Here is a 92167-nt window from a genome sequence, read left to right as displayed (position 1 = left end):
CCTGGCGTTCGATCACCAGGGCATCAGCGCTCAACTGGCAAAAAAAGGCCGCGAAACCCTGTTGTTGCACAGCGCCGCAACCGATCGCGACAGCTACCTGCAACGTCCGGATCTGGGGCGACGCCTCGATGAAGAATCAGCCAGGCAGTTGCGTGACCACGCAGCCGCTCGTCAGGACGGGGTCGATCTTGCCGTAGTAGTCGCCGACGGATTGTCGGCGCTGGCGGTGCATCGTCACGCGGTGCCTTTTCTGGAGCGACTCGAAGAACAGGCCGCGACGGAAGGCTGGACGTTGTCGCCGGTGATTCTCGTGGAACAGGGCCGCGTGGCCATCGCCGACGAGATCGGCGAACTGCTGAGCGCGAAAATGGTGGTGATTTTGATCGGCGAACGCCCCGGCCTGAGCTCTCCCGACAGCCTGGGGCTGTATTTCACTTACGCCCCGAAAGTAGGGCTCAATGATGCGCACCGCAACTGCATCTCGAACATTCGTCTGGAAGGCTTGAGCTACGGCATGGCCGCCCATCGCCTGCTCTACCTGATGCGCGAGGCCTGCCGTCGTCAGGTTTCGGGAGTAAAACTCAAAGACGAAGCGGAGCTCAAGACTGTGGAATCGGACGCCGATGCCGATAACCTGACCAAGCGTACAGGCAATTTTCTGCTCGCCGGCCCCGACGGCCAGCATTAGATTGCGCTTTCTAAAGCCGGCAGGCAGCATCGCTGTGACCATCCTGGCGCACTGCATTAGCCCATAGTGAAGTTGAGGCCCGACCATGCGGATCATCCAAGCCACTCTTGAACACCTGGACCTGCTCTGCCCGATGTTCGTCAAATACCGTGAGTTCTATGGCGAGCTGCCGTATCCGGACTCTTCGCGGGACTTTCTGGAAAAACGCTTGCGCCGTGAAGAGTCGGTGATTTACCTGGCACTGTCGAATGACGATGAAGGCAGGTTGCTGGGGTTCTGTCAGCTGTATCCCAGTTACTCTTCGCTGTCGCTCAAGCGTGTGTGGATTCTCAACGACATTTACGTCGCCGAAGACGCCCGCAGGCAACTGGTTGCCGACCACCTGATGAAACAGGCCAAGAAAATGGCCAAGGAAACCCAGGCGGTGCGCATGCGCGTGTCCACCAGCAGTGATAACGAAGTGGCGCAGAAGGTCTACGAGTCCATCGGCTTCAAGGAAGACACTCAGTTCAAGAACTACGTGTTGCCGATCAATTCGGACCGCTGAATGCCGTTCACGAGCGGGGCGGGCCTTTGCCTGCGCCCGCTGGATAAATCCATCCTTCCGGCGACATTCAATTCACCACGCGTGAAACCTTCCCGCCCTCTGCCTGCATTCTGCTTCTATAATGCCGCGCGTACCGCACAGTAGTTTCTTCCGTATGCGACCCGGTTCAAGGGTCTCGCCTCAGGTGCTTCAATGGAATTCAACCCGCTCGACCTCATCCTGCATCTCGATGTGTACCTCGACCTGCTGGTGACCAATTATGGCCCATGGATCTACGCGATCCTGTTTCTGGTGATCTTCTGCGAAACGGGGCTGGTGATCATGCCGTTCCTGCCGGGCGATTCGCTGCTGTTCATCGCTGGCGCCGTCGCGGCGGGCGGCGGCATGGATCCGGTGTTGCTGGCCGGGCTGCTGATGCTGGCGGCGATATTGGGTGACAGCACCAATTACATCATCGGTCGCACCGCCGGTGAAAAACTGTTCAGCAACCCCAGATCGAAGATTTTCCGTCGCGACTATCTGCTGCGCACTCAAGTGTTCTACGAACGTCATGGCGGCAAGACAGTCACACTGGCGCGTTTTCTGCCGATCATCCGCACCTTCGCGCCCTTCGTGGCTGGCGTCGGGCGCATGTCCTATCCGCGCTTCGCAGGCTTCAGCGTACTGGGCTCGGTCCTGTGGGTCGGCAGTCTGGTCACGCTGGGCTTCTTCTTCGGCAACGTGCCGTTCATCAAGCAGAACCTGACCCTGCTGGTGCTGGCGATCATCGTGCTGTCCCTGCTGCCGATGATCGTTGGCGTGGTGCGCAGCCGCACTGGCCGCTCGGTCGACGTCAGCTGAGACATGTGGTCATTTAGCGCCTGGCGCAGGCAACGCATGCTGGCGAAACACCCGGTTTCGCCGCAACTGTGGCAAGCCGTTCGCCAGCGCCTGCCCATTCTTGATGGCCTGAGTGCCGAACAGGAAGCGCAACTGCGTGACGCGTGCGTGCTGTTCCTGCACGACAAGCACCTGACGGCGCTGCCCGGCGTCGAGCTGGATGATGAGCATCGGCTGTTCCTCGCGGCACAGGCGCAACTGCCGCTGCTGAACCTCGGCGACCTGAACTGGTATCAGGGCTTTCACGAGATCGTGCTGTACCCCGACGACTTCGTCAGCCCGCAGCGCCATCGCGACGCCAGCGGTATCGAGCACGAATGGGACGGCGAACACAGCGGCGAGGCGTGGCTGCAAGGCCCGGTGATTCTGGCGTGGCCGGGCGTGGTGTCGAGCGGTGACTGGGACGCTTACAATCTGGTGATCCACGAACTGGCGCACAAGCTCGACATGCTCAACGGCGACGCCAACGGCCTGCCGCCGCTGCACAGCGACATGCGTATCACTGAGTGGGCCGAGGCCATGCAAAGCGCCTACGACGAGCTCAATCATCAGCTTGATCTGAACCCCGACGCCGAAACCGCCATCGACCCGTATGCGGCACAAGACCCGGCTGAATTCTTCGCCGTCACCAGCGAATACTTCTTCAGCGCACCCGACGTGCTGCATGCCAGCTATCCCGCCGTCTACGAACAACTCAAAGCGTTCTACCGCCAAGACACACTCGCCCGGCTGACCACCCTTCTCGAACAAGACCCGACTTACAAGAACGCCGACTGAACCCGCCAACCCCACGCGTGGCAACCAAAACAGAATATGCCTATAATCCGGACCACTTTTTGGCGGTTCGCGCCAAAATCTGTCTGGTCAACTACGGGGGCAAAGCCCAATGAGCTACAGCAAGATTCCGGCGGGCAAAGACCTTCCGAATGACATCTACGTCGCGATCGAAATCCCGGCCAACCACGCGCCGATCAAGTACGAAATCGACAAAGAAACCGATTGCCTGTTCGTTGATCGTTTCATGGCCACCCCAATGTTTTACCCAGCCAACTACGGTTTCATCCCCAACACCCTGGCGGACGACGGCGACCCCCTCGACGTGCTGGTCGTGACCCCTTACCCGGTTTCCCCAGGTTCGGTGATTCGCGCACGCCCGGTCGGCATCCTGCACATGACCGACGACGGCGGCGGCGATGCCAAAGTCATCGCAGTCCCGCACGACAAGCTGTCCCAGCTGTACGTCGACGTCAAAGAGTACACCGACCTGCCAGCGCTGCTGCTTGAGCAGATCAAGCACTTCTTCGAGAACTACAAGGATCTCGAAAAAGGCAAATGGGTGAAGATCGAAGGTTGGGGCGACGCAGAAGCCGCTCGCGCCGAAATCACCAAGTCGGTTGCAGCGTTCAAAGGCTGATTACTGACTGAGTGTGTCGAGACGCCCGCCATGCGAGTGTCTCGACACAGTCTTGCGCACCTCCCCGCTCCTCCCCGCTACGCTTTTCCCCCCCGCTGTTGCTCCTGCACGATCTGCGCAGCACTTTTTTTCAAACAATGCGTTTAAAAAAGCGCCTGCTCCCTCGCACTGGTTAAACATTGCGTTAACACCCGTCTATCCGACCTAAACGAAGTCCACCGCGTTTAGCCAAAATCCGACGATTACGGAAGCGGCCTACGCAACAATCCTCCCGTCTGTAATACCGCTAGCCGCGCGCCCCCAAGGACAACGTCGACATCAACACCTCGTTCATTTAAACGCCCCGATCACGCCCGTAAACTCCGGCCCATGAATACATCAGGCGATCGACTCCGCATTCTTCTCAAAGAATGCCACCTCACGGCGACCGATTTTGCGGCCAACCGCAAGATCACACCGCAACACGTCAACAACTGGTTCAAGCGCGGTGTTCCGATGGCGCGCATCGACGAGGTGGCTGAACTATTAACCGTCAACGCCCGCTGGCTGCGCACCGGCGAAGGCCCCAAGCACCCAACCGACTCCGCTAATGAACACAACGGCGGCGACACTCGACTGATCATCCATCAGGATCAAGGAAGAAACATGCTGCGTGGAGACGTGGAAATTCAGATCTTCAAGGAAATCGAATCCACCCATGGCGTCAGCAAAACCGTCCTGGCCGAAGCGCCCGGACAGAAAATCCGACTGCCACTGCAAGTGCTGCAAACCATGGGCATCGATCCGAAGAACTGCCTGTGCGTGGCCATGGTCGGCAACAGCATGGCCGACAAGATCCAGGACGGCTCGATCCTGGGCGTGGACCGCGAACTGACCCAAGTGATCGATGGCGAAATCTACGCCCTCGAACACGGCGGCATCCTGCGCGTGCGTTACCTTTACCGCTTGCCCAACGGCGGCCTGCGCCTGCGCAGCCATAACGATGCGGAATACCCCGACGAGATCTTCAGCGCCGAAGACATCGAAGACGAACGCATCCGCATCCTCGGCTGGATCTTCTGGTGGTCCACCCTCAACAGCCGCCGCAACGCCATGCTGCTGCTCTAACGCGGGGGTTGATGGCACATCAAGGCTGGGCATCGACGGCAAACATCAGTATGCTACCTGCCATCCAACGCATCACCGCCCAGCGGTTCGGTGCCAGAGCACGGCAGATGACGCATCCGCCCTGTTACCTTTTCAGCATCCTTTATGGATGCACCCGTTGCAGGCGATTGCGGTCTACCAAAAATAGACCAAGATTGCCCACGAGAAGCCGGCCACAAGCCGGCTTTTTAATGCCTGTGTGAAAGCCGACTCCACTCACTGAAAACGGCTACATCGCCCTGACCGTCAGTCAGCTGCCATGCACCTGCGTTTCAGCAGCGAGGTGATTGCCTGTCGCATAGACAGCGCACGCTGGCAGGTCGTCCGATTTGAGTTTCTTCTGGCAGAAGTCGACTGCCTTGGTACTGGCCTCGGTTTGAGTGCGTTCGCCTTTGCTGACACCCCATGCACCTCGACCATTGGTTGCGAACGCTTTCTCGTAAGCGCGGCTTTCGACGTAGGTGCGGAAAGCCTCTTTTCCCGGCGCGCCCAGCTTCGAAGGCGCGGGAATATCGACGACGGGTAACGGCACGATTTCTGCCGAAGGCAGCCCGTATTGGCTTAGAAAATCAGCAACCCTGTCCCACCAGAGGCGCTCAGGCGACCATGCAAAAAAGCTGTGCCCGTTGTTTCCATACGCTGGCGCTTCGAAAAACTCTCCGACGCCCCCGCTGGCGATGTAGCCGTCAAACAGCGCCTTGCCCAGAGCGGGACGAAATACGTTGTCGTTATGGGCGTAGATCCACAGAGCCGGTACGCGAGACAGGCTGCCAAACGCATTGATCGAGGCAACGAGCTGCTCTTTGCCACAGACCTTACCGACGCCAGTAGCCCCGCGGCCACCGTCGAAATTGATGATCGCGCCTAAACCCGGAGGGTTGGCTGCACCTGTCGCCAGAACCGAGAATCCACCGGATGACACGCCTACCGCGATCGCCTCATTGGGTAACGACCACGGCTGAAGCCGGATGGCCTGCAGAGCAGCGATAAGGTCAGCCGCTGCAATTTTTCCAGCTCTGGCATGATTTGGATTCAAGCATGTTCCATCCAGGGATTCGGTCACGCCTGATGACTGCCCATATCCTTGACGCATGACCACGACAGAAGCATAGCCATGGCGCGCAAAAGCGATGGCTGCCGATGAAAAACGATTGGGACTTTTGCTGCGGTCGCTCGAATCACCAGCCGTGCCGTGGGTGATCAACGCGATCGGCCAGCGCCCCTCGTTGTCCGGGCGCGTGACGAACGCATCGAGCGTTGCCGTTTTACCATCAGGCAAGCGTACGTTGAGCACCAAGGGTTCTCGAATCAAACCTTGAATCTGTTCATTGGCATTCGTGTGTTCCTCCGTTCCGTATGCCGGTTCGAGGCAACAAAGAAACGACATAAAAACCGGCACGGATGCCAGTAATAGCAACACAGCAGATGCCTTTTTCATTGTCATATCAGCAAGTCCTGTAAATGATCGGCCAGCGGCAGATCAGGCACTCATACAGTGGCACTTAAAAGACCACTCAAACCAGTCAATAGACTTTCAACACTGAGCCAGTGAACATTTTGCCAAGTCATTCGGTTTCACTCCTGGCCTTTTAACTTAGCCCGCTGCCAAATGGGTAGCCAGCACTTTCTTACGAATAAAACATGAAAAATCATTTAATAAAAATACTTCTTGGCAAGAGGCTCTGAACGTTTACCCAGCCTTGACCGGCCGCGCCGACATCGCCACGAATACGGCGTGTGGCGGGCGCGAGCGGTCAGTTCATTTCCCATTGATGACCCACGCACCATGGTGACAAAAACTGTCACGCCACCGGAGTAGTGTTTCAACGGCACGCGAAACTCAGGACGACTCGACACAGCGGAGACTGTTCACCTTCAACTAATCGAGCTGACCGAAGAGGGTAAATCATGATTCATATTGAGCCGCTTGCGTCTTCATTTCCGTTAAGCCATCCAGTGGCTGCGTTTCGAAACCACTCATTTCAAACAGCACCGATACCGAACCGACGCACTGCCCATTAATATAACGCTCTGACCTGTTTGGGATGACGGCGTTACTCTGCGCCAGCACGTTAAGTTTTTATACTTGAGAGGAACACTTATGAAAGCCGTTCAGTTCAATGAGTATGGTGGCACCGATGTGTTGAACATCGTGGATATTGATCCACCGCACGCGGGTTCTGGTGAGGTGCGTATCAAGGTTCAAGCCGTTGGCGTGAACCCCATCGACTGGAAACTGCGAGCAGGCTACGTTCACGACTTCATGCCGTTGACCTTTCCTGCCGGTGTTGGCTCAGAGGCGGCAGGCATCATCGATGAGGTCGGTGATGGCGTTTCAGGATTCGCTGTCGGCGACGCGGTTTTCGGGTATGGACGCAACACCCTCGCGGAGTATGCGGTATTACGCAGTTGGGCCCACGTACCACGCAACATGCCCATCGAGGTGGCGGGAGGTCTACCCGTGATCGTTGAAACCGCGACGCGCATTCTCGACCACGTCCACATCAAAGCGGGCGAGACGCTCCTGATCACGGGGGCTTCGGGCGGGGTTGGCTCGGCCGCCATCCAACTGGCGAATCATCGCGGCGCACATGTGATCGGTACGGCGAGCCCCTCTAAACATGAATATATTCGCAGCCTGGGCGCGGTTCCAACGACCTACGAGCCCGGGCTGGCTGGCAGGGTAGAAAAACTGGCACCGACAGGCGTAGACGCGGCGCTGGATCTGGCAGGGGCGGGCGTGATACCCGAGCTGATCTCCATCGTTGGCGATCCCGCTCGAGTCGTTTCCATTTCTGACGTCACGGCCCCTCAGCATGGCGTCGTCTTTTCGGCGAAATCACTCGACCAGCCCGAGCATGCCTTTGCAGAAGTAGCGCGACTCTACGAACAAGGTTCGTTTTATCTGCGCATCGAGCAAACCTTCACCCTCGACCAGGTGGCCGATGCGCAAGCGATGAGCGCTGCCGGGCACGTCACCGGCAAGCTTGTCATAACAGTCCCTTGAACCTGCAACCCGCGGTCTGCATTGGCAGACCGCGGGGGAATGGAATTCGAAATGATCGTGAAACCGGCAAAAACCTTGCCTGTGCGGTTTGACGATTAGGTGCACCCGACTGTAGTGGTCAACTGATCCCGGACTTGGATTCCGTAAAATACAGGACCGAGCGACGGTACGAATCGTTGCGTTTTTGGGGCGAGCTTGAAAACGTTGCCTGATAGGTGTGTGCAGACGGATCAGGCCTGAGCCAGCGGGGGCACGTTCCTCCTCAATCCCCGCCCCCCAAGCTTTTCGTGCGCGCCACCAATGCCCTGCGCAACGAAATATCCGCACAATCCATAAAGAACATTGCCAGCCTTTTCAGCGCGACATCTTCACTTTCCCCTTCTTTGGCAGGCTCTAGACCCAGCGCCAGTCTGTCCTGTTCATCAAGGCCTTCCCAACCGTTCATGAGGTAAGCCTGCATTGCGCTGACCACCTGGTGCTTGTTCAGCCGTTCGGATGGAGGGCTGGAGGGTTTGAGGCATTTACGCATGAGCGGACGTCGTTGCCGGAGAGCTCGGCACGCTTGATTGACTGGCCTGAATGAGGCGCTACGGCATTTGAAAAGCCACGCCCGGTTCTTGGTGTGATTCATGAAATTCCTGATCCTTGCGGCGATTCGCCCCGAAACGCATTCAACCTGACGAATGCTATAGCGTGTAGTGCTATAACGGTCACTCAAGCGAAATCCCTTTCTTTTGTAAAGGGGCAGCGCAATGAAGTTGAGCGAAGCTATTGGGGCTGCACTGAGGGAATCGCGTGAAGCAAAAGGTCTGACCCAGGAGGATTTTGTTGGCGTAAGCGGCCGCACCTACCTGTCTGAAATCGAACGCGGACTGAAGAGTCCAACGATTGAAAAACTCGACCAACTCGCGACCAGAATCGGTATTCATCCTCTGGAATTGCTGGTTTCCTGCTACGCCAAACAAGCTTCCATAAGCCGAGGAACCCTGCTGCAACTGTTGGACAGACGTATTCGGGACCTATGACGGACTGCTGATTACCCGGTGGGGTGATCCCATCCTGTGAAGCACCCTTGCCAACATCAGACTCAAGCAGCTGGCCGTGCAAAAAATACGGTTTCGCGGTTCACCCAGCGGCGAAACCGTTATCCGCCACTTCACCCCGACGTTAGAAAAATCACTTTTCAGGCCAAAAAGATGCCAGCGCATGTGTGCAACAAATGGCCATGCGGATGACGGTATCGACAAGACGCCGAACCCGGCTCTATCGGATGCATGGTCAAACCTCAGAATGGTACCCCAGACCTATCGACAACCGCTGTATCCGCGCTACGGTTGTGCAAATGAAATGACCTTCCCGACGCATCCGCACTCAGAACTCTGACCCGGGTTCAACCTGTAACGCCTGCGTCAAAACGCTTTCTCAACCACTCAACCGAGGCCCACCTTCATGTCCAGCACTCCTTACACACCGCCCAAGGTCTGGCAGCCCGAGGCGTCGTCAGGCGGCGCTTTTGCCAATATCAATCGCCCTACGGCCGGTCCCACGCATGACAAGGAACTGCCGGTCGGCAAGCATCCGCTGCAGCTTTATTCACTGGCCACGCCGAACGGGGTGAAGGTCACGATCATGCTGGAAGAACTGCTGGCGCTGGGTCACAGCGGCGCGGAGTACGATGCGTGGCTGATTAAAATCTCAGAGGGCGATCAGTTTTCCAGTGGTTTCGTCGGGGTCAATCCCAACTCCAAGATTCCTGCACTGCTGGACCGCAGTCACGACACACCTGTGCGCGTATTCGAGTCGGGTTCGATCCTGTTGTACCTGGCAGAGAAGTTTTCCAGCTTTCTGCCGGCCGATCTGCCTGGTCGGACTGAAACCTTGAACTGGCTGTTCTGGCAAATGGGCGCTGCGCCTTATCTGGGCGGCGGGTTCGGGCATTTCTATGCCTACGCGCCGGAGAAAATGGAGTACCCGATCAACCGCTTTGCAATGGAGGCCAAGCGTCAACTGGACGTATTGAACCGTCGTCTTGGCGAAAGCCGTTATCTGGCCGGCGATACTTACACCATCGCCGACATCGCAGTCTGGCCGTGGTACGGCGCGTTGGTGCAGAACAAGGTGTATTCGGCAGCCGAGTTCCTCTCGGTGCACGAGTATCCAAACCTTATCCGCTGGACCGAAGAGATCGCCGAGCGGCCTGCGGTGATACGTGGCAAGAAGGTCAACCGGACCTGGGGCGAGGAGTCAGAACAGGTTCCGGAACGGCATCAGGCGTCCGATCTGGACAAGTGAGACACCAGTCACGGCGTTGGGGTGCAGGTAGATATTCAGGGACCGGATGTGCGTATCAGGCACTTAAAATACGCCTTCACCCACCGCCCACGGGCGTGCTCACATGCCCACGGAAAATGCCCCTTCACTTCAAGAAAGCGATCGATTCAACGAAGTGATCGCGATGATCCGGTCCGCGCGACAGCAGGCTGCACTGACGCATAACCCACGCGTAGGCAGGCCTTACTCTGATAGCCTTGGCTCGCTCAGCGGTTGACTGTGGTGATGACGCCTTGCCAGTCGACCGGATTGAACGCGTTTTTCTGACCTGAATGCCTGTCCCGCACCCGGAGCCCCAAGATGCCGCACGACAAAGATCCTCGCGCCCACACCGCCCTGTCGCAACGCGGCCGCAGCGCTGGCAGTGGTCCGGGATTGTCGGTCAATCCACCGGTCGTGCGTATCAGCACGGTGTTGTTCGACAGCCTGGCTGACTTGCGCGAAGCCGAAGTGCGGACTGCGGGCCCCGAACGTTCGCTGACCTACGGAGCCAACGGCAACCCGACGGCCTTCGCGTTGCAGGACCTGATCACCGAGCTGGAAAGTGCCCACGGCACCTACCTGTATCCGACCGGACTGGCGGCGGTGGCGCAGATGTTTCAGTCGTTCCTGCGTCCGGGCGACCACGTGCTGATGACCGAGTCGGTCTACGGGCCGGTGCGGCGGTTGGCCAGGACGATGCTCACGGCCTTCGGCATCGCGTTCGATTACTACGCGGCGGACGGCAGCGACATCGAGTCCCTGATCAAGCCCAACACGCGGATGATTTACGCCGAAGTGCCCGGTTCGCTGACCTTCGACATGTGCGACCTGCCAGCACTTTCGCAGGTGTGCAAAGCGAAAAATCTGTTGCTGGCTGTGGATAACTCGTGGGGTTCGGGAATTCTGTTCAAGCCACTGGAACTGGGCGCGGATATCTCGCTGATGGCGCTGACCAAGTATGTTGCCGGGCATTCGGACGTGATGATGGGCAGCGTGAGCGTGACCGAACCCCACTGGCAAACCCTCAAGACCATGAACACCGCTGTCGGCAATACGGTCAGCCCGGACGACGCTTATCTGGTGCTGCGTGGTGCCCGCAGTCTGGCGGCACGCATGGCCATGCACGAGCGTCATGCCTTGCAGGTCGCCGAGTGGCTTCTGGAACAGCCCGCGGTGGCGCGTGTTCTGTACCCGGCGCTGCCGAATGATCCCGGACACGCGATCTGGAAACGCGATTTTCATGGCTGTAACGGTTTGCTCAGCTTCGAGTTCAAGTCGGCTGACCATCAGGTGCTGGACCGTTTCGTCGGCGCATTGAAACTGTTCGGGATCGGCTATTCGTGGGGTGGTTTCGAAAGCCTGGTCACAGAGATCGAACAGCATGGCCCTGATTGCGGTCACGGCCCGATGCTGCGCCTGCAGGTAGGCCTGGAAAGCCCGGATGACCTGATCGCAGATCTGCAGTCCGGTTTCGCCGCTATCTGATCCCGGCGGGCCAGTCTGATAGCGCGTCGGGCGCGCGATCAGTTCCTTGAACAGGTCACCGTCATTTGCCCCACGGGCCTCGCTCTGCTAGTGTCGCCCGGTTCAATCTCTACCGGAAAATGCCCTCATGGCCCGCAAGAAAGCTGCACTGGATTTCGAACAGTCTCTCGCTGATCTGCAAACGCTGGTAGAGCGGCTGGAGAATGGCGAGTTGTCGCTGGAAGACTCCCTCACCGCCTTCGAACAAGGCGTACGCCTGACCCGCGATTGCCAGAGCGCCCTGACTGCGGCCGAACAGAAGGTGCAGGTGTTGCTGGAGCGGGATGGCGAACTGGCCGAAGAGCCGTTTGATGACGCGGAATTGCCTGAATGATTGCGAGCTATCAAGCGCAAAGCCAGGACCGCGTCAACGCGGCACTCGAAGGCCTGTTTCAAGCACCCGGCCCTGAACTTAGCCGTCTGTATGACGCGATGCGCTATAGCGTGATGAACGGCGGCAAGCGCGTGCGCCCATTGCTGGCCTACGCGGCCTGTGAAGCACTCGGCGGTGTGGCGGAAGACGCCAATGGCGCGGCCTGCGCGGTCGAGCTGATTCACGCGTATTCGCTGGTGCATGATGATTTGCCGGCAATGGACGACGACGATCTGCGCCGTGGCCAACCCACGACACACAAGGCGTTCGATGAAGCCTGTGCGATTCTGGCCGGCGATGGTTTGCAAAGCCTGGCGTTCACCGCCCTGCTCGCGCCACACCTGACCTCCCGCAATGCGGATACTCGTCTGCAGATGGTCAGCGCCCTGGCAGCAGCTGCAGGACCGGCCGGCATGGTCGGCGGTCAGGCGATTGATCTGGGTTCGGTGGGCCTGAAACTGGACCAGACCGCGCTGGAATACATGCATCGCCACAAGACCGGCGCGCTGATCGAAGCGAGTGTCCGACTCGGCGCGCTGGCCAGCGGCCATGCTGACCAGAAACAACTGGATGCACTTCAGGTGTACGCCCGAGCGGTAGGTCTGGCCTTTCAGGTGCAGGACGACATTCTGGACGTGGAAAGCGACACCGCGACCCTTGGCAAGCGCCAGGGTGCCGACATCGCGCGCGACAAACCGACTTACCCGGCGTTGCTGGGGCTCGAGAGCGCCAAGGCGTACGCACTGGAATTACGCGATCAGGCGCTCGCGGCGTTGAATTCGTTTGGTACGGCGGCCGAGCCCTTGCGTGCACTGGCCCGTTACATCGTCGAACGCCGCCACTGATCAGAATTACCGACTATCGAAATCGGATGAATCAACCGCGGTTCATCCGGTCACAGTCATCAGGTCCGTTGCCGTCGGACGCCACTGATGCACTTCATGGGCAGCTTGCGATGCATAAGGTAAACTGCCGCCTCTTTTACTTATAACGATTCGCCTGATGCCCACGACGTTCAAAGAGATTCCCCGCGAGCGCCCGGTTACGCCGTTGCTCGACCGAGCCAATACACCGGATGGCCTGCGCCGTCTGGGTGAAGCCGAGCTGGAAACCCTGGCCGATGAACTGCGCCTGGAACTGCTCTACTCCGTTGGCCAGACCGGAGGGCATTTTGGTGCCGGTCTTGGCGTCATCGAGCTGACGATCGCTCTGCATTACGTGTTCGATACGCCGGACGACCGTCTGGTGTGGGACGTAGGCCATCAGGCTTACCCGCACAAGATTCTGACCGGCCGCCGTGGGCGCATGTCCACATTGCGCCAGAAGGACGGTGTGGCTGCGTTTCCGCGTCGCAGCGAGAGCGAGTACGACACCTTTGGCGTAGGCCATTCCAGCACCTCGATCAGTGCCGCGCTGGGCATGGCAATCGCCTCGCGCCTGCAGGGCAGCGACCGCAAGTCGATCGCCGTGATCGGTGACGGCGCGCTGACGGCCGGCATGGCGTTCGAAGCGTTGAACCATGCCCCTGAAGTGGCCGCGAACATGCTGGTCATTCTCAACGACAACGACATGTCGATCTCGCGCAATGTCGGTGGGCTGTCGAATTACCTGGCCAAGATCCTTTCCAGCCGCACATACGCCAGCATGCGTGAAGGCAGCAAGAAAGTGCTTTCGCGCCTGCCCGGCGCCTGGGAAATCGCCCGCCGCACCGAAGAATATGCCAAGGGCATGCTGGTCCCCGGCACACTGTTCGAAGAGCTGGGCTGGAACTACATTGGCCCTATCGACGGTCACGATCTGCCAACGCTGATCGCGACGCTGCGCAACATGCGCGACCTCAAGGGTCCGCAGTTTCTGCACGTAGTGACCAAGAAGGGAAAAGGTTTCGGCCCGGCGGAAGTCGACCCGATCGGCTATCACGCCATTACCAAACTTGAACCGCTGAACGCCCCTGTCGCGATCCCGAAAAAGGTCAGTGGCCCGAAATACTCCGGCGTGTTCGGACAATGGCTGTGCGACATGGCCGAGGCCGACTCACGGCTGGTGGGCATCACCCCGGCCATGAAAGAAGGTTCGGATCTGGTCGATTTCAGTGAGCGCTTCCCTGAGCGGTATTTCGACGTCGCGATTGCCGAGCAGCACGCCGTCACGCTGGCAGCGGGCATGGCCTGTGAAGGCAGCAAGCCAGTGGTCGCGATCTACTCCACGTTCCTGCAACGCGGTTACGACCAGTTGGTGCATGACGTGGCGGTGCAGAACCTCGACGTGCTGTTCGCCATTGACCGTGCAGGCCTGGTGGGTGAAGACGGACCGACACATGCCGGCAGTTTCGACCTGTCCTATCTGCGCTGCATTCCCGGCATGGTCGTGATGACGCCAAGCGATGAGAACGAACTGCGCAAAATGCTCAGCACCGGTTATCTGCACAACGGCCCTGCCGCTGTGCGCTACCCACGAGGCACCGGCCCCAATGCCGTGATCGAAAAGGATCTGGAGCCGGTCGAAATCGGCAAGGGCGTGGTCCGTCGTCAAGGTCAGGACGTTGCGATTCTGGTGTTCGGCGTGCAACTGGCCGAGGCGCTGGTTGTGGCGCAGAAGCTGGATGCGACGGTGATCGACATGCGTTTCGTGAAGCCTCTGGACGAAGCCCTTGTCCGCGAAGCCGCGGCCAATCACGAATTGCTGGTCACGCTGGAAGAAAATGCCATCATGGGCGGCGCGGGTGCTGCGATCAGCGAGTTTCTAGCGCGGGAAAACATCCTCAAGTCCGTGCTGCACATTGGCCTGCCGGACGTGTACGTCGAGCACGCCAAACCTGCGCAGATGCTGGCCGAGTGCGGGCTGGATGCCGAGGGTATCGAGGCTGCAATCAACGAGCGGCTGGTGCTGATCGGCTGATCGAAGCAACGACATTGAAAGCGCTCATCGGGCGCTTTTTTTATGCCCGCTCGATGGCGCTCACATGCTGCGCCAGTTCTGAATCAGCCCAGCTGTCGTGGAATCCGATAGAGGTAGAGCAGCACCACGCTTGCGAATGCCAGCAGGCAAACCGGCAAGGGGTGCAACCCGAAGAGCACAGCGATTGCAGCGGTCCAGGCAGGGAGCCCGGCGAACAGAAAGGCCAGTCGTCGAACGGCGGCAAGGTGCAACCAGGCGGCAGGTTCCTGCGCGGTATCGAGTGCGGTTTGGGTCGTGATCAGGGCACGCTTGTACGCCCCGAACGGTTTGAGGCTGACGAACATCGAACCCACACCGGCAATGAACAGCGGCAACGCCAACACGCTCATCAAGGGTTCGTTGCTGCCGAAGAACACACAGACCACCAGCAGCGGCGCGAGGGTCAGGCCCAACTGGCGCCACCACTGCATTTCCAACCGCTGACGGACCTGACTGCGGGTCACGCGGGCCCGACCTCACTCTGGTGCTCGTTGCCCATCATGTGGCCTAGCTTGCCGGCCTTGGTGGCCAGATACAGTTTGTTATGCGGGTTCTGGCCGGTGTGCAGCGGCACACGCTCAGCCACCTTGATACCCATGTCAGTCAGGGCTTTGACCTTGCGCGGGTTGTTGGTCATCAGGCGCAGCGACTCGACGCCCAGGTGCTGAAGCATCGGCAGGCAGATCGCGTAGTCTCGCTGATCGGCGGCAAAACCCAAACGCTCGTTGGCTTCGACGGTGTCGGCACCGCCATCCTGCAATTCATACGCGCGGATCTTGTTCATCAGGCCGATACCGCGGCCTTCCTGACGCAGATACAACAACACGCCACGACCCTCGGTCGCGATGGCGCGCAGGGCGGCTTCGAGCTGAGATCCACAGTCGCAACGCTGGCTGAACAAGGCATCGCCGGTCAGGCATTCGGAATGAATACGGCCCAGCACCGGGGCACCATCCGCCACGTCGCCGAGACTCAGGACAACGTGTTCACGCCCGGTTGCCGACTCGATAAAGCCATGCATGGCAAATTCTGCAAAAGGTGTGGGCAGTTTGGAAGCGGCGACAAATACGACGGGCACCGTGTGCTCCTAATCAGTATGAAGACTGGAAATTCGCAAGTTTTGCATTGTAACAGCAGGTTCCTATAGACGCGCAGGCTGAATTCTCGGGCATTCAGATCGTAAAGTTCGATCGATAGAACTCACTTCAGCCCGGACCGGCTCACGAACCGCTCCGAAAATGTTGATAGCCCAACGCCGATGGGGTGATGTCATGCCCGTTGGCATCGAGCAACGCCACACCCTGTCCGGCTTCCACCCGACCAATGACGTGCACCGGCCAGCCAGCCTCTCGCAGCCCCTCAAGATGAGAGGATGGCAGGGTGAATGCCAGAACGTAGTCATCACCGCCGCTGAGCGCCGCTTCCTGAGCCGCCGACATCCCCATGAACGCCAATAAAGGCGCCGACATCGGCAGTAAGTCACGCTCGATCAGCAAACGGACGGACGACGCACGGGCGATGTGTCCGCAGTCGGCCAGCAGACCATCCGAGATATCCAGCGCGGACGTCGCTTTACCGCGCAATGCCTGCCCCAGCGCCAGCTGCGGCTGGGGAGACCAGTAGCGCGCCAGCAATGGCTCGGCGACGGAAGGCTCGGCAGTGTGCTGCTCCAACACCAGCGGCAAGGCACCGGCCGCATCACCCAGGGACCCGCCGACACACAGCAGGTCGCCTGCGCGCGCGCCGCTACGTGTCAGCGCAAGTCCGGCAGGCACGCTGCCAAACACTGTCAGCGTCAGACTCAACGGGCCGCGAGTGGTGTCACCACCGATCAGACGCAACGCGCAACGCTGCGCCATCTGGCTCAGCCCGAAAGCAAATGCCTCCAGCCAGTCTGCATCGACGTTCGGCAAGGTCAGGGCAAGGGTGAAGCCGACAGGACGTGCGCCCATGGCAGCCAGATCACTGGCAGACACCGCCAGCGCTCGCTGGCCGAGCAAGAAAGGATCGCACACCTCAGGGAAATGCACGCCGACAACCAGCGTATCGGTGGAGATCGCCATCTGTTCGCCGGACGGCAACGCCAGCAGCGCACAGTCGTCGCCGATGCCAAGCGCCACTTCTTCGCCCACCTGCGCACAGGGCGCAGCGGCGAAGTAATGACGAATCAGCTCAAACTCTCCCATGAAGGTCAGGCGCTGATCAGCGCTTGTTAGCCTTCACTTCGACTTCACGCAGGCGCGGGGCCAGCTTGTCCAGCACGCCGTTGACGAACTTGTGGCCGTCAGTGGAGCCGTAGACTTTCGCCAGCTCGATGCCTTCGTTGATCACCACGCGATAAGGCACGTCGATGCGCTTGAGCAGTTCGAAGGTGGACAAACGCAGAACCGCCAGCTCGACCGGGTCGAGTTCTTCGATGGTCAGGTCCAGGCAAGGCGAGAGCGCAGTGTCGATCTCGGTCTTGTTGGTTGCCACACCGTGCAGCAACTCACGGAAATAAGTGCCGTCGACGTTGCTGAAATCGTTGTCGACACGGAACTGTGCCTCGATCTCGTTCAGCGAGTGGCCTGCCATGTGCCATTGGTACAAGGCCTGGGTCGCCATCTGCCGCGCTTCGCGACGCTTGGCGCTCTTGCCTTTGGCGGCCTCGGGCGACTTGGCATCGCGCGGGTTGAACTGATCGGTATCGTCGGAAATCACTTGGCCTCCAGCTGCGACAGCAGACTGACCATTTCGATGGCGGACAAGGCAGCTTCAGCGCCCTTGTTGCCGGCTTTGGTGCCGGAACGCTCGATGGCCTGCTCGATCGAATCGACGGTCAGGACGCCGAAAGCGACCGGCACACCGAATTCCATGGAAACCTGAGACAGGCCTTTGACGCACTCGCCGGCGACGTATTCGAAATGTGGAGTGCCGCCACGAATCACCGCGCCCAGCGCGACGATGGCAGCGAACTCGCTGCGCTGTGCAACTTTCTGCACAACCAGCGGGATCTCGAAAGCACCCGGCGCACGGATGATGGTGATGTCGCTTTCGCTCACGCCATGGCGTACCAGCGCATCAACGGCACCGCTCACCAGGCTTTCCACGACGAAGCTGTTGAAACGGCCAACCACCAAGGCATAGCGGCCTTGCGGGGCGATGAAGGTACCTTCGATGGTCTTCAAGGTCATTCGGTGAGTCTCGTATTAAAGAGCAAGCCCGCCTTGAGGCGGACTTTGGAGGATTTTAGCCACGAATCACAATCGTCGGGCCAGTGGACACGAAAAACGGGCTTTCGCGTGCATCGACCCGCCGGTATTTATTCGGAGGGCACGTATTCTACAACTTCCAGATCGAAACCGGATATCGCATTGAACTTCATTGGTGAACTCATCAGGCGCATTTTGCGCACGCCGAGGTCTCGAAGGATCTGCGAACCCGCGCCAACGGTGCTGTAAGTGGTTGGTGTCTTGATCGGTTGCTGCCCGGCCGTTTCGCGAATATGTGCCAGCACCGTGTCGCCATCCAACGGGTGACCGAGCAGCAGAACCACGCCGCTGCCTGCTTTGGACACCGCGCTCATGGCGGCTCTCAGGCTCCAGCGGCCCGGCTGCCTGACCATCAACAGATCGCGCAGCGGGTCCATGTTGTGCACACGCACCAGGGTTGGTTCTTCAGCGCAAATGTTGCCCAGCGTCAGCGCGAGGTGGACATCGCCCTCGACCGAATCGCGGTAAGTCACCAGGTTGAAATGCCCCAGTTCGCTGTCCATCGGCTGCTCGGCAATCCGCTGAACGGTACGTTCGTGGATCATCCGATAGTGAATCAGGTCGGCGATGGTGCCGATCTTGATGTTGTGCTCGTGGGCAAAAGCCTCAAGTTCTGCACGACGCGACATGGTGCCGTCGTCGTTCATCACTTCACAGATGACGCCGGTCGGTTCAAAGCCGGCCATGCGCGCCAGGTCGCACGCCGCCTCGGTGTGACCGGCACGGGCCAGCGTACCGCCAGCCTGAGCCATGAGCGGAAAGATATGGCCGGGACTGACGATGTCTTCAGCCTTGGCGTCTTTGGCAGCAGCAGCCAGCACGGTACGTGCGCGGTCTGCCGCCGAAATGCCGGTGCTCACGCCTTCGGCAGCTTCAATGGAGACGGTGAACTTGGTGCCGAAACCGGAACCGTTGCGCGGCGCCATCAGCGGCAGCTTGAGGGTTTCGCAGCGCTCGCGGGTCATGGGCATGCAGATCAGGCCACGGGCAAAGCGCGCCATGAAGTTGATATCTTCCGGCCTCACGCATTCGGCGGCCATGATCAGGTCGCCTTCGTTCTCGCGGTCTTCGTCATCCATCAGGATGACCATCTTGCCCTGGCGAATGTCTTCTACCAGTTCTTCGATACTGTTGAGCGCCACTCGGCACCCCCTTCAATCAATTCAGGATTTGAGGTAGCCGTTCTCGGCCAGAAAGCTTTCCGTGATCGTGCCGTGGCCCGGCTCCGCAGCCTTGTCACCCAGCAGCAGACGCTCCAGATAACGTGCCAGCAGGTCGACTTCCAGGTTGACCTTACGGCCTGGACGGTAGTCGGACATGATGGTTTCGCTCAGCGTGTGCGGGACGATGGTCAGTTCGAACTCGGCGCCGTTGACCGAGTTGACGGTCAGGCTGGTGCCATCGACCGTAATCGAGCCTTTGTGGGCGATGTATTTGGCCAGTTCTCGCGGCGCACGCACCCGGAACTGGATCGCGCGAGCGTTATCTTCACGCGAGACGATTTCGCCCACGCCATCGACGTGACCGCTGACCAGATGGCCGCCCAGACGCGAGCTTGGCGTCAGAGCCTTTTCCAGATTGACGCGGCTGCCGGCCTTGAGGTCGACAAAGGCGGTGACGGTCAGGGTTTCGCGACTGACATCGGCCCAGAAGCCGTCGCCGGGCAGTTCGACGGCGGTCAGGCACACGCCGTTGACCGCAATGCTGTCGCCTGGCTGGACGTCGCTCAGGTCGAGCTTGCCGGTTTCCACATAAACGCGGACATCGCCGCCTTTAGGGGTCAGGGCGCGGATGCTGCCGATGGATGCGATGATGCCGGTAAACATGAGTCCTCCTGGAGAACAAGGGCTTCGCGTTTAGCGAAAGCCGGGAATTATACGCCGGGTGCGCGCACAGGGAGAGCAATGACTCGCCAGTCATTGCCGACGGCACGCATTTCGACGATGTTCAGCTCCAGCGCCTCGCTCATCTGCGCCAGTGGCAGATCGAGCAACGGCCGTGCGGACGAGCCGAGAAACTTGCCAGCCATGAATATCTGGAACTCGTCGACCAGCCCCAGACGGGTGAAGGCACCGGCCAGACGCGGACCGGCCTCGACCAGCACCTCGTTGACGCCGCGCGCGCCCAGTTCGGTGAGCAGCTTGCGCAAGTCTACGTGACCGGCGCTGTCGGCCATGGCGACGATTTCATGGCCTTCATCGTGGTAGCGCCCACGGGCCGACGCCGCTGCACAGGTCGCGACCAGAGCGTTACCGGCCTGAAAGAACGGCGCGTCCAGCGGCACACGCAGACGGCCGTCGATCAACACGCGCAACGGTGGGCGGGCGGCAGCCAATGCCGTCAGTTCGGCGCTCAGGCCCAGCTCATCCGGACGCACGGTCAGCCGCGCCTTGTCGGCCAGTACGGTATCGGCACCGGTCAGCACCACGCTCGATTGGGCGCGTAGACGCTGAACCGCAGAGCGCGCCTCGGGGCCGGTGATCCACTGGCTTTCACCACTGGCCATGGCGGTCCGGCCGTCCAGACTCATCGCCAGCTTGACCCGCACGTAGGGCTGCCCCGTCTCCATGCGCTTGATGAACCCCTTGTTCAACGTCCGCGCTTCGGCTTCAAGCACGCCGCACTGAACCGCAATACCCGCTGTCATCAGCCGCAGCAGACCTCGCCCGGCCACTTCGGGGTTGGGGTCCTGCATGGCGGCCACCACCCGCGTCAGACCGGCGTTGACCAGCGCATCGGCACATGGCGGCGTTCGACCGTGATGGCTGCATGGCTCAAGGGTGACATAAGCGGTTGCGCCTCTGGCCAGATCGCCTGCCTGACGCAACGCATGGACTTCGGCATGGGGTTCACCGGCGCGGGCGTGCCAGCCTTCACCGACAATCTGTCCGTCGCGCACGATGACGCAGCCGACCCGCGGGTTGGGGTGGGTGGAATACAAGCCCTTGCGCGCCAGTTCCAGCGCCCGCGCCATGTAATGAACGTCCAGAGCAGCCTGTTCAGTCAACAATGCACTCATTCCTTGCCTGGCTCACGGGCCAGACGATCGATTTCTTCACGGAATTCGTTGAGGTCCTGAAAGCGCCGGTAGACCGAGGCGAATCGGATGTAAGCCACTTCATCGAGCTTCTGCAGCTCGGCCATGACCAGCTCGCCGACCACCAGGGATTTGACTTCGCGCTCGCCTGTGGCCCGTAGCTTGTGCTTGATGTGCGCCAGCGCCGCTTCGAGACGTTCGACACTCACGGGCCGCTTTTCAAGGGCGCGCTGCATGCCGGCGCGCAGTTTTTCTTCATCGAAGGGCTGACGACTGCCGTCGGTCTTGATCAGGCGCGGCAGCACCAGCTCGGCGGTTTCGAATGTGGTGAAGCGCTCGCCGCAGGCCAGGCACTCGCGACGGCGGCGTACTTGTTCGCCTTCGGCGACTAGGCGGGAGTCGATGACTTTGGTGTCATTGGCACCGCAGAAGGGACAGTGCATAGTGGCAGGCAACAAAAGAATGAGGAGCGCCATGTTAGCGCATCCCGCTGGCAAGACAAGGCTTGGGGTTTGCGGTATATAGACGCGCAGCAACATGATGTGAAATTGCCCGAGCTCGGCAATACTGCATCGGTATCCGGCGTCGTACAGCCTTTCGTTTTTTGTCTTGTGGAGCTCTTGATGACGCTACGCCCTCTTTTTCTGCTCGGCCTGTTCGGTTTGCTGGCCGCCTGCAGCAGCAATGACGCGCCTGAGCCGGTCCCGGCCAAACCTGCCGCGCCCGTGGCCAAGGTCCCGACCGGCCCCGGTCCGCTGCTGCCTTATCAACGTGAATTGAGCGGCCAGCTATTGGGCGTTCCGGCGGGTGCCGAGGTGGAACTGGCGATGCTGGTCATCGACGATCGCAATCGGCCGCAAAAACTGCTGACCAGCACCAAACTGCAGGGTAACGGCCAGTCACTGCCCTTCCAGTTGCGCTTCAATCCGGAAGCCTTTCCGGTGGACGGCCGAGTCGAACTGCGTGGTCGGGCCAGCAAGTCGGGACAACTGATTCTGCATCTGCCCTCGATGCGCATTCAGCAGGCCACGACCCAGACACTGGGACAGTTGCAGTTCGTCAGCGCCCCATGATTGCCCCGCAACACCTGCAAAAGGCGCTGCACGAACTGCTCGGCGATGCCCGACTGGTCGTGACCGCGCTGCCGCAGACCGAGCTGCAGCTGTGGCTGATCGACGCCGACAACATGGACCGCGCGTTCAGCCCCGATGAAACACGCCGCATCCTGGAAGAGCCGCCTTACTGGAGTTTCTGCTGGGCCAGTGGTCTGGCGCTGGCGCGCTTTCTCGCGCAGCAGCCGCACCGGGTCAACGGTAAACGCGTGCTGGATTTCGGTGCTGGTTCAGGCGTGGCAGGGATTGCAGCCGCCAGAGCCGGTGCGCTCGAGGTGGTGGCATGCGATCTTGATCCGCTGGCCATCGCCGCATGCAAAGCCAACGCCGACCTCAATGAGGTCCAACTGAGCTACTCGACGGACTTCTTCGCCGAGGAGGACCGCTTCGACCTGATTCTAGTTGCCGATGTGCTTTACGACCGCGCCAACCTGCCCTTACTGGATCACTTCCTGAGTCGGGGTCGCGAAGCGCTGGTGGCCGATTCACGCGTTCGGGATTTTCAGCATCCCGCGTATCAGCGCCTGAGTATGCTGCACGCGCTTACCCTGCCCGATCTGGCCGAACCCCATGAGTTTCGCGACGTGAGTCTGTATCACGCGGTTCGCGGCTGACGATCAGACACTCGACACTTCAGCGACGACAAACGCGCTCATGGTCGGCTCTCGGAGACATCGCTTTCAGCATTGCCCTGCGAGCTTTATAGTTGGCGGCATTCAGATTCTCCGAGACGCACAATGAGCCAGGACACTGCTTACATCTTCGACGCAACCACGGCGACGTTCGATCAACAGGTGATCGACAAGTCATTCGACCAGCCCGTGCTGGTGGACTTCTGGGCTGAATGGTGTGCGCCCTGCAAAGTGCTGATGCCTTTGCTGCAACAGATCACCGAGAGCTATCAGGGCGAATTGCTGCTGGCCAAGGTCAACTGCGACATCGAGCAGGACGTCGTGGCCCGTTTCGGCATTCGCAGTCTGCCGACGGTGGTGCTGTTCAAGGACGGCCAGCCGGTCGACGGTTTTGCCGGTGCTCAGCCTGAATCGGAAATCCGCAAGATGCTGGAACAGCATGTGGTCATGCCACCGCCTCCCGCTGCCGACCCGCTCAAGCAGGCGCAGGAATTGTTCGCACAAAGCCGCTTCGCTGAAGCCGAAGCCATGCTCAAGGTCGTGCTGGGTGAAGACAACACCAACGCCGCCGCGCTGATTCTGTATGCGCGCTGCCTGGCCGAACGTGGCGAGTTGAGCGAAGCGCGTCAGGTACTGGATGCCGTCAAGGGCGACGCCCACAAAGCCGAACTGGCAGGCGCGAAAGCACAGCTGACCTTCCTGGCCGAAGCAGCCACGCTGCCGGATGCTGCCGAGCTGAAAAGCCGTCTGGCGCACAACCCGCAGGACGACGAAGCGTGCCACCAACTGGCGATTCAACAGCTGTCCCGTCAGCAGTACGAGGCAGCGCTGGATGGCCTGCTCAAGCTGTTCATCCGTAACCGCAATTACGCCGAAGGCCTGCCGCACAAGACGCTGCTGCAAGTGTTCGATCTGCTGGGCAACGATCACCCATTGGTGACAATGTACCGTCGCAAGCTGTTCGCGGCGCTGTACTAACCTCGCTATCGGGCCTGGCTTCCGGAAGAGGCCAGGCTCGACGCGTGTTATCTCAGGTCGCCGCAACCCAGCTGTACAGCGGCGCATCCGCCCCGCTCTCGACTTTCACATTGGCGCAATGGCGCAGGCGCACCAGCAAGCGTTTGCCCGCCGCCGTACTGCCCGCCACACCCTCCAACTGCGCCAGCAAATCCGGCCCGCTCATCTGCCCGGCCTTTTGCAAAACGTCCTGCGCCACCTGCCAAGCCTTGTCATCCTGGTTCACGGGCCTGCTTTCAACGACCGGTGTCGCCGCTTCGGGAGCCGAAGCCTTCAATTGCGCGCCCAGTTGAGCCCAATCGTTTTCGTCCAGTTCCAAAGTCAAATCCACTGGCCACTGACCAACGGTTCCACGAATACGCAACATGATAGGTACCTGCTGACAATCAGGCGCCCATGCTCCCACAGCCGAGCACGCATTCCCATGCTCAGTCATACAGCCAGCGGCTGCTCACCGAGTCGTCGCCCAACAGAAAGCTGGCGAACGCCCGGATGTCATAGACGTTCTCCCAATGCTCGACGATCCTGCCGTCGCGAAAACGCCACAACCCGCAGAACGGCATGGTGATTTTCTTGCGTTCACAAGTTGCGTGCAGGCAGCCCATGACCGAGCCGAAGTGATCATCGGCCACGATCTCGTGCACCTCCATACACAGGGTCTGCCGGGTGTGCTCGATCAGGTCCAGCTCGTGGTTGTGCACCGAGCGCCTGCCGATGACCATGGACAAGCCGCCACGGGCACCGCGATCCGCCTTGTGCAGTACGATGTCCTGATCGGCGAATTCGGCGATTCGAGTCAGATCCTTGTAGACCGCGCGCAGGATTTCAACGTTGGGATGGAGCTTTCTCATGAATGTCTTCCTTGAGGCGGTGCAGGTCCGTGAGGGCGTAGAAATCACTGACGACGCGTCCTGCATCGGCACAGCGGCTACCCAATGAGCTTAGAACCTGACGGAATGCAGCATGAGAACGGTTCGGCATAACCTCCAGCCGGACTATGCCCGCCACACCTGCGACAGCCGGGCAACGCGGAAAAAACCCTCACGCAGACAACGACTTGTTATAAGATCACATAACGATTTTTCTCAAGACTGTCGCTCCGGAGTCCGTTATGCGCCGTTTGTTACTCGCCCTGCCCTTCGCCCTGCTGCCACTCGCTGTCGCCCACGCCGCCGAAGAACACGATCACGACCATGATCATGGCGAACACGGCAGCCTCGGCGCACATGAACATGGTGTCGGACGTCTGGACGTGGTGCTGGAAGGCAAGACGCTGGAATTCGAGTTCGACAGCCCGGCCATGAACATCGTGGGCTTCGAGCACGAAGCAACCACCGCTGAAGACAAGGCCAAGGTGGCCAAGGCTCGCGAGTTGCTGCTCAAGCCCAATGCACTGTTCAGCATTGCCGACGCGGCGAACTGCTCGGCCACTTCGGTCAAGCTGGAAAGCCCGCTGTTCGGCGACAAGGATGAGGATGATCACGGTGACGCCAAGAAAGAAGGTGACGCGGATCACCACGAACACAGTGAAATTCACGGCCATTACAAGTTCGTCTGTGATGCGCCTGCGATCCTGAAGAAGCTGGACCTGTCGCAGATCTTCAAAACCTTTCCCGACACCAAGAAGCTTCAGGTACAACTGATCTCGCCAAGTGGCCAGTCGGGTGCAGAAGTGATTGCAGCGAACCCCACGCTGAAATTCTGATGCCCTTCGCGGCACAGTGACCGGGCCTGGCCCGGTCTTTTAATTTTCAACCAAGCGTGAGTCAGACCATGACCCAAGCACTGATCGAATTGTCCGGCCTGAGCTTCAACTGGCCGGGCCAGCCGCAGCTTCTCGACATCCGCGAATTTCAACTGAAAACCGGCGAAACCCTGTTTCTCAAAGGCCCGAGCGGCAGTGGCAAGACCACGCTACTGGGGCTTCTGGGCGGCGTGCAGAAACCTACCAGCGGCAGCATCCGCCTGCTGGGTCAGGAACTGTCGAGCCTGTCGGCCGGAGCACGTGACCGTTTTCGCGTCGACCACACCGGCTACATTTTCCAGCAGTTCAACCTGCTGCCGTTTCTGTCTGTGCGCGAGAACATCGAGCTGCCTTGTCACTTCTCCAAAGTTCGTGCCGAACGTGCGAAACAGCGTCACGGCAGCGTTGAGAAGGCGACCACGACCCTGCTCACTCACCTGGGCCTGAAAGACCCGGCCATGCTGATGCGCCGCGCAGACTCGCTGTCCATCGGCCAGCAGCAACGCGTGGCGGCCGCAAGAGCGCTGATTGGTCAGCCGGAGCTGGTGATAGCCGATGAACCGACGTCCGCGCTGGATGCCGACTCGCGTGAAGCGTTCATTCGTCTGCTGTTCGCGGAATGCCGGGAAGCCGGTGCCAGCCTGCTGTTCGTCAGCCATGATCAGAGTCTGGCGCCGCTTTTCGATCGCAACCTGTCGCTTGGCGACCTGAATCGCGCCGCCGTTGCCGTGGAGATTTGAGATGTATCTGTTTCGTCTGGCCATCGCCAGTCTGGCCAACCGCCGCTTCACCGCGTTTCTCACGGCCTTCGCCATTGCGCTGTCGGTCTGCCTGTTGCTGGCCGTCGAACGCGTGCGCACCGAAGCCCGCGCCAGTTTCGCCAGCACCATCAGCGGCACTGACCTGATCGTCGGCGCTCGTTCCGGTTCGATCAATCTGCTGTTGTACTCGGTGTTTCGCATCGGCAATGCCACCAACAACATTCGCTGGGACAGCTTCGAGCATTTTGCCCAGAGCAAACAGGTGAAATGGGCGATCCCCATTTCGCTGGGCGACTCGCACCGCGGCTACCGGGTGATGGGCACCAGCGCGGCCTACTTCGAGCACTATCAGTTCGGTCGCCAGCAGCATCTGGAGCTGGCCGAAGGACGTGAATTCAAGACCGATCCCTTCGAAGTCGTACTCGGTTCGGAAGTGGCCAAGGCGCTGCATTACAAGTTGGGCGACAAGCTGGTGCTGGCCCACGGTGTGGCGGCGATCAGTCTGGTCAAGCATGACGACAAGCCATTCACCGTGGTCGGCATCATCAAGCCCACGGGCACACCGGTCGACCGCACGCTGCACATCAGCCTGGGCGGCATGGAAGCCATCCATATCGACTGGCACAACGGCGCGCCGGCTCGCGGCAACGAGCGAATTTCCGCCGATCAGGCCCGCAACATGGACCTGACGCCGACCGCGATCACCGCGTTCATGCTCGGTTTGAACAGCAAGATCTCGACGTTCAGCCTGCAACGCGAGATCAACGAATACCGCGGCGAGCCGATGCTGGCGATTCTGCCGGGCGTGGCCTTGCAAGAACTGTGGAGCCTGATGGGCACGGCGGAAAAAGCCCTGTTCGTGATTTCGCTGTTCGTGGTGCTGACCGGACTGATCGGAATGCTGACTGCGATCCTGACCAGCCTCAACGAGCGACGGCGGGAAATGGCCATCCTGCGTTCGGTCGGCGCCAGGCCCTGGCATATCGCGAGCCTGCTGATTCTGGAAGCCTTCGCGCTGGCGCTAACGGGCGTGATCAGTGGCCTCGCACTGCTCTATATCGGTATCTTCGTGTCACAGGATTACGTAATAAATAATTACGGTTTGTACCTCTCGCCTATGCCACCTGGCCAATATGAATGGCAACTGCTGGGTGGCATCCTCGCTTGCGCGCTGTTGATGGGAACCGTGCCAGCCTGGCGAGCCTACAGGCAGTCACTGGCAGATGGTCTGTCGATTCGTTTATGAGGACCTTCATAATGCGGCGCATGCTACTCACTCTGTTGCTCTGGGCCACCACCTCGGTGTGGGCCGCCGAGCCGCGTGTACTGACCTGGGCGGAGATGATTCCGCCCGATGCACCTGTCGTGAAGCCGGTGACCACGCCGATGCACGACTTGTCGAAGATGTCCGATGCTCTGGCCATGGAGCAGGCACCGGCGGCCAGTCAACTGGCGCCGCATGCACCGGTCGTCAAGGCACTGGATGGCAAGCAGGTGCGTTTGCCGGGCTATATCGTGCCGCTGGAGGTCAGTGAGGAAGGCAGAGTGATCGAGTTTTTGCTGGTGCCGTATTTCGGCGCCTGCATTCATGTGCCGCCGCCGCCGGCGAACCAGATCGTGCATGTCACGAGTGAGCTGGGTGTGAAGGTCGATGAGCTGTATCAGCCGTACTGGATCGAAGGACCGATGCAGGCCAAATCGTCTACCAGCGAACTGGCAGAAGCGGGTTATCAGATGCAGGCAGACAAGATTTTTGTCTACGAATTGCCGGATACATGAGGAGAACGGGGTTCCCAGCGATTTCATTGAGCTGAGTCAAAGTCGCCGCTCGACAGCGCTTTAACATTACGCCCATAAATTTTGACTGATTTCCTGGAGCCTCAATGAACAAGCATTTGCTTCGCGCGTCTCTGGTCGCGCTCGCCGTCGCCGCCCCCACTGCCGCCAACGCGTACGAGGCGGGTGACTTCATCGTTCGCGCCGGTGCTGCGCACGTTCAACCCAACGAAGACAGCGGCGAGGTCAGACTCGACGGCTCCAAGGTGTCCGGCACCAAAGCCACGCTCGATGGCAATACTCAGTTGGGACTGACCTTCGCCTACATGCTCACCCCGCACATCGGTATCGAACTGCTGGCCGCCACGCCGTTCAGTCACACCGTCGCGGTGAAAGGTCTGGGCCCTGGCCTCGATGGCAAGCTGGCCGATATCAAACACCTGCCGCCTACCCTGTCGCTGCAGTACTACCCGATGGAGCCTTCGTCCAGGTTCCAGCCTTATGCCGGCGTGGGTATCAACTACACCATGTTCTTCGATGAAGACCTGACGGGTGACCGCAAGAATCAGGGCTTCAGTAACCTCAAGCTGCAGGACTCGGTCGGCCTGGCCGCACAACTGGGCATGGACTACATGATCACCGACAACGTGCTTTTCAATGCCTCGGTCTGGTACGTCGACATCAACACCCAGGCAACGGTGGACGGACCGTCGGCACTGGCGGTCGGCCGGACCAAGGTGGATGTGGAAATCGACCCGTGGGTCTATATGGTCGGCGTGGGTTACAAGTTCTGATCCACCGCGCTTCAATCGTTTAAAACAGAAAGGCACCCGGATGGGTGCCTTTGCTTTTATGGGCGCTCAAGTGCCTTGAACGTGCCACTGTCTATGTGAACGGTCGAGAATAACCGTGGGCCTTTACTTCCTCCTGGAAACTCCAATTCGTAATGGGCACTGAGAAACTGCTCCGGCGTCTGCAAAACAGTGTTGCCGCGAGCGGCTATATAGCTGCCGAAATGCGCTATGAGCAAGCCAAGCGACGCAATAGGACCTGGATACAGTTGCAGGTATTGGAAAAAGGTTGGCCCGGTCGCTCTGCTGTATTGAACGGTCTCGGGACCTAACAGGATCGTCAAGAATCCAACCCCAAACAGGGCAAAACCGCAAATACTCAGAAATCTGAGCGGGAATGAGCCTGCGTCGTTTTGACCACTAATCGCAGCATCCAGATAATCCGAATACCTGTCCATGAAGTCATCGACGACAAACTCGCCAGGTACCTCGCGCACCACAATTTTGGGGCGCTTATCAACATCGTTTTCGTCCTGCATGCCGTACGTCCGCTGTAAAAAGGCGACGGATACTAGGAGTCGTTATGTCCGCTGAGAAGATCAAAAGTCGCAACTACAAAAAAGACAGAATGATCCTACAGCCTCGATACCGAGCGCGGACGCGCAGCGGCCTGGGCGGCATGCCAAAACGGAGCATTGGCACGATCGGGGGGCCGCCTTCACACTGATCGTGTATCAGCGTCCCATCAACAGCGCCAGCCCCGTGTTCAAAGGCGTAGGTTCGTCGATATTGAAGTGCTCGAGGAGCCGCTGATTGCTGGCCCGCGAATGCTTGATATCGCCTGAGCGCGGTGCCTGATAGCTGACCTGCGGTTGCTTGCCTGTAACCTGCGCCAGCGCGGCGAGCAATTCGTTGAGCGAGGTGGTCTGGTTCAGGCCGACATTGACGGCGCCTTCGATGGCGCTATCCAGATTTAGTCCCTGCAGCAGCAGCTTGACCAGATCGCCGATGTAGAAGAAATCGCGGGTCTGTTCGCCATCGCCGAACACGCTGATGGGCAGGCCTTTCTCGATGCGTTCGGCGAAAATGCTGATCACGCCGGAGTACGGCGAAGACGGATCCTGACGCGGCCCGAAGATGTTGAAGAAGCGGAAAATCACCGGCTCCAGCCCGTGCTGGCGACGGTAGAAATCCAGGTAGAACTCACTGGCCAGCTTGTCCGACGCATAGGGCGTCAGCGGCGCTTTAGTGGTGTCTTCGGTGATGGCTTCGCCTTCGCCATTGTTGCCATACACGGCGGCACTGGAGGCAAAGATCACACGTTTGACGCCGGCTTCGCGCATCGCTTCGCAGACGTTCAGGGTGCCGATGAAGTTGCTCTGATGCGTACGCACCGGATCGTCCACCGACGCCTGCACAGACGCGACCGCTGCCAGATGCACGACCGCCTGACAGCCTTGCGCCGCTCGCTTGACCAGCGCAGCATCCGCGACATCGCCTACGATCAGCTCGACCTTTGGATTATCCAGCGGCAGGTTGCTGCGTTTGCCCGCCGACAGATCGTCGAGGATGCGCACCGCATGGCCGCGGGCCAGCAACGCGTCGGTCAAGTGCGAGCCGATGAAGCCCGCCCCGCCAGTGATCAAAACAGGAGCATCAGACATGTCGGTAGTACCGGTCCAGCAGACTTGGCAGGCCGGCGCGCCAGGCGCGGGGCTTGATGCCGAAGGTATGAAGAATTTTCTTGCAGGCCAGCACCGCATGCTGCGGTTCTTCACCGGCATCGGGACGTGCTGCGTGGGCCTGCGCGGTCGGCGACTCGACGGCCAGCGGATGCAGCAGACGCGCTTCGGTGAGCACCGCCTGCCCCAGCGCCAGCGGCGTGGTGGCCTCGTGTCCAGCGTAGTGATAAGTGCCCCACAGCGGCGCTTCGCAATCGAGCTGCTTGAGGACCGAAATGATCACTCGAGCGGCGTCGTCCACTGGCGTCGGGTTACCACGACGGTCATCGGCGAGCAGCAATTCCTGAGGTTTCTCGGCGTTCGACAGAAAGCGGCCCAACACGCCATCGACACTGTCGTCGAGCAGCCAGCCAAAGCGCACCAGTACGTGTTGCGGGCAGGCCGCACGCACGCTCTGTTCGATCCGCCACAGCGCCTGACCGCGCAGACCGAGCGGCACGGGCTCGTCCTTTTCGCTGTAGGCCGTGGCGCGCGAGCCATCGAAGACCCGGTAACTGGAAGGCTGGACCAGGGTGATGTTGTGGTGCTGACACAGTTCGGCCAGACGCTCGACGGAGCGCTCCTGGCGAGTCAGACGCGCCTCGCTCACGCTCTCCGCCTGAAACCAGTCGAAGTAGTAAGCAAGGTTGATCAAGGCATCGGGACGGGTGTCATCGAGCAGCTGCGTCAGGCTCGCCGCATCCCAACCGTCTTGCGGTGGACGCGGCGCGAGGAAGCCAATGTCTTCCTCGGCACCCAGACGAATCAACGCCTGCCCGAGGGCATTCCCGCCGCCCAACAGCATAAGGCGCATTCGCATAGAGTCAGCAGGCTCGGTATCGGAATCATCAAATGAACAAGTGAAAAACGCCTGCAAACATAACACGTTGGCTGCCAACCCCCAACAGTTGCGCAGCCTGGCGGGTTAATGGCGCGTTACGTCGCCGCAGGGCCGGGCGCGCCGTTGCCCTTGGACAAGGGTGGCGCAGTGGGAGATGGCGCAGGAGCCGGCGGCCCTTCGGCTTCGGTGCCGCCCTGAGGCGCGCTGAGGCCAGGCGTCATGACCACCTGTGGATAAGTCTGAGCGAAGCGCACGTTCGGGTTCTTATCCACAAGCCGCTTGAGCCGCTCATTGAATGCACGGCCCACTGCGTACTGGCCGCCCGACGACGTCCGGAACTGCGCCGTCAACACCACGCCGTTAAGGTCCATGCGGTCCACGCCGAACACTTCCAGCGGACCTTGGAGGTTGTTCTTGAGCAGAATGTCTTCGGTGATCGACTGGCCCACTTCCCGGATCAACGCCAGAGCATCATCGATGTCCGAGTCATACGTGAACTGCACCGAGAAGAAGGCGTAGGCGAACTGACGGGACTGGTTGGTGACGGCCTTGATCTGCCCGAACGGCACCGAATGCACGAAGCCCTTGCCGTCGCGCAAGCGCACGGTGCGGATCGTCAGGCTCTCGACCGTGCCGGAATGGCCGGTGCTGAGCACCACCCAGTCGCCGATCGAGAAGGTGTCTTCCACAATGATGAACAGACCGGTGATCACGTCCTGAACCAACTGCTGCGAACCGAAACCGATGGCCAGACCGACCACACCGGCACCGGCCAGCAGCGGTGCGACGTTGATGCCCAGGTTGGCCATGGTGGTGATTGCGCAGATCACCACCAGCACGATCTTCACCGCATTGCGCAGCAGCGGCAGGATGGTCTTGATCCGGGTGCTGGGCTGACGCGCATTGCGGTGATTGATCGGAGGCTTGAGCGCTTCCTGAATCGCAGTGTCGAGCACCACCCACAACAACCACGTCACCAGGAAGATCAGGCCGATGCTGCTCAACGACTCGCTGATCACCCGGCCCAACGTGTTGCGCTGGGCGAACTCGAACATCGAGAAGCCCCAGATCCGGCCCAGCACCTCGATGAAGGTAATCGCCAGGGCGATACGCAGCACGGCATAGACCAGACTCAGCAGGCGCGCCTTGTAGACATGGCCGCCGCGCCCAAGCGCCTCGGCAGGCTTGAACATGTGTTGGAACACAGTGCTCAGGAAGACCGTGGCAATCAGCAGAATGGTGGTGAACAGCGCGCAACGCAGCGCCTCCTGGCTGTCTTCGCCAGCGCCGATCAGGTTGATCGCGGAAACCAGAATCATCAACAGAATCGGCAGGTGCCACAGGTTGGAAAAGATCTTCAGCGATTGTTGCAGCGCCGGCCTCTGCAAGCGACTGCTCAACGACCGGTTGCGGATCAGGTGCGCCACCGGGCGACGCACTTTGATGATCAGCATGCAGAACACCACCGAGGCGAACAGCCCGGTGAACACGGCCACGCTGGTGGTGACGTTACTGCCCAACTGGCGGGCGATCTGCGGGCTGGTCAGGGCATCGCTAAGCGCAGCGAGAAAGCCGACTACGAACAACGGCCTCGGCGCATAGCGACGGATCATGCGCACCGCCGCGCGCTTGTGTCCGGAGTTGAACATCACGATCACGCAGAGCAACACCGAGGTCGAGACGATGCCGCTGCTGGTGGCGTAGGCGAAACATAGCGCCAACGCTCGTCCGACCGAAGACGGCATGAAATGGCTGACGTACAGCGTCAGCGGCAGACAGACAATGGCGGGCAGCGTGAACGGCAATACATATTTGAGCAGCGCCTGACTGCGCTGGCGCACGCTCATGAACGGCGTTCGGCACAGACGAACAGCGACGAAACGACCGACCGTGGTCAGGACCGCGAAGGCCGCCATCCAGACAAAGGACAGAATCAGGAAGTCGCCGACGACACTCCAGGGCGAGCGGGTGGTGCGTTTGTTGACCAGCTTTTCCAGCTCGTCCGCGGCACGGTCAGCGCGCAGGCGCCAGGCATCCAGCAGGTTTTCGTCGAGGTTGAGCTTCTCCTGAACGTCATCGATGCTGGTGCTGATCGCGCCGAGCAGCCCACCCTGCACGATCAGCTCTGCGGCAGGGTCGGTTGCGGCGGGATCGGCTTCATCAGCAGGTTTGGCGTCAGGTTTGTCCGGCGTTTTGGCGTCGGCCTTGGTATCGGCTTTATCGGCCGCCTTGCTGTCCGGTTTTTCAGCGGCCTTGTCATCGGCGGGGACTGCGGCGCTCATGGGCAATGCAGGCACATCCGCCGCTTGTACGTGGAAACTGCCGGTGAATAACAGCAGGCCCGCAAGGGCCAGGGTTTTCAACTGAAACGCCACGCAGTTTCCTCCTTCAATGGACAGGCAGGGCTTGAACCCCAAGGAACTGATTCCCGTTTGCGTGGCAAGTTCGGTTTTGCAGGGTGAAATAGATGAGCTGATGTGTCAGATGGCAGTGTGCCGCTCAACCACGGAATGCACGGGCGATGACCAACGGTCCCGGACCGGTCAGCGCCAGCCCCAGGAACAGAATGATCAACAGCCAGGCGAACTGCCCCTGCTCCACCGACCATTCAGGATGAATGAACAGCACCGCCACGGCCAACACAGCCAGAACCGGCAAACAGGCCAGCCGCGACCAGATGCCCAGTATCAGCAGCACCGGACAGATCACTTCGGCGAACACCGCCAGTGCCAGCGTCAGCGTGCCACCCAGACCGAACGGATCCTCGATGCGCTGCACCTCTTCGCTCCAATGCATCAGTTTCGGCAGGCCGTGCACGTGCAGTAACAACAGCGAAACGCTGACCCGCATGAACAGCAGCCCCCAGCCCGAAAGGGTCTGAACACGTTTCGATGCAACGTCGGACTGAAGGTGCGATGGGCTCGGCAACATGGTCTAGGATCTCTCGGGCAGGCGGGGCGTTGGCGTAATTATGCGGTGAGTCGATGGGCGGAAATTGTCTGGGTGTGCCGAGTTCACCCGGCGCATCAGAAGAGCACATAGACGCAATTACTGCGCGTGGCTCAGGTCAATACTGCTGTGGCATGCCTGAACGGCTGCGCCTGTCCGATCACCCCCTATCAGAGGAACCTGCATGAGCACTTTTACGACGCAAGATGGCACCGAGATCTATTTCAAGGACTGGGGAACGGGCAAGCCGGTCCTCTTCAGCCACGGCTGGCCGCTGGACGCGGACATGTGGGAATACCAGATGGAATACTTGAGCAGCCGCGGCTATCGCACCATCGCCTTCGACCGTCGTGGTTTTGGCCGCTCAAGCCAGCCGTGGACCGGTTATGACTACGACACCTTCGCCGATGACATCGCCGCGCTGATCGAACACCTGGATCTACGCGACGTAACGCTGGTGGGCTTTTCCATGGGCGGCGGCGATGTGACCCGCTACATCGCCCGTCACGGCACCGAGCGCGTGGCCAAACTCGCGCTACTGGGCGCAGTCACTCCGTACTTCATCAAAAGCGACGACCACCTGCAGGGCGTCGAAAAATCCGTGTTCGATGGCATCAAGGCGGGGCTTCTGAAAGACCGTGCGCAATTCATCGCCGACTTCGCCACGCCCTTCTATGGCACCAATCAAGGCCAGACGGTTTCTGAAGGCGTGCTGACTCAAACGCTGAACATGGCGCTGCTGGCGTCGCTCAAGGGCACCGTTGACTGCGTGACTGCATTCTCGGAAACCGACTTCCGTCCCGACATGGCAAAAATCGACGTGCCGACGCTGGTCATTCACGGCGACGGCGACCAGATCGTGCCATTCGAAGCGACCGGCAAGCTGGCGGCGCAGATGATCGAAAGTGCCGAACTGAAGGTCTACCCAGGCGCGCCGCATGGCTTTGCGGTCACCCACGGGCCGCAGCTCAATGAAGACCTGCTGGCGTTTTTGGCTGGCTGATGTCCATACACCTCTGACACCGCACTGCCTGACAGAAACAAGAACCGTGGGAACGGACTTGTCCGCGAAGGCTGCAATTCAGTCGCTGATGTCTCACCAGCCGCACGGCCCTTTCGCGGACGAGTTGGCTCCCACATATCACAGCTCTACCCGCGGGAGCGGACTTGTCCGCGAAGGCTGCAGTTCAGCCGCTGATACTTCACCAGCCGGACGGCCCTTTCGCGGACGAGTTGGCTCCCACATATCACGGCTCTACCCGCGGGAGCGGGCTTGTCCGCGAATAGCGCCCCGGCCGCAATCAGTCGGCCTGCACGGTCAGTTGATTCTGCTCGCCCAGGCCAGTGATCCCCAGACGAATGCGCTGGCCGGCGCGCAGGAAAACCGGCTCGGGTTTCACACCCAGGCCTACGCCCAGCGGTGTGCCGGTGGAGATGACATCGCCCGGTTGCAGGCTCATGCAGCGGCTCAGGTAGGCGATCAATTGTGGCACGGTGAACACCAGGGTTCGGGTGTTGCCGTTCTGATAACGATGACCGTCGACTTCCAGCCACAGGTCCAGTGAGTGAGGATCGGAAACCTCGTCACGGGTCACTAGCCAAGGACCAAGCGGCCCAAACGTATCGAAGCCCTTGCCCTTGTCCCAAGTGCCGCCGCGTTCCAATTGCCATTCGCGCTCGGACACATCGTTGATCACGCAATAACCGGCCACGTGCTCCATGGCATTGGCTTCGTCGATGTAACGCCCGCCCTTGCCGATCACCACGCCCAACTCCACCTCCCAATCGGTCTTGACCGAACCTCGGGGAATTTCGACGTTGTCATTCGGCCCGCAGATGGCGCTGGTCCACTTGTTGAAGATCACCGGCTCCTTGTGCACTTCCATGTTGGACTCGGCCGCATGGTCGGCATAATTCAGACCGATGCAGATGAATTTCCCCACCTGCCCGACGCAGGCGCCGATGCGTGGCTGACCTGTCACCAATGGCAGGCTCACCGGATTGATCGTTGCAAGAGCGGCGAGACCGGCCGGCGTCAGCACCTCGCCCGCAATGTCTTTGACATGGCCGGACAGGTCACGAATCTGGTTGTCGGCGTCAAGCAGGCCGGGTTTCTCCGCGCCTTTGTCTCCGTAACGTAGCAGTTTCATCAAGTTCTCCTGTTATCTGTCGAACATGCAAAACGGGGTTCAGACACTCATGCCGCCATCAATGACGTGCACCGCGCCCGAGGTGTACGAGGACGCATCAGAGCCCAGATAGAGGACCAGTTGCGCGATCTCTTCGACGCTGCCGAGGCGACCCATTGGCTGACGGGCAACGAACTGCTGATAAACCTGCGCTTCGGACACGCCCTGTTGTTCGGCCTGGGCCGCGATGCGCATCCGCAGCGAGGGGGAATCCACAGTGCCCGGACAAATAGCATTGCACCGTATGCCCTGCCCAATGAAATCTGCAGCGACCGACTTGGTCAGCCCGATGACAGCCGCCTTGGTCGCGCTGTAGGCAAAGCGGTTGGGCACACCTTTGATGCTTGAAGCCACGGAAGACATGTTGATGATCGAACCGCCGCCTCCGGCAAGCATGCCGGGCAGAAACGCCTGAATCATGCGGTACATGGCAGTGACGTTGATATCCATGGAGCGCTGCCATGCAGCCTCGTCGCATTCCAGAAGGGTCCCGGCGTGCACATAGCCCGCGCAGTTGAACAGCACGTCCACCGGGCCGATGCGTTCACTGGCGAGCCGGATTTCCTGCGCCGACCTCACGTCCAGTTTCAGCGCTTCCAGCCCTTCGATACCTTGCAGATTATGCAGGTCGATATCCGTTGCGATGACCTTGGCGCCTGCATTCGCGAACGCCTTGGCGCTGGCCAGTCCAATGCCCTGCCCCGCCGCCGTGATGAGGACTCGTTTGTCTTTCATGATGCGTCTCCATGCAAAGAAACAGCCCCGACAACACTAGTCGGCGCACACCCTGCGCGCCAGGAATCGGACCGGCATCGTTGATCAACTGAAATGGCAGGCGCCATGCAGCCGCCGCTCTATCTCGATCACGTTGAACCCTATACGTCGCCGACATGAATCAACGAGTGTCGGCCACATGGCGTTTTCTTAATCAAGGGGCTCAGCGGTTGGTGCTAAAACAAGGCGAGCTGCGGCAGCGCAGGCAGTGAATCAGACCCGTGTTTTTTTACCAGCCGGAGGTTCCTCGCATGAACGACTATCTGTTGGGTCATTCGTCAGCAGAACTGGAGCGCCTGAAATTCCAGGCAAGCATTCTGTCACCCATCACCACCCGGTTGCTGCTGGACAGCGGCCTTGCGCAAGGCATGCATGTTCTGGATCTCGGCAGCGGTGCAGGCGATGTCGCGATGCTGGCGGCCAGAATCGTCGGCCCCAAGGGCAGTGTCACAGGCATTGATCGCAGTCCGGAAGCCATCGAGCTGGCAACCTTTCGCGCCTCGGAAGCGGGCCTGAAAAACGTCAGGTTTGAGGTGTGTGACATCGGAGACTTCCAGCACACGTCGCCTTTTGACTGCGTGGTGGGACGCTACGTGATGATCCATCAGCACGACCCGGTTTCCTTCCTGCGTCAGGCGGCCAGCCACATCAAGCCGGGCGGCAGGCTAGCGCTTCATGAGGTTTTGATGTCGGGTCCGCCGATGGAATCCTATCCGCCCATCCCCATGCTCATCGATATGGGCCATCTGATCGTCGCGGCGTTCAATACGGACGACACCAGTCGGGACTCGCCGGTGAACATGATCAAGCACTTTGCAGCCGCCGGTCTGCCGCACCCAGAACTCTTCTGCCAGCGACACATTGGCGGCGGAGAGCACTCATTCTTTTATCACTGGGCCGCGGAAACATTGAAATCCGTGTATCCACACCTGATCAGCATCGGACGGGTTACCGCCGACTCGGTGGACCTGAACACATTCGAAGACCGACTGAAAGCCGAGGCCGTGGCCAAGAGCGCACAAATCCTGGGGCCGACCCAGATCACTGCCTGGGTCAGGCTATGACAATCTCCGCATGAACAGAAAGGTCGAGGCGCAACGCCTACGGTCATAATTAATACACATCGAGAGTATTAATATCGCTGCCAGTCGAACGGCCCCTGCCATCACGCGCCGGGGCCGTTCTTTTTTCGCTGGCAAGCCGTGTTCATCCCCATGCGGAACCTGCTCCACCCAGCGCCTCAACGCTTGATGCTCAGGAAAACTGTCATGAACAATTGTTCGATAGCGCGCTCCCGCAGCTTCCCGGTCACTCGTCTGGCGCTGCTGATCTCGCTGAACTCAGCGTGCCTGTTCAGTCCACCAAGTCAGGCCGAAGAGACACCTGCAATGTCGGCCGACGAGGCCGCGACGACGCTGGGCACGGTATCGGTCATCGGACAGGGTGAAACGCGCCAGGTACAGCGTGTTACGCAGAAGGATGTCGAGGCTTACTCGGCCGGCACCAGCCCGCTGAAAGTGTTGCAGCGTCTGCCCGGCGTCAACTTTCAGTCCGGCGACCCGCTTGGGCGTGAAGAAGGCAGCCAGCGCATCAGCCTGCGCGGCTTTGACATGCATCACCTGGGCTACACACTGGATGGCGTCACACTTGGCAACATGAGCTTCGGCAACTTCAACGGCCTGAGCATCACCCGGGCGATCATTGCCGAGAACATCAAGGCCAGCGAAGTGGCGCCAGGCATCGGCTCGCTGGGCACTGCCTCGAACAGTGATCTGGGCGGCACCATCCAGTTCACCACCGCCGACCCGGACAAGGCGTTCGGCGCGAGACTGTCGCAAACCTTGGGCAGCTACGACACGCGGCGTGAATTCATCCGCGTCGACACCGGTGAATACAATGGCCTGTCCGCGTATGTCTCGGGCGAGAAATACGATGCCGATGCCTGGAAAGGCCACAACAATCCCCAGCAATCCGACGCCGTGAATGCCAAGGTCAATTACAACTTCGGCGACAACCGGATCAGCTTCTTCCACAGCACGTCTTCGCACGACGAGGCCAACCTGCCATCGCTTTCGAAGAGCATCATTCAGCGTCTGGGTTACGACTGGAGCTACTACACGCCGGACTGGACCCGAGCGGTCAACGCCGCCAACGGCATCTATACCGGTGGCGTGACCAGCGCGGCCGACGCCACCTACAACGCCAGCAGCCTGCGCGATGACGAACTGGACATCCTCAACGGCAACTTCTCCCTGAGCGATGATCTTGTGCTGGACGCCACGGTCTATCACCACCACGACTCGGGCCGGGGCAACTCGTACTACCCGTTCATCTTCACCAGCGGCACGACGACCGTACCCGGCAACTCAATCCGCAGCACCGTGTACGGCATTGACCGCACAGGTTTCCAGACCTCGCTCACCTATTACCTGGGTCAGCATGAAATTCAGGGCGGGTTCTGGATTCAGTCGAACAAGAACGACATCGCCCGCTATCTGTTCGACACCACCAATGCCACGCCGCAAAACCACATCGTCAAGACCAATGGCCTGCCGCTGGCGGCCACGGTGCTGGATCAGGACTACAACGACCTGACGCGACAGTTTTATCTGCGCGACACCTACACCCTGCTCGACGATCGCTTGAAGCTCGAGTTCGGCGCGAAAAATACCGTGACCACGTCCACCGCCAAGGGCAAAGGAGGTGGTTACGCCAGTGGCTCACTGGAAGCGCGGGACCGATTCCTGCCGCAGATCGGCGCGACCTACAAGCTGGACGATGAAGACGAAGTCTTCAGTTCGTATTCGGAGAACATGGCGGCGTTTCCGAGCGGTGGTTACAGTCCGTTCTTCACGACGCAGGCTGCAGTCGATGCCCAGAACGGCTTCAGGGACCTCAAACCGGAAACGTCCAAAACGGTTGAGCTGGGCGTGCGGCGCAGCACCCCGCTGTACTCGGCCTCGGCGGCGGTCTACAGCACAAGGTTCGATAACCGTCTGGTGGCCATCACCAATTGCACTGGCATCGTGATCTGCCAGAACGGTGTGGCCAACGTCGGTTCGGTCACGAGCCGGGGCCTGGAATTGTCGTTCGGTCTGACGCCCGACGAGCACTGGCGCTGGTCCAACTCGCTGTCTTACAACCACAGCACCTACGATGACGACTATGTCAGCGGCGGCAACACGGTAGCGGTCAAAGGCAAGACCGTCGTCGACACGCCGAAGCTGATGTACTCCAGCAACCTGGACTGGAACTGGCAGCACTGGAACGCCGGGCTGCAAGGCAACTACCTCGGCAAGCGCTATTACACCTACACCAATGACTCAAGCGTCGGCGGCTACTGGATGGCGAACGCCAACCTGGGTTATGACTTCGGCAAGCTGGGTGCGGTGAAGGACACGACCGTGTCGTTGAACATGGTCAACCTGCTCGACAAGCGCTATATCTCCACGCTCAACACCGATGCCAGCGCCGCTAGCGATCCGCTGGGTAATCTGCAGATTCTGCAGGTCGGCACACCGCGCAGTGCGTTCGTGACGCTGGGGGTCAAGCTCTGAGCCGGTCGGCACTCAGACGAAGAAACGTTCTTTGAGCGGCACCAGCGCCGCACCGATGGCCGCGGCATCGCCATTGGTTTCACTGAGCAGCAACTGCGGACGCGGCGGCGGTGCCTGATAGCGATGGGTGCCCCAGAAACTCGTCGCGGCAATCAGACGTCGCCCCAGCGCCACGGGCAGTTGTCCGCCGAACACCACGGCCTGCGGATCGAACAGCCCGGCCAACGCGTTGACCAGCCGGTCCAGGGTCGGCTGGGTCCGCGCCAGCCAGGTGTCGACGCCCGGCCAGTCGGGATCGAAGCGTATGCGCAGGTCTTCGATGGAGTCGACCTGCACGCCATGCTGATGCAGTTCATCGATCAGGTAGCGAAGCGCCGGTCGATCGGCCGCTTCCTGGTCGTTGTACAACGTGATCTCGCCTGCGTTGCCGTGGCTGCCAAAGTACGGTTTGCCATTGATGACCACGCCTGCGCCAAACCCGAAATTGAACGACAGGTAAATGAAGTTGCTCGCCCAGGCGCCCACGCCTACCAGGCTTTCCCCAATGGCTGCGGTGGTGGCGTTGTTTTCCAGCCAGACCGGCATGCCGAAGCGTGCCTCCAGCACTGGCTGCAAATCCATCAGCGACCAGTCACGCAGGGGTTCTGGCGCATTGATCTGACGATCCTGAAGAAAGAACCCGGCGATGGCGAACCCCATGCCGATCACGCGCTCGGGCTGGATGTGATTGCGCTGCAACATGCGCTCGATGGTTTTGTGCAGGGCATCCAGTGTGCTGCTACGGCTCAGCGGCGGCGTGCGCAACGTCACTTGCTCCAGCACATTGCAGCCAAGATCGGCGACGCAGACCACAGCGGAGTCGGTGTTGATCGACACACCGATGGCATAGACCGCCTCGTTGACCAGTTCGATACGGGGGCTGGGCTGACCCCGTCCGTTTTTCACCCGTTCGCCGCTGCGCAGCAGTCCGCGACCGATCAACTCCTCGATCAGCCGGTGCACCGACTGCTGCGCCAGGTCCATTTCCATCGAAACCGTGGCTCGCGTGATCGAGCCCCGACGACGAAGGATGTCCAGCAACTTGCGTTCATTGAGGCTCAGCGGATGGGAAACAAAAGACGGCGTATCGAAGTCGAGAGGCATGAGTTCGCAAGTCACAAGAGGGATTAAAACAGTCCGTGTGTAGAGCAGTGTATCGCCTGCCGCAAAATCGGCACTTCAAATCATGAAAATTTAATAATGCGGCTCCGGGTAACAATTACTACACATTAGCTGTATTACATAGCATCCAGTTCTCGCGGGGTGCGCTCATGTTTTGGATTCGTCACATCCCAGGCCTGCTGACGCTGATTTTCGTCACCGGGCACGCCTGTGCCACCGAATTCTGGTACAGCCATGGCGGCACGACGGGGTCGGCGATTGCCGACCTGTGCAGGCAGTTCAACGTCGACCGGGCACAGGCTGACCGCTTGCACTGTATCCGTCAGGGCTCCTACGAACAGACTCTGCAGAAAACCGTTGCCGCTTACCGCGCAGGCAAAAGCCCGGCACTGGTCGAGATCTATGACGTCGCCACGCCAGACATGCTGCTGGGCAACGCCACGCTGCCAGTCGAAACATTAATGGCCGAGCGGCACAGGCCGTATTCGCCAGACACCTTCGTGCCCACGTTCAAGCGTTATTACTCCAATGAACAGGGCGTACTGGCGGCGCAGCCCTTTGCGGCCTCGACGGCGGTGCTCTACACCCATCGAGACGCTTTGGCCGCAGCCGGTATCAACAAGCCCCCCGCCACCTGGACCGAGTTTTCCGAAACGCTGCGCGCTTTGAAGAACAGCCAGCACGCGTGCCCGATGGCCACTGACTTCTCGCCCTGGATCTGGCTGGAACAGACCAGCGCGGCCCAGGGTTCGGAAATCACGGTCAAGTCCGACGGCGTCGAACGTTATCGACTCGCTCAAGGAACGCATCTGCACCTGATGAAGGACCTGGCGCAGTGGGTGCACGAAGGTCTGGTGCGCCATGAGGCGTCGACCCGCAGCGGTCAGCAGGCACTGGCGTTTGCCAGCGATGAATGCGCGATGCTGATGGACTCGACCGGCTCGTGGAACACCGTGTACAGCACGCTCAGAGCTGACATCGATGTGACGGCGCTGCCGATCTATCCCGGAACCACTCGACGCGCCAACGTGCCGGGCGGTTCGTCTCTGTGGGTCATGCGCGGGCATCCGGAGCAGGAGTATCAGGTCGTCTCGGCATTTCTGGCGTTCGCGCTGCGGCCGGACAATCAAAAGGTGTTCAGCGCTCGCACAGGCTACTTGCCGGTTACTCAGTCCACTGCCACAACGGTCCAGGCCGATGAGCATGCAGCGCCAGCGATCAAGGTCGGTCTGTCCTCACTCGATGACAGTCATGGTCAGCCGAGCGCGCCTCTGCGCTGTGGCTTCATCACGTTGATGCGGATGATCTGGACCCAGGAAACCGGCAACGCGCTGGCAGGCCGGCAGAGCATCGAACGGGCCTTGAGCCAGACGGCCATGCGTGGCGACGAATTGCTCAGCCTGTTTCAGAACATGCACCCGCCGCTGGCAAGGGTTGAACAGGGCGAGGACCTGCGATGAAAAGCGCCGGCTATTTCCCTCAGCCACGCATGGCGCTGCTGTTCGCGCTGCCGCAACTGATGGCGCTGGCCCTGTTTTTCTACTGGCCTGCGCTTCAGGCGATCTGGTGGTCGTTTCACTTGGTATTGCCGTTCGGCGGCAGCGAACTGTTCGTGGGTCTGAACAACTATTGGCGTGTGTTAAGGGATCCGGGCGTGCTCGCCTCCCTCGGCACGACCTTGATCTTCAGCGTGTCGAGCGTCGTGCTGTCGATGCTTGTCGCTCTTGGGCTGGCGCTGTGCCTGGAGTTGAAGCTGCGTGGCAAGGCGTTGTTTCGCAATCTGCTGATCTGGCCCTATGCGGTGTCGGGCGCCACCATCGGCATTGTGTTTCACGTGCTGGCCAATCCAGTGGTGGGCATTCTGGCCTGGCTCAACCAACTGATGCCAGGCACATGGGCACCCTACGCCGACCCGTTGCAAGGCATGCTGCTATTGATCGTGGCGTACGCATGGTGTCTGGTGCCGTTCAACTTCGTCATGCTGGTGGCGAGCCTGAAATCGGTCCCCGACGAATACCTGGCGGCCGCCGCGCTGGATGGCGCAGGCCCGTGGCGACGCATGCTCGACATGCAACTGCCGCTGATTGCGCCCTATGTGATGTTCATCTGCATCATCGACCTGCTCGAAAGCCTTTCCAACAGTTTCGGCCTGATCGACACCCTGACCCAAGGCGGCCCAGGCGATGCGACTCAGGTGCTGGCGTACAAAATTTACAGCGACGGTTTCCGAGGCCTTGATCTGGCCGGATCCTCGACCCTGTCGGTGCTGATGATGTCAGCCGTAGTGCTATTGAGCATTGCGCAATTCAGGCTCATGTCACGGCTCAAGGGACGCGGGGCGAAAACATGACCTCACCTGAGCGGCTCTTGAACTTCGGCGCCTACCTGCTGCTGACCCTGGGTCTGATTTTCGCACTGGGCCCGCTTTATCTTGCGGTGTGCTCGGCAACCGTAGACAACCCGCAGCTGCTGGCGCATGGCCTGGCAGTGATGCCGGGTGATCAACTGCTGGTGAACCTGCAGAAAGTCACTCAACGCCTCGACTTGCTGCAACTGTTGGGCAACAGCCTGCTGGTCGCGACCCTGGTGGTGGTCGGCAAGCTCACGCTCTCGGCGCTGACAGCCTTTGCGGTGGTGTACTTTCGCAGCCGTTACACCACCTGGATTTTCTTCGCCGTGCTGGGTGCGCTGCTGCTGCCACTGGAGGTGCGCATCATTCCGACCTATGCGGTGGCGAGCGATCTGTTCAGCCCTCTGCGTACCGTTCTGAGCTGGCTGGGGATCGAAAGCGTACCGGTTCCGACCGTCAACCTGCTCGACACTTACTCCGGGCTGGCGCTGCCATTGATCGCCTCGGCCACCGGCACTTTTCTGTTTCGACAGTTCTACCAGACGCTGCCCGCAGAACTCGTCGAAGCGGCGCGCATGGACGGCGCCGGGCCGTGGCGGTTCTTCATCGATATTCTGCTGCCGTTGTCGAAAACCAATTTTGCAGCCTTGGGCACCCTGGTGTTCATCGGTGCGTGGAAAGACTACTTGTGGCCGCTGGTGGCGACCAATCGCGAAGACATGCGCACGCTGGTACTCGGCGTTGCGAGCTTTCTGCCTACCGATGCAAGCCAGCTTCCGGAGTGGAATCTGCTGATGACGGCCGCCGTTGTCAGCATGTTGCCGCCCATCCTCGTCATTGCGCTCATGCAGCGATGGTTCGTCAAAGGCCTGATTGGAGTCGGTAAATGACCGCGCTGCTTCCCATTAACGAGGCCAAGCGTCCGCGCGCGCCCCAGATCACACTCAAGGGGTTGCACAAGACCCACGGCGCAAGTCATCTCTTTCAGGACCTGGATCTGGTGTTCAAGGCCGGTGAACTGAACGTGATTCTCGGCCCGTCGGGCTGCGGTAAGTCCACGCTGCTGCGCATGGTCGCCGGGCTGGAAGACGTCACTCAAGGCAGGATTCTGATGGGTGAGCGTGACGTGACACGGCTGCCACCCAAAGAGCGTGGCTGCGCCATGGTGTTTCAGAATTACGCGCTCTACCCGCACATGAGCGTTGCCGACAACATCGGCTATCCGCTGAAGATGGCGGGCGTGGCCTACAAGCAGCGCAGTGCGCAGGTGAAAGAGTGTGCAGCGTCGCTGGGACTGGAAGCGCTGCTGGAGCGCAAGCCCACAGAACTGTCCGGCGGCCAGCGCCAGCGTGTGGCCATCGGGCGGGCGTTGATTCGCGAGCCTGCGGTTCTGCTGTTCGATGAGCCGCTGTGCAACCTCGACAGTGCCCTGCGTCATGAAATGCGCCTGCTGATCCGGCGCCTGCACCAACAGACCGGCGCCACCATTCTGTACGTTACCCATGACCAGACCGAAGCCATGACGCTGGCCGAACAGGTGGTGATTCTCAACCAGGGTCGCGTCGAGCAGATCGGCACGCCGGGCGACATTTACGACCGACCCGCCAGCACCTTCGTCGCGGGGTTTATCGGCACGCCGCCCATGAATCTCGTGCCGGTGTACAACCTGCAGGACAACGTTCTGACCCTCGCCGACGGACAACGCCTGCCGCTCAAACTGCACATCGCCAGTGGCAGTCTCGGGCGATGGCTCATGGGGGTAAGGCCCGAAGCATTCAGCTTGAGCCAGAACGGTGTCAGCGCGGTTGTGGAATCTGCGGAAAACCTGGGCAGCCACAGCCTGCTCTACTGCCAACTGGCGGGGACGCGTTGCGTCGTCAGCCTTGCCGGACGCCATCTGCTGGCGCCCGGCACTCAGGTCCGCCTGGCCCTCGATCAATCGGTGCGGCTGTTCGACGTGCAAAGCGGACACCACCAGCCGGCTTCCTTCTCCCATCTCGCAAGTGATACCTGACATGCCCAATCGCTCCCCACTTGTCCGCTCGTCCCTGATTGCCCATCGCGGTGCCAAGGCTTATGTGCCCGAGAATACCTTGCTCGCCCTCGAAACCGCCGCGCAGCATGGCGCGGCGTGGGTCGAGATCGATGTGAAACTGACCCGGGACGGACGGCCCATCGTCATCCACGATGACCTGCTGGACAGAACCACCAATGGCAAGGGCGCGGTGGTTTTGCACGATCTGGATGACATTCTCGAACTGGATGCGGGCAGTTGGTTCTCGCCCGAGTTCGCCGGTTTGCAAGTACCGACTTTCGAAGAGGTCGTGGCTTGTGCCTTGCGCCTGAACCTGGGTTTGCAGGTCGAGCTGAAACCTACCATTGGCGACGACGTCGAGACGGCCGAAGTCGTCATTCCGATCCTCAAGCGGCTGTGGCCTGCGGATCGAGGGCAGTTGTTCGTGTCGAGCTTTTCCGTGCGCTCGCTGGTCCGGGCGCGCCAATTGTGGCGCGAGGTGCCACTGGCGATTGCCACACTGGTTGCCCCGGCCGACCCGGTTGCGCTGCTGGCCGAGTACGACTGCCGGATCCTGCATGTGTTGAATGACATGCTCGACGAGCATCACCTCACGCGCCTGCAAGACAGCGGTGTCGAATTCGCCGTGGCCACCATCAATAATCCGTACCGCGCGCGCTATCTGCTGGCACGCGGCGCGCAATCGATTCTCAGTGATTACCCCGACCTGCTCGACAGGCCGGACGAGGAGGATCTGTAATGAAAGACCGGCTGAGCATCGCCGTCCGTTGCGTCGACCAGGCCAGCGCACTGGCCCTGGAGCATTTCAACAATCGCCATGCGCTGGACATCGCCACCAAAAGCCCGCAGGACCTGGTGTCCCAGGCAGATCTTGAAGTGGAGCATCTGATTCGGGCGCGACTTAAAGAACACTTCCCCGATGAAGCGGTGCTGGGCGAAGAACTGGGCGGGGAGGTCATTATCGACGGCTGGACACTGGACCCTATCGATGGCACCGGAAACTTCCTGCGTGGTTCGCCCTTGTGGGGCATCTCTCTGGCGTACCTTGAGGCGGGCCACCCGGTGATCGGCGTTATCGCTTACCCCGCATTGGGTTACACGCTGTCGGCCCGGTCCTGCAACGGAATATGGCTGAACGGCAAACCGTTCGTGCGCCCTCAGCCTCCGCAACACCTGCGCATCGTCGGCGTGGGCGAAAACACCAACTGGCCGGCGGAGACGCTGGGACAACTGGAACTGAACCTGCGTCTCAATGGCTGGGGACTGGCAGGTTATCGCTGCGCCACCATCGGCCTCGGCTTTGCTGCGTTGGGTCAGACCGATGGCTATCTGGAACGCTTCACCAGTCTGTGGGATATCGCTGCGGGTGCCGTGATCTGCCGCGAGGCGGGGCTACTGTGCAAGATCCAGGGAAAACAGCTGCCCAGCACGATGAGCATCGCGGCGGGCAGTGAGGAATTGATGATGATCTTTGGAAACTGATCCGCCACGCTGAAAACGCATCCGCCTGAAGGACGGATGCGTGACAGGGGTCAGGCGGTGGCCTGAGCCAGCGTCGGGTAGTCGGTGTAGCCCTCTGCCCCGCCGCCATACAGCGTGGCAGGGTTCATAGGCGTCAACGGCGCGCCGGTCTTCAGGCGCTCGGTCAGGTCCGGGTTGCTGATAAAAGGACGGCCGAATGCCACCAGATCGACCTTGCCACTGGCCAGATGCGAATGGGCCAGCTCGAGGTCATAGCCATTGTTGGCCAGATACGTCTGATGAAAGCGCTTGCGCAATTGGTCGTAGTTGAAAGGCGCCGCATCGCGCGGACCACCGGTAGCGCCCTCGACCACATGCAGGTAAACCACGCCCAACGCGCTGAGTTCTTCGGCAATGTAGTTGTACTGCGGCTGAGGATCGCTGCAGGTAATTGCACCGGCAGGCGATGCAGGCGAAATACGCACGCCGGTACGCTCGGCACCAATCTCGTCAATGACTGCGGCGACCACTTCCAGCAACAGTCGCGCGCGGTTCTCGACGGTGCCTCCGTAGGCATCGGTACGCTTATTGGCACCGTCCTTGATGAACTGCTCCAGCAGGTAACCGTTGGCACCATGAACTTCCACGCCATCGAAACCGGCCGCGATGGCGTTCGCGGCCGACTGACGGAAGTCATTGACGATACCTGGCAGCTCGCTCAGTTCCAGCGCTCGCGGTTCGGAAACGTCATGGAAACCATTGTTCACGAACGTCTTGGTTTCGGCACGAATGGCCGACGGGGCAACGGGCGCGGCGCCATCTGGCTGCAGGTCCACATGGGAAATACGTCCCACATGCCACAGCTGCACGAAAATGCGCCCGCCTTTCGCATGCACCTCATCCGTCACCTTGCGCCACGCCTCGATCTGCGCCTGCGTATAGATGCCCGGCGTGTCCTGATAACCTTGCGCCTGCGGCGAAACCTGAGTCGCTTCGGTAATCAGCAGGCCGGCAGAGGCTCGTTGGCCGTAGTAGGTCGCCGCGAGTTCGGTCGGCGCCAGACCGGCACCCGCCCGATTGCGGGTCAACGGTGCCATGACGATGCGGTTGGACAGGATGATATTGCCAAGGCGGTAGGTATCGAAAAGCGTTTTGTCGGTCATGTCGAGGCCTGTGATCTGGAGGTATTGGTCTATTGACTGAGCTTTGGGCGCCCGCTGAGGGGCCTGAAAGGCATCATGAGCTCAGAAGATGAATTTATGATGATGACCAAAATCTATATCGTCAAGAGTTTTGATGCCGACCAACATCTATTTAATAGATCCAACGGACTCGTCGATGTCGCTCTGCATCAGGTAGATCAAGACAATGCCCATGCATACGATCAGTCGAAACGCCGCTTGCTGCCCATTCCACTTCTGGGACTGCCACATCAGGAACCATTCACCGGCAATCGTCATGAATCCAAAAAACCAAAGGGCAATGCCAAGCGTCAAGCCTGCCACCGCGAGTGTTTTGGCTCTACTGAATGACACCCTGTCGCTGCGAACGTGATAGAAAAGCTTCAAAGCCCCCAAAAAGCATAATGCGCCGGCGGTGAATTCTCCCAAAATGATGACCCAGTAGACGCCATGATGAAGTACCGGGCTACTCACTGATCGACTGGCAAGAGGATTTCCCGGAAAAATGGAGTCCATCAACAACACGTGCTGCACGAAGCCAAAATTTGACTCGTAATCGACTACATTGTTGTAACCCACTAACAGCAAGTAAAGCGAAACCAGCAGCACAAGAAAAGCTTTTGAAGCTCTTGACATGGCCATTAAACACCTCTAGCTCATAATAAATTATGTCAATAAGGACAAAACCAGACTGCCGCCTTATATCACAGGTTTGCGCATGAAAAATTAAACTCCCGTCACACTTCAAGAAAGACAGCATTACGCCATCACTGCATCTAATCAAGCGGCTTCATATGTAACACTTAATACTATAGGCACCGCCCATTACGCGCTTACCGGCGGCGTCAAACATTGCTACTATCCGGGCCGATGAGACGGTCGTGATATAGAGGAAGTAGACACATGATGAAAAGCAGCTGCACAGCATCGTCAAGCCTGGAACAGTGGCTTTCCTACATCGACAGCCTGCACGCGCACGTCATCGACATGAGTCTCAAGCGAATCGAAGCCGTCGCCGACAGACTGGATATCCGAAAGCCGGGCAAATTCACATTCCTGGCAGGCGGCACCAACGGCAAGGGCACGACCTGCCATGCCATCGAAAAAACGCTTATTTACGCAGGATACAAGGTCGGCGTATTCAGCTCTCCTCATATCCTCGACTACAAGGAGACCGTCCGGATACAGGGAAACAAGGCGAATGAAAGCAGCTTCGCGACAGCCTTTCATGCCATCAACGAAGCCCGCAAGGAAATCACCTTAACGCCATTCGAGTTCAATACGCTGGCAGCGCTTCATATAATGAAGCAGGCAAATGTAGACGTCGCGGTCATTGAAGTTGGCATGGGCGGACGGGACGACGCCACCAATATTGTCGAAGCGGATCTTTCTGTCATTACCAATGTAGCGATCGATCACGAAGCCTGGCTGGGTAAAGACCGGGAAAGCATCGGACTTATCAAGGCAGGTATATTCAGAACACACCGACATGCAATCATCGGCGAACTTTCCCCGCCTGAAAGTTTAACTGGTTGGGCTAGACAAATTGATGCGATACCGTTGCAACGAGGTATCGACTGGGACTGGCAACTTGCTGATCAGTCCTGGTCCTTCAAAGACAAACAAGGCACCATAACCGGTCTTCCACGCCCCCTCATGCCGATCCCAAACATGGCCACGGCATTGGCGGCGTTACGGGCCAGCGGCTTGAATTTCGATCTCGACGATGTACGAAAAATGCTCTCGACCGATAACCTGCCGGGAAGATTTCAGATTTTTCTCGGCAAGCCAACGGTCATCCTGGACGCCGCCCACAACCCTCATGCGGCGACTTACCTGGCTGAGCGGCTGAACGACTTTCACCCTAAAGGAAAAGTCCTCATCGTCATTGGCGTACTGATCGACAAAGACATCCACGGCATTCTCGCCCCACTCAAGCCTGTTGCCAGCAAGTGGTTCTGCTGCGGCACCGCCGCCGGGCCAAGAAGCTCCTCGCCTGAAGACATTTCCAGACACCTCGATGACGCCAGTAATTACCCGGATATCACAGCAGGCTGGGAAGCAGCACGCCGCGAGGCCCGCGACGAGGATGTGATTGTCATCTGCGGCTCGTTCATGTCTGTCGCGCCGCTGCTGAACAGGGTCGGGCAGTCTTGAAACCGTTTTTGAAAAGGTAGAGGTCGGCAAGGATCTGCGACTCAAAAAAAAGCGAAGCCAGGTGATGGCTTCGCTTTTTTGATTCAGCTTTGGAGGTGGTGCGCTAGAACGGAATATCATCATCAAAGCTGTCAAAGTCAGCAGCCGGTTGCGGTGCTTGCTGCTGCGGTGCAGGGCGGGATTCGCGCTGCTGCGGCGGCTGGTTGTAGTTCTGCTGTGGCGGAGCCGACTGCTGCGGGCGCGATTGTTGTGGACGAGGTGCGGACTGGTTGTAGTTGCCACCGCCCTGACCTTGTTGAGCGTCGCCCTGTGGACGGCCACCCAGCAACTGCATGGTGCCTTGCATGTCGACGACGATTTCAGTGGTGTAGCGCTTGATGCCGTCTTTTTCCCACTCGCGGGTCTGCAGCTTGCCTTCGATGTAGACCTGCGAACCTTTACGCAGGTATTCGCCGGCAATTTCAGCGACCTTGCCGAACATCGAGACACGATGCCACTCGGTCTTTTCGACTTTCTGACCGGTCTGCTTGTCTGTCCACTGTTCGCTGGTTGCCAGACTCAGGTTGGTCACGGCGTTACCGTTAGGCAAGTAGCGAACTTCGGGATCCTGGCCGCATGTACCGACCAATATGACTTTGTTAACCCCACGGGCCATAACGTTCTCCTAGGCTTCGCACGCTTCTGATGCTGGGTTGATCAGCTTTTCGAGAGAGGCACGATCCAATAATTTTGTATCCAGTTTGATATAGATGGCGCCCTCTTCGGCAACCACCACTGCATCCGTCACGCCTGCTACGGACATTAAACGCTCTGCCAGGCCTGCATCACGCTGCGCCTGCGGCGACAACGGCAGACGTAGGCTGGTCACGTAAGGCGGTTCACGCATGGTCATCGCAAACACAAGCCAGACGGCGGCCATGGCTGCACCACCAAGGAACACCACGTCGAGCCCGCCATGCTGGAACAACCAGCCGCCCAGTATCCCACCTGCGGCCGAACCAAGGAACTGGCTGGTGGAATAAACCCCCATTGCCGTTCCTTTTCCGCCAGCCGGTGACACTTTGCTGATGAGCGACGGCAAAGACGCTTCCAGCAGGTTAAACGCCGTGAAGAATACCACTGTCCCGATAACCAGTGTCCGCAACGTGTCGCCGAATGCCCAGAAGAATAGCTCACACAGCATCAGAAGGGTCACGGCGCCGAGCAACACGCGCTTCATCTGACGTTTCTTCTCACCGTAAATGATGAAAGGAATCATCGCAAAGAACGAAATCAGCAGCGCAGTCAGGTAGACCCACCAGTGCTGTTCCTTGGGCAAACCGGCCTTTTCGACCAGCGCCAGCGGTAATGCCACGAAACTGGACATGAGCATGGCGTGCAACACGAAGATACCCAAATCCAGACGCAATAGATCCGGATGACGCAACGTCTGACCCAGTGCCTGCCTGGCGACGCCGGACTCGCGATGCAGCAACGGGCCGTTCGCCTTGGGCACCACGAACGCAACGATCAAAATGCCAAGCAACGCCATGCCGCCGGTTGCCAGGAACAACCCGGACAGACCGAACACACCAGTGATGACCGGGCCGACGACCATTGCGACGGCAAACGACAAACCAATGGTCATGCCGATCATGGCCATCGCCTTGGTGCGGTGCTGTTCGCGAGTGAGGTCGGACAAGAGCGCCATGACCGCAGCGGAAATCGCGCCGGCACCCTGCAGGATGCGACCGGCGATGATGCCCCAGATCGAATCGGCGCTGGCCGCCACGACACTGCCGATGGCGAAGACAATCAGGCCCAGATAAATGACTGGCCGCCGACCGATGCGGTCGGAGATGATCCCGAAGGGAATCTGCAGCACCGCCTGGGTCAGGCCGTATGCGCCAATGGCCAGGCCGATCAGCGCTGGACTGGCACCCGCCAGGTCCATGCCGTAAGTGGCCAGGACTGGCAGCACCATGAACATACCGAGCATGCGAAACGCGAAAACCAGCGCAAGACCACCTGCGGCACGGGTCTCGCCGCTGCTCATTCGTTCGCTGTGGGGATCGTGCATGGAAAAACCTCGTGTGAACCGGCGGCGATTCTACCAGTCCCATCGATTGACGGGGTATATCGCGACGCTTTGCCGCGTTTACATGACAGAGTCTTCATCTCTGCCTGTAAAGCCGGTGGATAGTGTGTATCCATCCAGTATTTATCCGTATACTCCTACGTTTTCGACGCCCGCCGTGCGAGGCCATTTTGGACAAGATCCTGATTCGTGGGGCTCGAACCCACAACCTGAAAAACATTGACCTGACTCTTCCACGCGACAAGCTGATCGTTATCACCGGATTATCCGGTTCTGGCAAATCATCGTTGGCGTTCGACACGCTTTATGCCGAAGGGCAACGGCGTTACGTCGAGTCGCTTTCCGCGTATGCCCGGCAGTTTCTGTCGATGATGGAAAAGCCGGACGTCGACACCATCGAAGGCCTGTCGCCTGCGATCTCCATCGAACAGAAATCGACATCCCACAACCCACGCTCGACCGTGGGCACCATTACCGAGATCTACGATTACCTGCGCTTGCTGTACGCGCGGGTCGGTCAGCCTCGCTGCCCGGATCATGATATTCCCCTGGAAGCCCAGACGGTCAGCCAGATGGTCGATCTGGTGCTGGCTCAGCCCGAAGGCAGCAAGCTGATGCTGCTGGCGCCGGTCATCCGGGAACGCAAGGGCGAGCATCTGTCGGTGTTCGAAGAGTTGCGCGCACAGGGTTTCGTGCGAGCCCGGGTCAACGGCAAGCTGTGCGAGCTGGATGAACTGCCCAAGCTCGACAAACAGAAGAAACACTCCATCGATGTGGTCGTGGACCGCTTCAAGGTGCGTGCCGATCTGCAACAGCGTCTCGCCGAGTCTTTCGAGACCGCGCTGAAACTGGCCGATGGTATTGCGCTGGTCGCCCCGATGGACGACGAGCCGGGTGAAGAGACAATCTTCTCCGCACGCTTTGCCTGCCCCATCTGCGGTCATGCAATCAGCGAGCTTGAACCCAAGTTGTTCTCGTTCAACAACCCCGCAGGCGCCTGCCCGACCTGCGACGGTCTGGGCGTGAAGCAGTTCTTCGATATCAAGCGTCTGGTCAATGCCGAACTGACGCTGGCCGAAGGTGCGATACGTGGCTGGGACAGACGAAACGTTTACTACTTCCAGATGCTCGGCTCGCTGGCCAAGCATTACGGTTTCAGTCTGGAAGTGCCGTTCAAGGAACTGCCTGCCGATCAGCAGAAGGTCCTGCTCAACGGCAGCGGCTCGCAAAATGTCGATTTCCGCTACCTGAATGATCGTGGCGACATCGTCAAACGTGCGCATCCGTTCGAAGGCATCGTGCCAAACCTTGAGCGTCGTTATCGGGAAACGGAATCGGCGACCGTGCGCGAGGAGCTGGCCAAGTTCCTCGGCACCCAGCCCTGTCCTGACTGCCGCGGCACTCGTTTGCGCCGTGAAGCCCGCCATGTGTGGGTGGGCGAAAAGACCTTGCCTGCGGTGACCAGCCTGCCGATTGGTGATGCTACCGACTACTTCGATTCTCTGAAGCTGACCGGCCGCCGCGGCGAAATCGCCGACAAGATTCTCAAGGAAATCCGCGAGCGCCTGCAGTTCCTGGTCAACGTGGGTCTGGATTACCTGACGCTGGACCGCAGCGCTGACACGCTGTCCGGCGGTGAGGCGCAGCGTATTCGTCTGGCCAGCCAGATCGGCGCGGGCCTGGTCGGGGTGATGTACATCCTCGACGAACCGTCCATCGGCCTGCACCAGCGAGACAACGACCGGCTGCTTGGCACGCTCAAGCATCTGCGTGATATTGGCAACACGGTGATCGTGGTCGAGCACGACGAAGACGCGATTCGCCTCGCTGATTACGTGGTGGACATCGGCCCGGGTGCGGGCGTGCATGGCGGTCATATCGTGGCCGAGGGCACACCGGATGAAGTGATGTCGCACCCTGACTCACTGACCGGTAAATACCTGTCGGGCCGCGTGAAAATCGAAGTACCTGCCAAGCGCACCCCACGTAACAAGAAGTTGTCACTGACGCTCAAGGGCGCTCGCGGCAACAACTTGCAGAACGTGAACCTGGAAATCCCCATCGGGTTGTTGACCTGTGTAACGGGTGTATCGGGTTCGGGCAAATCGACGCTGATCAACAACACCTTGTTCCCGCTCAGCGCCACGGCCCTGAACGGTGCAACGACGCTTGAAGCGGCGACTCACGACAGCATCAATGGCCTGCAGCACCTGGACAAGGTGGTGGACATTGACCAGAGTCCGATCGGTCGTACGCCCCGCTCCAACCCGGCGACCTACACCGGGCTGTTCACGCCAATTCGTGAGTTGTTTGCCGGTGTGCCAGAGTCGCGTTCGCGCGGCTATGGTCCGGGCCGCTTCTCGTTCAACGTCAAGGGCGGTCGTTGCGAGGCTTGCCAGGGCGACGGTCTGATCAAGGTCGAGATGCACTTCCTGCCGGACATCTACGTGCCGTGCGACGTGTGCAAAAGCAAGCGCTACAACCGTGAGACGCTCGAGATCAAATATAAGGGCAAGAGCATTCACGAAGTGCTGGAAATGACCATCGAAGAAGCGCGTGAGTTCTTCGATGCCGTTCCGGCACTGGCGCGTAAGCTGCAGACGCTGATGGATGTGGGGCTTTCCTACATCAAGCTGGGTCAGTCGGCCACGACGCTTTCAGGCGGTGAGGCCCAACGGGTCAAGCTGTCCCGTGAGCTTTCCAAGCGCGATACTGGCAAGACGCTGTACATCCTCGATGAGCCGACCACAGGTCTGCACTTCGCGGATATCCAGCAGTTGCTCGATGTGCTGCATCGCTTGCGCGACCACGGCAACACGGTGGTAGTGATCGAGCACAACCTGGACGTCATCAAGACAGCGGACTGGCTGGTCGATCTCGGCCCGGAAGGCGGATCGCGAGGTGGACAGATCATTGCCACAGGCACGCCGGAACAGGTTGCCGAAATGAAGCAGTCTTACACCGGGCATTACCTCAAGCCGCTGTTGATCCGCGACAAGGCTTGATAGGCGCATAGTAATGGGTTTGGTCAACGCCAAACCCATTCATGCCTGAGGCCAGAATGAAAAAAGCTCCTGTCACGCATGTGCAGGAGCTTTTTAGTAACCACGATGACTGAATCAGAATTGCGACTGCAGGTAGTTCTGCAAACCGATGGACTTGATCAGCCCCATCTGCTGTTCCAGCCAATAGGTGTGGTCTTCTTCGGTATCAGCCAGCTGGACACGAAGGATGTCACGGCTGATGTAGTCCTTGTGCAGCTCGCAGAGCGCAATGCCCTTGCACAATGCGGCACGGACCTTGTACTCGAGACGAAGATCGCTGGCGAGCATCTCAGGCACGGTGGTGCCGATATCCAGGTCATCCGGACGCATGCGTGGCGTGCCTTCGAGAATCAGGATACGACGCATCAGCGCATCGGCGTGTTGCGCCTCTTCTTCCATTTCATGATTGATGCGCTCGTAAAGCTTGGCGAAACCCCAATCTTCGTACATGCGCGAATGGATGAAATATTGGTCACGAGCCGCCAGTTCGCCAGTGAGCAATGTGTTGAGATAATCGATTACTTCTGGATGGCCTTGCATCGCACCAGATCTCCTGCTGAAAGGCGATAGTTTGAACCAAGCGCCGCATCAGGTCACTTAGAAAAACGCAATAATCCGATAAAAAACGTCGAAATAACGCCATCCAGAAGCGAAAAACCGCCCAAATGAGGGCGGTTCTGTTTCTCACTTCGACTCAGCCCAGTTTCACGCCCAGCGCATTGGCAATGCCTTCACCGTAAGCCGCGTCAGCTTTGTAGAAGTGCTGCAACTGACGCTGCACCACATCGCTGGATACGCCGGCCATTGCACCAGCAATGTTATTGATCAGCAGCGCTTTCTGATCGGCGTTCATCAAATTGAACAGCTTGCCGGCCTGACTGTAGTAGTCGCCGTCGACGCGATGATCGTGGCGATCGGCAGCACCACTCAATGCCAAGGCCGGTTCTTCGTAACGCGGATCCTGCCTGGGCGCATCGGAGTAGCTGTTTGGCTCGTAGTTCGGCGTCGCACCACCGTTGGCGCCAAACGCCATCGAACCATCGCGTTGGTAGCTGTATACGGGGTTCTTCGGTGCATTGATCGGCAATTGCTGGTGATTGGTGCCAACGCGATAGCGATGCGCATCAGCGTAGGCGAATACACGGCCCTGCAACATGCGGTCTGGCGACAAGCCAACACCTGGCACCCTATTGCTTGGCCCAAACGCCGCCTGCTCGACTTCAGCGAAGTAGTTCAGCGGGTTGCGGTTGAGCTCAAGCTCGCCGACTTCGATCAGCGGGTACTCTTTCTGTGACCAGGTTTTGGTCACGTCAAACGGGTTCTCATGATGAGTGTTGGCCTGAGCCTCGGTCATCAACTGGATGCAGACCTGCCATTTCGGGAAGTCCCCTCGTTCGATAGCTGTGAACAGGTCGCGCTGAGCGTAATCCGGATCGGTACCGGCAATGCGCGCAGCATCCTCAGGCGTCAGGTTCTTGATGCCTTGCTTGCTCTTGTAGTGCCACTTCACCCAGTGACGCTCGCCATTGGAGCTGATCAGGCTGTAGGTGTGGCTGCCGAAGCCATGCATGTGACGATAGCCATCTGGAATGCCCCGATCCGAGAACAGGATGGTGACCTGATGCAGCGCCTCGGGCGAGTGCGACCAGAAGTCCCACATCATTTGCGGACTCTTCAGATTGGTCTGGGGCAAACGCTTCTGGGTATGGATGAAGTCCGGGAATTTCAGCGGATCGCGGATGAAAAACACAGGCGTGTTATTGCCCACAATGTCCCAGTTGCCTTCCTCGGTGTAGAACTTCACAGCGAAACCACGCGGGTCGCGTTCGGTATCAGCTGAACCACGCTCTCCACCTACAGTGGAGAAGCGTATGAAAATCGGCGTCTCCTTGCCAATGGTGTTGAACAGATTGGCGCTGGTGTATCGAGTGATGTCTTGGGTGACGGTGAACGTACCGTGGGCACCCGAGCCCTTGGCGTGCACACGACGCTCAGGGATGTTCTCGCGGTTGAAATGGGCAAGCTTTTCGATCAGGTGAAAATCTTCAAGCAGCAAAGGGCCGCGGGGGCCCGCCGAACGAGAATTCTGGTTGTCGGCGACTGGCGCGCCACTGGCGGTGGTCAGCGTTTTCTGGCTCATGCGATATCTTCCTCAGGCTTGGATAGCCGGCTAATCAGCTTGAGCGGAAGTATCGTGGAGAAGCCTTATACATAGAAATTTATTAATTATTTCCAATCGATAGCCATCGCCAATTGCAGATAACAAAAAACCGGGCACTAGGCCCGGTTTCTTGTTCAAACTGATGTCTTATTCAGCAGCTTCTACAGAGCCACCGACAGGACGATCAACCAACTCGACGTACGCCATAGGCGCGTTGTCGCCAGCGCGGAAGCCGCACTTCAGGATACGCAGGTAGCCGCCCTGACGGGTTGCATAGCGCTTACCCAGATCGTTGAACAGCTTGCCGACGATTTCTTTCGAACGAGTACGGTCGAAAGCCAGACGACGGTTTGCAACGCTGTCTTCCTTGGCCAGGGTGATCAGCGGCTCGGCAACGCGGCGCAGTTCCTTGGCTTTCGGCAGGGTAGTCTTGATCAGCTCGTGCTCGAACAGCGACACCGCCATGTTCTGAAACATGGCTTTGCGGTGAGAGCTGGTACGGCTCAGGTGACGTCCACTTTTACGATGACGCATGGTTCATTCCTTACCAAACTCACGTTCGGTGATTACGACGATCAGGCCGTAGCCTTGTCGTCCTTCTTAAGACTTGCCGGCGGCCAGTTGTCGAGGCGCATGCCGAGGGACAGACCACGGGAGGCCAGAACGTCTTTGATCTCAGTCAAAGACTTCTTCCCAAGGTTCGGAGTTTTCAACAGCTCTACTTCGGTGCGCTGAATCAGGTCACCAATGTAGTAGATGTTCTCCGCCTTAAGGCAGTTAGCCGAACGTACAGTCAGTTCCAAATCGTCAACCGGACGGAGCAGGATCGGATCGATCTCGTCTTCCTGTTCGATTACCACTGGTTCGCTGTCGCCTTTGAGGTCGACGAACGCAGCCAACTGCTGTTGCAGAATGGTTGCAGCGCGGCGAATGGCCTCTTCAGGATCCAGGGTACCGTTGGTTTCCAGATCAATAACCAGCTTGTCCAGGTTAGTACGCTGCTCGACACGGGCGTTTTCAACCACGTATGCGATACGGCGAACCGGGCTGAACGAAGAGTCGAGCTGCAAGCGACCAATGCTGCGGCTTTCGTCTTCATCGCTTTGACGCGAGTCTGCCGGCTCATAACCACGACCACGAGCTACGGTGAGCTTCATGTTCAAGGCGCCGTTAGACGCCAGGTTAGCGATTACGTGATCGGGGTTAACGATCTCGACATCATGATCCAGCTGAATATCGGCAGCGGTAACCACCCCCGAACCCTTCTTCGACAAGGTCAGCGTAACTTCGTCTCGACCGTGCAGCTTGATAGCCAGACCTTTAAGGTTCAACAGGATTTCAATGACGTCTTCCTGTACACCTTCGATGGCGCTGTACTCATGGAGTACACCGTCAATCTCGGCCTCGACTACTGCACAGCCGGGCATGGAGGACAACAAAATGCGGCGAAGCGCGTTGCCCAGGGTATGGCCAAAACCACGCTCGAGAGGCTCGAGAGTGATCTTGGCGCGGGTTGGACTGACAACCTGCACATCAATATGGCGGGGTGTCAGGAACTCATTTACCGAAATCTGCATGGATGCACCTATTTTCTAGCCCTTACTTGGAGTAGAGCTCGACAATCAGGCTTTCGTTGATGTCGGCGGATAGATCACTGCGAGCTGGTACGTTCTTGAAAACGCCCGATTTCTTCTCAGTGTCTACTTCTACCCATTCTACGCGGCCACGTTGGGCACACAGATCGAGAGCCTGGACAATACGCAGTTGGTTCTTAGCCTTTTCGCGGATAGCAACGACGTCGCCAGCACGAACCTGGTAAGAAGGAACGTTAACGGTTTTGCCGTTGACGCTAACAGACTTGTGCGAAACCAACTGACGGGATTCGGCACGAGTCGAGCCGAAGCCCATGCGGTATACAACGTTGTCCAGACGGCATTCGAGCAGCTGCAGCAGGTTCTCACCTGTTGCGCCTTTCTTGCCGGCGGCTTCTTTGTAGTAGCCGCTGAACTGACGCTCGAGAACGCCGTAGATACGACGGACTTTTTGCTTTTCACGCAGCTGAGTACCGTAATCGGACTGGCGACCGCGGCGCTGACCGTGGATGCCTGGAGCTGCTTCGATGTTGCACTTGGATTCGATAGCGCGAACGCCGCTCTTCAGAAAGAGATCGGTGCCTTCACGACGAGCAAGTTTGCATTTTGGACCAATGTAACGAGCCATTTTTTACAGTCTCCTGGATTACACGCGGCGCTTCTTCGGCGGACGGCACCCGTTGTGCGGGATTGGCGTCACGTCGGTGATGCTGGCGATCTTATAGCCACAGCCGTTCAATGCACGGACAGCGGATTCACGACCTGGGCCTGGACCCTTGACATTGACGTCGAGGTTCTTCAGACCGTACTCCAGCGCAGCTTGACCAGCACGTTCAGCAGCTACCTGAGCAGCGAACGGCGTGGACTTGCGGGAACCACGGAAACCCGAACCGCCAGAGGTAGCCCAGGAAAGAGCGTTACCTTGACGATCGGTAATGGTGACGATTGTGTTGTTAAACGACGCGTGGATGTGGGCGATGCCATCAACCACTGTCTTTTTAACTTTTTTACGAGGACGAGCAGCAGGTTTTGCCATGACTAAATTCCTGTCGTTGCGCTGGAGCGATTACTTGCGGATCGGCTTACGCGGACCTTTGCGAGTACGCGCGTTGGTCTTGGTACGCTGACCGCGTACTGGAAGACCCCGACGATGACGCAGACCGCGGTAGCAGCCCAGGTCCATCAAGCGCTTGATTTTCATGTTGATTTCGCGACGCAGGTCACCTTCAGTGGTGAACTTCGCCACTTCGCCACGCAGCTGTTCAATCTGCTCGTCGCTCAGATCTTTGATCTTCGCCGCCGGGTTAACCCCGGTGGTTGCACAAATTTTCTGTGCAGTGGTGCGACCAACACCATAGATGTAGGTCAGCGAGATAACAGTATGCTTGTTATCTGGAATGTTAACGCCTGCAATACGGGCCATTCAGTGGGACTCCAATTGACAGCTACCTACGCCCCGGAAGCCAAGAAATAGGGCGCGAGATAATATCGCTGTAGTAACAAATAATCAACCCAGCAGCGCACTAGCTGCTGGGCTTAAGCACAAATCACAATCAGCCTTGGCGCTGCTTATGACGTGGTTCCGCGCTGCAAATTACTCGAACAACACCTTCGCGGCGAATAATCTTGCAGTTACGGCACAGCTTTTTCACCGATGCACGAACTTTCATCACCAACTCCTCGAACCTTAGGGGTGCTTCAGCGCAGCATACCGCCGCTGCCACCGTAGCCCTTCAGGTTGGCTTTCTTCATCAGGGATTCATACTGGTGCGAAACGAGGTGAGATTGCACTTGAGACATAAAGTCCATCACAACCACGACCACGATCAGCAACGAGGTCCCGCCAAGGTAGAACGGTACGTTTGCCGCAACCACCAGGAACTGGGGAAGCAGGCACACGGCCGTCATATAAAGAGCACCGAACATGGTCAAACGAGTCAGAACGCCATCAATGTAGCGCGCCGACTGCTCGCCTGGACGAATACCCGGAATAAAGGCACCGGACTTCTTCAGGTTTTCCGCTACGTCTTTCGGATTGAACATCAACGCCGTATAGAAGAAGCAGAAGAAAATAATCCCTGCACTAAACAGCAGAATATTCAACGGCTGACCAGGAGCGATCGACTGCGAGATGTCCTGCAACCAGCCCAGACCTTCAGACTGACCGAACCAGGACCCCAACGAAGCCGGAAACAGCAAAATGCTGCTCGCAAAAATGGCCGGAATCACACCAGCCATGTTCACTTTCAGCGGCAAGTGGCTTGTCTGCGCAGCGAAGACCTTGCGGCCCTGCTGACGCTTGGCGTAGTGAACAGCGATACGACGCTGACCACGCTCAATGAACACCACGAAACCGATGATCGCTACTGCCAGCAAACCGATTGCGACCAGAGCGAAGATATTGATATCACCCTGACGTGCAGACTCGAAAGACTGCCCTATCGCTCTCGGAAGACCGGCGACGATACCTGCGAAAATCAACATCGAGATACCGTTGCCGACACCGCGCTCGGTAATCTGCTCGCCCAGCCACATCATGAACATCGCACCTGCCACGAAGGTGGTTACGGCCACAAAATGGAAACCCAGGTCGCCAGAAAACGCTACGCCCTGACTGGCCAGGCCGACGGACATGCCGACAGCTTGAACCAGAGCCAGGACAACGGTGCCATAGCGGGTGTACTGGCTGATCTTGCGACGGCCAGCTTCACCTTCCTTCTTCAACTGCTCCAGTTGCGGGCTGACGGCGGTCATCAGCTGCATGATGATCGATGCCGAAATGTACGGCATGATCCCCAGTGCAAAGATACTCATCCGTTCCAGCGCGCCGCCGGAAAACATGTTGAACAAGCTAAGAATGGTCCCCTCATTCTGTCGAAACAGTTCTGCGAGTCGGTCCGGGTTGATACCTGGAACCGGGATGTGTGCGCCTATTCGGTAGACGATAATCGCCAGGAACAGAAAACGCAGACGAGCCCAGAGTTCAGACATACCGCCTTTGCCGAGCGCAGAGAGAGCACCTTGCTTAGCCATTTATTCCTCGAACTTGCCGCCAGCTGCTTCGATAGCCGCACGCGCACCTTTGGTGGCGGCGATACCTTTGATGGTGACAGCGCGAGTAACTTCGCCCGACAGCATGATTTTCACACGCTGTACGTTCTGGTTAATCACGTTGGCATCCTTCAGGGTCTGCACAGTTACGATGTCGCCTTCCACTTTAGCCAGCTCGGACAGACGCACTTCTGCGCGGTCCATGGCTTTCAGGGAAACGAAACCGAATTTTGGCAGGCGACGATGCAGCGGCTGTTGGCCGCCCTCAAAGCCCGGAGCAATGGTGCCACCGGAGCGGGAGGTCTGACCTTTGTGGCCACGGCCACCAGTCTTACCCAAACCGCTACCGATACCACGGCCCGGACGATGCTTTTCGCGACGGGAACCCGGCGCTGGACTCAGATCATTGAGTTTCATCGATTAACCCTCGACTCGCAGCATGTAGTAAGCCTTGTTGATCATCCCGCGATTTTCGGGAGTATCCAGGACTTCTACAGTGTGACCGATGCGACGCAGACCCAAACCCTTAACGCACAATTTGTGGTTAGGGATGCGGCCGGTCATGCTTTTGATCAGCGTTACTTTTACGGTAGCCATGATCAGATGATCTCCTCAACACGCTTGCCGCGCTTGGCAGCAATGGACTCAGGAGACTGCATGCCCTTCAGACCCTTGAAAGTGGCGTGAACCACGTTTACAGGGTTAGTCGAGCCATAGCACTTGGCCAACACGTTCTGGACACCAGCAACTTCCAGCACTGCGCGCATAGCGCCGCCAGCGATGATACCGGTACCTTCAGAAGCAGGCTGCATGTAAACCTTCGAAGCGCCATGGGCGGACTTCATTGCGTACTGCAGAGTTGTGCCGTTCAGATCCACCTGGATCATGTTGCGGCGAGCAGCTTCCATCGCTTTCTGGATTGCAGCAGGCACTTCACGTGACTTGCCACGGCCGAAGCCAACACGCCCTTTACCATCACCCACTACGGTCAACGCAGTGAAAGTGAAGATACGGCCGCCTTTTACGGTTTTGGCCACGCGGTTAACTTGAACCAGCTTCTCGATGTAGCCTTCGTCGCGTTTTTGGTCGTTATTTGCCATAACTTAGAACTCCAGCCCGCCTTCACGAGCAGCATCAGCCAGCGCTTTGACACGGCCGTGGTACTTGAAGCCAGAACGGTCGAAAGCCACTTGCGATACGCCCGCGGCTTTTGCACGCTCGGCGACCAGCTTGCCAACCTTAGTGGCCGCGTCGATGTTGCCAGTGGCGCCATCACGCAGTTCTTTGTCCAAAGTCGAGGCACTTGCCAGGACTTTGCTGCCGTCGGCCGAAATGACCTGGGCATAAATGTGCTGCGAAGAGCGGTGCACGCAGAGACGCACGACTTCTAGCTCGTGCATTTTCAGGCGTGCTTTGCGAGCGCGACGCAGTCGGGTAACTTTTTTGACGGTCATTTGCTATGCCCTACTTCTTCTTGGCTTCTTTACGGCGGACGACTTCGTCCGCGTAACGCACACCTTTGCCTTTGTAAGGCTCAGGACGGCGGAAGTCGCGGATCTCAGCGGCCACTTGACCAACCAACTGCTTATCGATACCGCGAATCAGGATATCGGTCTGGTTGGGGGTCTCAGCGGTGATGCCATTAGGCAATTCGTAATCCACCGGGTGCGAGAAGCCAAGTGCCAGGTTCAGGACCGTGCCCTTTGCTTGCGCCTTGTAACCAACACCGACCAGCTGGAGCTTACGCTCGAAGCCTTGGCTTACGCCCTGGACCATGTTGTTAACCAGTGCACGAGTTGTGCCTGCCATTGCGCGGGTTTGTTGATCGCCATTGCGAGCAGCGAAACGCAGCTCACCAGCTTCTTCAACAATCTCAACGGACGAATGGATGTTCAGTTCCAGAGTGCCCTTGGCACCCTTCACCGAAAGCAGCTGGCCGACGAGTTTGACTTCGACGCCGGATGGCAGCTTAACGGGGTTCTTAGCGACGCGTGACATGCTTATCCCCCCTTAGAACACTGTGCAAAGCACTTCGCCGCCGACACCGGCAGCGCGCGCAGCACGATCCGTCATCACACCTTTGTTGGTGGAGACGATAGACACACCCAGACCGCCACGAACTTTTGGCAGATCATCGGAGGACTTGTACTGACGCAAGCCTGGACGGCTGACGCGCTTAACTTCTTCGATGACCGGACGGCCTTCGAAGTACTTAAGCTCGATGGACAGCGATGGCTTAACTTCGCTGCTGATCTGATAACCCGCAATGTAGCCTTCGTCCTTCAGGACTTTTGCTACAGCAACCTTCAACGTGGAAGATGGCATGCTTACGACGGGCTTTTCAGCCATCTGGGCATTACGGATACGAGTTAGCATGTCCGCTAACGGGTCCTGCATACTCATGGGCTAGACGCTCCTAAAACAAAATAATTAGCCTTACGGCTACAGCTTATCGCCGAGATTTTCCGGGCAAGTGAAAAACACGGGCTCAGGCGAGCCGGCAATTCTAGTCCTACCCCAGAAATGAATCAAGCCCCAAAAGGGGCTTGATTCACATTCAGGCTTCATTCCAACCGACAACGTGCGCCGTCGATCGGATTGAGGCGAGAGTTGCGCCTTACCAGCTGGCTTTGACCAGACCTGGTACGTCGCCACGCATGGCAGCTTCACGCAGCTTGTTACGGCCGAGGCCGAACTTGCGGTAAACGCCGTGTGGACGACCGGTGATGCGGCAACGGTTACGCATGCGCGATGCGCTTGCGTCACGTGGTTGCTTCTGCAGAGCTACGGTAGCTTCCCAACGCGCTTCCGGAGTTGCTTCCAGATCAACGATGATAGCTTTCAGCTCGGCACGCTTCTTGGCGTACTTGGCAACTGTGACCTGACGCTTCAGCTCACGGTTTTTCATGCTCTTCTTGGCCATTTTCCTACTCCAATCAGTTGCGGAACGGGAATTTGAAAGCACGCAGCAGTGCGCGACCTTCATCATCGTTCTTGGCAGTGGTGGTCAGGGTGATGTCCAGACCGCGGAGAGCATCGATCTTGTCGTAATCGATTTCCGGGAAAATGATCTGCTCTTTCACGCCCATGCTGTAGTTACCACGACCATCGAAGGACTTGGCATTCAGGCCGCGGAAGTCGCGAACCCGAGGCAGGGAGATCGACAGCAGACGATCCAGGAATTCGTACATACGATCGCGGCGCAGAGTCACTTTGACGCCAATCGGCCATCCTTCACGGACTTTAAAGCCAGCGATGGACTTCCGAGCGTAAGTCACAACGACTTTTTGACCGGTGATCTTTTCCAGGTCAGCAACAGCGTGCTCGATGACTTTTTTGTCGCCGATCGCTTCGCCCAAACCCATGTTCAGGGTGATTTTGGTAACGCGCGGAACTTCCATCACGTTCGCGAGCTTAAGTTCTTCCTTAAGCTTCGGAGCGATTTCCTTCCGGTAAATCTCTTTTAGTCGTGCCATGGTCTTCTACCTAGCAGTGTTCAAGCATCAACCGCTTTTTGGGTCGACTTGAAGACACGAATTTTCTTGCCGTCTTCAACTTTGAAACCAACGCGGTCAGCCTTGTTGGTTGCGCCGTTGAAAATGGCGACGTTGGAAGCGTGCAGTGGCGCTTCTTTCTCGACGATACCGCCCTGTACGCCCGACATCGGGTTAGGCTTGGTATGACGCTTCACCAGGTTGATCCCACCAACGACCAGACGGTCGTCAGCGAGAACCTTGAGCACCTTACCGCGCTTACCTTTGTCTTTGCCGGCGATCACGATGATCTCGTCGTCACGACGAATCTTTTGCATGTCGGATCTCCTTACAGAACTTCTGGGGCGAGCGAGACGATCTTCATGAACTTCTCAGTACGAAGTTCACGGGTCACTGGCCCAAAGATACGGGTACCGATCGGCTCTTGCTTGTTGTTCAACAGAACAGCAGCGTTGCCATCGAAGCGGATGATGGAGCCGTCTGCACGACGAACGCCATGGCGAGTGCGGACTACGACAGCAGTCATCACTTGGCCTTTTTTCACCTTGCCGCGAGGAATTGCTTCCTTAACGGTTACTTTGATGATGTCACCGATACCAGCGTAACGACGATGGGAGCCACCCAGCACCTTGATGCACATAACGCGGCGAGCGCCGCTGTTATCGGCCACATCGAGCATGGATTGAGTCTGAATCATATAATTTCTCCGACCCTTAGCCCTTAGACTTCCACAGCGCGTTCGAGGATATCAACCAATGCCCAAGACTTGGTCTTGGCTACCGGACGAGTTTCACGAATAGTGACCTTGTCGCCGATATGGCACTGATTGGTTTCGTCGTGCGCGTGCAGCTTAGTCGAACGCTTAACGTATTTACCGTAGATTGGGTGCTTGACGCGACGCTCAATCAGAACGGTGATGGTCTTGTCCATCTTGTCGCTGACGACACGGCCAGTCAGCGTACGGACGGTTTTTTCGGCTTCAGCCATGATTACTTACCTGCCTGCTGGTTGAGCACAGTCTTCACGCGAGCGATGTCACGCTTAACTTGCGAGAGCAGGTGAGACTGCCCCAACTGGCCAGTTGCTTTCTGCATACGCAGATTGAACTGGTCGCGCAGCAGGCCGAGCAGTTGCTCGTTCAGCTGCTGTGCTGATTTTTCACGAAGTTCATTCGCTTTCATCACATCACCGTCCGCTTAACAAAGGAGGTGGCGAGTGGCAGCTTTGCAGCAGCCAGGGCGAAAGCCTCACGCGCCAGCTCTTCAGTAACACCCTCGATTTCATACAGGACTTTGCCTGGCTGAATCTGGGCAACCCAGTATTCGACGTTACCCTTACCTTTACCCATACGAACTTCGAGTGGCTTCTTGGTAACAGGCTTGTCCGGGAATACACGGATCCAGATCTTGCCGCCACGCTTTACGTGACGGGTCAGAGCACGACGCGCTGACTCGATCTGACGAGCGGTGAGACGACCGCGAGCAACAGACTTCAGCGCGAACTCGCCGAAGCTGACTTTGCTACCGCGCAGTGCCAGACCACGGTTGTGGCCGGTCATCTGCTTGCGGAACTTCGTACGCTTTGGTTGCAACATTTGGCGTACCCCTTACTTAGCAGCTTTTTTACGAGGCGCTGGTGCTTGTGGTTTCAGTTCTTCTTGGCGACCACCAATTACTTCGCCTTTGAAGATCCAAACCTTTACACCGATCACACCATAAGTGGTGTGAGCTTCGTAGTTGGCATAGTCGATGTCGGCACGCAGGGTGTGCAATGGAACACGACCCTCGCGATACCATTCAGTACGTGCGATTTCAGCACCGCCGAGACGACCGCTCACTTGGATTTTGATGCCTTTGGCACCAATGCGCATTGCGTTCTGTACAGCGCGCTTCATAGCGCGACGGAACATTACACGGCGCTCCAGCTGCTGAGCTACGCTCTGCGCAACCAGCATACCGTCGAGCTCCGGCTTGCGGATCTCTTCGATATTGATGTGCACAGGCACACCCATTTGCTTGGTCAGGTCCTGACGCAGTTTCTCAACATCTTCACCTTTCTTGCCGATCACGATGCCGGGACGAGCGGTGTGGATGGTGATACGTGCAGTCTGAGCCGGACGATGGATATCGATACGGCTTACGGACGCGCTTTTTAGTTTGTCTTGGAGATACTCACGCACCTTCAGATCAGCGAACAAATAGTCCGCATAAGTCCGACCATCTGCGTACCAGACGGAGGTGTGCTCCTTGACGATTCCCAGGCGAATGCCAATGGGATGTACTTTCTGACCCATCTCTTCGACTCCGTTACTTGTCAGCAACCTTGACAGTGATATGGCAAGACCGCTTGACGATGCGATCAGCACGGCCTTTGGCACGTGGCATGATGCGCTTCAGCGAACGCCCTTCGTTGACGAAAACGGTGGAGACCTTCAGGTCATCAACGTCTGCGCCTTCGTTATGCTCGGCGTTGGCTACAGCCGACTCCAGCACTTTCTTCAGGATCTCGGCGGCTTTCTTACTGCTGAAAGCCAACAGGTTGAGCGCTTCGCCCACCTTCTTCCCGCGGATCTGGTCGGCGACCAAGCGGGCTTTCTGGGCGGAGATTCGAGCGCCCGACAACTTAGCGGCTACTTCCATCGTTCCTTACCCCTTAACGCTTGGCTTTCTTGTCTGCCACGTGCCCACGATATGTGCGGGTACCGGCAAACTCGCCCAGTTTATGGCCGACCATGTCTTCGCTCACGAGAACGGGAACATGCTGACGACCGTTATGCACTGCAATGGTCAAACCGACCATTTGTGGCAGGATCATCGAACGACGCGACCAGGTCTTAACTGGTTTGCGATCGTTCTTTTCCGCCGCCACTTCGATCTTCTTCAGTAGGTGAAGATCAATAAAAGGACCTTTTTTCAGAGAACGTGGCACTGTCGTATCCCTCTATTTACTTGCGACGACGGACGATCATTTTGTCGGTACGCTTATTACCACGAGTCTTCGCGCCCTTAGTCGGGAAGCCCCACGGCGATACCGGATGACGACCACCAGAGGTACGACCTTCACCACCACCATGTGGGTGGTCAACCGGGTTCATGGCAACACCACGAACGGTTGGGCGAACGCCACGCCAGCGTTTGGCACCTGCTTTACCCAGCGAACGCAGGCTGTGCTCGGAGTTCGAGACTTCGCCAAGCGTTGCACGGCATTCAGCCAGTACTTTACGCATTTCACCGGAGCGAAGACGCAGGGTTACGTACACACCTTCACGAGCGATCAGCTGTGCGGATGCACCAGCAGAACGAGCGATCTGTGCGCCTTTACCTGGCTTCAATTCGATGCCGTGTACGGTGCTACCAACTGGAATGTTGCGCAGTTGAAGAGCGTTGCCCGGCTTGATTGGTGCCAGAGCACCCGCAATCAGCTGGTCGCCAGCACTCACGCCTTTAGGGGCGATGATGTAACGGCGCTCGCCGTCTGCGTAAAGCAGCAGAGCAATGTGAGCAGTACGGTTTGGATCGTATTCGATACGCTCGACAGTGGCAGCGATGCCATCTTTGTCGTTGCGACGGAAGTCGACCAGACGATAATGCTGCTTATGACCACCACCCACGTGACGTGTAGTGATACGGCCATTGTTGTTACGACCACCAGACTTCGATTTTTTCTCGAGCAGCGGTGCGTGAGGAGCGCCTTTATGCAGCTCCTGGTTGACCACCTTGACCACAAAACGGCGGCCAGGGGAAGTCGGTTTGCATTTAACGATTGCCATGATGCACCCCTTCCTTACTCAGCACTGCTGCTGAAATCGAGATCTTGGCCTGGCTGAAGGGAGATAACTGCCTTCTTCCAGTCATTACGCTTGCCCAGACCGCGAGCAGTGCGCTTGCTCTTACCCAGAACATTCAGGGTAGTAACACGCTCTACTTTCACGCTGAACAGGCTTTCGACGGCCTTCTTGATTTCCAGCTTGGTTGCGTCAGTTGCAACCTTGAAAACGAACTGGCCTTTCTTGTCAGCCAGAACCGTGGCCTTTTCGGAAACGTGCGGGCCAAGTAGAACTTTAAATACGCGTTCCTGGTTCATCCCAGCAGCTCCTCGAATTTCTTCACGGCCGACACAGTGATCAACACTTTGTCGTATGCGATCAGACTAACTGGATCGGAACCCTGTACGTCACGAACATCAACGTGCGGCAGGTTACGAGCAGCCAGGTACAGATTCTGGTCAACAGCGTCAGACACGATCAGGACGTCAGTCAGACCCATGCCATTCAGCTTGCTCAGCAAGTCTTTGGTTTTCGGTGCTTCAACAGCGAAGTCCTGAACCACGACCAGACGATCAGTACGAACCAGTTCAGCAAGGATGGAGCGCAGTGCTGCGCGATACATCTTCTTGTTGAGCTTCTGAGAGTGATCCTGAGGACGAGCTGCGAAAGTGGTACCGCCGCCACGCCAGATTGGGCTACGGATAGTACCGGCACGAGCACGGCCAGTACCCTTTTGACGCCATGGGCGCTTACCGCCACCAGAAACGTCAGAACGGGTCTTCTGCTGCTTGCTACCCTGACGACCGCCAGCCATGTAGGCCACGACTGCCTGGTGAACCAGCGTCTCGTTGAATTCGCCGCCAAATGTCAGTTCGGAAACTTCGATTGCTTGAGCGTCATTTACATTTAATTGCATGTCAGCTTCCCCTTAACCGCGAGCCTTGGCTGCCGGACGTACAACCAGGTTGCCGCCAGTAGCGCCAGGAACAGCACCCTTGACCAACAACAGATTGCGTTCAGCGTCCACGCGCACTACTTCCAGGGACTGCACGGTCACGCGCTCAGCGCCCATATGACCGGACATTTTTTTGCCCTTGAATACACGACCAGGAGTCTGGCACTGGCCGATAGAGCCCGGGACGCGGTGGGAGACGGAGTTACCGTGGGTGTTATCCTGACCACGGAAATTCCAGCGCTTGATCGTACCCTGGAAGCCTTTACCCTTGGACTGACCGGTCACATCAACCAGTTGACCAGCAGCGAAGATTTCAGCGTTGATCAGATCGCCAGCCTGGTAATCGCCTTCTTCAAGACGGAATTCCATGATGGTACGACCGGCGGCTACGTTCGCTTTAGCGAAGTGGCCAGCCTGAGCGGCTGTAACACGCGAAGCGCGACGCTCGCCGACAGTGACTTGCACTGCACGATAGCCATCGGTTTCTTCGGTTTTGAACTGAGTGACGCGATTCGGCTCGATCTCAATGACCGTGACCGGAATGGAGACACCTTCTTCGGTGAAAATACGGGTCATACCGCATTTACGACCGACTACACCAATAGTCATGTTGTAAACCTCATGAGTGTACGGGGCTTTCACCCGCTATGGCCGCCCATTTCAGAGCGTTACACGACTAAGACCCGAGTCTTAGCCGAGGCTGATCTGAACTTCCACACCGGCCGCAAGATCAAGCTTCATAAGAGCATCAACGGTTTTATCCGTTGGCTGGACGATGTCCAGAACGCGCTTATGAGTACGGATCTCATACTGGTCGCGCGCGTCTTTGTTGACGTGCGGAGAAACCAGAACGGTGAACCGCTCTTTACGAGTCGGCAGTGGAATCGGACCACGCACCTGTGCACCAGTACGTTTCGCGGTTTCCACGATTTCCTGGGTTGATTGGTCGATCAGGCGATGGTCGAAAGCCTTCAACCTGATACGGATTTGCTGGTTTTGCATTGGATTCAGACTCCAGATTGCTGTTCCCACCGAGCGCAATACGCCCGTTAAAAGGAGGCGCAATTCTATAGACGAGCTGACAGGGTGTCAACCCAATAAAAAAGCCCCCGCAATGCGGGGGCTCTTTCAAGACATCAACGCTTAGGCGATGATTTTGGCTACGACGCCAGCGCCGACGGTACGACCGCCTTCACGGATAGCGAAACGCAGACCATCTTCCATTGCGATAGGCTTGATCAGGGTAACGGAAACTTTCACGTTATCACCTGGCATAACCATTTCGGTGCCTTCCGGCAGTTCGCAGCTACCAGTTACGTCGGTAGTACGGAAGTAGAACTGTGGACGATAGCCCTTGAAGAAAGGAGTGTGACGACCGCCTTCTTCTTTGCTCAGAACGTAGATTTCGGCTTCGAACTGAGTGTGCGGCTTGACGGTGCCTGGCTTGACCAGAACCTGGCCACGCTCAACGTCGTCACGCTTGGTGCCACGCAGCAGAACGCCGCAGTTCTCACCAGCACGGCCTTCGTCCAGCAGCTTGCGGAACATCTCGACGCCAGTGCAAGTAGTCTTGGTAGTGTCACGCAGACCTACGATTTCTACTTCTTCCTGGATCTTGATGATGCCACGCTCAACACGACCAGTCACAACAGTACCGCGACCCGAGATCGAGAATACGTCTTCGATTGGCATCAGGAACGGCTTGTCGATAGCACGAACTGGTTCTGGGATGTAGCTATCCAGAGTCTCTACCAGCTTCTTGACAGCCGAGGTACCCATTTCGTTCTCGTCCTGGCCGTTCAGAGCCATCAGAGCCGAACCGATGATGATCGGGGTATCGTCGCCTGGGAACTCGTAAGTGCTGAGCAGATCACGAACTTCCATTTCAACCAGTTCCAGCAGCTCAGCGTCGTCAACCATGTCAGCCTTGTTCAGGAAGACAACGATGTACGGAACGCCAACCTGACGGGACAGCAGGATGTGCTCGCGAGTCTGAGGCATAGGACCGTCAGCAGCCGAGCAAACCAGGATAGCGCCGTCCATCTGGGCAGCACCGGTGATCATGTTCTTGACGTAGTCGGCGTGACCTGGGCAGTCAACGTGCGCGTAGTGGCGAACGGACGAATCGTACTCCACGTGTGCAGTGTTGATGGTGATACCACGAGCTTTCTCTTCCGGGGCGCTGTCGATCTTGTCGAAGTCAACCTTTGCGGAACCGAAAACTTCGGAGCAAACACGGGTCAGAGCTGCGGTCAGTGTGGTTTTACCATGGTCAACGTGACCGATGGTGCCAACGTTGACGTGCGGTTTGTTACGTTCAAATTTTTCTTTAGCCACGACAAATAACTCCTAGCCTAAAGGCGCTGAATCAGCCTTGTTTTTTGGTTACAGTTTCGACGATGTGCGACGGCGCTGTATTGTATTTTTTGAATTCCATAGAGTAGCTTGCGCGACCCTGAGACATGGAGCGAACGTCGGTCGCATAACCGAACATCTCACCCAACGGAACCTCGGCGCGGATAACCTTGCCGGAAACCGTATCTTCCATACCCAGAATCATGCCGCGACGACGGTTAAGGTCGCCCATCACGTCACCCATATAGTCTTCAGGCGTAACAACCTCTACCGCCATGATCGGCTCGAGCAACTCACCACCACCCTTCTGGGCCAGTTGCTTGGTCGCCATGGAAGCAGCCACCTTAAACGCCATCTCGTTCGAGTCGACGTCGTGGTAAGAACCATCAAACACGGTAGCCTTCAGGCCGATCAGCGGATAGCCGGCGACAACACCGTTCTTCATCTGCTCTTCGATACCCTTCTGGATAGCCGGGATGTATTCCTTAGGAACAACACCACCCACCACTTCGTTCACGAATTGCAGACCTTCCTGACCTTCGTCAGCAGGAGCAAAACGGATCCAGCAGTGACCAAACTGGCCACGACCGCCGGATTGACGAACGAACTTGCCTTCGATTTCGCAGTTCTTCGTGATGCGCTCACGATAGGAAACCTGAGGCTTGCCGATGTTGGCTTCGACGTTGAACTCACGGCGCATCCGGTCAACCAGGATGTCCAGGTGCAACTCGCCCATGCCAGAGATGATCGTTTGACCAGTCTCTTCATCAGTCTTAACGCGGAAAGACGGGTCTTCCTGAGCGAGCTTGCCCAGTGCGATACCCATTTTTTCCTGGTCATCCTTGGTCTTTGGCTCAACGGCAACCGAAATAACCGGCTCCGGGAAATCCATACGAACCAGAATGATTGGCTTGTCAGCGTTGCACAAGGTTTCACCAGTGGTGACGTCCTTCATGCCGATCAGGGCCGCGATGTCACCAGCGCGAACTTCCTTGATCTCTTCGCGGGCGTTTGCATGCATTTGCACCATACGACCCACGCGCTCTTTCTTGCCCTTGACCGAGTTGATCACGCCGTCGCCGGATGCCAACACGCCCGAGTAAACACGGACGAAAGTCAGGGTACCCACGAATGGGTCGGTAGCGATCTTGAACGCCAGAGCCGAGAACGGCTCGTTGTCGTCTGCATGACGCTCCATCTGGACTTCCTCGTTATCAGGATCGGAACCCTTGATAGCAGGAATGTCGGTCGGAGCCGGCAGGTAGTCGATAACGGCGTCGAGAACCAGGGGAACGCCCTTGTTCTTGAACGAAGAACCACAAACAGCCAGAACGATCTCACCAGCGATAGTACGCTGACGCAGAGCCGACTTGATTTCCTCGTTGGTGAGCTCTTCACCTTCGAGGTACTTGTTCATCAGCTCTTCGCTGGCTTCGGCCGCAGCCTCAACCATGTTGCTGCGCCACTCGTCAGCCAGTTCCTGCAGTTCAGCAGGGATAGGCTTGCGAACAGGGACCATACCCTTGTCGGAATCGTTCCAGTAAACAGCTTCCATGGACATCAGATCGATCTGACCCTGGAAGTTGTCTTCGGAACCGATAGCCAACTGGATAGGCACCGGAGTGTGACCCAGGCGCTGCTTGATCTGAGCGATCACGCGCAGGAAGTTCGCACCGGCACGGTCCATTTTGTTCACGTAAACGATACGCGGAACACCGTATTTGTTGGCCTGACGCCATACGGTTTCGGACTGCGGCTCTACGCCGGAAGTACCACAGAACACGACGACCGCGCCGTCGAGTACACGCAGGGAACGCTCAACTTCAATGGTGAAGTCCACGTGACCCGGGGTATCGATGACGTTGAAGCGGTACTGATCTTTGTGCTGCTTTTCCGAACCCTGCCAGAAGGCAGTGATGGCAGCAGAAGTAATGGTAATACCACGCTCCTGCTCTTGAACCATCCAGTCCGTGGTCGCGGCGCCGTCATGCACCTCGCCCATCTTGTGACTTTTGCCGGTGTAAAAAAGTACGCGCTCGGTGGTGGTGGTTTTACCAGCATCCACGTGAGCGACGATACCAATGTTACGGTAACGGCCAATCGGTGTAGTACGAGCCATAAAGCCCTCGCAAAATTAGTGACGCTGAAATTAGAAGCGGTAGTGCGAGAACGCCTTGTTGGCCTCAGCCATACGGTGCACATCTTCACGCTTCTTGACTGCAGCACCTTTACCTTCGGCGGCGTCCAGCAGTTCGCCAGCCAAACGCAGAGCCATAGACTTCTCACCGCGCTTACGCGCGAAGTCTACCAGCCAACGCATTGCCAGAGCATTACGACGGGACGGACGAACTTCGACAGGAACCTGGTAAGTAGCACCGCCTACACGGCGCGACTTTACTTCGACCAGCGGAGCGATGGCGTCGAGAGCTTTCTCGAAGATTTCCAGGGGATCGCTGTTCTTACGCTCTTTAACCTTCTCCAGCGCGCCATAAACGATACGCTCGGCAACGGCTTTCTTGCCGCTTTCCATCACGTGGTTCATGAACTTCGCCAGAATCTGGCTTCCGTATTTTGGATCGTCAAGCACTTCGCGCTTGGCTGCTACGCGTCTTCTTGGCATGGATAAGCCCTCAAACGGTCTTCAGGTTAGCTCGGGACCACCACCCGAAAAAGGATGCGCCCGACCTTACTCTTATCGACTCAGAAAAATAGAAATCTGCAATTTTTAACAGAAGCCAGTGACTACTTAGGCTTCTTGGTACCGTATTTCGAGCGACCCTGGTTACGGCCTTTAACGCCGGAGGTATCCAGAGAACCACGAACGGTGTGATAACGAACACCTGGCAAGTCTTTTACACGACCGCCACGGATCAGTACCACGCTGTGCTCTTGCAGGTTGTGACCTTCACCACCGATGTACGAGGAAACCTCGAAACCGTTGGTCAGGCGCACACGGCAGACTTTACGCAATGCCGAGTTAGGTTTTTTCGGCGTAGTGGTATACACACGAGTGCATACACCGCGACGCTGCGGGCAGTTCTGCAGCGCAGGCACGTCGGATTTCTCGACGATACGCTTACGCGGCTGACGTACCAGCTGGTTGATAGTTGCCATCTACTAGCTCCACTGTTGTCTTGCGACGCTATTGTCTTACAAGAAAAGCAAATGACAGGGCAGAAGCCCCGCCAAATTTAGGGGTACAAGAGTCTAAAGAGGATCCCGCCCCCAGTCAAGACAAAGCCCCGACGTCCACACTGGCCGAACAGCACGGATGCTGTACGGCCAATGTGAGTGCCGAGGCTTTACTCTCAGTTACCGCTGGAGTTCAACGCTTCAGTCAGAGCGGCTTCTACCTCGCTCGCACTGACACGCAACGGCTTGTCGATATCACGGCGACGCTTACGCTCGCTGTGGTACGCCAGACCGGTACCGGCCGGGATCAGACGACCCACGACCACGTTTTCCTTCAGGCCGCGCAAGTAATCGCGCTTGCCGGTCACAGCTGCCTCGGTCAGTACGCGGGTTGTCTCCTGGAAGGAGGCCGCGGAAATGAACGACTCAGTGGACAGCGATGCCTTGGTGATACCCAGCAGGACGCGTGTGAACTTGGAGACAAACTTGTCTTCCGTGCTCAGACGCTCGTTCTCTACCAGTACGTGAGTCAACTCCATCTGGTCGCCCTTGATGAAGCTGGAATCGCCAGATTCGGCAATTTCAACTTTACGCAGCATCTGACGCAGGATGGTCTCGATGTGCTTGTCGTTGATCTTCACGCCTTGCAGACGGTATACGTCCTGGATTTCGTTAACGATGTACTTGGCCAGCGCACTCACACCCAGCAAACGCAGGATGTCGTGTGGATCGCTAGGACCGTCGGAGATGACTTCACCGCGGTTCACTTGCTCGCCTTCGAAGACGTTCAGGTGACGCCACTTCGGAATCAGCTCTTCGTACGGATCGCTACCGTCGTTCGGGGTAATGACCAGACGGCGCTTGCCCTTGGTCTCTTTACCGAACGCGATGGTACCGCTGACTTCTGCAAGGATCGACGCCTCTTTCGGACGGCGGGCTTCGAACAGGTCGGCAACACGCGGCAGACCACCGGTGATGTCACGTGTTTTCGACGTTTCTTGCGGAATACGGGCGATAACGTCGCCGATCGCGATCTGCGCCCCGTCCGCAACACCCACCAGGGCGTTTGCAGGCAGGAAGTACTGAGCAGGTACGTCAGTACCCGGCAGCAACAGATCCTTGCCATCCAGACCTACCATCTTCACGGCAGGACGGATGTCCTTACCGGCAGCTGGACGATCCTTGGCATCAAGCACTTCGATGTTGGTCATACCGGTCAATTCGTCGGTCTGACGCTTGATCGTGATACCCTCTTCCATGCCTACGTAGGTCACAGTACCTTTCATCTCGGTGACGATCGGGTGAGTGTGCGGATCCCACTTGGCCACGATGGACCCAGCATCGACCTTGTCGCCTTCCTTCACCGAAATCACTGCACCGTATGGCAGCTTGTAACGCTCACGCTCACGACCGAAGTCGTCAGCGATCGCCAGCTCACCGGAGCGGGACACCGCAACCAGGTGACCGTCGACACGCTCAACGTGCTTCAGGTTGTGAAGACGGACAGTACCGCCATTCTTGACCTGAACACTGTCGGCTGCGGAAGTCCGGCTTGCCGCACCACCGATGTGGAACGTACGCATTGTCAGCTGGGTACCCGGCTCACCGATCGACTGTGCAGCGATTACGCCGACAGCTTCACCGATGTTGACCTGGTGACCGCGAGCCAGGTCGCGACCGTAGCACTTGGCGCAAATGCCATAGCGGGTTTCGCAACTGATCGGCGAGCGCACGATAACTTCGTCGATGCTGTTCAGCTCGATGAACTCGACCCACTTCTCGTCTACCAGCGTACCGGCAGGCACGATGACGTCTTCAGTACCTGGCTTGAACACATCGCGGGCGATCACTCGACCCAGTACGCGCTCACCCAGAGGCTCGACAACATCACCGCCTTCAATGTGCGGAGTCATCAGCAAGCCGTGTTCGGTGCCGCAGTCGATCTCGGTAACCACCAGATCCTGCGCAACGTCCACCAGACGACGCGTCAGGTAACCGGAGTTAGCGGTTTTCAACGCGGTATCCGCAAGACCCTTACGAGCACCGTGAGTCGAGATGAAGTACTGAAGTACGCTCAGACCTTCACGGAAGTTCGCCGTGATCGGCGTCTCGATGATGGAACCGTCCGGCTTGGCCATCAGACCACGCATACCGGCCAGCTGACGGATCTGGGCAGCAGAACCACGAGCACCCGAGTCGGCCATCATGTACATCGAGTTGAACGACTCCTGGTCGACTTCGACGCCATGGCGATCGATAACCTTCTCTTTCGAGAGGTTCGACATCATTGCCTTGGACACTTCGTCGTTCGCCTTGGACCAGAGGTCGATCACCTTGTTGTACTTCTCGCCCTGGGTAACCAGGCCGGAGGCGTACTGACTTTCGATCTCTTTAACTTCTTCAGTGGCCGCGTCAATGATGCGAGCCTTTTCATCGGGGATAACGAAGTCGTTAACACCGATCGAAACACCCGAAATGGTCGAGTAGGCAAAACCGGTGTACATCAACTGGTCAGCGAAAATAACGGTCTCTTTCAAGCCAACCACGCGGTAGCACTGGTTGATCAGCTTGGAGATCGCCTTCTTCTTCATCGGCTGGTTGACAACGTCATAGGACAGCCCTGCCGGAACCACCTGGAACAACAGCGCACGGCCGACAGTGGTGTCGACGATACGGGTGTTCTTGACGCTGCCACCATCACGATCATTGATCGTTTCGTGGATGCGAACCTTGACCTTGGCGTGCAGCGCGGCTTCGCCGGCGCGGAATACGCGGTCGACTTCCTGCAGGTCTGCAAACACACGGCCTTCGCCCTTGGCGTTGATCGCTTCACGGGTCATGTAGTACAGACCCAGTACAACGTCCTGCGAAGGAACGATGATTGGCTCACCGTTGGCTGGCGACAGGATGTTGTTGGTCGACATCATGAGCGCGCGCGCCTCGAGCTGGGCTTCCAGCGTCAGAGGTACGTGAACGGCCATCTGGTCACCGTCGAAGTCGGCGTTGTACGCAGCACAGACCAGCGGGTGAAGCTGGATAGCCTTACCTTCGATCAGTACTGGTTCAAAAGCCTGGATACCCAGACGGTGAAGCGTTGGCGCACGGTTCAGAAGCACCGGGTGTTCGCGAATCACTTCAGCGAGAACGTCCCAGACCTCTGGCAGCTCGCGCTCGACCATTTTCTTGGCAGCTTTGATGGTCGTGGCCAGGCCACGCATTTCCAGCTTGCCGAAAATGAACGGCTTGAACAGCTCGAGAGCCATTTTCTTTGGCAGACCGCACTGGTGCAGACGCAGGGTCGGGCCAACGGTAATTACCGAACGACCGGAGTAGTCAACGCGCTTGCCGAGCAGGTTCTGACGGAAACGACCCTGCTTACCCTTGATCATGTCAGCCAGGGATTTCAGAGGACGCTTGTTGGAACCGGTGATAGCGCGACCGCGACGACCATTGTCCAGCAAGGCATCGACCGCTTCCTGCAGCATGCGCTTTTCGTTACGCACGATGATGTCAGGTGCGGACAGGTCCAGCAGGCGCTTCAGACGGTTGTTACGGTTGATCACTCTACGATACAGATCGTTGAGGTCGGACGTCGCGAAACGACCGCCGTCCAGCGGAACCAGCGGACGCAGATCAGGCGGCAGAACCGGCAGAACGGTCAGCACCATCCACTCAGGAAGGTTGCCCGAACCCTGGAACGCTTCCATCAGCTTCAGACGCTTGGACAGCTTCTTGATCTTGGTCTCGGAATTGGTCTGCGGAATCTCTTCGCGCAGACGGCCAATTTCGTGCTCCAGATCGATCGCGTGCAGGAGTTCACGGACGGCTTCGGCACCCATGCGGGCATCGAAATCATCACCGAACTCTTCCAGCGCTTCGAAGTACTGCTCGTCGTTCAGCAACTGACCCTTTTCAAGGGTGGTCATACCCGGATCGATGACGACATAGCTCTCGAAGTAGAGAACACGTTCGATATCACGCAGGGTCATGTCCATCAGCAAGCCGATACGGGACGGCAGGGACTTCAGGAACCAGATGTGAGCCACTGGCGACGCCAGTTCGATGTGAGCCATACGCTCACGACGAACTTTGGCCAGAGCCACTTCAACACCGCATTTTTCGCAGATGACACCGCGGTGCTTCAGGCGCTTGTACTTACCGCACAAGCACTCGTAATCTTTTACCGGGCCAAAGATCTTGGCGCAGAACAGACCGTCACGCTCAGGCTTGAACGTACGGTAGTTGATGGTTTCCGGTTTTTTAACTTCACCGAACGACCACGAGCGGATCATCTCAGGCGACGCGAGACCGATGCGGATAGCATCGAACTCTTCGACTTGACCCTGGTTTTTCAGCAAATTCAGTAGGTCTTTCAAGGCCTTTCCTCCTGGCGGAGCAGGGAGCAGGGATTTACCCCCTGCCCCCGATTCACGTCACGTGTTATTCGGTTTCCAGATCGATATCGATACCGAGCGAACGGATTTCTTTGATCAACACGTTGAAAGACTCGGGCATGCCCGGCTCCATACGGTGATCGCCGTCCACGATGTTTTTGTACATCTTGGTACGACCGTTCACATCGTCCGACTTGACTGTGAGCATTTCCTGCAGAGTGTACGCCGCGCCGTATGCTTCCAGCGCCCACACTTCCATCTCCCCGAAACGCTGACCACCGAACTGAGCCTTACCACCCAGCGGCTGCTGGGTAACCAGGCTGTAAGAACCAGTGGAACGCGCGTGCATCTTGTCGTCCACCAAGTGGTTCAGCTTCAGCATGTACATGTAGCCAACTGTTACAGCACGCTCGAATTTGTTGCCGGTGCGGCCGTCGAACAGTTGCATCTGGCCGCTCTCTGGCATGTCAGCCAGCTTGAGCATTGCCTTGATTTCGCTTTCCTTGGCGCCGTCGAACACCGGAGTAGCCATCGGCACGCCATTACGCAGGTTCTTCGCCAGATCCAGAACTTCCTGGTCGGTGAATTCGTCCAGGTTTTCCTGACGGCCACCGATCTCGTTGTAGATCTCGGTGAGGAACTTGCGCAGCTCGACCACTTTACGCTGCTCTTCGAGCATGCGGTTGATCTTCTCGCCCAGACCTTTGGCCGCGAGGCCCAGGTGGGTCTCAAGGATCTGACCGACGTTCATACGCGAAGGTACGCCCAGCGGGTTGAGTACGATGTCCACCGGAGTACCGTTGGCATCATGCGGCATGTCTTCGACCGGCATGATCACGGAGACCACACCCTTGTTACCGTGACGACCGGCCATCTTGTCGCCCGGCTGGATGCGACGACGGATTGCCAGGTAGACCTTGACGATCTTCAGAACGCCCGGAGCCAGGTCATCGCCCTGTTGCAGCTTGCGCTTCTTGTCTTCGAACTTGTCGTCCAGCAGACGGCGGCGATCAACGATGTAGGCCTGAGCCTTCTCGAGCTGCTCGTTCAGAGCGTCTTCAGCCATGCGCAGCTTGAACCACTGACCGTGCTCAAGACCGTCGAGGACTTCGTCGGTGATTTCCTGACCTTTCTTGAGGCCGGCACCGCCTTCTACAACACGACCGACCAGCGCGGAGCGCAGACGTTCGAATGTAGCACCTTCAACGATGCGGAACTCTTCGTTCAGATCCTTGCGGATCTCGTCGAGTTGCGACTTCTCGATGGACAGAGCACGAGCATCACGCTCGACACCATCACGAGTGAAGACCTGTACGTCGATGACCGTACCTTTGGTACCGGTCGGTACGCGCAGGGAGGTGTCTTTAACGTCACTCGCCTTCTCACCGAAGATCGCACGCAGCAGTTTTTCTTCTGGCGTCAGTTGGGTCTCGCCTTTCGGAGTGACCTTGCCTACCAGAATGTCACCGGCGCCGACTTCGGCACCTACGTAAACGATACCGGCTTCGTCCAGCTTGTTCAGAGCCGCTTCACCCACGTTCGGGATGTCGGCTGTGATTTCCTCTGGGCCAAGCTTGGTGTCACGTGCCACACAGGTCAGTTCCTGGATGTGGATCGTGGTGAAGCGATCTTCCTGAACAACACGCTCGGACAGGCAGATGGAGTCTTCGAAGTTGAAACCGTTCCAGGCCATGAACGCGATGCGCATGTTCTGACCCAGTGCCAGCTCGCCCATGTCGGTGGACGGACCATCGGCCATGATGTCGCTGCGCTGTACACGATCACCCTTGCTCACCAGCGGACGCTGGTTGATGCAGGTGTTCTGGTTGGAACGGGTGTATTTGGTCAGGTTGTAGATATCTACACCGGCCTCACCTGTTTCAACTTCGTCGTCAGCTACACGAACAACGATACGGCTGGCATCGACGGAGTCGATCACACCACCACGACGCGCCACGACGCAAACGCCGGAGTCACGCGCAACGTTGCGCTCCATGCCGGTACCAACCAGCGGCTTGTCGGCACGCAGGGTCGGTACAGCCTGACGCTGCATGTTGGAACCCATCAACGCTCGGTTGGCGTCGTCGTGCTCGAGGAACGGAATCAGCGACGCTGCAACCGATACAACCTGCTTGGGCGAAACGTCCATCAGGGTAACGTCGGCAGGTGCCTTGACCGTAAATTCGTTGAGGTGACGTACCGCAACCAGTTCGTCGATCAGTTCCTGCTTGTCGTTCATTGCGGCCGAAGCCTGTGCAATGACGTGGTCCGCTTCTTCGATCGCAGAGAGGAAAACGATTTCCTCGGTGACCAGGCCTTCTTTTACAACGCGATACGGGCTCTCGAGGAAACCGTACTGGTTGGTGCGAGCATAGGCTGCCAACGAGTTGATCAGACCGATGTTCGGACCTTCCGGCGTTTCAATCGGGCAGACACGGCCGTAGTGAGTCGGGTGAACGTCTCGAACTTCGAAGCCGGCGCGCTCACGGGTCAGACCGCCAGGGCCGAGTGCGGAAACACGACGCTTGTGGGTGATCTCGGACAGCGGGTTGTTCTGGTCCATGAACTGGGAAAGCTGGCTGGAACCAAAGAACTCTTTGACCGCGGCGGCAACAGGCTTGGCGTTGATCAGGTCCTGAGGCATCAGGCCTTCACTTTCTGCCATCGACAGACGCTCTTTGACCGCACGCTCAACACGTACCAGACCTACACGGAACTGGTTCTCGGCCATCTCGCCAACGCAACGAACGCGGCGGTTACCCAAGTGGTCAATGTCGTCGACAATGCCTTTGCCGTTACGGATGTCAACGAGGGTCTTGAGGACCGCTACGATATCTTCCTTGCACAGCACGCCAGAACCTTCGATCTCAGTACGACCGATACGACGGTTGAACTTCATGCGACCTACAGCGGACAGGTCGTAACGCTCAGGGCTGAAGAACAGATTGTTAAACAGGGTCTCGGCAGCATCTTTGGTCGGCGGCTCGCCAGGACGCATCATGCGATAAATTTCGACCAGTGCTTCCAGTTGGTTGCTGGTGGAATCGATCTTCAATGTGTCGGAAACGAACGGACCGCAGTCGATGTCGTTGGTGTACAACGTCTCGATGCGAACAACCTGAGCCTTGGCGATCTTGGCCAGGATCTCGGTGTTCAGCTCGGTGTTGCACTCGGCGATGATTTCGCCGGTAGCCGGATGCACGATCACCTTGGCAGTGGTGCGACCCAGGACATAGTCCAGAGGCACTTCCAGCTCTTTGATACCGGCTTTTTCCAGCTGGTTGATGTGACGAGCGGTGATACGGCGACCTTGCTCGACAATGACCTTGCCTTTGTCGTCCTGGATATCCAGAACGGCAATCTCACCACGCAGGCGCTGAGGCACCAGTTCCAGGCTCAGGTTTTCACCGCGAACATGGAATACGTTGGTGGTATAGAAAGCATCGAGCACTTGCTCGGTGGTGTAACCCAGCGCGCGCAGCAGTACGGACGCAGGCAGCTTGCGACGACGGTCGATACGGACGAATACGCAGTCTTTCGGATCGAATTCGAAGTCCAGCCACGAACCACGGTAAGGAATGATGCGAGCGGAGTACAGCAACTTACCGGAGCTGTGCGTCTTGCCACGGTCGTGGTCGAAGAATACGCCAGGCGAACGGTGAAGCTGAGACACGATAACGCGCTCGGTACCGTTGATTACGAAGGTACCGTTTTCAGTCATCAGGGGGATTTCACCCATGTAGACTTCTTGCTCTTTGATGTCCTTGATCGCTTTGTTCGACGACTCTTTGTCGAAGATGATCAGACGAACCTTGACTCGCAGAGGTACAGCGTAAGTCACACCGCGCAGCACGCATTCCTTGACATCAAATGCCGGTTCGCCCAAGCGATAACCTACATACTCCAGCGCAGCATTGCCGGAGTAGCTGATGATCGGGAAAACGGATTTGAAGGCTGCATGCAGACCGACGTCGCGGAACTGATCTTTGGTCGCTCCCGCCTGCAGGAATTCGCGATACGAATCCAGCTGGATGGCCAAGAGATACGGCACATCCATTACGTCCGGCAACTTGCTAAAGTCCTTGCGGATACGTTTTTTCTCAGTATATGAGTAAGCCATCAGCGTTCCCCAGCTTGGTCACCTGCTTGTTTGGCTCCCTCCCGACGGAAGCAGCCAGAAAATCGTGCAAACCCCTTGGTTTGCGCCACCGTCATCGGTGGATCCTGCACGTCACAGACCTGGCAGCGCCAATCGTCTATAACGGAAAAAGGCCGGTGGCAAAAGCCACCAGCCATCAGCCTTTCGCTAGATGCGTGGGCTGGACACTCAAATCGATGCTTATTTCAGCTCGACTTTAGCGCCTGCTTCTTCCAGAGTAGCTTTGGCTTTGTCAGCTGCATCTTTGGCAACAGCTTCCAGAACCATTGCTGGTGCGCCGTCAACGACTGCCTTGGCTTCTTTCAGGCCCAGACCGGTCAGCTCGCGAACTGCCTTGATCACGTTAACTTTCTTCTCGCCAGCTTCGGTCAGCATGACGTTGAATTCAGTTTGTTCTTCAACAACAGCGGCAGCAGCAGCTGGACCAGCAGAAGCAGCGGCAGCGGTAACGCCGAATTTTTCTTCGAAAGCTTTGATCAGCTCAACAACTTCCATTACGGACATGTTGCCAACGGCTTCGAGGATATCGTTTTGAGAGATAGACATGACTCTAATTCCTGATTTGGGGACGGCCTACGCGACCATCGAAAAAAACAAAAAACGCGAGAAACGGCGAGCCTTAGGCTGCAGCTGCTTCTTTCTGGTCGCGAACAGCCGCCAGAGTGCGAGCCAACTTGCTGGTAGCGCCTTGAATCACGCTCATCAGCTGAGAAATTGCCTCGTCACGGGTCGGCAGGGTTGCCAGTACATCGATCTGATTAGCTGCGAGGAACTTGCCCTCGAACGCAGCTGCCTTGATCTCGAACTTGTCCTGACCTTTTGCGAATTCCTTGAACAGACGAGCAGCAGCGCCCGGGTGTTCGTTGGAGAATGCAATCAAGGTCGGGCCTGTGAACACGTCGTTGAGAACACTGAATTCAGTGTCGGCAACGGCGCGCTTGAGCAGGGTGTTACGTACAACACGTACGTAAACGCCAGCTTCACGAGCCTCTTTACGGAGTCCGGTCATAGCGCCGACTGTCACGCCGCGGGCATCAGCCACGACTGCGGACAGACCAGCTTTGGCAGCCTCGTTGACTTCAGCGACGATGGCCTTCTTGTCTTCGAGTTTAATTGCCACGGGTTTAACTCCTGCTTGTTACCGTTTCATCTGGCCGAAGCCGGATGTCGTTTTGGTGTCTGATTCGGTAAGGAACCGGGAGCACCATCTGCGTAGGCTTGAGTTTTAAGACTTTCGCCGCCTACGGTCTTGGATAGCCCCCGCCAGGCAGGGACCCCAATTTTTGAGCGACACCACAAGGGTGTCGCCTGAGTCTTACGCGTCCAGCGAACCCTGATCAATCACCAGGCCTGGGCCCATGGTGGTGCTCAGCGTTACACGCTTGACGTAGATACCTTTCGAAGAAGCTGGCTTGATACGCTTCAGATCAGCGATCAGTGCTTCAACGTTTTCCTTCAGCTTGACGGCGTCGAAACCGACCTTGCCAACGGAAGTATGGATGATGCCGTTCTTGTCAGTGCGATAACGAACCTGACCAGCCTTGGCATTCTTGACGGCGTTAGCGACGTCTGGAGTAACGGTGCCGACTTTAGGGTTAGGCATCAGGCCACGTGGACCGAGAACCTGACCCAATTGGCCAACAACACGCATCGCGTCCGGGGAGGCGATAACGACGTCGTAGTTCAGATCGCCAGCTTTCATTTCAGCAGCCAGATCGTCCATACCAACGCGATCAGCGCCGGCAGCCAGAGCAGCTTCAGCAGCAGGACCCTGGGTGAATACTGCAACGCGTACAGTCTTGCCAGTGCCGTGCGGCAGAACGGTAGCGCTACGCACGACCTGATCGGATTTACGAGGATCAACGCCCAGGTTAACAGCGACGTCAACAGACTCGCTGAACTTGACAGTCGACAGCTCAGTCAGCAGCGCAGCTGCGTCTACGAAGTTGTAGACCTTGCCAGCTTCGATCTTGCCAGCGATTGCCTTTTGGCGCTTGGTCAGCTTAGCCATTACACACCCTCCACGTTAAGGCCCATGCTACGAGCGGAACCGGCGATGGTACGCACGGCCGCTTCCATGTCAGCAGCTGTCAGATCCGCATTTTTTGCTTTTGCGATGTCTTCCAGCTGAGCACGAGTCACGGTGCCAACTTTAACGGTGTTCGGGCGAGCCGAGCCGCTGGTCAAACCTGCAGCTTTCTTCAGCAGAACCGACGCAGGGGTACTTTTTGTTTCGAAAGTGAAGCTACGGTCGCTGTATACAGTGATGATCACTGGGGTCGGCAAACCTGGCTCAAGACCCTGAGTACGGGCGTTGAACGCTTTGCAGAATTCCATGATGTTCACACCGTGCTGACCCAGAGCCGGGCCGACTGGCGGGCTTGGGTTGGCCTGAGCGGCTTTCACTTGCAGCTTGATGTATGCGGTTATCTTCTTGGCCATGAGGCACTCCAATTACGGGTTCAAGCGCCAATAAAGGCTCCCCGGTTGCTTACGCGTATATCCCAGTGACGAAAAAACCCCACAGCCTTAGGCTGCGGGGTATGGGATTCCAGCTCAGTTATGCCTTCTCGACCTGACTGAACTCCAACTCTACCGGAGTAGAGCGTCCGAAAATGAGCACCGCCACTTGGATACGGCTCTTTTCGTAATTGACTTCTTCGACCGTGCCGTTGAAATCGGCGAACGGACCGTCGGTAACACGAACAACCTCACCCGGCTCAAACAGAGTCTTCGGCTTCGGTTTGTCGCTACCGTCGGCGACACGACGCAGAATCGCTTCTGCCTCTTTGTCTGTGATAGGCGCAGGCTTGTCGGCAGTACCGCCAATAAAGCCCATGACACGCGGGGTGTCCTTGACCAAGTGCCAAGTACCCTCATTCATGTCCATCTGAACCAGCACGTAGCCAGGGAAGAACTTGCGTTCGCTTTTGCGTTTCTGGCCATTACGCATCTCAACCACTTCTTCAGTGGGGACCAGAATCTCGCCAAAGCCATCTTCCATGCCTGCGAGCTTCACACGCTCGATCAACGAGCGCATAACATGCTTCTCGTAACCCGAGTAAGCATGCACTACGTACCAACGCTTAGCCACGGGACACCCTTAGCCAACAATCAAGGAAACAAGCCAGCCGAGCAGGGAATCAAGCCCCCACAACAGCAACGCCATAACCAGCACAACAGCCACGACAATCAATGTGGTTTGAGTGGTTTCTTGGCGAGTAGGCCAAACGACTTTACGGATCTCAGCGCGCGCTTCCTTCGCAAGAACGAAGAAAGCCTTACCCTTACCAGTCTGCAGCGCCACGAAAGCAGCCGCAGCGGCGATAACCAGGAGAGCGAGAACACGGTACAGGATCGGTTCAGCAGAGTAATACTGATTACCGACAACACCCACGACAACCAAAACGACTACCAGGAGCCACTTCAGCAAATCAAAGCGAGAGTCTGATGCTTCAGCCTTGGGATTCATCTACGGAGATCCTGTGAAAAGAAAGCCAGATCACATCTAGGGAATCTGGCAGGTCAGGAGGGAATCGAACCCCCAACCTACGGTTTTGGAGACCGTCGCTCTGCCAATTGAGCTACTGACCTAAAAGCAAAATCAGGCCGACCATTATGCGGACCTGACAAGAGTTTTTCAACACCTTATTCAGACCCTACCCTTAACGGGCAACCTTCTGAACCAGTCTCAAGCGAACCGCACTCGACGGAGCCACCTAAAACAAAGGCAGATATTTTCATATCTGCCTTTAGCAATGGAGCTCTTGAGCGGATTTGAACCGCTGACCTCACCCTTACCAAGGGTGTGCTCTACCAACTGAGCTACAAGAGCAAAACTACTCGCATGAACCGCAAACATGGAGCGGGTAGCGGGAATCGAACCCGCATCATCAGCTTGGAAGGCTGAGGTTCTACCACTAAACTATACCCGCACAATTTGCAGCTCGCGCTAAATCTGGTGGAGGGGGAAGGATTCGAACCTTCGAAGTCGTAGACGTCAGATTTACAGTCTGATCCCTTTGGCCGCTCGGGAACCCCTCCTAAGCGAGGCAGCATTCTCAACTCATGCCGCCCTTCTGTCAACCTTTTTCTCAGTAAAAACCTGAGGTTACATGCGCTGACTACTTTCACTTCGTTCGTGAGACTTACACCTCACTGCGAAGCGGGCGCCATTCTATGCAAACTATTCTGCAGTTGCAATGCCTTCACATGACATTATTTTGTTTTTTAATTGCGGAAAGTCCTGGGTCAGCCGATTGATCAATCCCGACTCCACAAGACGTCTGCTCTCAGGCGCTATCTTCAGCCAATAACCCGCCACGGCAGCCGGCTGCAAGAGTTGAAATTGAGACTGAATGTCCAGACTGTTGAGACGCTGCTCGACTGCCCTAGCCTCTTCCTGACGAGAAAAACCGCCCAGATAGAGACAATTCGCATCGATGTCACGAGGCAAGTGCGCCGGATCGGACTCGCTGAGCAAGCGGATATCCTGCTGCACAGTTCGATGCAACGACAATGGCATCACTTCTTTGGCTCTCAACGGCGCTTCCTGCTGATGCCAGATATAGTAGAAACCATTCAGCATCAACAGCAGGAGAAATAACCAACGCATAGAAACCTCAAGGCAACGGGCAAGCCAGTGCAAGACCAACGAAAACCAGATCCGGGACCACCCGAGCATCCGGCAGCACGTCTACTACCAGAGCAGCGTCTCCGCCAGTTACAAAAATAACGAAATCATCTCCCCAGTAGCCGCGCGCCACCTCTACTTGAGTCAACGCAAACCCTCGCAGCATCAACGAGCAGCCGCGCTCCACCGCCTCAGCCGTTGATCGTCCAGGCACAAGCCCTGAAAGGGCTCGCTGAGCAGTCGCGTCGTCGTATCGGATACGCCGCGTGTGAGTACGCAGCTGATCACGCATCAACGGCATACCAGGGCAGATAAAGCCGCCCAGGTGTCTTCCGTCCGGAGCAACGAAGTCGGACGTTATCGCCGTCCCCAGATCAATTACAAGGCAGGCTTTTCGGGCACCATGGTATGCACCGACAAAGGCAAGCCATCGATCAAGCCCCAAACGGTCGAACTCCTCATAACCATTCACGACACCTGCCAGCTCACGATCAGGGAGCGCACAGACCGGGCTGATCCCAAAGGCGTCAACAAGAACCGACACAAGCTTTTCTGTTTCAACCGCGTTACGCACACTTACCAGGCGACAGTGGCTCGGCGTGAGATCCGGCAGGTCATGCAGGCTTTCCAACAAGGCACTGTCGGTGTCGACTCCCCCGCCCGCCAATACTGCAGACTCATTTCGGCTGATGATCCGCCATTTGATGAAGCTGTTGCCGCAATCGAGTTCAAGAATCATCGCGCAACCTCAGGCTGAGCTCACCACCGCTAAAACTTTTTTCCACACCATTCACTTCCAAACGTAACGCGCCAAGCGCATCGATACCCAAGACAACACCATTGATGGCCTCAGCACCCGAAAGCAGCGTCACTGCAGCCCCCTGCCACAGATGACCGCGCTCCCACTCCCTCTGAAGCGCGGTAAACCCTTGCTGACGGTGAATGGCCAATAGGGACTCAAGTTTTTGGCTCATGCGCACAGCCAGCTCATTACGATTGACCAATGCGCCCGTTTCAAGACGAACAGACGTCCATGACTGATCGACCTCAGTGGACACCTGCATGTTTACGTTGACACCCACACCTATTATCACGTGACAGACATCGGCAGGATCTCCGATCAACTCAAGCAATATTCCCGCGATTTTCTTTCTGCCCACCAGGACATCGTTGGGCCACTTGAGTCCGGCACTAGTAACACCGATATCACGCAGAACATTCATTACGCAAAGCCCGACCAGCAGACTGAGCCCTTCCAGTTGGCGCATCCCACCATCGATCCGCAGCACGAGGCTGTAATAAAGGTTGGAGGCGAAAGGACTCACCCATCTACGACCACGCCGCCCTCTACCAGACGTCTGCCGCTCAGCAAGAACAAGCGCAGGCATGTGCGCATCCCTGGATATCAGCCGGGCCGCCTCAGCATTGGTAGAGTCGACAGAATCATGGATATGAACGGACCAGGTGGATGGGAGACCAAGTTGCAAAAGCGCATTATCGTCAAGAAGCGAAACAGGCGTAGCGAGCCTGTAACCACGTCCGCGCACCTTATGGATCTCGACACCCAAATCAGCCTCAAGGAGTTGAAGCTGTTTCCAGACGGCACTTCGACTGACCCCCAAGGCATTACCCAGTACTTGCCCTGAATGAAATGCACCGTCAGCAAGAAGCTTCAACAACGTTAGCATGTAAGGATCGCCTTGCAATAAGGCACGCATGATAGCCACGCCGAACCATGATGCATAGAAATGAAGGTTTGTTTTTTGAACAGAAAAGACAAAACCCCTCACCGCGTGAGCGATGAGGGGTTCTGGAATTGAATCTTGACGATGACCTACTCTCACATGGGGAAACCCCACACTACCATCGGCGATGCATCGTTTCACTGCTGAGTTCGGGATGGGATCAGGTGGTTCCAATGCTCTATGGTCGTCAAGAAATTCGGGTACCGAAGCGGGCCAGGTGGCTCGGTTCAGCAAAATGGGTATGTGATCCGGGTAAGGTCTGCGTTCGCAAACTTTCGGTGCGT

The 92167-nt window shown here is 57.9% G+C and carries 103 protein-coding genes, 4 tRNA genes and 1 rRNA gene; 33 read left to right on the top strand and 75 right to left on the bottom strand.

Going from position 1 to position 92167, the window contains the following annotated elements; all coding sequences use genetic code 11:
* The 6 genes from eutC to BZK31_RS08985 all read left to right on the top strand — a co-directional run.
* The coding region (eutC, locus tag BZK31_RS09010; protein WP_083182358.1) for an ethanolamine ammonia-lyase subunit EutC at positions 1–688 on the top strand (688 nt) is incomplete at its 5' end.
* An 85-nt stretch (positions 689–773) separates the two neighbouring features.
* Positions 774–1235 carry a GNAT family N-acetyltransferase gene (locus BZK31_RS09005; protein ID WP_083182357.1) on the top strand — a complete coding sequence of 154 codons (462 nt, stop codon included), beginning with the start codon at positions 774–776 and terminating at the stop codon, positions 1233–1235.
* 192 nt (positions 1236–1427) lie between these two features.
* Positions 1428–2075 (top strand): DedA family protein, encoded by a 648-nt coding sequence (locus BZK31_RS09000; RefSeq protein WP_083182356.1) that lies wholly within the window; start codon positions 1428–1430, stop codon positions 2073–2075.
* A gap of 3 nt (positions 2076–2078) precedes the next feature.
* A complete protein-coding gene (locus BZK31_RS08995; protein ID WP_083182355.1) occupies positions 2079–2891 on the top strand; it encodes a M90 family metallopeptidase in 813 nt (270 codons plus the stop codon).
* Positions 2892–3000: 109 nt separating this feature from the next.
* Entirely contained in the window at positions 3001–3528 is a 528-nt protein-coding gene (gene ppa / locus BZK31_RS08990) for an inorganic diphosphatase (protein ID WP_083182354.1), read from the top strand.
* A 369-nt stretch (positions 3529–3897) separates the two neighbouring features.
* Positions 3898–4635, top strand: a complete 738-nt coding sequence (locus BZK31_RS08985; protein ID WP_083182353.1) for a LexA family transcriptional regulator — start codon at positions 3898–3900, stop codon at positions 4633–4635.
* A gap of 289 nt (positions 4636–4924) precedes the next feature.
* Here BZK31_RS08985 and BZK31_RS08980 read toward each other — a convergent pair whose 3' ends face one another.
* Positions 4925–6118 (bottom strand): dienelactone hydrolase family protein, encoded by a 1194-nt coding sequence (locus tag BZK31_RS08980; RefSeq protein ID WP_083182352.1) that lies wholly within the window; start codon positions 6116–6118, stop codon positions 4925–4927.
* A 657-nt stretch (positions 6119–6775) separates the two neighbouring features.
* On the opposite strand from BZK31_RS08980, the gene BZK31_RS08975 reads away from it, so the two are divergent.
* The gene (locus BZK31_RS08975; protein WP_083182351.1) at positions 6776–7681 is read left to right on the top strand and encodes an NADP-dependent oxidoreductase; all 906 of its coding nucleotides are present in this window, start codon (positions 6776–6778) and stop codon (positions 7679–7681) included.
* Between the two features lie 262 nt (positions 7682–7943).
* Here the strand turns inward: BZK31_RS08975 and BZK31_RS08970 are convergent, their stop codons facing one another.
* Positions 7944–8210, bottom strand: a complete 267-nt coding sequence (locus BZK31_RS08970; RefSeq protein ID WP_244182653.1) for a hypothetical protein — start codon at positions 8208–8210, stop codon at positions 7944–7946.
* Positions 8211–8433: 223 nt separating this feature from the next.
* Between BZK31_RS08970 and BZK31_RS08965 the strand changes: the two genes are divergently transcribed.
* The 7 genes from BZK31_RS08965 (at position 8434) to dxs (ending at position 14789) form a co-directional block, all read left to right on the top strand.
* Positions 8434–8706, top strand: a complete 273-nt coding sequence (locus BZK31_RS08965) for a helix-turn-helix domain-containing protein (protein ID WP_083182350.1) — start codon at positions 8434–8436, stop codon at positions 8704–8706.
* A 76-nt stretch (positions 8707–8782) separates the two neighbouring features.
* On the top strand, positions 8783–9064 hold the full coding sequence (locus BZK31_RS29420; protein ID WP_157900717.1) for a hypothetical protein: 282 nt from the start codon (positions 8783–8785) through the stop codon (positions 9062–9064).
* 66 nt (positions 9065–9130) lie between these two features.
* Positions 9131–9973 (top strand): glutathione-dependent disulfide-bond oxidoreductase, encoded by an 843-nt coding sequence (gene yghU / locus BZK31_RS08960; protein ID WP_083182349.1) that lies wholly within the window; start codon positions 9131–9133, stop codon positions 9971–9973.
* Between the two features lie 339 nt (positions 9974–10312).
* The gene (gene metC / locus BZK31_RS08955) at positions 10313–11479 is read left to right on the top strand and encodes a cystathionine beta-lyase (RefSeq protein WP_083182348.1); all 1167 of its coding nucleotides are present in this window, start codon (positions 10313–10315) and stop codon (positions 11477–11479) included.
* Positions 11480–11606: 127 nt separating this feature from the next.
* On the top strand, positions 11607–11852 hold the full coding sequence (locus tag BZK31_RS08950) for an exodeoxyribonuclease VII small subunit (RefSeq protein WP_004883751.1): 246 nt from the start codon (positions 11607–11609) through the stop codon (positions 11850–11852).
* A complete protein-coding gene (ispA, locus tag BZK31_RS08945) occupies positions 11849–12736 on the top strand; it encodes a (2E,6E)-farnesyl diphosphate synthase (protein ID WP_083182347.1) in 888 nt (295 codons plus the stop codon). The genes BZK31_RS08950 and ispA overlap by 4 nt, the downstream gene beginning before the upstream one ends.
* Positions 12737–12893: 157 nt before the next feature.
* Entirely contained in the window at positions 12894–14789 is a 1896-nt protein-coding gene (gene dxs, locus BZK31_RS08940) for a 1-deoxy-D-xylulose-5-phosphate synthase (RefSeq protein WP_083182346.1), read from the top strand.
* 83 nt (positions 14790–14872) lie between these two features.
* Here the strand turns inward: dxs and BZK31_RS08935 are convergent, their stop codons facing one another.
* From BZK31_RS08935 to nrdR, 9 genes are all read right to left on the bottom strand, one after another.
* Positions 14873–15292, bottom strand: a complete 420-nt coding sequence (locus tag BZK31_RS08935; protein WP_083182345.1) for an MFS transporter — start codon at positions 15290–15292, stop codon at positions 14873–14875.
* Complete coding sequence (ribA, locus tag BZK31_RS08930; RefSeq protein WP_083182344.1) at positions 15289–15906, bottom strand: GTP cyclohydrolase II; 618 nt, start codon at positions 15904–15906, stop codon at positions 15289–15291. Before ribA ends, BZK31_RS08935 begins: the two co-directional genes overlap by 4 nt.
* 142 nt (positions 15907–16048) lie before the next feature.
* On the bottom strand, positions 16049–17014 hold the full coding sequence (gene thiL / locus BZK31_RS08925; protein WP_083182343.1) for a thiamine-phosphate kinase: 966 nt from the start codon (positions 17012–17014) through the stop codon (positions 16049–16051).
* A gap of 16 nt (positions 17015–17030) precedes the next feature.
* Positions 17031–17528 carry a transcription antitermination factor NusB gene (nusB, locus tag BZK31_RS08920; RefSeq protein WP_083182342.1) on the bottom strand — a complete coding sequence of 166 codons (498 nt, stop codon included), beginning with the start codon at positions 17526–17528 and terminating at the stop codon, positions 17031–17033.
* Positions 17525–18001 (bottom strand): 6,7-dimethyl-8-ribityllumazine synthase, encoded by a 477-nt coding sequence (ribH, locus tag BZK31_RS08915; protein ID WP_002555427.1) that lies wholly within the window; start codon positions 17999–18001, stop codon positions 17525–17527. The genes nusB and ribH overlap by 4 nt, the downstream gene beginning before the upstream one ends.
* A 128-nt stretch (positions 18002–18129) precedes the next feature.
* Positions 18130–19221 (bottom strand): bifunctional 3,4-dihydroxy-2-butanone-4-phosphate synthase/GTP cyclohydrolase II, encoded by a 1092-nt coding sequence (ribBA, locus tag BZK31_RS08910; RefSeq protein WP_083182341.1) that lies wholly within the window; start codon positions 19219–19221, stop codon positions 18130–18132.
* Between the two features lie 21 nt (positions 19222–19242).
* A complete protein-coding gene (locus BZK31_RS08905) occupies positions 19243–19905 on the bottom strand; it encodes a riboflavin synthase (RefSeq protein WP_083182340.1) in 663 nt (220 codons plus the stop codon).
* A gap of 47 nt (positions 19906–19952) precedes the next feature.
* Entirely contained in the window at positions 19953–21098 is a 1146-nt protein-coding gene (ribD, locus tag BZK31_RS08900; protein ID WP_083182339.1) for a bifunctional diaminohydroxyphosphoribosylaminopyrimidine deaminase/5-amino-6-(5-phosphoribosylamino)uracil reductase RibD, read from the bottom strand.
* A complete protein-coding gene (gene nrdR / locus BZK31_RS08895; RefSeq protein ID WP_083182360.1) occupies positions 21095–21559 on the bottom strand; it encodes a transcriptional regulator NrdR in 465 nt (154 codons plus the stop codon). The genes ribD and nrdR overlap by 4 nt, the downstream gene beginning before the upstream one ends.
* Positions 21560–21739: 180 nt before the next feature.
* On the opposite strand from nrdR, the gene BZK31_RS08890 reads away from it, so the two are divergent.
* The 3 genes from BZK31_RS08890 (at position 21740) to trxA (ending at position 23838) form a co-directional block, all read left to right on the top strand.
* Positions 21740–22189 (top strand): YbaY family lipoprotein, encoded by a 450-nt coding sequence (locus BZK31_RS08890; RefSeq protein WP_083182338.1) that lies wholly within the window; start codon positions 21740–21742, stop codon positions 22187–22189.
* A complete protein-coding gene (locus BZK31_RS08885) occupies positions 22186–22842 on the top strand; it encodes a class I SAM-dependent methyltransferase (RefSeq protein WP_083182337.1) in 657 nt (218 codons plus the stop codon). The genes BZK31_RS08890 and BZK31_RS08885 overlap by 4 nt, the downstream gene beginning before the upstream one ends.
* Before the next feature lie 123 nt (positions 22843–22965).
* Entirely contained in the window at positions 22966–23838 is an 873-nt protein-coding gene (gene trxA, locus BZK31_RS08880) for a thioredoxin (protein ID WP_083182336.1), read from the top strand.
* Between the two features lie 52 nt (positions 23839–23890).
* Here the strand turns inward: trxA and BZK31_RS08875 are convergent, their stop codons facing one another.
* A complete protein-coding gene (locus BZK31_RS08875) occupies positions 23891–24244 on the bottom strand; it encodes a hypothetical protein (RefSeq protein WP_083182335.1) in 354 nt (117 codons plus the stop codon).
* A 61-nt stretch (positions 24245–24305) separates the two neighbouring features.
* The gene (locus tag BZK31_RS08870) at positions 24306–24728 is read right to left on the bottom strand and encodes a nuclear transport factor 2 family protein (protein ID WP_083182334.1); all 423 of its coding nucleotides are present in this window, start codon (positions 24726–24728) and stop codon (positions 24306–24308) included.
* 260 nt (positions 24729–24988) lie between these two features.
* Between BZK31_RS08870 and BZK31_RS08865 the strand changes: the two genes are divergently transcribed.
* The 5 genes from BZK31_RS08865 to BZK31_RS08845 all read left to right on the top strand — a co-directional run bounded on the left by BZK31_RS08865 (position 24989) and on the right by BZK31_RS08845 (position 28952).
* Entirely contained in the window at positions 24989–25582 is a 594-nt protein-coding gene (locus BZK31_RS08865) for a DUF2796 domain-containing protein (RefSeq protein WP_083182333.1), read from the top strand.
* A 68-nt stretch (positions 25583–25650) separates the two neighbouring features.
* The gene (locus BZK31_RS08860; protein WP_083182332.1) at positions 25651–26361 is read left to right on the top strand and encodes an ABC transporter ATP-binding protein; all 711 of its coding nucleotides are present in this window, start codon (positions 25651–25653) and stop codon (positions 26359–26361) included.
* Position 26362: 1 nt separating this feature from the next.
* Entirely contained in the window at positions 26363–27628 is a 1266-nt protein-coding gene (locus tag BZK31_RS08855; protein WP_083182331.1) for an ABC transporter permease, read from the top strand.
* A gap of 11 nt (positions 27629–27639) precedes the next feature.
* Positions 27640–28161: a DUF3299 domain-containing protein gene (locus BZK31_RS08850; RefSeq protein WP_167377890.1), complete on the top strand. Its 522-nt coding sequence runs from the start codon at positions 27640–27642 to the stop codon at positions 28159–28161.
* Between the two features lie 104 nt (positions 28162–28265).
* A complete protein-coding gene (locus BZK31_RS08845) occupies positions 28266–28952 on the top strand; it encodes an OmpW/AlkL family protein (protein ID WP_083182330.1) in 687 nt (228 codons plus the stop codon).
* 56 nt (positions 28953–29008) lie between these two features.
* Here BZK31_RS08845 and BZK31_RS08840 read toward each other — a convergent pair whose 3' ends face one another.
* From BZK31_RS08840 to BZK31_RS08820, 5 genes are all read right to left on the bottom strand, one after another.
* Entirely contained in the window at positions 29009–29488 is a 480-nt protein-coding gene (locus tag BZK31_RS08840; protein ID WP_083182329.1) for a hypothetical protein, read from the bottom strand.
* Positions 29489–29683: 195 nt separating this feature from the next.
* A complete protein-coding gene (locus tag BZK31_RS08835) occupies positions 29684–30613 on the bottom strand; it encodes an NAD-dependent epimerase/dehydratase family protein (RefSeq protein WP_083182328.1) in 930 nt (309 codons plus the stop codon).
* Positions 30606–31490 (bottom strand): sugar nucleotide-binding protein, encoded by an 885-nt coding sequence (locus BZK31_RS08830; RefSeq protein WP_083182327.1) that lies wholly within the window; start codon positions 31488–31490, stop codon positions 30606–30608. The genes BZK31_RS08835 and BZK31_RS08830 overlap by 8 nt, the downstream gene beginning before the upstream one ends.
* 116 nt (positions 31491–31606) lie before the next feature.
* Entirely contained in the window at positions 31607–33886 is a 2280-nt protein-coding gene (locus BZK31_RS08825; protein WP_083182326.1) for a mechanosensitive ion channel family protein, read from the bottom strand.
* Between the two features lie 124 nt (positions 33887–34010).
* On the bottom strand, positions 34011–34361 hold the full coding sequence (locus tag BZK31_RS08820) for a DoxX family protein (protein ID WP_244182654.1): 351 nt from the start codon (positions 34359–34361) through the stop codon (positions 34011–34013).
* Between the two features lie 283 nt (positions 34362–34644).
* Between BZK31_RS08820 and BZK31_RS08815 the strand changes: the two genes are divergently transcribed.
* Positions 34645–35463 carry an alpha/beta fold hydrolase gene (locus tag BZK31_RS08815; protein WP_083182324.1) on the top strand — a complete coding sequence of 273 codons (819 nt, stop codon included), beginning with the start codon at positions 34645–34647 and terminating at the stop codon, positions 35461–35463.
* A gap of 298 nt (positions 35464–35761) precedes the next feature.
* Here the strand turns inward: BZK31_RS08815 and BZK31_RS08810 are convergent, their stop codons facing one another.
* Positions 35762–36610: an ureidoglycolate lyase gene (locus tag BZK31_RS08810; RefSeq protein ID WP_083182323.1), complete on the bottom strand. Its 849-nt coding sequence runs from the start codon at positions 36608–36610 to the stop codon at positions 35762–35764.
* Positions 36611–36649: 39 nt separating this feature from the next.
* Complete coding sequence (locus BZK31_RS08805; RefSeq protein WP_083182322.1) at positions 36650–37384, bottom strand: SDR family oxidoreductase; 735 nt, start codon at positions 37382–37384, stop codon at positions 36650–36652.
* A 290-nt stretch (positions 37385–37674) separates the two neighbouring features.
* Between BZK31_RS08805 and BZK31_RS08800 the strand changes: the two genes are divergently transcribed.
* Complete coding sequence (locus BZK31_RS08800; protein ID WP_083182321.1) at positions 37675–38487, top strand: class I SAM-dependent methyltransferase; 813 nt, start codon at positions 37675–37677, stop codon at positions 38485–38487.
* A 204-nt stretch (positions 38488–38691) separates the two neighbouring features.
* The gene (locus BZK31_RS08795; protein ID WP_083182320.1) at positions 38692–40980 is read left to right on the top strand and encodes a TonB-dependent receptor; all 2289 of its coding nucleotides are present in this window, start codon (positions 38692–38694) and stop codon (positions 40978–40980) included.
* Between the two features lie 12 nt (positions 40981–40992).
* Here BZK31_RS08795 and BZK31_RS08790 read toward each other — a convergent pair whose 3' ends face one another.
* Positions 40993–42123, bottom strand: a complete 1131-nt coding sequence (locus BZK31_RS08790; RefSeq protein ID WP_083182319.1) for an ROK family transcriptional regulator — start codon at positions 42121–42123, stop codon at positions 40993–40995.
* A 167-nt stretch (positions 42124–42290) separates the two neighbouring features.
* Between BZK31_RS08790 and BZK31_RS08785 the strand changes: the two genes are divergently transcribed.
* From BZK31_RS08785 to BZK31_RS08760, 6 genes are read left to right on the top strand one after another with little or no spacing between them, the layout of a single operon-like run.
* On the top strand, positions 42291–43601 hold the full coding sequence (locus tag BZK31_RS08785; RefSeq protein ID WP_083182318.1) for an extracellular solute-binding protein: 1311 nt from the start codon (positions 42291–42293) through the stop codon (positions 43599–43601).
* On the top strand, positions 43598–44491 hold the full coding sequence (locus tag BZK31_RS08780; RefSeq protein WP_083182317.1) for a carbohydrate ABC transporter permease: 894 nt from the start codon (positions 43598–43600) through the stop codon (positions 44489–44491). Before BZK31_RS08785 ends, BZK31_RS08780 begins: the two co-directional genes overlap by 4 nt.
* The gene (locus tag BZK31_RS08775; RefSeq protein WP_083182316.1) at positions 44488–45381 is read left to right on the top strand and encodes an ABC transporter permease subunit; all 894 of its coding nucleotides are present in this window, start codon (positions 44488–44490) and stop codon (positions 45379–45381) included. The genes BZK31_RS08780 and BZK31_RS08775 overlap by 4 nt, the downstream gene beginning before the upstream one ends.
* Positions 45378–46505 (top strand): ABC transporter ATP-binding protein, encoded by a 1128-nt coding sequence (locus tag BZK31_RS08770; protein WP_083182315.1) that lies wholly within the window; start codon positions 45378–45380, stop codon positions 46503–46505. The genes BZK31_RS08775 and BZK31_RS08770 overlap by 4 nt, the downstream gene beginning before the upstream one ends.
* Before the next feature lies 1 nt (position 46506).
* A complete protein-coding gene (locus BZK31_RS08765) occupies positions 46507–47265 on the top strand; it encodes a glycerophosphoryl diester phosphodiesterase (protein WP_083182314.1) in 759 nt (252 codons plus the stop codon).
* Positions 47265–48008, top strand: a complete 744-nt coding sequence (locus tag BZK31_RS08760; protein ID WP_083182313.1) for an inositol monophosphatase family protein — start codon at positions 47265–47267, stop codon at positions 48006–48008. Before BZK31_RS08765 ends, BZK31_RS08760 begins: the two co-directional genes overlap by 1 nt.
* A 50-nt stretch (positions 48009–48058) precedes the next feature.
* Here BZK31_RS08760 and BZK31_RS08755 read toward each other — a convergent pair whose 3' ends face one another.
* Both BZK31_RS08755 and BZK31_RS08750 read right to left on the bottom strand, forming a co-directional pair.
* On the bottom strand, positions 48059–49150 hold the full coding sequence (locus BZK31_RS08755; RefSeq protein ID WP_083182312.1) for an alkene reductase: 1092 nt from the start codon (positions 49148–49150) through the stop codon (positions 48059–48061).
* Positions 49151–49297: 147 nt separating this feature from the next.
* Complete coding sequence (locus BZK31_RS08750) at positions 49298–49810, bottom strand: DUF2165 family protein (RefSeq protein ID WP_083182311.1); 513 nt, start codon at positions 49808–49810, stop codon at positions 49298–49300.
* Between the two features lie 261 nt (positions 49811–50071).
* Here BZK31_RS08750 and folC point away from each other — a divergent pair, with 261 nt between their 5' ends.
* Positions 50072–51325 (top strand): bifunctional tetrahydrofolate synthase/dihydrofolate synthase, encoded by a 1254-nt coding sequence (gene folC, locus BZK31_RS08745; RefSeq protein WP_083182310.1) that lies wholly within the window; start codon positions 50072–50074, stop codon positions 51323–51325.
* Positions 51326–51428: 103 nt separating this feature from the next.
* Here folC and BZK31_RS08740 read toward each other — a convergent pair whose 3' ends face one another.
* The gene (locus tag BZK31_RS08740; RefSeq protein WP_083182309.1) at positions 51429–51980 is read right to left on the bottom strand and encodes a single-stranded DNA-binding protein; all 552 of its coding nucleotides are present in this window, start codon (positions 51978–51980) and stop codon (positions 51429–51431) included.
* A gap of 9 nt (positions 51981–51989) precedes the next feature.
* The gene (locus BZK31_RS08735; RefSeq protein ID WP_083182308.1) at positions 51990–53384 is read right to left on the bottom strand and encodes an MFS transporter; all 1395 of its coding nucleotides are present in this window, start codon (positions 53382–53384) and stop codon (positions 51990–51992) included.
* Positions 53385–53572: 188 nt separating this feature from the next.
* On the opposite strand from BZK31_RS08735, the gene uvrA reads away from it, so the two are divergent.
* A complete protein-coding gene (gene uvrA, locus BZK31_RS08730; protein ID WP_083182307.1) occupies positions 53573–56407 on the top strand; it encodes an excinuclease ABC subunit UvrA in 2835 nt (944 codons plus the stop codon).
* A gap of 114 nt (positions 56408–56521) precedes the next feature.
* Here the strand turns inward: uvrA and bfr are convergent, their stop codons facing one another.
* The 50 genes from bfr to rrf all read right to left on the bottom strand — a co-directional run bounded on the left by bfr (position 56522) and on the right by rrf (position 92075).
* Positions 56522–56986 carry a bacterioferritin gene (gene bfr, locus BZK31_RS08725; RefSeq protein ID WP_083182306.1) on the bottom strand — a complete coding sequence of 155 codons (465 nt, stop codon included), beginning with the start codon at positions 56984–56986 and terminating at the stop codon, positions 56522–56524.
* A gap of 154 nt (positions 56987–57140) precedes the next feature.
* Entirely contained in the window at positions 57141–58586 is a 1446-nt protein-coding gene (locus BZK31_RS08720) for a catalase (RefSeq protein WP_083182305.1), read from the bottom strand.
* A gap of 168 nt (positions 58587–58754) precedes the next feature.
* A complete protein-coding gene (rplQ, locus tag BZK31_RS08715) occupies positions 58755–59141 on the bottom strand; it encodes a 50S ribosomal protein L17 (protein WP_002555463.1) in 387 nt (128 codons plus the stop codon).
* 41 nt (positions 59142–59182) lie between these two features.
* Positions 59183–60184: a DNA-directed RNA polymerase subunit alpha gene (locus BZK31_RS08710; RefSeq protein WP_003176403.1), complete on the bottom strand. Its 1002-nt coding sequence runs from the start codon at positions 60182–60184 to the stop codon at positions 59183–59185.
* A 22-nt stretch (positions 60185–60206) separates the two neighbouring features.
* Positions 60207–60827: a 30S ribosomal protein S4 gene (gene rpsD / locus BZK31_RS08705; RefSeq protein ID WP_002555465.1), complete on the bottom strand. Its 621-nt coding sequence runs from the start codon at positions 60825–60827 to the stop codon at positions 60207–60209.
* An 18-nt stretch (positions 60828–60845) separates the two neighbouring features.
* On the bottom strand, positions 60846–61235 hold the full coding sequence (gene rpsK / locus BZK31_RS08700; protein WP_002555466.1) for a 30S ribosomal protein S11: 390 nt from the start codon (positions 61233–61235) through the stop codon (positions 60846–60848).
* Between the two features lie 30 nt (positions 61236–61265).
* Positions 61266–61622: a 30S ribosomal protein S13 gene (gene rpsM, locus BZK31_RS08695; protein WP_004883692.1), complete on the bottom strand. Its 357-nt coding sequence runs from the start codon at positions 61620–61622 to the stop codon at positions 61266–61268.
* 130 nt (positions 61623–61752) lie between these two features.
* Positions 61753–61869, bottom strand: coding sequence for a 50S ribosomal protein L36 (gene rpmJ, locus BZK31_RS08690; protein ID WP_002555468.1), 117 nt, complete (start codon positions 61867–61869; stop codon positions 61753–61755).
* 28 nt (positions 61870–61897) lie between these two features.
* Positions 61898–63232: a preprotein translocase subunit SecY gene (secY, locus tag BZK31_RS08685; RefSeq protein ID WP_004883689.1), complete on the bottom strand. Its 1335-nt coding sequence runs from the start codon at positions 63230–63232 to the stop codon at positions 61898–61900.
* Complete coding sequence (gene rplO / locus BZK31_RS08680) at positions 63233–63667, bottom strand: 50S ribosomal protein L15 (protein WP_004883688.1); 435 nt, start codon at positions 63665–63667, stop codon at positions 63233–63235.
* Between the two features lie 3 nt (positions 63668–63670).
* The gene (gene rpmD / locus BZK31_RS08675; protein WP_003186033.1) at positions 63671–63847 is read right to left on the bottom strand and encodes a 50S ribosomal protein L30; all 177 of its coding nucleotides are present in this window, start codon (positions 63845–63847) and stop codon (positions 63671–63673) included.
* Positions 63848–63849: 2 nt separating this feature from the next.
* Positions 63850–64350 (bottom strand): 30S ribosomal protein S5, encoded by a 501-nt coding sequence (gene rpsE, locus BZK31_RS08670; protein WP_024687031.1) that lies wholly within the window; start codon positions 64348–64350, stop codon positions 63850–63852.
* 3 nt (positions 64351–64353) lie between these two features.
* Positions 64354–64704 (bottom strand): 50S ribosomal protein L18, encoded by a 351-nt coding sequence (gene rplR, locus BZK31_RS08665; RefSeq protein WP_002555473.1) that lies wholly within the window; start codon positions 64702–64704, stop codon positions 64354–64356.
* A gap of 10 nt (positions 64705–64714) precedes the next feature.
* Positions 64715–65248 (bottom strand): 50S ribosomal protein L6, encoded by a 534-nt coding sequence (gene rplF, locus BZK31_RS08660; RefSeq protein ID WP_083182304.1) that lies wholly within the window; start codon positions 65246–65248, stop codon positions 64715–64717.
* 12 nt (positions 65249–65260) lie between these two features.
* Entirely contained in the window at positions 65261–65653 is a 393-nt protein-coding gene (gene rpsH, locus BZK31_RS08655) for a 30S ribosomal protein S8 (protein ID WP_004883681.1), read from the bottom strand.
* 214 nt (positions 65654–65867) lie between these two features.
* On the bottom strand, positions 65868–66173 hold the full coding sequence (rpsN, locus tag BZK31_RS08650; protein WP_083182303.1) for a 30S ribosomal protein S14: 306 nt from the start codon (positions 66171–66173) through the stop codon (positions 65868–65870).
* A gap of 13 nt (positions 66174–66186) precedes the next feature.
* The gene (gene rplE / locus BZK31_RS08645) at positions 66187–66726 is read right to left on the bottom strand and encodes a 50S ribosomal protein L5 (protein ID WP_004883677.1); all 540 of its coding nucleotides are present in this window, start codon (positions 66724–66726) and stop codon (positions 66187–66189) included.
* A 20-nt stretch (positions 66727–66746) separates the two neighbouring features.
* On the bottom strand, positions 66747–67061 hold the full coding sequence (rplX, locus tag BZK31_RS08640; protein WP_002555478.1) for a 50S ribosomal protein L24: 315 nt from the start codon (positions 67059–67061) through the stop codon (positions 66747–66749).
* An 11-nt stretch (positions 67062–67072) separates the two neighbouring features.
* The gene (rplN, locus tag BZK31_RS08635) at positions 67073–67441 is read right to left on the bottom strand and encodes a 50S ribosomal protein L14 (RefSeq protein ID WP_002555479.1); all 369 of its coding nucleotides are present in this window, start codon (positions 67439–67441) and stop codon (positions 67073–67075) included.
* A gap of 23 nt (positions 67442–67464) precedes the next feature.
* Entirely contained in the window at positions 67465–67731 is a 267-nt protein-coding gene (rpsQ, locus tag BZK31_RS08630; protein ID WP_002555480.1) for a 30S ribosomal protein S17, read from the bottom strand.
* A 2-nt stretch (positions 67732–67733) separates the two neighbouring features.
* Positions 67734–67925, bottom strand: coding sequence for a 50S ribosomal protein L29 (gene rpmC, locus BZK31_RS08625; protein ID WP_002555481.1), 192 nt, complete (start codon positions 67923–67925; stop codon positions 67734–67736).
* Positions 67925–68338: a 50S ribosomal protein L16 gene (gene rplP / locus BZK31_RS08620; protein ID WP_002555482.1), complete on the bottom strand. Its 414-nt coding sequence runs from the start codon at positions 68336–68338 to the stop codon at positions 67925–67927. The genes rpmC and rplP overlap by 1 nt, the downstream gene beginning before the upstream one ends.
* A 12-nt stretch (positions 68339–68350) precedes the next feature.
* Positions 68351–69037 (bottom strand): 30S ribosomal protein S3, encoded by a 687-nt coding sequence (gene rpsC, locus BZK31_RS08615; RefSeq protein ID WP_003176422.1) that lies wholly within the window; start codon positions 69035–69037, stop codon positions 68351–68353.
* 13 nt (positions 69038–69050) lie between these two features.
* Positions 69051–69383, bottom strand: coding sequence for a 50S ribosomal protein L22 (gene rplV / locus BZK31_RS08610; protein ID WP_002555485.1), 333 nt, complete (start codon positions 69381–69383; stop codon positions 69051–69053).
* A gap of 13 nt (positions 69384–69396) precedes the next feature.
* The gene (gene rpsS, locus BZK31_RS08605; RefSeq protein ID WP_004883670.1) at positions 69397–69672 is read right to left on the bottom strand and encodes a 30S ribosomal protein S19; all 276 of its coding nucleotides are present in this window, start codon (positions 69670–69672) and stop codon (positions 69397–69399) included.
* A 16-nt stretch (positions 69673–69688) separates the two neighbouring features.
* Positions 69689–70513, bottom strand: coding sequence for a 50S ribosomal protein L2 (rplB, locus tag BZK31_RS08600; protein WP_007924198.1), 825 nt, complete (start codon positions 70511–70513; stop codon positions 69689–69691).
* A gap of 14 nt (positions 70514–70527) precedes the next feature.
* Positions 70528–70827, bottom strand: a complete 300-nt coding sequence (gene rplW, locus BZK31_RS08595; protein WP_002555488.1) for a 50S ribosomal protein L23 — start codon at positions 70825–70827, stop codon at positions 70528–70530.
* Positions 70824–71426: a 50S ribosomal protein L4 gene (rplD, locus tag BZK31_RS08590; RefSeq protein ID WP_004883668.1), complete on the bottom strand. Its 603-nt coding sequence runs from the start codon at positions 71424–71426 to the stop codon at positions 70824–70826. Before rplD ends, rplW begins: the two co-directional genes overlap by 4 nt.
* Before the next feature lie 12 nt (positions 71427–71438).
* Complete coding sequence (gene rplC / locus BZK31_RS08585) at positions 71439–72074, bottom strand: 50S ribosomal protein L3 (protein ID WP_024687032.1); 636 nt, start codon at positions 72072–72074, stop codon at positions 71439–71441.
* An 81-nt stretch (positions 72075–72155) separates the two neighbouring features.
* Positions 72156–72467, bottom strand: a complete 312-nt coding sequence (gene rpsJ, locus BZK31_RS08580; RefSeq protein ID WP_003186070.1) for a 30S ribosomal protein S10 — start codon at positions 72465–72467, stop codon at positions 72156–72158.
* Positions 72468–72608: 141 nt separating this feature from the next.
* Positions 72609–73802 carry an elongation factor Tu gene (tuf, locus tag BZK31_RS08575; protein WP_083182302.1) on the bottom strand — a complete coding sequence of 398 codons (1194 nt, stop codon included), beginning with the start codon at positions 73800–73802 and terminating at the stop codon, positions 72609–72611.
* Positions 73803–73833: 31 nt separating this feature from the next.
* Positions 73834–75939 carry an elongation factor G gene (gene fusA, locus BZK31_RS08570; protein ID WP_083182301.1) on the bottom strand — a complete coding sequence of 702 codons (2106 nt, stop codon included), beginning with the start codon at positions 75937–75939 and terminating at the stop codon, positions 73834–73836.
* Positions 75940–75969: 30 nt separating this feature from the next.
* A complete protein-coding gene (gene rpsG, locus BZK31_RS08565; RefSeq protein WP_002555493.1) occupies positions 75970–76440 on the bottom strand; it encodes a 30S ribosomal protein S7 in 471 nt (156 codons plus the stop codon).
* Positions 76441–76562: 122 nt separating this feature from the next.
* A complete protein-coding gene (gene rpsL / locus BZK31_RS08560; RefSeq protein ID WP_002555494.1) occupies positions 76563–76934 on the bottom strand; it encodes a 30S ribosomal protein S12 in 372 nt (123 codons plus the stop codon).
* Between the two features lie 194 nt (positions 76935–77128).
* The gene (gene rpoC, locus BZK31_RS08555; RefSeq protein WP_083182300.1) at positions 77129–81328 is read right to left on the bottom strand and encodes a DNA-directed RNA polymerase subunit beta'; all 4200 of its coding nucleotides are present in this window, start codon (positions 81326–81328) and stop codon (positions 77129–77131) included.
* 64 nt (positions 81329–81392) lie between these two features.
* Positions 81393–85466 (bottom strand): DNA-directed RNA polymerase subunit beta, encoded by a 4074-nt coding sequence (gene rpoB, locus BZK31_RS08550; protein ID WP_083182299.1) that lies wholly within the window; start codon positions 85464–85466, stop codon positions 81393–81395.
* A gap of 219 nt (positions 85467–85685) precedes the next feature.
* Positions 85686–86051: a 50S ribosomal protein L7/L12 gene (gene rplL, locus BZK31_RS08545; RefSeq protein WP_034148078.1), complete on the bottom strand. Its 366-nt coding sequence runs from the start codon at positions 86049–86051 to the stop codon at positions 85686–85688.
* A 73-nt stretch (positions 86052–86124) separates the two neighbouring features.
* Positions 86125–86625: a 50S ribosomal protein L10 gene (gene rplJ, locus BZK31_RS08540; protein WP_083182298.1), complete on the bottom strand. Its 501-nt coding sequence runs from the start codon at positions 86623–86625 to the stop codon at positions 86125–86127.
* A gap of 195 nt (positions 86626–86820) precedes the next feature.
* Positions 86821–87516 (bottom strand): 50S ribosomal protein L1, encoded by a 696-nt coding sequence (gene rplA / locus BZK31_RS08535; RefSeq protein ID WP_083182297.1) that lies wholly within the window; start codon positions 87514–87516, stop codon positions 86821–86823.
* Positions 87516–87947: a 50S ribosomal protein L11 gene (gene rplK, locus BZK31_RS08530; protein ID WP_020290713.1), complete on the bottom strand. Its 432-nt coding sequence runs from the start codon at positions 87945–87947 to the stop codon at positions 87516–87518. The genes rplA and rplK overlap by 1 nt, the downstream gene beginning before the upstream one ends.
* Positions 87948–88065: 118 nt before the next feature.
* Positions 88066–88599, bottom strand: coding sequence for a transcription termination/antitermination protein NusG (gene nusG / locus BZK31_RS08525; RefSeq protein ID WP_002555501.1), 534 nt, complete (start codon positions 88597–88599; stop codon positions 88066–88068).
* Between the two features lie 9 nt (positions 88600–88608).
* On the bottom strand, positions 88609–88977 hold the full coding sequence (secE, locus tag BZK31_RS08520) for a preprotein translocase subunit SecE (protein WP_005887064.1): 369 nt from the start codon (positions 88975–88977) through the stop codon (positions 88609–88611).
* Positions 88978–89023: 46 nt separating this feature from the next.
* A tRNA-Trp gene (locus BZK31_RS08515) sits at positions 89024–89099 on the bottom strand.
* A 165-nt stretch (positions 89100–89264) separates the two neighbouring features.
* Positions 89265–89340 (bottom strand) — tRNA-Thr (locus tag BZK31_RS08510).
* 26 nt (positions 89341–89366) lie between these two features.
* Positions 89367–89440, bottom strand: a tRNA-Gly gene (locus tag BZK31_RS08505).
* Between the two features lie 24 nt (positions 89441–89464).
* Positions 89465–89549 (bottom strand) — tRNA-Tyr (locus tag BZK31_RS08500).
* Positions 89550–89691: 142 nt separating this feature from the next.
* Complete coding sequence (locus BZK31_RS08495) at positions 89692–90120, bottom strand: hypothetical protein (RefSeq protein ID WP_083182296.1); 429 nt, start codon at positions 90118–90120, stop codon at positions 89692–89694.
* A gap of 7 nt (positions 90121–90127) precedes the next feature.
* Complete coding sequence (locus BZK31_RS08490) at positions 90128–90877, bottom strand: pantothenate kinase (RefSeq protein WP_083182295.1); 750 nt, start codon at positions 90875–90877, stop codon at positions 90128–90130.
* The gene (gene birA / locus BZK31_RS08485; protein ID WP_083182294.1) at positions 90867–91826 is read right to left on the bottom strand and encodes a bifunctional biotin--[acetyl-CoA-carboxylase] ligase/biotin operon repressor BirA; all 960 of its coding nucleotides are present in this window, start codon (positions 91824–91826) and stop codon (positions 90867–90869) included. Before birA ends, BZK31_RS08490 begins: the two co-directional genes overlap by 11 nt.
* A gap of 133 nt (positions 91827–91959) precedes the next feature.
* Positions 91960–92075 (bottom strand): 5S ribosomal RNA (gene rrf, locus BZK31_RS08480).
* Positions 92076–92167: the final 92 nt, after the last annotated feature.

Source organism: Pseudomonas floridensis (assembly GCF_002087235.1).
GTDB classification, from domain to species: Bacteria; Pseudomonadota; Gammaproteobacteria; order Pseudomonadales; family Pseudomonadaceae; genus Aquipseudomonas; species Aquipseudomonas floridensis.
The sequence above is the reverse complement of the archived record's forward strand: the minus strand, read 5'-3'. Positions and strand labels throughout refer to the sequence as shown.

Bases quoted from the DNA above. Each gene is read 5' to 3' on its own strand.
- BZK31_RS09005 (WP_083182357.1), top strand. From the start codon at position 774: ATGCGGATCATCCAAGCCACTCTTGAACACCTGGACCTGCTCTGCCCG.
- BZK31_RS09000 (WP_083182356.1), top strand. From the start codon at position 1,428: ATGGAATTCAACCCGCTCGACCTCATCCTGCATCTCGATGTGTACCTC.
- BZK31_RS08995 (WP_083182355.1), top strand. From the start codon at position 2,079: ATGTGGTCATTTAGCGCCTGGCGCAGGCAACGCATGCTGGCGAAACAC.
- ppa (WP_083182354.1), top strand. From the start codon at position 3,001: ATGAGCTACAGCAAGATTCCGGCGGGCAAAGACCTTCCGAATGACATC.
- BZK31_RS08985 (WP_083182353.1), top strand. From the start codon at position 3,898: ATGAATACATCAGGCGATCGACTCCGCATTCTTCTCAAAGAATGCCAC.
- BZK31_RS08980 (WP_083182352.1), bottom strand. From the start codon at position 6,118: ATGACAATGAAAAAGGCATCTGCTGTGTTGCTATTACTGGCATCCGTG.
- BZK31_RS08975 (WP_083182351.1), top strand. From the start codon at position 6,776: ATGAAAGCCGTTCAGTTCAATGAGTATGGTGGCACCGATGTGTTGAAC.
- BZK31_RS08970 (WP_244182653.1), bottom strand. From the start codon at position 8,210: ATGCGTAAATGCCTCAAACCCTCCAGCCCTCCATCCGAACGGCTGAAC.
- BZK31_RS08965 (WP_083182350.1), top strand. From the start codon at position 8,434: ATGAAGTTGAGCGAAGCTATTGGGGCTGCACTGAGGGAATCGCGTGAA.
- yghU (WP_083182349.1), top strand. From the start codon at position 9,131: ATGTCCAGCACTCCTTACACACCGCCCAAGGTCTGGCAGCCCGAGGCG.
- metC (WP_083182348.1), top strand. From the start codon at position 10,313: ATGCCGCACGACAAAGATCCTCGCGCCCACACCGCCCTGTCGCAACGC.
- BZK31_RS08950 (WP_004883751.1), top strand. From the start codon at position 11,607: ATGGCCCGCAAGAAAGCTGCACTGGATTTCGAACAGTCTCTCGCTGAT.
- ispA (WP_083182347.1), top strand. From the start codon at position 11,849: ATGATTGCGAGCTATCAAGCGCAAAGCCAGGACCGCGTCAACGCGGCA.
- dxs (WP_083182346.1), top strand. From the start codon at position 12,894: ATGCCCACGACGTTCAAAGAGATTCCCCGCGAGCGCCCGGTTACGCCG.
- thiL (WP_083182343.1), bottom strand. From the start codon at position 17,014: ATGGGAGAGTTTGAGCTGATTCGTCATTACTTCGCCGCTGCGCCCTGT.
- ribH (WP_002555427.1), bottom strand. From the start codon at position 18,001: ATGACCTTGAAGACCATCGAAGGTACCTTCATCGCCCCGCAAGGCCGC.
- BZK31_RS08905 (WP_083182340.1), bottom strand. From the start codon at position 19,905: ATGTTTACCGGCATCATCGCATCCATCGGCAGCATCCGCGCCCTGACC.
- ribD (WP_083182339.1), bottom strand. From the start codon at position 21,098: ATGAGTGCATTGTTGACTGAACAGGCTGCTCTGGACGTTCATTACATG.
- nrdR (WP_083182360.1), bottom strand. From the start codon at position 21,559: ATGCACTGTCCCTTCTGCGGTGCCAATGACACCAAAGTCATCGACTCC.
- BZK31_RS08890 (WP_083182338.1), top strand. From the start codon at position 21,740: ATGACGCTACGCCCTCTTTTTCTGCTCGGCCTGTTCGGTTTGCTGGCC.
- BZK31_RS08885 (WP_083182337.1), top strand. From the start codon at position 22,186: ATGATTGCCCCGCAACACCTGCAAAAGGCGCTGCACGAACTGCTCGGC.
- trxA (WP_083182336.1), top strand. From the start codon at position 22,966: ATGAGCCAGGACACTGCTTACATCTTCGACGCAACCACGGCGACGTTC.
- BZK31_RS08875 (WP_083182335.1), bottom strand. From the start codon at position 24,244: ATGTTGCGTATTCGTGGAACCGTTGGTCAGTGGCCAGTGGATTTGACT.
- BZK31_RS08870 (WP_083182334.1), bottom strand. From the start codon at position 24,728: ATGAGAAAGCTCCATCCCAACGTTGAAATCCTGCGCGCGGTCTACAAG.
- BZK31_RS08865 (WP_083182333.1), top strand. From the start codon at position 24,989: ATGCGCCGTTTGTTACTCGCCCTGCCCTTCGCCCTGCTGCCACTCGCT.
- BZK31_RS08860 (WP_083182332.1), top strand. From the start codon at position 25,651: ATGACCCAAGCACTGATCGAATTGTCCGGCCTGAGCTTCAACTGGCCG.
- BZK31_RS08855 (WP_083182331.1), top strand. From the start codon at position 26,363: ATGTATCTGTTTCGTCTGGCCATCGCCAGTCTGGCCAACCGCCGCTTC.
- BZK31_RS08850 (WP_167377890.1), top strand. From the start codon at position 27,640: ATGCGGCGCATGCTACTCACTCTGTTGCTCTGGGCCACCACCTCGGTG.
- BZK31_RS08845 (WP_083182330.1), top strand. From the start codon at position 28,266: ATGAACAAGCATTTGCTTCGCGCGTCTCTGGTCGCGCTCGCCGTCGCC.
- BZK31_RS08840 (WP_083182329.1), bottom strand. From the start codon at position 29,488: ATGCAGGACGAAAACGATGTTGATAAGCGCCCCAAAATTGTGGTGCGC.
- BZK31_RS08835 (WP_083182328.1), bottom strand. From the start codon at position 30,613: ATGTCTGATGCTCCTGTTTTGATCACTGGCGGGGCGGGCTTCATCGGC.
- BZK31_RS08830 (WP_083182327.1), bottom strand. From the start codon at position 31,490: ATGCGAATGCGCCTTATGCTGTTGGGCGGCGGGAATGCCCTCGGGCAG.
- BZK31_RS08820 (WP_244182654.1), bottom strand. From the start codon at position 34,361: ATGCGGGTCAGCGTTTCGCTGTTGTTACTGCACGTGCACGGCCTGCCG.
- BZK31_RS08815 (WP_083182324.1), top strand. From the start codon at position 34,645: ATGAGCACTTTTACGACGCAAGATGGCACCGAGATCTATTTCAAGGAC.
- BZK31_RS08810 (WP_083182323.1), bottom strand. From the start codon at position 36,610: ATGAAACTGCTACGTTACGGAGACAAAGGCGCGGAGAAACCCGGCCTG.
- BZK31_RS08805 (WP_083182322.1), bottom strand. From the start codon at position 37,384: ATGAAAGACAAACGAGTCCTCATCACGGCGGCGGGGCAGGGCATTGGA.
- BZK31_RS08800 (WP_083182321.1), top strand. From the start codon at position 37,675: ATGAACGACTATCTGTTGGGTCATTCGTCAGCAGAACTGGAGCGCCTG.
- BZK31_RS08795 (WP_083182320.1), top strand. From the start codon at position 38,692: ATGAACAATTGTTCGATAGCGCGCTCCCGCAGCTTCCCGGTCACTCGT.
- BZK31_RS08790 (WP_083182319.1), bottom strand. From the start codon at position 42,123: ATGCCTCTCGACTTCGATACGCCGTCTTTTGTTTCCCATCCGCTGAGC.
- BZK31_RS08785 (WP_083182318.1), top strand. From the start codon at position 42,291: ATGTTTTGGATTCGTCACATCCCAGGCCTGCTGACGCTGATTTTCGTC.
- BZK31_RS08780 (WP_083182317.1), top strand. From the start codon at position 43,598: ATGAAAAGCGCCGGCTATTTCCCTCAGCCACGCATGGCGCTGCTGTTC.
- BZK31_RS08775 (WP_083182316.1), top strand. From the start codon at position 44,488: ATGACCTCACCTGAGCGGCTCTTGAACTTCGGCGCCTACCTGCTGCTG.
- BZK31_RS08770 (WP_083182315.1), top strand. From the start codon at position 45,378: ATGACCGCGCTGCTTCCCATTAACGAGGCCAAGCGTCCGCGCGCGCCC.
- BZK31_RS08765 (WP_083182314.1), top strand. From the start codon at position 46,507: ATGCCCAATCGCTCCCCACTTGTCCGCTCGTCCCTGATTGCCCATCGC.
- BZK31_RS08760 (WP_083182313.1), top strand. From the start codon at position 47,265: ATGAAAGACCGGCTGAGCATCGCCGTCCGTTGCGTCGACCAGGCCAGC.
- BZK31_RS08755 (WP_083182312.1), bottom strand. From the start codon at position 49,150: ATGACCGACAAAACGCTTTTCGATACCTACCGCCTTGGCAATATCATC.
- BZK31_RS08750 (WP_083182311.1), bottom strand. From the start codon at position 49,810: ATGGCCATGTCAAGAGCTTCAAAAGCTTTTCTTGTGCTGCTGGTTTCG.
- folC (WP_083182310.1), top strand. From the start codon at position 50,072: ATGATGAAAAGCAGCTGCACAGCATCGTCAAGCCTGGAACAGTGGCTT.
- BZK31_RS08740 (WP_083182309.1), bottom strand. From the start codon at position 51,980: ATGGCCCGTGGGGTTAACAAAGTCATATTGGTCGGTACATGCGGCCAG.
- BZK31_RS08735 (WP_083182308.1), bottom strand. From the start codon at position 53,384: ATGCACGATCCCCACAGCGAACGAATGAGCAGCGGCGAGACCCGTGCC.
- bfr (WP_083182306.1), bottom strand. From the start codon at position 56,986: ATGCAAGGCCATCCAGAAGTAATCGATTATCTCAACACATTGCTCACT.
- BZK31_RS08720 (WP_083182305.1), bottom strand. From the start codon at position 58,586: ATGAGCCAGAAAACGCTGACCACCGCCAGTGGCGCGCCAGTCGCCGAC.
- rplQ (WP_002555463.1), bottom strand. From the start codon at position 59,141: ATGCGTCATCGTAAAAGTGGACGTCACCTGAGCCGTACCAGCTCTCAC.
- BZK31_RS08710 (WP_003176403.1), bottom strand. From the start codon at position 60,184: ATGCAGATTTCGGTAAATGAGTTCCTGACACCCCGCCATATTGATGTG.
- rpsD (WP_002555465.1), bottom strand. From the start codon at position 60,827: ATGGCTCGTTACATTGGTCCAAAATGCAAACTTGCTCGTCGTGAAGGC.
- rpsK (WP_002555466.1), bottom strand. From the start codon at position 61,235: ATGGCAAAACCTGCTGCTCGTCCTCGTAAAAAAGTTAAAAAGACAGTG.
- rpsM (WP_004883692.1), bottom strand. From the start codon at position 61,622: ATGGCCCGTATTGCAGGCGTTAACATTCCAGATAACAAGCATACTGTT.
- rpmJ (WP_002555468.1), bottom strand. From the start codon at position 61,869: ATGAAAGTTCGTGCATCGGTGAAAAAGCTGTGCCGTAACTGCAAGATT.
- secY (WP_004883689.1), bottom strand. From the start codon at position 63,232: ATGGCTAAGCAAGGTGCTCTCTCTGCGCTCGGCAAAGGCGGTATGTCT.
- rplO (WP_004883688.1), bottom strand. From the start codon at position 63,667: ATGAAACTCAATGATCTGAGTCCAGCGCCGGGTTCCCGTCGCGAAAAG.
- rpmD (WP_003186033.1), bottom strand. From the start codon at position 63,847: ATGGCTACCGTAAAAGTAACGCTGATCAAAAGCATGACCGGCCGCATC.
- rpsE (WP_024687031.1), bottom strand. From the start codon at position 64,350: ATGGCAAATAACGACCAAAAACGCGACGAAGGCTACATCGAGAAGCTG.
- rplR (WP_002555473.1), bottom strand. From the start codon at position 64,704: ATGACCGTCAAAAAAGTTACCCGACTGCGTCGCGCTCGCAAAGCACGC.
- rplF (WP_083182304.1), bottom strand. From the start codon at position 65,248: ATGTCACGCGTCGCTAAGAACCCCGTTAAGCTGCCATCCGGCGTCGAA.
- rpsH (WP_004883681.1), bottom strand. From the start codon at position 65,653: ATGAGTATGCAGGACCCGTTAGCGGACATGCTAACTCGTATCCGTAAT.
- rpsN (WP_083182303.1), bottom strand. From the start codon at position 66,173: ATGGCCAAGAAGAGCATGAAAAACCGTGAGCTGAAGCGTCAGGTCACA.
- rplE (WP_004883677.1), bottom strand. From the start codon at position 66,726: ATGGCACGACTAAAAGAGATTTACCGGAAGGAAATCGCTCCGAAGCTT.
- rplX (WP_002555478.1), bottom strand. From the start codon at position 67,061: ATGCAAAAGATTCGTCGTGACGACGAGATCATCGTGATCGCCGGCAAA.
- rplN (WP_002555479.1), bottom strand. From the start codon at position 67,441: ATGATTCAGACTCAATCCATGCTCGATGTGGCCGATAACAGCGGCGCT.
- rpsQ (WP_002555480.1), bottom strand. From the start codon at position 67,731: ATGGCTGAAGCCGAAAAAACCGTCCGTACGCTGACTGGCCGTGTCGTC.
- rpmC (WP_002555481.1), bottom strand. From the start codon at position 67,925: ATGAAAGCGAATGAACTTCGTGAAAAATCAGCACAGCAGCTGAACGAG.
- rplP (WP_002555482.1), bottom strand. From the start codon at position 68,338: ATGTTGCAACCAAAGCGTACGAAGTTCCGCAAGCAGATGACCGGCCAC.
- rpsC (WP_003176422.1), bottom strand. From the start codon at position 69,037: ATGGGTCAGAAAGTACATCCCATTGGCATTCGCCTGGGAATCGTCAAG.
- rplV (WP_002555485.1), bottom strand. From the start codon at position 69,383: ATGGAAGTAGCCGCTAAGTTGTCGGGCGCTCGAATCTCCGCCCAGAAA.
- rplB (WP_007924198.1), bottom strand. From the start codon at position 70,513: ATGGCAATCGTTAAATGCAAACCGACTTCCCCTGGCCGCCGTTTTGTG.
- rplW (WP_002555488.1), bottom strand. From the start codon at position 70,827: ATGAACCAGGAACGCGTATTTAAAGTTCTACTTGGCCCGCACGTTTCC.
- rplD (WP_004883668.1), bottom strand. From the start codon at position 71,426: ATGCAATTAAATGTAAATGACGCTCAAGCAATCGAAGTTTCCGAACTG.
- rplC (WP_024687032.1), bottom strand. From the start codon at position 72,074: ATGACTATTGGTGTAGTCGGTCGTAAATGCGGTATGACCCGTATTTTC.
- rpsJ (WP_003186070.1), bottom strand. From the start codon at position 72,467: ATGCAAAACCAGCAAATCCGTATCAGGTTGAAGGCTTTCGACCATCGC.
- fusA (WP_083182301.1), bottom strand. From the start codon at position 75,939: ATGGCTCGTACTACACCGATTGGCCGTTACCGTAACATTGGTATCGTC.
- rpsG (WP_002555493.1), bottom strand. From the start codon at position 76,440: ATGCCAAGAAGACGCGTAGCAGCCAAGCGCGAAGTGCTTGACGATCCA.
- rpsL (WP_002555494.1), bottom strand. From the start codon at position 76,934: ATGGCAACTATCAACCAGCTGGTACGTCAGCCGCGTAAGCGTATCGTC.
- rpoB (WP_083182299.1), bottom strand. From the start codon at position 85,466: ATGGCTTACTCATATACTGAGAAAAAACGTATCCGCAAGGACTTTAGC.
- rplL (WP_034148078.1), bottom strand. From the start codon at position 86,051: ATGTCTATCTCTCAAAACGATATCCTCGAAGCCGTTGGCAACATGTCC.
- rplA (WP_083182297.1), bottom strand. From the start codon at position 87,516: ATGGCTAAGCTGACCAAGCGCCAAAAGGCAATCGCTGGCAAGATCGAA.
- rplK (WP_020290713.1), bottom strand. From the start codon at position 87,947: ATGGCCAAGAAGATAACCGCATACATCAAGCTGCAAGTGAAAGCCGCT.
- secE (WP_005887064.1), bottom strand. From the start codon at position 88,977: ATGAATCCCAAGGCTGAAGCATCAGACTCTCGCTTTGATTTGCTGAAG.
- BZK31_RS08495 (WP_083182296.1), bottom strand. From the start codon at position 90,120: ATGCGTTGGTTATTTCTCCTGCTGTTGATGCTGAATGGTTTCTACTAT.
- BZK31_RS08490 (WP_083182295.1), bottom strand. From the start codon at position 90,877: ATGATTCTTGAACTCGATTGCGGCAACAGCTTCATCAAATGGCGGATC.
- birA (WP_083182294.1), bottom strand. From the start codon at position 91,826: ATGCTAACGTTGTTGAAGCTTCTTGCTGACGGTGCATTTCATTCAGGG.